Annotated in this window: 98 protein-coding genes (2 of these 98 only partly in view); 38 read left to right on the top strand and 60 right to left on the bottom strand. The window is 68.2% G+C overall.

All coding sequences use genetic code 11. From position 1 onward, the window contains the following. From AC3WQM_RS04585 to AC3WQM_RS04570, 4 genes are all read left to right on the top strand, one after another. On the top strand, positions 1-243 hold the 3' portion of the coding sequence (locus AC3WQM_RS04585; RefSeq protein WP_492677111.1) for a GIY-YIG nuclease family protein. The gene continues 120 nt to the left of window position 1, outside the view; 243 of the gene's 363 nt are visible here — the last part of the coding sequence; its start codon lies beyond the left edge, outside the window; its stop codon occupies positions 241-243. Continuing rightward, positions 240-680: a MarR family winged helix-turn-helix transcriptional regulator gene (locus AC3WQM_RS04580; RefSeq protein WP_492677110.1), complete on the top strand. Its 441-nt coding sequence runs from the start codon at positions 240-242 to the stop codon at positions 678-680. The genes AC3WQM_RS04585 and AC3WQM_RS04580 overlap by 4 nt, the downstream gene beginning before the upstream one ends. Positions 681-748: 68 nt before the next feature. Continuing rightward, positions 749-1,321 carry a DUF2239 family protein gene (locus tag AC3WQM_RS04575; protein ID WP_070060635.1) on the top strand — a complete coding sequence of 191 codons (573 nt, stop codon included), beginning with the start codon at positions 749-751 and terminating at the stop codon, positions 1,319-1,321. Further along, the gene (locus AC3WQM_RS04570) at positions 1,318-2,748 is read left to right on the top strand and encodes an MATE family efflux transporter (RefSeq protein ID WP_492677109.1); all 1,431 of its coding nucleotides are present in this window, start codon (positions 1,318-1,320) and stop codon (positions 2,746-2,748) included. The genes AC3WQM_RS04575 and AC3WQM_RS04570 overlap by 4 nt, the downstream gene beginning before the upstream one ends. A gap of 18 nt (positions 2,749-2,766) precedes the next feature. Here the strand turns inward: AC3WQM_RS04570 and AC3WQM_RS04565 are convergent, their stop codons facing one another. Continuing rightward, a complete protein-coding gene (locus AC3WQM_RS04565) occupies positions 2,767-3,243 on the bottom strand; it encodes a VOC family protein (RefSeq protein ID WP_492677108.1) in 477 nt (158 codons plus the stop codon). A gap of 285 nt (positions 3,244-3,528) precedes the next feature. Here AC3WQM_RS04565 and AC3WQM_RS04560 point away from each other — a divergent pair, with 285 nt between their 5' ends. Then, positions 3,529-4,746: a serine hydrolase domain-containing protein gene (locus AC3WQM_RS04560; RefSeq protein WP_492677191.1), complete on the top strand. Its 1,218-nt coding sequence runs from the start codon at positions 3,529-3,531 to the stop codon at positions 4,744-4,746. Between the two features lie 48 nt (positions 4,747-4,794). On the opposite strand, the gene AC3WQM_RS04555 is transcribed toward AC3WQM_RS04560, so the two are convergent. The 11 genes from AC3WQM_RS04555 to AC3WQM_RS04505 form a co-directional block, all read right to left on the bottom strand. Then, a complete protein-coding gene (locus AC3WQM_RS04555; protein WP_492677107.1) occupies positions 4,795-6,231 on the bottom strand; it encodes a PAN domain-containing protein in 1,437 nt (478 codons plus the stop codon). A gap of 173 nt (positions 6,232-6,404) precedes the next feature. After that, positions 6,405-7,889: a flavin-containing monooxygenase gene (locus AC3WQM_RS04550; protein ID WP_492677106.1), complete on the bottom strand. Its 1,485-nt coding sequence runs from the start codon at positions 7,887-7,889 to the stop codon at positions 6,405-6,407. A gap of 19 nt (positions 7,890-7,908) precedes the next feature. Continuing rightward, positions 7,909-9,519 (bottom strand): MFS transporter, encoded by a 1,611-nt coding sequence (locus AC3WQM_RS04545; RefSeq protein ID WP_492677105.1) that lies wholly within the window; start codon positions 9,517-9,519, stop codon positions 7,909-7,911. Positions 9,520-9,674: 155 nt separating this feature from the next. Then, positions 9,675-10,301: a PqiC family protein gene (locus AC3WQM_RS04540; protein ID WP_492677104.1), complete on the bottom strand. Its 627-nt coding sequence runs from the start codon at positions 10,299-10,301 to the stop codon at positions 9,675-9,677. Further along, complete coding sequence (locus AC3WQM_RS04535; protein WP_492677103.1) at positions 10,298-11,953, bottom strand: PqiB family protein; 1,656 nt, start codon at positions 11,951-11,953, stop codon at positions 10,298-10,300. Before AC3WQM_RS04535 ends, AC3WQM_RS04540 begins: the two co-directional genes overlap by 4 nt. After that, the gene (locus AC3WQM_RS04530) at positions 11,950-12,687 is read right to left on the bottom strand and encodes a paraquat-inducible protein A (RefSeq protein ID WP_492677190.1); all 738 of its coding nucleotides are present in this window, start codon (positions 12,685-12,687) and stop codon (positions 11,950-11,952) included. The genes AC3WQM_RS04535 and AC3WQM_RS04530 overlap by 4 nt, the downstream gene beginning before the upstream one ends. 2 nt (positions 12,688-12,689) lie before the next feature. After that, the gene (locus AC3WQM_RS04525) at positions 12,690-13,334 is read right to left on the bottom strand and encodes a paraquat-inducible protein A (RefSeq protein ID WP_492677102.1); all 645 of its coding nucleotides are present in this window, start codon (positions 13,332-13,334) and stop codon (positions 12,690-12,692) included. Positions 13,335-13,354: 20 nt separating this feature from the next. Then, positions 13,355-14,785 (bottom strand): MFS transporter, encoded by a 1,431-nt coding sequence (locus AC3WQM_RS04520; protein ID WP_492677101.1) that lies wholly within the window; start codon positions 14,783-14,785, stop codon positions 13,355-13,357. A 1-nt stretch (position 14,786) separates the two neighbouring features. Then, positions 14,787-16,004, bottom strand: coding sequence for a multidrug effflux MFS transporter (locus AC3WQM_RS04515; protein ID WP_492677100.1), 1,218 nt, complete (start codon positions 16,002-16,004; stop codon positions 14,787-14,789). Between the two features lie 98 nt (positions 16,005-16,102). After that, positions 16,103-16,714 carry a pyridoxamine 5'-phosphate oxidase family protein gene (locus AC3WQM_RS04510; RefSeq protein WP_492677099.1) on the bottom strand — a complete coding sequence of 204 codons (612 nt, stop codon included), beginning with the start codon at positions 16,712-16,714 and terminating at the stop codon, positions 16,103-16,105. Further along, entirely contained in the window at positions 16,711-17,886 is a 1,176-nt protein-coding gene (locus AC3WQM_RS04505) for an MFS transporter (RefSeq protein ID WP_492677098.1), read from the bottom strand. Before AC3WQM_RS04505 ends, AC3WQM_RS04510 begins: the two co-directional genes overlap by 4 nt. Positions 17,887-17,964: 78 nt before the next feature. Between AC3WQM_RS04505 and AC3WQM_RS04500 the strand changes: the two genes are divergently transcribed. Together AC3WQM_RS04500 and AC3WQM_RS04495 are read left to right on the top strand one after the other, a co-directional pair. Next, a complete protein-coding gene (locus AC3WQM_RS04500) occupies positions 17,965-18,846 on the top strand; it encodes a LysR substrate-binding domain-containing protein (protein WP_492677097.1) in 882 nt (293 codons plus the stop codon). Positions 18,847-18,926: 80 nt separating this feature from the next. Then, positions 18,927-20,147 (top strand): MFS transporter, encoded by a 1,221-nt coding sequence (locus AC3WQM_RS04495; RefSeq protein ID WP_492677096.1) that lies wholly within the window; start codon positions 18,927-18,929, stop codon positions 20,145-20,147. 10 nt (positions 20,148-20,157) lie between these two features. On the opposite strand, the gene AC3WQM_RS04490 is transcribed toward AC3WQM_RS04495, so the two are convergent. After that, a complete protein-coding gene (locus AC3WQM_RS04490) occupies positions 20,158-20,715 on the bottom strand; it encodes a methylated-DNA--[protein]-cysteine S-methyltransferase (protein WP_492677095.1) in 558 nt (185 codons plus the stop codon). Positions 20,716-20,967: 252 nt separating this feature from the next. On the opposite strand from AC3WQM_RS04490, the gene AC3WQM_RS04485 reads away from it, so the two are divergent. Genes AC3WQM_RS04485 through AC3WQM_RS04460 form a run of 6 tightly spaced genes read left to right on the top strand, consistent with a single transcriptional unit; the run spans position 20,968 to position 28,170 of the window. Further along, a complete protein-coding gene (locus AC3WQM_RS04485; protein ID WP_492677094.1) occupies positions 20,968-21,573 on the top strand; it encodes a GspH/FimT family pseudopilin in 606 nt (201 codons plus the stop codon). Beyond that, positions 21,570-22,175 carry a type IV pilus modification protein PilV gene (gene pilV, locus AC3WQM_RS04480; protein ID WP_492677093.1) on the top strand — a complete coding sequence of 202 codons (606 nt, stop codon included), beginning with the start codon at positions 21,570-21,572 and terminating at the stop codon, positions 22,173-22,175. Before AC3WQM_RS04485 ends, pilV begins: the two co-directional genes overlap by 4 nt. Beyond that, positions 22,172-23,179: a PilW family protein gene (locus tag AC3WQM_RS04475; protein WP_492677092.1), complete on the top strand. Its 1,008-nt coding sequence runs from the start codon at positions 22,172-22,174 to the stop codon at positions 23,177-23,179. Before pilV ends, AC3WQM_RS04475 begins: the two co-directional genes overlap by 4 nt. Next, positions 23,176-23,781: a PilX N-terminal domain-containing pilus assembly protein gene (locus AC3WQM_RS04470; RefSeq protein WP_492677091.1), complete on the top strand. Its 606-nt coding sequence runs from the start codon at positions 23,176-23,178 to the stop codon at positions 23,779-23,781. Before AC3WQM_RS04475 ends, AC3WQM_RS04470 begins: the two co-directional genes overlap by 4 nt. A 4-nt stretch (positions 23,782-23,785) precedes the next feature. Beyond that, positions 23,786-24,289, top strand: coding sequence for a type IV pilin protein (locus tag AC3WQM_RS04465; RefSeq protein ID WP_492677090.1), 504 nt, complete (start codon positions 23,786-23,788; stop codon positions 24,287-24,289). Positions 24,290-24,339: 50 nt separating this feature from the next. After that, a complete protein-coding gene (locus AC3WQM_RS04460; RefSeq protein WP_492677089.1) occupies positions 24,340-28,170 on the top strand; it encodes a pilus assembly protein in 3,831 nt (1,276 codons plus the stop codon). 27 nt (positions 28,171-28,197) lie between these two features. Here the strand turns inward: AC3WQM_RS04460 and AC3WQM_RS04455 are convergent, their stop codons facing one another. Both AC3WQM_RS04455 and AC3WQM_RS04450 read right to left on the bottom strand, forming a co-directional pair. After that, positions 28,198-31,254: an FAD-binding and (Fe-S)-binding domain-containing protein gene (locus AC3WQM_RS04455; RefSeq protein ID WP_492677088.1), complete on the bottom strand. Its 3,057-nt coding sequence runs from the start codon at positions 31,252-31,254 to the stop codon at positions 28,198-28,200. 9 nt (positions 31,255-31,263) lie between these two features. After that, positions 31,264-31,977, bottom strand: coding sequence for a GntR family transcriptional regulator (locus AC3WQM_RS04450; protein ID WP_095745311.1), 714 nt, complete (start codon positions 31,975-31,977; stop codon positions 31,264-31,266). Between the two features lie 121 nt (positions 31,978-32,098). On the opposite strand from AC3WQM_RS04450, the gene AC3WQM_RS04445 reads away from it, so the two are divergent. The 3 genes from AC3WQM_RS04445 to AC3WQM_RS04435 all read left to right on the top strand — a co-directional run bounded on the left by AC3WQM_RS04445 (position 32,099) and on the right by AC3WQM_RS04435 (position 35,529). Continuing rightward, on the top strand, positions 32,099-33,343 hold the full coding sequence (locus AC3WQM_RS04445; RefSeq protein WP_492677087.1) for a pyridoxal-phosphate-dependent aminotransferase family protein: 1,245 nt from the start codon (positions 32,099-32,101) through the stop codon (positions 33,341-33,343). Positions 33,344-33,473: 130 nt separating this feature from the next. Next, positions 33,474-34,451, top strand: a complete 978-nt coding sequence (locus AC3WQM_RS04440) for a Bug family tripartite tricarboxylate transporter substrate binding protein (RefSeq protein WP_070060655.1) — start codon at positions 33,474-33,476, stop codon at positions 34,449-34,451. A gap of 313 nt (positions 34,452-34,764) precedes the next feature. Next, complete coding sequence (locus tag AC3WQM_RS04435; RefSeq protein WP_492677086.1) at positions 34,765-35,529, top strand: fumarylacetoacetate hydrolase family protein; 765 nt, start codon at positions 34,765-34,767, stop codon at positions 35,527-35,529. Here the strand turns inward: AC3WQM_RS04435 and AC3WQM_RS04430 are convergent. After that, entirely contained in the window at positions 35,478-36,440 is a 963-nt protein-coding gene (locus AC3WQM_RS04430; RefSeq protein ID WP_095948546.1) for a LysR family transcriptional regulator, read from the bottom strand. The genes AC3WQM_RS04435 and AC3WQM_RS04430 overlap by 52 nt on opposite strands. A 90-nt stretch (positions 36,441-36,530) precedes the next feature. Here AC3WQM_RS04430 and AC3WQM_RS04425 point away from each other — a divergent pair, with 90 nt between their 5' ends. Then, positions 36,531-37,727, top strand: a complete 1,197-nt coding sequence (locus AC3WQM_RS04425; RefSeq protein WP_492677085.1) for an MFS transporter — start codon at positions 36,531-36,533, stop codon at positions 37,725-37,727. Here AC3WQM_RS04425 and AC3WQM_RS04420 read toward each other — a convergent pair. Then, positions 37,691-38,530, bottom strand: a complete 840-nt coding sequence (locus tag AC3WQM_RS04420; protein ID WP_492677084.1) for a dienelactone hydrolase family protein — start codon at positions 38,528-38,530, stop codon at positions 37,691-37,693. The two genes, AC3WQM_RS04425 and AC3WQM_RS04420, sit on opposite strands and share 37 nt — an antisense overlap. A 156-nt stretch (positions 38,531-38,686) precedes the next feature. Between AC3WQM_RS04420 and AC3WQM_RS04415 the strand changes: the two genes are divergently transcribed. Further along, a complete protein-coding gene (locus AC3WQM_RS04415; protein ID WP_492677083.1) occupies positions 38,687-39,667 on the top strand; it encodes a GlxA family transcriptional regulator in 981 nt (326 codons plus the stop codon). 27 nt (positions 39,668-39,694) lie between these two features. Further along, positions 39,695-40,222 (top strand): GNAT family N-acetyltransferase, encoded by a 528-nt coding sequence (locus AC3WQM_RS04410; RefSeq protein WP_492677082.1) that lies wholly within the window; start codon positions 39,695-39,697, stop codon positions 40,220-40,222. A gap of 12 nt (positions 40,223-40,234) precedes the next feature. Here the strand turns inward: AC3WQM_RS04410 and AC3WQM_RS04405 are convergent, their stop codons facing one another. Next, entirely contained in the window at positions 40,235-40,876 is a 642-nt protein-coding gene (locus tag AC3WQM_RS04405) for an ABC transporter ATP-binding protein (RefSeq protein ID WP_492677081.1), read from the bottom strand. Between the two features lie 83 nt (positions 40,877-40,959). On the opposite strand from AC3WQM_RS04405, the gene AC3WQM_RS04400 reads away from it, so the two are divergent. Continuing rightward, positions 40,960-45,453 (top strand): Mur ligase family protein, encoded by a 4,494-nt coding sequence (locus AC3WQM_RS04400; protein WP_492677080.1) that lies wholly within the window; start codon positions 40,960-40,962, stop codon positions 45,451-45,453. Positions 45,454-45,459: 6 nt separating this feature from the next. On the opposite strand, the gene AC3WQM_RS04395 is transcribed toward AC3WQM_RS04400, so the two are convergent. Further along, entirely contained in the window at positions 45,460-46,371 is a 912-nt protein-coding gene (locus AC3WQM_RS04395; protein ID WP_492677079.1) for a LysR substrate-binding domain-containing protein, read from the bottom strand. 131 nt (positions 46,372-46,502) lie between these two features. Between AC3WQM_RS04395 and AC3WQM_RS04390 the strand changes: the two genes are divergently transcribed. Next, a complete protein-coding gene (locus AC3WQM_RS04390) occupies positions 46,503-47,171 on the top strand; it encodes an FMN-dependent NADH-azoreductase (protein ID WP_492677078.1) in 669 nt (222 codons plus the stop codon). Positions 47,172-47,192: 21 nt separating this feature from the next. Here the strand turns inward: AC3WQM_RS04390 and AC3WQM_RS04385 are convergent, their stop codons facing one another. From AC3WQM_RS04385 to AC3WQM_RS04280, 22 genes are all read right to left on the bottom strand, one after another. Further along, positions 47,193-48,098, bottom strand: a complete 906-nt coding sequence (locus tag AC3WQM_RS04385) for an SDR family oxidoreductase (RefSeq protein ID WP_062471360.1) — start codon at positions 48,096-48,098, stop codon at positions 47,193-47,195. A 109-nt stretch (positions 48,099-48,207) separates the two neighbouring features. Then, on the bottom strand, positions 48,208-49,146 hold the full coding sequence (locus AC3WQM_RS04380; RefSeq protein WP_492677077.1) for a glutathione S-transferase family protein: 939 nt from the start codon (positions 49,144-49,146) through the stop codon (positions 48,208-48,210). Between the two features lie 32 nt (positions 49,147-49,178). Beyond that, positions 49,179-50,819: an isovaleryl-CoA dehydrogenase gene (locus tag AC3WQM_RS04375; protein WP_492677076.1), complete on the bottom strand. Its 1,641-nt coding sequence runs from the start codon at positions 50,817-50,819 to the stop codon at positions 49,179-49,181. A gap of 31 nt (positions 50,820-50,850) precedes the next feature. Then, positions 50,851-51,867 (bottom strand): NADP-dependent oxidoreductase, encoded by a 1,017-nt coding sequence (locus tag AC3WQM_RS04370; RefSeq protein ID WP_492677075.1) that lies wholly within the window; start codon positions 51,865-51,867, stop codon positions 50,851-50,853. A gap of 24 nt (positions 51,868-51,891) precedes the next feature. After that, positions 51,892-52,362, bottom strand: a complete 471-nt coding sequence (locus AC3WQM_RS04365) for a PaaI family thioesterase (protein WP_082817985.1) — start codon at positions 52,360-52,362, stop codon at positions 51,892-51,894. 1 nt (position 52,363) lies between these two features. Then, on the bottom strand, positions 52,364-53,161 hold the full coding sequence (locus tag AC3WQM_RS04360) for an SDR family oxidoreductase (protein ID WP_489056767.1): 798 nt from the start codon (positions 53,159-53,161) through the stop codon (positions 52,364-52,366). Between the two features lie 134 nt (positions 53,162-53,295). Beyond that, positions 53,296-53,598: a Dabb family protein gene (locus AC3WQM_RS04355; protein WP_492677074.1), complete on the bottom strand. Its 303-nt coding sequence runs from the start codon at positions 53,596-53,598 to the stop codon at positions 53,296-53,298. Between the two features lie 22 nt (positions 53,599-53,620). Next, positions 53,621-53,860 (bottom strand): hypothetical protein, encoded by a 240-nt coding sequence (locus tag AC3WQM_RS04350; protein WP_492677073.1) that lies wholly within the window; start codon positions 53,858-53,860, stop codon positions 53,621-53,623. Positions 53,861-53,862: 2 nt separating this feature from the next. Further along, positions 53,863-55,716 (bottom strand): acyl-CoA dehydrogenase, encoded by a 1,854-nt coding sequence (locus AC3WQM_RS04345; protein WP_492677072.1) that lies wholly within the window; start codon positions 55,714-55,716, stop codon positions 53,863-53,865. 18 nt (positions 55,717-55,734) lie between these two features. Then, positions 55,735-56,217, bottom strand: coding sequence for a PaaI family thioesterase (locus AC3WQM_RS04340; protein WP_492677071.1), 483 nt, complete (start codon positions 56,215-56,217; stop codon positions 55,735-55,737). Positions 56,218-56,219: 2 nt separating this feature from the next. Then, positions 56,220-57,395: an acetyl-CoA C-acyltransferase gene (locus AC3WQM_RS04335; RefSeq protein WP_070060672.1), complete on the bottom strand. Its 1,176-nt coding sequence runs from the start codon at positions 57,393-57,395 to the stop codon at positions 56,220-56,222. Positions 57,396-57,444: 49 nt separating this feature from the next. Next, entirely contained in the window at positions 57,445-58,920 is a 1,476-nt protein-coding gene (locus AC3WQM_RS04330; protein WP_492677070.1) for a M20 family peptidase, read from the bottom strand. 28 nt (positions 58,921-58,948) lie between these two features. Then, positions 58,949-61,051, bottom strand: coding sequence for a 3-hydroxyacyl-CoA dehydrogenase NAD-binding domain-containing protein (locus tag AC3WQM_RS04325; protein ID WP_492677069.1), 2,103 nt, complete (start codon positions 61,049-61,051; stop codon positions 58,949-58,951). 236 nt (positions 61,052-61,287) lie between these two features. After that, positions 61,288-61,983 carry an ABC transporter ATP-binding protein gene (locus AC3WQM_RS04320; RefSeq protein ID WP_492677068.1) on the bottom strand — a complete coding sequence of 232 codons (696 nt, stop codon included), beginning with the start codon at positions 61,981-61,983 and terminating at the stop codon, positions 61,288-61,290. Between the two features lies 1 nt (position 61,984). After that, on the bottom strand, positions 61,985-62,761 hold the full coding sequence (locus AC3WQM_RS04315; RefSeq protein ID WP_070060676.1) for an ABC transporter ATP-binding protein: 777 nt from the start codon (positions 62,759-62,761) through the stop codon (positions 61,985-61,987). Next, positions 62,762-64,087: a branched-chain amino acid ABC transporter permease gene (locus tag AC3WQM_RS04310; RefSeq protein WP_489056759.1), complete on the bottom strand. Its 1,326-nt coding sequence runs from the start codon at positions 64,085-64,087 to the stop codon at positions 62,762-62,764. It lies immediately after the preceding gene. Positions 64,088-64,091: 4 nt separating this feature from the next. Next, a complete protein-coding gene (locus tag AC3WQM_RS04305) occupies positions 64,092-65,045 on the bottom strand; it encodes a branched-chain amino acid ABC transporter permease (protein ID WP_489056758.1) in 954 nt (317 codons plus the stop codon). 83 nt (positions 65,046-65,128) lie between these two features. Next, entirely contained in the window at positions 65,129-66,370 is a 1,242-nt protein-coding gene (locus AC3WQM_RS04300) for a branched-chain amino acid ABC transporter substrate-binding protein (protein ID WP_492677067.1), read from the bottom strand. Between the two features lie 201 nt (positions 66,371-66,571). Next, a complete protein-coding gene (locus tag AC3WQM_RS04295) occupies positions 66,572-67,801 on the bottom strand; it encodes a branched-chain amino acid ABC transporter substrate-binding protein (protein WP_492677066.1) in 1,230 nt (409 codons plus the stop codon). A 141-nt stretch (positions 67,802-67,942) separates the two neighbouring features. Continuing rightward, entirely contained in the window at positions 67,943-69,586 is a 1,644-nt protein-coding gene (locus AC3WQM_RS04290) for a 3-(methylthio)propionyl-CoA ligase (protein WP_492677065.1), read from the bottom strand. A gap of 114 nt (positions 69,587-69,700) precedes the next feature. Next, complete coding sequence (locus tag AC3WQM_RS04285) at positions 69,701-71,587, bottom strand: CocE/NonD family hydrolase (protein WP_492677064.1); 1,887 nt, start codon at positions 71,585-71,587, stop codon at positions 69,701-69,703. A gap of 80 nt (positions 71,588-71,667) precedes the next feature. Next, the gene (locus tag AC3WQM_RS04280) at positions 71,668-73,449 is read right to left on the bottom strand and encodes a carboxylesterase/lipase family protein (protein ID WP_492677063.1); all 1,782 of its coding nucleotides are present in this window, start codon (positions 73,447-73,449) and stop codon (positions 71,668-71,670) included. A 200-nt stretch (positions 73,450-73,649) separates the two neighbouring features. Between AC3WQM_RS04280 and AC3WQM_RS04275 the strand changes: the two genes are divergently transcribed. The 6 genes from AC3WQM_RS04275 (at position 73,650) to AC3WQM_RS04250 (ending at position 78,432) form a co-directional block, all read left to right on the top strand. Continuing rightward, positions 73,650-74,741 carry an AraC family transcriptional regulator gene (locus tag AC3WQM_RS04275; protein WP_492677189.1) on the top strand — a complete coding sequence of 364 codons (1,092 nt, stop codon included), beginning with the start codon at positions 73,650-73,652 and terminating at the stop codon, positions 74,739-74,741. A 73-nt stretch (positions 74,742-74,814) separates the two neighbouring features. Continuing rightward, positions 74,815-76,296, top strand: a complete 1,482-nt coding sequence (locus AC3WQM_RS04270; RefSeq protein WP_492677062.1) for a protein adenylyltransferase SelO — start codon at positions 74,815-74,817, stop codon at positions 76,294-76,296. Then, positions 76,293-76,703, top strand: a complete 411-nt coding sequence (msrB, locus tag AC3WQM_RS04265; RefSeq protein ID WP_492677061.1) for a peptide-methionine (R)-S-oxide reductase MsrB — start codon at positions 76,293-76,295, stop codon at positions 76,701-76,703. Before AC3WQM_RS04270 ends, msrB begins: the two co-directional genes overlap by 4 nt. Further along, positions 76,700-77,239 carry a septation protein A gene (locus tag AC3WQM_RS04260; protein ID WP_062471286.1) on the top strand — a complete coding sequence of 180 codons (540 nt, stop codon included), beginning with the start codon at positions 76,700-76,702 and terminating at the stop codon, positions 77,237-77,239. Before msrB ends, AC3WQM_RS04260 begins: the two co-directional genes overlap by 4 nt. Continuing rightward, positions 77,236-77,517 (top strand): BolA family protein, encoded by a 282-nt coding sequence (locus AC3WQM_RS04255; RefSeq protein ID WP_099789140.1) that lies wholly within the window; start codon positions 77,236-77,238, stop codon positions 77,515-77,517. Before AC3WQM_RS04260 ends, AC3WQM_RS04255 begins: the two co-directional genes overlap by 4 nt. A 129-nt stretch (positions 77,518-77,646) precedes the next feature. Further along, entirely contained in the window at positions 77,647-78,432 is a 786-nt protein-coding gene (locus AC3WQM_RS04250; RefSeq protein WP_492677060.1) for a peptidylprolyl isomerase, read from the top strand. 51 nt (positions 78,433-78,483) lie between these two features. Here the strand turns inward: AC3WQM_RS04250 and AC3WQM_RS04245 are convergent, their stop codons facing one another. The 3 genes from AC3WQM_RS04245 to AC3WQM_RS04235 are packed head-to-tail and all read right to left on the bottom strand — an operon-like array spanning position 78,484 to position 81,569. Further along, positions 78,484-79,470: a Bug family tripartite tricarboxylate transporter substrate binding protein gene (locus AC3WQM_RS04245; protein ID WP_492677059.1), complete on the bottom strand. Its 987-nt coding sequence runs from the start codon at positions 79,468-79,470 to the stop codon at positions 78,484-78,486. A gap of 37 nt (positions 79,471-79,507) precedes the next feature. Continuing rightward, on the bottom strand, positions 79,508-80,866 hold the full coding sequence (locus AC3WQM_RS04240) for an amidase (RefSeq protein WP_492677058.1): 1,359 nt from the start codon (positions 80,864-80,866) through the stop codon (positions 79,508-79,510). 16 nt (positions 80,867-80,882) lie between these two features. After that, entirely contained in the window at positions 80,883-81,569 is a 687-nt protein-coding gene (locus AC3WQM_RS04235) for a DUF2848 domain-containing protein (RefSeq protein WP_492677057.1), read from the bottom strand. Positions 81,570-81,690: 121 nt separating this feature from the next. Here AC3WQM_RS04235 and AC3WQM_RS04230 point away from each other — a divergent pair, with 121 nt between their 5' ends. After that, positions 81,691-82,374, top strand: a complete 684-nt coding sequence (locus AC3WQM_RS04230; RefSeq protein WP_492677056.1) for a GntR family transcriptional regulator — start codon at positions 81,691-81,693, stop codon at positions 82,372-82,374. Between the two features lie 114 nt (positions 82,375-82,488). Here the strand turns inward: AC3WQM_RS04230 and purL are convergent, their stop codons facing one another. Beyond that, complete coding sequence (gene purL, locus AC3WQM_RS04225; protein WP_492677055.1) at positions 82,489-86,457, bottom strand: phosphoribosylformylglycinamidine synthase; 3,969 nt, start codon at positions 86,455-86,457, stop codon at positions 82,489-82,491. 156 nt (positions 86,458-86,613) lie between these two features. Here purL and map point away from each other — a divergent pair, with 156 nt between their 5' ends. Next, positions 86,614-87,438, top strand: a complete 825-nt coding sequence (gene map, locus AC3WQM_RS04220) for a type I methionyl aminopeptidase (RefSeq protein ID WP_489056748.1) — start codon at positions 86,614-86,616, stop codon at positions 87,436-87,438. A 22-nt stretch (positions 87,439-87,460) separates the two neighbouring features. Next, positions 87,461-90,070 carry a [protein-PII] uridylyltransferase gene (locus tag AC3WQM_RS04215; RefSeq protein ID WP_062471264.1) on the top strand — a complete coding sequence of 870 codons (2,610 nt, stop codon included), beginning with the start codon at positions 87,461-87,463 and terminating at the stop codon, positions 90,068-90,070. A gap of 24 nt (positions 90,071-90,094) precedes the next feature. On the opposite strand, the gene AC3WQM_RS04210 is transcribed toward AC3WQM_RS04215, so the two are convergent. Both AC3WQM_RS04210 and AC3WQM_RS04205 read right to left on the bottom strand, forming a co-directional pair. Beyond that, positions 90,095-90,439, bottom strand: coding sequence for a hypothetical protein (locus tag AC3WQM_RS04210; protein WP_492677054.1), 345 nt, complete (start codon positions 90,437-90,439; stop codon positions 90,095-90,097). Between the two features lie 91 nt (positions 90,440-90,530). After that, complete coding sequence (locus tag AC3WQM_RS04205; RefSeq protein WP_492677053.1) at positions 90,531-91,163, bottom strand: response regulator; 633 nt, start codon at positions 91,161-91,163, stop codon at positions 90,531-90,533. Between the two features lie 199 nt (positions 91,164-91,362). Between AC3WQM_RS04205 and AC3WQM_RS04200 the strand changes: the two genes are divergently transcribed. From AC3WQM_RS04200 to AC3WQM_RS04190, 3 genes are all read left to right on the top strand, one after another. Next, positions 91,363-91,605, top strand: coding sequence for a helix-turn-helix domain-containing protein (locus AC3WQM_RS04200; protein ID WP_489056744.1), 243 nt, complete (start codon positions 91,363-91,365; stop codon positions 91,603-91,605). Between the two features lie 124 nt (positions 91,606-91,729). Further along, a complete protein-coding gene (pgm, locus tag AC3WQM_RS04195; RefSeq protein ID WP_492677052.1) occupies positions 91,730-93,385 on the top strand; it encodes a phosphoglucomutase (alpha-D-glucose-1,6-bisphosphate-dependent) in 1,656 nt (551 codons plus the stop codon). A gap of 16 nt (positions 93,386-93,401) precedes the next feature. After that, positions 93,402-93,815: a PPC domain-containing DNA-binding protein gene (locus tag AC3WQM_RS04190; protein WP_492677051.1), complete on the top strand. Its 414-nt coding sequence runs from the start codon at positions 93,402-93,404 to the stop codon at positions 93,813-93,815. Here AC3WQM_RS04190 and AC3WQM_RS04185 read toward each other — a convergent pair. From AC3WQM_RS04185 to AC3WQM_RS04175, 3 genes are read right to left on the bottom strand one after another with little or no spacing between them, the layout of a single operon-like run. After that, complete coding sequence (locus AC3WQM_RS04185) at positions 93,770-94,828, bottom strand: amino acid ABC transporter permease (RefSeq protein ID WP_492677050.1); 1,059 nt, start codon at positions 94,826-94,828, stop codon at positions 93,770-93,772. The two genes, AC3WQM_RS04190 and AC3WQM_RS04185, sit on opposite strands and share 46 nt — an antisense overlap. Then, entirely contained in the window at positions 94,825-95,826 is a 1,002-nt protein-coding gene (locus AC3WQM_RS04180) for an amino acid ABC transporter permease (RefSeq protein WP_492677049.1), read from the bottom strand. Before AC3WQM_RS04180 ends, AC3WQM_RS04185 begins: the two co-directional genes overlap by 4 nt. Next, positions 95,823-96,881: an amino acid ABC transporter substrate-binding protein gene (locus AC3WQM_RS04175; protein ID WP_492677048.1), complete on the bottom strand. Its 1,059-nt coding sequence runs from the start codon at positions 96,879-96,881 to the stop codon at positions 95,823-95,825. The genes AC3WQM_RS04180 and AC3WQM_RS04175 overlap by 4 nt, the downstream gene beginning before the upstream one ends. A gap of 173 nt (positions 96,882-97,054) precedes the next feature. Here AC3WQM_RS04175 and AC3WQM_RS04170 point away from each other — a divergent pair, with 173 nt between their 5' ends. Further along, positions 97,055-97,444, top strand: coding sequence for a DoxX family protein (locus AC3WQM_RS04170; protein WP_489056738.1), 390 nt, complete (start codon positions 97,055-97,057; stop codon positions 97,442-97,444). A 24-nt stretch (positions 97,445-97,468) separates the two neighbouring features. On the opposite strand, the gene def is transcribed toward AC3WQM_RS04170, so the two are convergent. From def to smc, 5 genes are all read right to left on the bottom strand, one after another. Further along, positions 97,469-98,008 (bottom strand): peptide deformylase, encoded by a 540-nt coding sequence (def, locus tag AC3WQM_RS04165; RefSeq protein WP_492677047.1) that lies wholly within the window; start codon positions 98,006-98,008, stop codon positions 97,469-97,471. Positions 98,009-98,057: 49 nt separating this feature from the next. Continuing rightward, positions 98,058-98,504 carry a hypothetical protein gene (locus tag AC3WQM_RS04160; protein ID WP_489056737.1) on the bottom strand — a complete coding sequence of 149 codons (447 nt, stop codon included), beginning with the start codon at positions 98,502-98,504 and terminating at the stop codon, positions 98,058-98,060. A 119-nt stretch (positions 98,505-98,623) separates the two neighbouring features. Further along, entirely contained in the window at positions 98,624-100,720 is a 2,097-nt protein-coding gene (gene ligA / locus AC3WQM_RS04155) for an NAD-dependent DNA ligase LigA (protein WP_492677046.1), read from the bottom strand. A 26-nt stretch (positions 100,721-100,746) separates the two neighbouring features. Continuing rightward, the gene (locus AC3WQM_RS04150) at positions 100,747-101,853 is read right to left on the bottom strand and encodes a cell division protein ZipA C-terminal FtsZ-binding domain-containing protein (protein WP_489056735.1); all 1,107 of its coding nucleotides are present in this window, start codon (positions 101,851-101,853) and stop codon (positions 100,747-100,749) included. Between the two features lie 13 nt (positions 101,854-101,866). After that, the gene (gene smc, locus AC3WQM_RS04145) at positions 101,867-105,382 is read right to left on the bottom strand and encodes a chromosome segregation protein SMC (protein ID WP_492677045.1); all 3,516 of its coding nucleotides are present in this window, start codon (positions 105,380-105,382) and stop codon (positions 101,867-101,869) included. 113 nt (positions 105,383-105,495) lie between these two features. On the opposite strand from smc, the gene AC3WQM_RS04140 reads away from it, so the two are divergent. From AC3WQM_RS04140 to AC3WQM_RS04125, 4 genes are all read left to right on the top strand, one after another. Then, a complete protein-coding gene (locus tag AC3WQM_RS04140; protein WP_492677044.1) occupies positions 105,496-106,266 on the top strand; it encodes a hypothetical protein in 771 nt (256 codons plus the stop codon). 55 nt (positions 106,267-106,321) lie between these two features. Beyond that, on the top strand, positions 106,322-106,642 hold the full coding sequence (locus tag AC3WQM_RS04135; RefSeq protein ID WP_492677043.1) for a helix-turn-helix domain-containing protein: 321 nt from the start codon (positions 106,322-106,324) through the stop codon (positions 106,640-106,642). Further along, the gene (locus AC3WQM_RS04130) at positions 106,639-107,937 is read left to right on the top strand and encodes a type II toxin-antitoxin system HipA family toxin (protein WP_492677042.1); all 1,299 of its coding nucleotides are present in this window, start codon (positions 106,639-106,641) and stop codon (positions 107,935-107,937) included. Before AC3WQM_RS04135 ends, AC3WQM_RS04130 begins: the two co-directional genes overlap by 4 nt. 77 nt (positions 107,938-108,014) lie before the next feature. Beyond that, positions 108,015-108,707 (top strand): P-loop NTPase family protein, encoded by a 693-nt coding sequence (locus AC3WQM_RS04125; RefSeq protein WP_492677041.1) that lies wholly within the window; start codon positions 108,015-108,017, stop codon positions 108,705-108,707. 254 nt (positions 108,708-108,961) lie between these two features. On the opposite strand, the gene fabG is transcribed toward AC3WQM_RS04125, so the two are convergent. The 5 genes in view from fabG to AC3WQM_RS04100 are tightly spaced (each overlapping or abutting the next) and all read right to left on the bottom strand, a layout consistent with a single transcriptional unit that may run on beyond the window. Beyond that, positions 108,962-109,693, bottom strand: a complete 732-nt coding sequence (gene fabG / locus AC3WQM_RS04120; protein WP_492677040.1) for a 3-oxoacyl-ACP reductase FabG — start codon at positions 109,691-109,693, stop codon at positions 108,962-108,964. Next, positions 109,690-110,163 (bottom strand): hotdog family protein, encoded by a 474-nt coding sequence (locus tag AC3WQM_RS04115; RefSeq protein ID WP_492677039.1) that lies wholly within the window; start codon positions 110,161-110,163, stop codon positions 109,690-109,692. Before AC3WQM_RS04115 ends, fabG begins: the two co-directional genes overlap by 4 nt. After that, positions 110,160-110,930 (bottom strand): class I SAM-dependent methyltransferase, encoded by a 771-nt coding sequence (locus tag AC3WQM_RS04110; RefSeq protein ID WP_492677038.1) that lies wholly within the window; start codon positions 110,928-110,930, stop codon positions 110,160-110,162. The genes AC3WQM_RS04115 and AC3WQM_RS04110 overlap by 4 nt, the downstream gene beginning before the upstream one ends. Further along, the gene (locus AC3WQM_RS04105; protein ID WP_492677037.1) at positions 110,927-111,781 is read right to left on the bottom strand and encodes a polysaccharide deacetylase family protein; all 855 of its coding nucleotides are present in this window, start codon (positions 111,779-111,781) and stop codon (positions 110,927-110,929) included. Before AC3WQM_RS04105 ends, AC3WQM_RS04110 begins: the two co-directional genes overlap by 4 nt. Continuing rightward, on the bottom strand, positions 111,781-112,533 hold the 3' end of the coding sequence (locus AC3WQM_RS04100) for an MMPL family transporter (RefSeq protein WP_492677036.1). The gene runs 1,653 nt beyond the window's last position; the window shows 753 of its 2,406 coding nt (coding positions 1,654-2,406); its start codon lies beyond the right edge, outside the window; the stop codon is at positions 111,781-111,783. Before AC3WQM_RS04100 ends, AC3WQM_RS04105 begins: the two co-directional genes overlap by 1 nt.

The raw sequence follows: 112,533 nt of genomic DNA, 5'->3' as shown, positions 1-112,533 counted from the left end.
CTCGACGTCGAAGGCGCCATGAACCGCGCCCGCTTCGAGCTGAACCTGCGCTCGCACCGCAACAAGGCATTGCAGCGCGACTGGGTGGCGCAGGGCGCGACGCACTTCGGCTTCGAGCTGATCGACCGGGTGAAGGAGCGCGACGACCCCGCCTTCGACCGCGCGGCCGAATTGGAAAAGCTGCTGGAGCTCTGGCGCGAGGAACTCCAGTGCACCACGGACAAGGGCTACAACACACCATGAGCACCGACGCACTGGGCTTTTGCCTCGACCTCGGCCGCGCCCACGCCAGCCTGAGCCTCAAACTCAACGAAGACCTGGGCGCCTTCCACGGCCTGGACTACGACGACTTCACCCTGCTCCATCTGTTGCTGCGAGCCGGCAACGGCGCCATGCCGATGGCCGAGCTGGCGCACACGCTGGGGTTGCCAATGTCGGCGCTCATCCGCAAGATGGTGCTGCTCGAAAAGACCGGCCTGGCCGAGCGCACGACGGGACCCGATGGCGACGCCCGACGCCATGCGATTATTCGCAGCGGCGGAAAGAAGTTGATGCAAGCCGCCATCACCACCGTCGAGGCGATCTGCGCCGACGCCGTGAAATCGCTGGACCCGCAACGCCTGCCAGACCTGCATGCCGCGCTGCGGGCGCTGTGCGATCACGACACGCCGCACGCCTGAACCGTCCTGCGGGTAGATTACGAACCTCGTTTCGTTCCGCCCGGATCGACAACCCAAAAAGAATCCGCATGTCACCCGACGAACTACCGACCACATTCACTGCGTTTGCCGGCTTCCAGCGCGTCGCCGCCGGCACCAAGGCCCAGGTGCTCACGCAACTGCGCGAGCGCGGCGACGCCGCCACCTGCCTCGTGTTCGACGACCAGACCGGCGAGCAGCTCGATGTCGATCTGCGCGACCCGAAGGCCATCGAAACCTCCGCACTCGAAGCCGAAAAACACGAAGACGCGCCCCGCGGCGTCGGCCGTCCGCGCCTGGGCGTGGTGGCGCGCGAAGTCACGCTGCTGCCGCGCCACTGGGACTGGCTCGGCCGTCAGCCGGGCGGCGCCTCGGTGGCGCTGCGCAAGCTGGTGGACGACGCACGCCACGTGCACGCCGACCGCGACACGGTGCGCGCTGCGCGCGAAGCCACCTACCGCTTCATGACCGCCATCGCGGGCAACCTGCCCGGCTTCGAGGAAGCCACGCGCGCGCTGTTCGCGGGCGAGCATCAGCGCTTCAGCGACCTCGTGGAACCCTGGCCCACCGACCTGCGCGTGCACCTGCACAAGCTGTCGGCCGGTGGCTGGGGTGCTGCATGAGCGCGGCGCCCGACCACGCCACCGGCCCCGGCAGCAACCAGAGCGGACTCAAGGGCGTGCCCGTCGCGCCCGTGGGTGCGTCGCGTCCGCTGTGGAAGGTGTTCCTGTTCTTCCTGGCGCCGATGTTGCTCAGCAACATCCTGCAATCGCTCTCCGGCACCATCAACAACATCTACGTCGGGCAGATGCTCGGCGTGAGCGCGCTGGCGGCGGTGTCGAGCTTCTTCCCGGTGATGTTCTTCTTCATCGCCTTCATCATCGGCCTGGGCGCGGGCGCCTCGGTGCTCATCGGCCAGGCCTGGGGCGCGCGCGACGCGGCCAAGGCCAAGGCGGTGGCAGGCACCACGCTCACGGTGGGCCTGCTGCTGGGCCTGGCGATCGCGGTGTTCGGCGGTGTCTTCACCACGCCGATGCTGGCCATGCTGGGCACGCCGCCCGACGTGCTGGCCGACTCCACGCGCTATGCCCGCATCATGCTGATCGCGATGCCCGGCGTGTTCCTGTTCCTGCTGGCCACCGCCATGCTGCGCGGCGTGGGCGACACCATCACGCCGCTGCTGACGCTGCTGATTTCCACGGCCATCGGCCTGGTCGTCACGCCCGCGCTCATCCGCGGCTGGGGCGGGTTGCCGCAGCTCGGCGTGGCAGCCGGCGCGTGGGCCTCGGTGCTCTCGTTCGCGGTCGCGACCACGTGGCTGGGCTTCCGGCTGCGCCAGAAAAAGAGCCCACTCGCGCCCGACGCGGAGTTCGTGCGCTGCCTGCGCGTCCAGCCGCAGCTGCTGAAGGCCGTGCTGAAGATCGGCGTGCCCACGGGCGTGCAGATGATCGTCGTGGCGCTGGCCGAAGTGGTGCTGCTGTCGATGGTCAACAGCTACGGCTCCAACGCCACGGCCGCCTACGGCGCGGTGAACCAGGTGGTGGCCTACGTGCAGTTCCCGGCCATCTCGATCGCCATCACCACGTCGATCCTCGGCGCGCAGGCCATCGGCGCGGGCCGCGCCAACCGGCTCGGCGCGATCGTGCAGACCGCGCTGGGCATGAACCTCGTGCTGACGGGCGGGCTGGTGCTGCTGGGCTACCTGTTCTCGCGTCCGCTGATGGGTTTCTTCATCACCAGCGCACCGGTGATCGAGATTGCGCAGAACCTGCTGCACATCATGCTGTGGAGCATGGTGCTGTTCGGCATGGCGTCGGCGGTGTCGGGGATCATGCGCGCCAGCGGCTCGGTGCTGGTGCCGACGCTCATCACCATCGCCTGCATCCTGGGTGTCGAAGTGCCGGTGGCCTGGCTCATGAGCCGCCACTTCGGCATGGGCCTGGACGGGATCTGGGTCGCCTACCCGGTCACCTTCGGCGCGATGCTGCTGCTGCAGACCGCGTACTACCGGCTGGTGTGGCGCAAGAAACCGATCGGCCGGCTGGTCTGATCGGTGCCTCGGCGGGGGTCACTCCCCGTCGAAGGCCTTCTTCACCGTGGCGATGTCGAGCTTGATCATCGTCATCATGGACACCATCGCGCGGGCCGCCTTGGCGGGGTCCTTGTCCTGGAACATGCGGATCAGCGGCATGGGCGCAACCTGCCACGACACGCCGAAGCGGTCGGTGAGCCAGCCGCACTGCACCGGCTGGCCGCCGCCCTCGAGCAGCTTGTCCCAGTAGTAGTCGACCTCCTCCTGCGTCTCGCAACTCACGCTGAGCGAAATGGCCGGGGTGAACTTGTACTCGGGCCCGCCGTTGAGCACCATGAACGACTGCCCGTCGAGCTCGAAGGTCGCCGTGAGCAGCTTGCCCTTCTTGGCGGGATTCACATCGCCCCAGAGCAGCGTGTCGGTGAGGCGCGACTTCGGAAAGATGGCGGTGTAGAACTTGACCGCCTCCTCGCCGTTGCCGTCGAACCAGAGGCAGGGAATGATCTTCTGCATCGAATCTCCTTTGCTTGGATGATGAACCAGGGAGTTCAGTATCAAAGCCGAAGCGGCGCCCTGTCAACCTGCGCCGCGGCTGTCAGTGAGAAGTTCGCAGGTGGGGCCGCGGGCCACAATGGGCCGATCCTTCGCTTCGGAACTGCCATGTTCGCCCCTTCAAGAACCCGCTTCAGCGCCCAGGCTTTCCTCGCCGCCGGGCTCGCTGCCCTGGCGGTGTCGGCCGGTGCGGCCGACACCGCCTACCCCGACGCCGCCGCCAGCGACCCCGCCCGGCTCGGCTGGATGACCGGCTCGCCGCCGCCACCCGACCGCATGCTGCGTTTCGATGACGGCAGCTATTTCCAGTTTCCGGCGATGCGCTGGAGCGTGTCGAATTTCCGCCAGCTGATGCCGACCGTGAACGTGTCGCGCGGGCTCGGTGCGCCCACCGCCCTGCCCCAGGCCTTGCGCAAGGACATCGACACGCTGCGCTTCACGCCGCTCGATGCGAAGACGCCCATGACCTGGGACGCCTCGCTGGCCGCCACCTACACCGACGGCATCCTCGTGCTGCACCGCGGGCGCGTGGTCTACGAGCGCTACTTCGGCGTGCTGAGGGACGACGGCCAGCACGGCGCCATGTCCGTCACCAAGTCGGTGGTCGGCACGCTGGGCGCGATGCTGGTGGCCGAAGGCACGCTCGATGCCAACAAGCCGGTGGTCGACTACGTGCCCGAGCTGGCGACCTCGGCCTTCGGCAACGCCACCGTGCGCCAGGTGCTCGACATGACCACGGGCCTGAAGTTCAGCGAGGACTACGCCGACCCGAAGGCCGAGGTCTGGGCCCATGCGCAGGCCGGCAACCCGCTGCCCAAGCCCAGGGACTACACCGGCCCGCGCAGCTACTACGAGTTCCTGCAGACCGTGCAGCCCGAGGGGCGGCACGGCGAGGGCTTCGGCTACAAGACCGTCAACTCCGACGTGCTGGGCTGGGTGATCGCGCGCGCCACCGGCCGCACCGTGGCGCAGCTGCTGTCGGAGCGCATCTGGCGCCACCTGGGCGCCGAGCAGGACGCCTACTTCACCGTCGACTCCATCGGCACGCCCTTCGCGGGCGGCGGCCTGAACACCGGCCTGCGCGACCTCGCGCGCTTCGGCGAGATGCTGCGCAACGACGGCCGCGTGCGGGGCCACCAAGTCGTGCCCAAGGCCGCCGTCGACGACATCCGCCGCGGCGGCGACAAGGCCGCCTTCACCAAAGGCGGCTACCCCCTGCTGCAGGGCTGGAGCTACCGCGACATGTGGTGGGTCACGCACAACGACCACGGCGCCTACATGGCGCGCGGCGTGCATGGCCAGCGCATCTACATCGACCCGAAGGCGCAGATGGTGATCGTGCGCTACGCCTCGCACCCGGTGGCGGGCAACGCAGCGAACGACCCCGTCACGCTCCCGGCCTTCGAGGCGCTGGGGCGGCACCTGCTGGGCGCGCCGGCTCGCCGCACTGCAGCAAAAAGGTAGGCGTTTCGCTTGCCGGTGAAGGGGAGCGCGCGGGCTACCCTCTTCCTTTCAGTGGCCGCACGCCGGGTGCTTCTGCCCTTCGGTGGCGTTCGGCAGGCCCAGGAAGTCCAGGATGTGCGGCGTGGTCCCGTCCACCTGCGTCAGCACGGTGCCGCCCAGGTTGCCCACGCAGTAGCTGGGCTTGAGCGGGTTCTGGTGGTTGTTGTTCAGGATCAGCAGCGTGTCGCGTTCGGCCGCCGTTTGCCCGCCGTGGCTGCTGCCGGTGCCGCCGTGGTCCGAGGTGACGACGATCAGCCATTCCTCGTTCGCGTAGTTCGGGCGCGACGTGAGCGCCGTGAGCACCTGCTGGATCTGCTGGTCTTCGCCGGCGATCTTGCCCTGGTAGTAGGCATTGAGCGGGTCGTAGCTCGGCGCGTGGACGTCGACGTTGTGCAGGTAGTAGAAGATCGCCGTCGGCGGGTGCTTCCAGCTCAGCCAGCCTTTCACCGCATCGGTGGCCTGCTGCGAATTCTTGGCCGCGTTGGCGACCACGAAGTCGGCCAGCGCCGGGCGCAGGTTGTGGGTGATGTTGAACCAGTCGCCCACCACCGCCGTCGTGGCCGTCGGCCAGGCCGCCTTGATCTGGTCGAACACGTGCGTCTTCTTCAGCGGCAAGGTGGTGGTGTTCGAGGTCACGCCATGCTTGTCGGCCCAGAAGCCGGTGAACACCGACGACCAGCCCGGCCCGCTCACGGTCGCCTGCTTGGTGCCGCCCGCCAGCACGTTGCCGTGGAAGGCGCCGCCGGCAATCAGCGCCGACATCGCCGGCGTCTGCACGCAGCCCGCGCACTGGATGGCGTCGCCGCGCAGGCCGTCGATGCCGATCAGCAGGATGTGCTTGTTGCCGGGCACGGGGTTGGGAACGCCCTCGCCCGCGATCAGCGAGTAGTGGTCGTAGGGGTTGCCGACGTAGTCGGTCTTCAGGCCGCCGATGTCGCTGGCGCGCTTGTCGCTCAGGTCGCAGCGCTGCGCGGTCTTGTGATAGTCGAACGACTTGCACCACGACGAGCGGCTCGCGTCGGTGCAGGCGTTGGCGCAGTCGGCGGGCGTCACGGACTGCAGGGCTTCGGTGTTGTAGCCGCTGATGGCCGCATTGGGCGTGCGCGCGAAAGGCTTCAGCGGATCGGGCTTCAGGCTGTAGTGGTCATAGGGGTTGCCGGGGTAGTCGGTCTTCAGCCCGCCCACATCGGCGGCGCGCTTGTCGCTCAGGTCGCAGCTCTGGCCGGCCTTGTTGTAGTCGAACGAGACGCACCAGGCGCCGCGTGGCGCGCCCAGGCAGGCCGACGCGCACATCTCGGGTGTCGACTGCGTCAGGTTCTCGATGTTGTTGCCGGAGATGGCGGCGTTCGGCGTGGCCGCGAAAGCGTCCAGCGAGGCGGCGCTTGCATGTCCTGCCAGCGCTGCGAACAGCAGGCCCGCCAGGGATGCACGGATCGATGACTTCATGAGGTCTCCTCATCACAGGGTCGTGGGGTGATTCCCGGGTGCCGCCTCGCCGTTTTTTCAGTGCGAGTGCAACGCCGGGCGGAGTAAATCACCGCCGCCTGCCATCGATCCAATTCAAAAATCTTCGATGTTGTATTGAGCAGAGCTATACATCGACGTGTCACGCAGCGCGCTCAGGCCACGCGATTTGAGAACGCCATGACCCCGTCGTCCACGCGCCCGAGGCGCAGCAGGAGGATGTCGCGCAGGTAGTTCTGGTGCAGTTTCCACGGCGTGTGCGCGCCCTGCTTGGGAAACTTGTCGAGCGAGCGCTGCACGTAGCCCGAGCTGAAGTCGATCCACGGTTCGGGCGACAGGTCGGGGCCCGCGTTGTGCGGCGTGCATTGCCGCCAGCCGTGCGTGTGCATGTGGTTCAGCAGCCGGCAGACGTAGGCGCAGGTCAGGTCGCACTTGAGCGTCCACGAGGCGTTGGTGTAGCCGAAGGACGAGGCCAGGTTGGGCACGTCGCTGTACATCATGCCCTTGTAGTTGAAGGTCGCGGCGGGGTCGACGCGGCGGCCGTCCACGCTCAGCTCGATGCCGCCGAGCACCTGCAGCTCGAGGCCGGTGGCGGTGACGATGATGTCGGCCTCCAGCACGCGGCCCGACTTCAGCCGCAGGCCCTCGGGCGTGAAGGTGTCGATGTGGTCCGTGACCATCGACGCACGGCCCGCATTGAGCGCCGCGAACAGGTCGCCGTCGGGCACGAGGCACAGGCGCTGGTCCCACGGGTTGTAGCGCGGCGTGAAGTGCGTGGCGATGTCATAGCCAGGCCCGAGCGCATGGCGCACGCCGCCCAGCAGCATGCGCCTGACGCGCGCCGGCTTGCGCCGTGCGAGCCGGAAGAACAGCATGCCGAGCGTCACGTTCTTCCAGCGCGTGAGGCGGTACGCGGCCATCGCCGGCAGCAGGCGCCGCAGGCGGTTGGCAATGGGGTCTTCGGCCGGGCGCGCCACCACGTAAGTCGGCGAGCGCTGGAGCAGCGTGACGTGCGCGGCGCTCTGGGCCATGGCTGGCACCAGCGTCATCGCGGTGGCGCCGCTGCCGATCACGACCACGCGCCGGCCGCTGTGGTCCAGGTCGGCGGGCCAGTGCTGCGGATGGACGATGCGGCCCTGGAAGTCGGCCATGCCGGCGAAGTCGGGTGTGTAGCCCGCCTCGTAGCGGTAGTAGCCGCTGCACAGGAAGAGGAAGTTGCAGCGCCACTGCACGAGCCGTTGGTCGGCGCCCTGCGCCACGTCGACCGTCCAGCAGGCGTCGGCGCTCGACCAGGCGGCGCGCACCACGCGGTGCTGGTAGTGGATCTTGTCGTCGACGCCGTGCTGGCGCGCGGTGTCGCGCACGTACTGCAGGATCGACGGGCCATCGGCGATCGCCTTGGCCTGCGTCCACGGGCGGAACACGTAGCCCAGCGTGTACATGTCGGAGTCGGAGCGCACGCCCGGGTAGCGGAACAGGTCCCAGGTGCCGCCGCTGCGTTCGCGCCCTTCGAGGATCGCGTAGCTGCGGCCCGGGCACTGCGCCTGCAGGTGGCAGGCGGCGCCGATGCCGGAGAGGCCGGCGCCGACGATCAGGACATCGACGTGCGGCGGCGCGACGGCCGGTTGTGCTGCTTCCATCGGTTCTTTGTCTCCTGTCTCATGGCTTGTTGTTGTCTGGCTTGTCCACGGGCGTGCGCCGGATCATCAGCCAGGCACTCACCGCACTCAGCACGGCCAGGCCGGCGCTCAGCAGCATCACCCAGCGAAAGCCCGCGACGAAGGATTCGGCCACCGCGTGCTTCACGGCGGCGACGGTGGCCGCATCGGCACCCGGCGGCGCACCGGCCGCGGCCAATCGGTCGCGCTCGGCCGCAAGAAAAGCCCGCAGCTCGTCCGACGCGCCCATCGCCTGCAGTCGCTCGGCCAGCGCCGCGTCGAAGGCCCAGGCCATGATGGCGCCGAACACGGCAATCGCCAGCACCGCCGCCGCGCGCGACACCGCGTTGTTCACGCCCGAGGCCACGCCCGCGAGGTCGGGCCCCACGGCATTCATGACCGTGGTGGTGAGCGGCGCGACCGTCACCGTCATGCCGAAGCCCAGCACCACCACGGCGGGCAGGAAGCCGCTCCAGTAGCTCGCGCCCACGCCCGGCAGCGCGAACAGCGCAAAGCCCACGGCCGCGATGGCTGGCCCGATGACCAGCGGCACGCGCGGCCCGAAGCGGTCGACCAGCTGCCCGGCCCAGCCCGAGAGCGCGAACATCAGGAAGATGAACGGCAGCAGCGCCGCGCCCGCCACCGTGGCCGAGTAGCCCTGCACCTGGATCAAGTTGAGCGGAAAGAAATACAGTCCACCGCCCAGCGCCGCATACAGCAGCAAGGTCAGCAGGTTGGCGCCGCTGAAGTTGCCGATGCGCAGCAACGACAGCGGCAGCATCGGCGTGCGCGCCCGGCGTTCGGCGACGACGAAGCCGATGCTGCCCGCGACGCCGATCGCCAGCGCCGCGAGCACGGCCGGCGAACGCCAGCCCTGCGTCGGCGCCTCGATGAAGGCGTAGACGATGCCGCCCAGTCCGGCGGTCGCCAACAGCGCGCCCCACAGGTCGAGCCCGCCGCGCGCCGCGGCGCCTTTGCTCTCGGGCACGTGGCGGCGCACGATCCACAGCACCAGCAGCGCCATCGGCACGTTGATGAGGAAGGCCCAGATCCACGAGAAGTGATCGACCAGGAAGCCGCCCAGCACCGGCCCCACCGCCGCAGTGATGCCGCTGAAGCCCGACCAGGTGCCGATGGCCTTGCCGCGTTCCTTCTCGGGAAACGAGGCGCTGATGAGCGCCAGGCTGCCCGGCACCAGCAGCGCGCCGCCGATGCCTTGAATCGCGCGTGCGGCGATGAGCTGCTGCACGTCGGCCGCCAGTGCACAGCCCACCGACGACAGGGCGAACACGACGACGCCGATGGCAAAGATGCGCCGCCTTCCGTAGCGGTCACCGAGCGCGCCGCCCACCAGCAGCAGCGCCGCGAGCAGCAAGGCGTACGACTCGACCACCCATTGCGCCTGGAAGGCCGTGGCGTGCAGATCGGCCTGGATGGCAGGCAAGGCAACGTTGACCACCGTGCCGTCGATGAAGGCCATGCTCGAGCCGACGATGGCCGCGGCCAGCACCCAGGGCTTGGAGGCCTCGGGGCAGGCGCCCTCTTCCGTGGGTGGATTCGCCCCATGCAGGATCAGCGTGTCGTCGCAGGGCGCCTTGCCGATCTGTGCCATGGGGCCTCCGGTTCAGGGGTTGCCGGTATGACTCCTTCCCCCTTTGGGGGAAGGTTGGGATGGGGGCATCTTCCAACTGGAAGCAGCGCCTGCACAAGCGCCGCCGCGCCCCCGCCCCTGCCCTCCCCCAGAGGGGGAGGGAGAAAGGCAAGAAGTCAGATCGCGCACGCCGTCGCGCCCGGGTTCGCCTGCGCCGCGTTCACGCTGCGCGCCATGGCTGCAGCAGCCGCTGCTGTCACGCGCTGCGCGCCCTGCGCAAGCGCATCCATGCCGCTGCCCGTCGCCTCGCCCGCGTCGAGCCGACACACCACCGTGCGCGCCTCGTCGGAGCGGCGCAGCGTCCAGGTGAAGCCGGCGTCCACGCGCCCGCCGTCCACCATCTCGAACTGGCGCACCTGCACCGCCACGCGCCACACGGGCTGCGAGGCCTGGCGACCGCCCTGGGTCACGTCGAGCGCGCCGAGCCGGCCGGCGATGCCGCTGCCCAGCGCGTCGCGCAGCTCGTTCTCGAAGGACGAGGCCCAGCGGTGCTGCTCGAGCACGTCGACCTGTACGCCGCCGGTCGGGCGGCGCACCACCATCTGCGGGCGCGCCAGCCGCTCGGGCACGGCAATGGGCGCAAGCTCGATGTACAGCGGCGACGCCGCATTGGGAATGCGCGGCGCCGCGTCGGTGAGCGCGGGTGGGCTGGCCAGCGTGTAGTAGCTGTCGGGCTTGCTCGCGCAGCCTGCCAGCACCAGCAACGCGGCGGCGCCCGCGAGCGCGAAGGTCGTCGTCTTCATTTCTTGTCGTCCGGTTTGCCGCGCAGCAGCGATTCGGGATGGCGTTCGAGGTAGTCGGTCAGGATGCGCACGGAACCGGCGGCGCGCGTCAGCTCGCGCAAGGTCTGGCGCATGTCCTGCTGCAGCGGCGAGTCGTCGGCCAGCGTGCGTTCGGCCGAGTTGACGGTCTTGCGCACGTCCTTCATCGCGGCGGCCAGCTCGGGCGTCACGTCGCTGTTGATGCGGCTGACGGTCTGCTCGGTGCTGGTGAGCGTCTTGTTGAGCGTGGCCAGCGTGGTGCGCAGGTCGGTGGCGATCTGCTCGTAGGGCACCTTGTTGAGCTTGGTCGCGATCTCCTGCACCTGCGTCTGGATCTCGTCCAGGCCGTTGGCAATGGTCGGCAGCTCGATCGGGCTCTTCGACAGGTCGATCTTCGCGGGCGGCGCCTTCGGGAAGAAGTCGAGCGCCACGTAGACCTGGCCGGTCAGCAGGTTGCCGTTGCGCAGCTGGGCGCGCAGGCCCTTCTCGGCCAGGAAGCGCAGCCGTTCCTGCTGCGTCGCGCGCGACTCCGTAGGCTGCGCACCGCTTTCGCGACGGCGCAGGCGGTCGGGGTAGATCTGCACCAGCACCGGCATGCGGAACTCGCGCTCGGCGCGGTCGAACTCGACGCCGATGGATTTCACCTCGCCCAGCACCACGCCGCGGAAGTCGACCGGCGCGCCCGGCGTGAGGCCGCGCAGCGACTGGTTGAAGTACATCAGCAGCGTCTGCGAGGGGCCGTCGGGCTCCTTCATGGCGGAGCTTTCGTCCTGCGCCAGCGCGAAGGCCGTGTTCTCCTTGGCCAGCGGGCCCATGGCGTCGTCGGGCGCCTGGAAGGCGATGCCGCCGAGCAGGATGGTGGCCAGCGACTGGGTGCGCAGCGTGAAGCCGCTGGCGCTGAGTTGCGCGTCGATGCCGCTGGCCTGCCAGAAGCGTGTGTTCATGCCGACGAACTTGTCGTACGGCGCGTTCACGAACACCCGCAGCGTGACGCCGCGGCCGTCGCCGTCGAGCTCGTAGGCCGCGACCTGCCCGACCTTGATGCGCCGGAAGTACACGGGCGAACCGACGTCGAGCGAGCCCACGTCGCGCGCCCGCAGCAGGAACTGCTGGCCCGAGTCGCCGCGCGTGACGATGGGCGGCGATTCGAGGCCGGTGAATTCGCCCGAGGTTTCCTTCTCGACGCCCGCGTCGGCACCGATGTAGGCGCCCGACAGCAGCGTGCCCAGTCCCGAGATGCCCGAGGTGTCGAGCCGGGGCCGCACCACCCAGTAGCGCGAGTCGGCCGAGGTGAAGCCCTCGGCGTCCTTGTTCAGCTGCACCAGCACGCGCACGTGCGAGCGGTCGCGCGCCAGGCGCAGGCTCTGCACGAGGCCGATCTGCACGTCCTTGTATTTCACGGCGGTCTTGCCGGCTTCGAGGCCTTCGGCCGTCTTGAAGGTCAGCACGATCTCGGGGCCGCGTTCCATGAGGATCTTGGCCACCAGCGTCACGCCGACCAGCGCGGCGACGATGGGAATCAGCCAGATCAGCGAGGGCAGCCATTCGCGGCGGCGCGCCACTTTCGGCTTCGGCAGCGCGGGCGGGGCCGACGCTGCCGGACGGTCTTGCGGTTGCGTGTCTTCTTCACTCATGCGATTTTTTCTTCCCTGCTTTCAATCTGTCGTTCATCCGTGTCTGCTTCAGGCGCCGGGCCGTCCCACGTCAGGCGCGGGTCGAAGCTCAGCGAGGCCAGCATGGTCAGCACCACCACCGCGCCGAAGGCCGCAATGCCCACGCCCGCGGTGATGACCGCGAAGCCCTGGATCTGCACCAGCCCGGTCAGCAGCGACACCACGAACACATCGAGCATCGACCAGCGTCCGATGATCTCGATGATGTGATACAGCTTGGCCCGCTCGCGCCGGCGCCAGTTGCTGCGCCGCTGCGCCAGCACCACAAGCAAGAGCAATACCGCCAGCTTGAACAGCGGCACCAGGAAGCTCGCGATGAACACGATCGCCGCCAGCCCCCAGGCGCCCGACACCCAGAAGTAGATGACGCCGCTGAGGATGGTGTCGTACTGCGCGCCGAACAGCGTGCGCGTGATCATCACCGGCAGCAGGTTGGCCGGGATGTACATGATGCAGGCCGCGATCAGGAAGGCCCAGGTGCGGTTCAGGCTCTGCGGCTTGCGCGTGTGCAGGCGCGTGCCGCAACGGGCGCAGGCGTCGCCATCTTCGGCATCGCGCCAGACGGCCGTGCAGTGCGTGCAGACGTGCAGGCCGAGCCCGGCGGCCGTCGGCACAGGGTTCTCGTGGTCGTGCTCGTCGTCGGCCTGCGCCTCCCAGGGACGTGCCGAGGCCAGGCGGGCGGGCAGCCCGCGCATGTTCATGCGCGCACCTCCGGTGCATCGGCATCTTCCTCATCGGCCTGGCGGAAGGTCATCTCCCAGAACGCGCCGGGGTTGAACGACAGCACGGCCGTGAGCGTCACGGTGAGCGCCACGAAGGCCCACAGCGCGGGCCCCGGCACCACCGTCGCCATGCTCGACAGCTTGACGATCGCCACCAGCACGCCGAGCAGGAAGACCTCGATCATTCCCCAGGGCCGCAGCGTCTGCATCATGCGCACCAGCATCGCGAAGCCCCAGGGCCGGTGCGCGCGGGCCAGCGGCACCAGCAGGTAGGCCAGGATGCACAGCTGCAGCAGCGGAAACAGGATGGTCGTGGCCAGCACCAGCAGCGCCACCGGCGACATGCCCTCGGCGCTCAGCACCACCACCGCGCCGGCCAGCGTGGTCTGGCTGCGCAGGCCCTGCAATTCGATCTCGACGATGGGAAACAGGTTGGCGATGGCGAACATGATCAGGCTCGCGACCGTCAGCGGCAGGATGCGCCGCTGCTGCGCACCCGGGTGCCGGTCGAGCTCGGTGCCGCAGCGCGGGCACTCGGCCACGTCGCGCGGCGCCAGCGGCGTGCGGGCGTAGACCGCGTCGCAGCCCGGGCAGACCACGGTGTCAGGTACTTCCTTCATGAGGCCGTACCCTACCTTATTCAGGCGTGCGGACTTGTCGTCTTCAGCCGCAGACTGCTGAAAACCGCCGCCACCGCCGCGCAGCCCGCCGCCAGCACCAGCGCCACCACCGGGCCGTGTCCGCCGTGCGGGCTCCAGACGCTGAACACCGCCGCCAGCACCACGGCCCCGAGCGTCTGCCCCGTGAGCCGCGCCGTGCCGAGCATGCCGCTGGCCGCACCACTTCGGTGCGCGGGTGGCGAACTCACGATGGTGTGGTTGTTGGGCGACTGAAACAGGCCGAAGCCCAGGCCGCACAGCGCCATGCGCCAGGCGATGTCGGCATTGCCCGGGTGCGCCGGCAGCGCCGCCAGCAGCGCCAGGCCCGTGGCCAGCAGGCCCAGGCCGATGCCGCCCAGCAGCCCGTCGGGGTAGCGCCCAATGAGCCGCCCGGCGATGGGCGCCATCACCACGATGGCCAGCGGCCACGCCGTGATCAGCAGGCCGGCCTCGATGTGGCTGCGGCCGTACACGTCGAGCAGCAAAAATGGCAGCGCGATGTAGGCCAGCATCTGCGCGCAGAACGCCGCCACCGAGGTGCCCATCGACAGCGCGAACACCGGAATGCGCAGCAGGTCGATGGGGAAAAGCGGCACCGTCAACTTGCGTTGGCGCCGCAGGTAGACAAAGCCCACCGCCAGCCCGGCCCCCAGCGTGGCCCAGGCCGACCACGGCGTGCCCGTGGCCTGCACCCCGCCCTCGCGCACGCCCAGCTGGTCCACGCCAAGGAAGACCAGCGAGAACATCAGCACGTTGAGCGTCACGTCGACCAGCGAGAAGCGCGCGCCGGCGGCCGGCGCCGCGCGGTTGAACGGCAGCGCCCGCAGGCCGAGTGCGAAGGTGACGATGCCCAGCGGCACGTTGATGGCGAAGAGCCACGGCCACGACGCCACCGACAGGATCGCCGCCGCCACCGAAGGCCCGGCCACCGACGAGGTGGCGACCACCAGCGAATTGATGGCCATGCCCCGCCCCAGCTGCGCCGAGGGGAACGTGAGCCGCACCAGCGCCGCGTTGACGCTCATGATCCCTGCCGCGCCCAGCCCCTGCAGCGCGCGCGACGCGATCAGCGTGCCGAGCGAATTGGCGAAGGTCGCGGCCAGCGACGACACGGTGAACACCGCCATGCCCACGAGGTACACGCGCCGGTAGCCCACGAGGTCGCCCAGCGAGGCCAGCGGCAGCAGCATCACCAGCGTGGCGATCTGGTAGGCGTTGACCACCCAGATGGCCTGCGCCGGCGTGGCCTGCAGCTCGCGCGCGATGCCGGGCAGCGCCAGGTTGACGATCGTGCCGTCGAGCACCGAGACCGTGAGCCCGAGGATGATGACCAGCATCGCCCAGCCGCGCGCGGGCGCGGCCAGGCCGTCGAGCTGGGCCTGCGGGCCGTTGCCTGTCATGGCGACTGTCATGTCAGGCCTCCTGCGCCCTGCCCCCGGTCGGCTCGGAGCGCACGCCGCCGAGCGTGAGCCAGGTCAGCACCAGCGCGATGAGCGCGCCGGCGGCCATGCCCGCCACCATCGGCAGCGGCCGGCCGTTGGAGAACACGCCCACCACCGCCATCGCCAGCGCGCCGGTCAGCATCTGCAGCGTGCCCAGCAGCGCCGAGGCCGTGCCGGCGATGGCGCCGTGCATCTCGAGCGCCAGCACGCCGGTGGTCGGGATCACGAGGCCCATGAAGCCCGAGGCGATGAAGTACAGGACGATCAGCACCCACAGGTTGTCGCCGCCCATCGCGAAGTACACGAACATGGCGACCATCGCCACGCCGCAGCAGGCCACGCCGAACTTGACGAGATTGACCAGCCCGTAGCGCTCGCCCAGCGAGCCCGTGAACTGCGAGGCCGCGATGAAGGCCGCGGCATTCACGCCGAAGGCCACGCTGTACATCGCGGGCGACAGGCCGTAGTGGTCGATCATCACGAACGACGAATTGGCCAGGTAGGTGAAGAAGCCCGCCATCGCGAAGCTGCCGATGAACACCAGCCCGAGGTAATGCCAGTCGCGCAGCAGCAGCCAGTAGGCCGACAGCGCGCTGCCCAGGCTGCTTTCGACGCGCTCGGAGGCCGGGCGCGTTTCGTCGAGCAGCTTGACCATCATGGCCAGGCCCGCCACCGCGGCGATGGTGACGGCCCAGAACACGCCGCGCCAGCCGGTGAAGGCGATGACCAGGCTGCCCGCGAGCGGCGCCAGGATGGGCGACACGCTGAACACCAGCATCAGCAGCGACATCAGCCGCGCGGCGTCGGTGCCGGTGTGCAGATCGCGCACCACGGCGCGCGGAATCGCCATGCCGGCGGCGGCGCCCAGGCCCTGCACGAAGCGCAGCGCGATCAGGGTCTGGATGTCGGTCGCCAGCGCGCAGCCCACGCTGGCCAGCGCGAACAGCACCAGCCCGGCATACAGCGGCGGCTTGCGCCCGACCATGTCGGAGATCGGGCCGTAGAGCAGCTGGCCCGCGCCGAGCGACAGGAAGAAGGCGGTGAGGCTCATCTGCACCGCGCCGATGTCCGCATGCAGGCTCTGCCCGATGGCGGGCAAGGCCGGGAGGTACATGTCGATCGCGAAAGGCCCGATGGCGGAGAGCAGGCCCAGCAGCAGGGCCATCTTGAAGAACGGAGAAGAACGCATTGGGCCGATTGTGGCGAAGGCTCGCAATCGGTGCAGGCGTGGGGTCGGCGGCTTTCGCCGCTAGTGCATTCGTTCTACCGAGCGGTACGCCGCCCCCTTCAGTACAGCGTCGACCGCTGCCGCGCCGGCAGTTCGCGGTCGTAGGTGGCGCCGTCGAAGGCCGCGTCGGTCAGCGCCGAAAGGATGGCGCCCGGTGTCGGCACGGTGCGCGGCGCGTCTTCCAGCACGGGCGCCCAGAGCTTCGAGCGCTGGATGGCGCGGGCGCACTGGAAGAACACGGTCTCGACGCTGATCTCGATCACGCACTGCGGCGCACGCCCTTCCACCGCGAAGCGCGCCAGCAGCTCGGATGCCACGCGGATGCGTGCGCGCCCGTTCACGCGCAACGTTTCGCCCACGCCCGGAATCAGGAAGAGCAAGGCCACACGCGGGTCGGCCACGATGTTGCGCAGGCTGTCGATGCGGTTGTTGCCACGCCGCTCGGGCAGCAGCAAGGTCTTCTCGTCCTGCACCGCGACGAAGCCCGGGGCGTCGCCGCGCGGCGAGGCGTCGAGGCCGCCGGGGCCGATGGTCGCGAGCACCGCGAACGGCGACGCGGCGATCAGCGCCTGGTAGCTCGGGTGCAGGTACGGCACTTCCTTCTTGAGCGAAGCCTCGCCCGGCAGACCGAACAGGGCTTCGAGTTGGGCGACGGTGTCGATGGTGGTCATGGGGCGATGTTCTCCTGAATCGGGGTGGGTGGCGATGCGCGCCGGACACAGGCCAGCGCCGCCACCGCCAGCAACAGCGCGGCACTGCCGTAGATCCACGGCGGCGAGGCAATGGGCAGCAGCACGCCGGCCAGCAAGGGCCCGGCGCCCGCGCCGATGTCGCGCCAGACGGCGCGGGCGGCCAGCGCCTGCACCCGTTCGGGGCCGGGGGTGCGGCGCGCCACGATGGGTGGCAGGAGCGGCAGCTGCAGCGCGCGCAGCACCACGATCAGCGCCGCACAGCTCCACAGCCAGCCCAGGCCAAAGCCCACGAGCGCGAGCGACGTCACCAATGACAGGCTCACGAGCAGGCGCTCGGCGCCGAAGTGCTCCGCCATGCGCCCGCCCACCGGTCCGAGAAAGATTTCCGCGAGGTAGCGCAGCGCCATCAGCACGCCGGCCACGATCACCGCGCCGCCCGGCAGCAGGTCCTTGCCGAGGTACGACAGGCCCACGATGAACAGGCCATCGAGCGCCAGCCCTTCCATGAACGACCAGCCGTCCAGCGCGTTTGGCCGCTGGAAGCGCCGTGTAGGCGCTGCGCTGTGATGCGGCTTCGACGGCAGCCGCCGGGTGACGAACAGCGCGAGCAACGACACCACCGCCAGCACGCCGAAGATCGCGCGCGGCCCGACCGTGTACGCCAGCAGCGCACCGAGCGGCAGCGCGAGCACCGGCCCGGTCGCGATGAAGGCGCGCGACCGCCCGCTGCGCCGCGCGGCACCGAGCGGGTCGGCCGTGGCCAGGGCCTGCGTCGACAGGTTGAGCGCCGCGAAGCACAGGCCCCAGGTCAGCCGCAGCGGCAGCAGCGCCCAGAAACCCGAGAGCGTGGCGTAGCCCAGCCCGCAGCAGGCGGCGGCCACCACAGCCAGCGTGCAGCTCGCCCGGTCGCCGTGGCGCGCATAGAAACGCGCCACCCAGCCGTAGCCCGCGATCCGCACCAGCCGGTTGGCCGCCAGCAACAGGCCGACCTCGGCCAGCGAGACGCCGAACTGCGACGCGTACATCGGCAGCAGCAGGTACAGCACCACGTCGGCCGGCAGCGACAGGCCGAGCGCCATGGCGGCGTGGCGGGAATCCAGGTCGGTGGAACGGACGGGAGCGGCGGGAGAAAGCGGTGGTGCAGCGGACATCGAGCCCGTATCGTGCCCGCTCGCGCCACCCGGCGACAAACGACATTCCCGCGCGGCATGCGTGAGAAAATCGCACGCATGCCGCTTCGCGAACCGCCCCTCCATGCCGTGCGTGCCTTCGTGGCGGCGGCCCGCCACCTGAGCTTCACGCGTGCCGCGGTCGAACTGCACGTGACGCACAGCGCGGTGAGCCGGCAGATCAAGAGCCTCGAGGCCTGCCTGGGCGTGGCGCTGTTCGAGCGCCGCATCCGGCAGGTCACGCTGACGCCCGAGGGCCAGCAGTTCTTCGCGGAGACCGAACCCGCGCTCGCGCAGATCCACGCGGCGGCCCGCGCGCTGCAGCTGCAGGGCCCGGCGCGCGCGGTGCGCATCAACGTGCGGCCGTCGTTCGCGGTGCGCTGGCTCATTCCCCGGCTGCCGTCGTTCGTGGAACGCCATCCCGATATCGAGCCGCAGGTCGTCACCAGCACCGTCATGCCCGAGCAGGCGACGGACAGCTTCGACATCGCCGTGCGCCGCGGCCTCGAGGGCTGGCCGGCGTCGATCCAGGTGCGGCCTTTCCTCGAAGACGAAGTGCTGGTGGTCGGCGCGCCCGCGCTGTTCAAGGCGCAGCCGCTGCCCGACCTGCGCGCCCTCGCCTCGCACGTGCTGCTGTCGGCGCGCACGCGCAAGGACGACTGGGACGACTGGAAGAAGCAGGTCGGCGCACCGCGCGCGCGGCCCGCCGGGCGGCTGCAGTTCGATCACCTGCACTTCGTGCTGCAGGCTGCCGTCGACGGCCTGGGCATTGCGCTCGCGCCGACCTCGCTGGTGGCGCACGACCTGGCCTCGGGGCGACTGCAATCGCCGTTGCCTGAATTGCGGATGACGCTGGAGCGTTACTACTACGGCCTCGCGCCCGACGCGGCGCCCGAGGCGGTGTGCGTGGCCGAGTGGTTCGAACAGATGAACGCGGGCTGAGGCTTCCACGTCCGTAAACGGCCAGCGGCAGACGGGCGCGGCCCCGAGGATGCGGTCTTTCTCTTCGTATGCCACGCCCCATGCCCTCGCCTCTTCCCCGTTCTTTCTCCCACCTCGCCTGGGCCAATCTGGCGGCGCAGTCCGCCGAACAACTGAGCCTCGCGGCCGTGCCGCTGGTGGCCGTGCTCGCGCTCGGCGCCGGGCCGGGCGAGATCGGTTTTCTCGCGGCAGTGCAGACGCTGCCCTTCCTGCTGGTCTCGCTGCCGATGGGCCTGCTCGCGGACCGCATGTCGCGCCGTCGCCTGATGGTGTGGGCCGAGGGCCTGCGCGCGGTGTCGCTGCTGGCACTGCTCGGCATGGTGCTGTCGTCGACGCTGGGCATCGGCGGGCTGGCCGTGCTCGGGTTCCTCGGCGCGGTCGGCACGGTGGGCTTCAGCGTCGCGGCGCCCGCGCTGGTGCCAGCCCTTGTGCCACGCGACGCGCTGGCGCGCGCCAACGGGCGGCTGGAGCTGGCCCGCAGCGCCGCCTTCACGGCCGGGCCCGCGCTCGCGGGCGCGCTGGTCGCGTGGGCCGGCGCGTCGTCGGCCTTCGTGCTGGCGGCGGTGCTGTCGGTGGCGGCCGTGGGCCTCTTGCTGCGGTTGCACGAAGCACCCCGCCCTGCAGCCCCGTCGCGCCATCCGCTGCGCGACGTGCACGATGGCGCGCGCTTCGTCTGGCAGCACGCTTTCTTGCGGCCGATGCTGATGACCGGCGCGGTCTTCAACATCTCGTGGTTCGTGCTGCAGGCGGGCTATGTGCCTTATGCCGTGCGCGTGCTGGGCCTCGGCGCGCAGGCCGTGGGCTTCACGCTCGCGATGTACGGCGCGGGCATGGTGGTCGGTGCGCTGCTGACCTCGCGCGTGACGGCGCGACTGCCTTTCGGGCGCGCGATCCAGGTCGGGCCGGCGGTGGCGGTGGCCGCCGCCGCGACGATGGCAGCCACGCTCGTCGTGCCGACCGCCTCGCTGGCCGCGCTCTCGTTCTTCCTGTTCGGCGCGGGACCGATGGTCTGGGTCATCACCTCGACCACGTTGCGCCAGAGCGTGACGGCCTCGGCGATGCTGGGCCGCGTGTCGGCCGTGTTCCTCACGGTGAATGCGGGTGCGCGCCCCGTGGGCGCGGCGCTCGGCGGCCTGGTGGGCGCCTTGTGGGGCGAGCCGGCCTGCCTGCTGCTGGCGCTCGCGGGCTTCGCGTTGCAGGCCGCGATCATCTTCGGTTCGCGCATCGCAAGGCTGCAGCAGTTGCCGGTGCCGGCGGTCTGAACCTTCAAGCTCAGAACAGCGAGCGCGTCCCGCTGGGCGTGGCGCCTTCGATGTCGAGCATGCGCAGCTTGGTCAATGCGCCGCCGCCCGCAGAGAAGCCGCCGGGCTTGTTGCCCGCGGCCAGCACGCGGTGGCACGGCACGACCGGTGCGAAGGGGTTGTGGCCCATGGCCTGACCGACCGCGCGCGACAGGCCCTTGTCGCCGAGCTCTTCCGCCACCTCGCCGTAGGTGCGCGTCTGCCCCGGCGGAATGCGCCGCGCGATCGCATAGACGCGCTGGTGGAATTCGGAGACGCCGCGCATGTCGAGTTCGATGTCGCACAGGTCGTCGGTCGCGCCGTCGAGCAGCGCCTGCACACCCGCGATGGCGTGCTGTGCGCGCTGCGCTGGCGGGGCTTCCTCCAGGTCAGGAAAGCGCCGGCGCATGCGCGCACGCGTCGCGGCCTCGCCCCGCTCTTCGGGCAGCTGCACGCCGACCAGCCCCTGCGGCCCCCAGGCCAGCGCGCACACGCCGATGGCGGTCGGGAACAAGGCAAAGCCGAAATCGGAAGGGGATGCGGCAGTCATCGGAGCATTGTGATTCAAGGTTGAAGAACGACGCGCGGACATGGGGGCGAAGCCCACTTCCGCAGAAGAGAAAAAGTACCGGCCGAATACCCCGAAATACCAGACTTTCACTCGGCGCTTCGAGGCATTTCCGCTCATCCTTTCGAACGCACCGAACGTCGGCAAGCCGTTGTCGGACATGTGCATCGCCCCCTAGTCTCGCGCCCAGAAGTTGTCGGCTGAAATTCCAAAACAACAGGGAGAGACATGCACATGAGGCCACGCGATTCTTCGCGGCCCGCGCGGCTGCGCGACCAGCGCGGACTGACCGCCATCGAGCTGATGGTCACGCTGGCGATCCTCGCGATCCTGATCGGGCTGGCGGCTCCGTCGATGTCGCGCTTCGTCGTGCAATGGCGCCTTGCCAATGCCGTGAATGCCCTGACCGGTTCGCTGCGCATCGCGCGCACCGAGGCCATCGCGCGTGCAAGACCCGTCATCGTCTGCCAACTGGCGCCGGGCACCGACACCGCGTGCGAAAGCGGCGCGGGCGCCAAGGAGCTTGCCGGCGGATGGATCGTGTTCGTCAACCACGACCGCGACGCCGCCTCCGTCTACGCCGAGGCAAAGGGCGACGAGCTGCTGCTGCGCCAGGACGCGCTGCCGGGCATCGCGAACATCGCGCTCGCGAACGCGGGGCGCTTCGTCTTCCTGCCCAACGGACTGATGCGATCGGGCGCGAACGGCATCACCTTCGATGCGATGGGATTCGACAAGGCCAACCCACCCTCGTGGGCGCGCAGGTCGCTGTGCATCAGCAAGCTCGGCCGCATCCGGTACCTGACGGGTGCCGCCGATTGTTCGGACAACGAAGAATGAAGTGCCCCACCCAGCGCGGCGCCACCCTCATCGAGGTGCTGGTCGCCATCGTCATCCTGGCCATCGGCCTGTTCGGCATGGCGGGGCTGACCTCCGCGGCCCTCAAGTACAACCAGTTCTCGCGCATGCGCGCCACCGGCCTGAGCCTGGTGAACGACTACGCGGAGCGCGCCCGCGCCAACCTCGCCGGCTTTGCCGGCTACGCCCACACCAAGGCCTACAACGCCAGTGCGCGCGTGGCGGCCTCCAAAGATCCCACCTCGCCGCGCGCTGCCTGCCTCGTCGACACGTCCAACCCCGCCAGCCCGGTCAACACCTGCGGCGCGGCCATCGCCACGTATGACCAGTCGCAGTGGCTCACCAACGTTGCAAACCGACTGCCGGGCGGCGCGGCCTACGTCAGCACGGAGCTGCCCGACGTTGCATCGGGCGTGAACGGCCTGCCCGCCACGCGCGTGCTGAACATCTGGCTGATCTGGAGCGCCATCGAGGAAGGCGCCGGCTTCGGACGGAAGGAGCAATTGCAACAACCCTGCCCCGCCGGCGCCAACATTGCGACCGGCGCTTCGGTGAACTGCATGTACTTCCGGATCACGCTATGAGCACCGCCCCCATGGTTCCTGGCCGCATGCGTCATCCGGCCCGCGGCTTCACGCTGATCGAACTGATGGTCGCGTTGACGATCGGGCTGGTGATCCTGGCCGCGGCCCTGTCTGTCTTCGCGACCTCCAGCCGCAGCAGCCAGCTGTCGGAGCTCGAAACGCAATTGAACGAGGACGGCATCCTCGCGCTCAACCTGGTCCAGCAGCAGCTCAAGCAGGCCGGCTATTCGCAGCAGCGCATCCCGAGCAGCGGCGCCACGGTGATGGGCAACTACGCCGGCCCTGCCGTGCGCGGCTGCGACGGCGGATTCACCGACGCAGGCGTCGCCTTCGACAAGCTCTCGTGCACCAAGGGCGACGGCAGCGACGCCATCGCCATCCGCTACGAAGCCACCACCGACAACACCATGCCCCAGCTCACCGACCCGACGCTGGCGACGAACTGCCTGGGCAACGCCATCAACCCCTTGACGCCTTCGCAGGTGGCGCCGCCCCCCACGCCGGCCCCCGGCATGCCGCTGCCGGCTGCCTACGCGCTGGCCGACAACCGCTACCTGGTGACCGGCGCAGGCACGGCACCCATGTTGTCCTGCCGCGGCATGGAGAAGCGCAACACCGGCAACGCCATCGGGTTGCCGCAGCCGCTGCTCGCCAATGTCGAACACGTGCAGGTTCTCTACGGCGTGGCCAGCCGCCCCAGTGCGGAACTCGCGGCCACCTACGACCCGCTGCGCCACCAGATCGTCGATTACCTCGATGCCACCCATGTCGACGACCTGCCCGTCACCGGCACGCTGTCCGACAACACCGAAGACCGTTGGGGCCGTGTGCTGAGCGTGCGCGTGTGCCTGCTCATGCGCAGCGAACGGCCCGTGCGCGACGTGCCCGAAGGCGGCATGGCCTACAAGCAATGCGACAACACCGATGCGACCGGCACCGACGGCTACCTGCGCAGGACCTACACCACCACCGTCCTGCTGCGCAACCGGGTGATCGCGCCATGAACACGAAGCCATTCCCTCCTGTGCGCCACATCGCCGGCGCGAGCGAACGCGGCGTGGTCCTGATCGTCACGCTCGTCCTCGTCGTGATCCTGTCGCTGGCCGGCACCTTCGCGATCCGCAATGCCACGCAGAGCGAGCGCAGCGTGAACGGCATCCGATCGGCCGAAGTGGCCCGCGAGGCCGCCGAGACCGCGCTGCGCTTTTGCGAACAGGTGGCCATCTTCGACGGCGACGACAAGGACTACACCGACTACGCCTCCGTCGGCATGCGCGCCCGGATCATCACGCCCCCCATCGGCTCGGAGTTTGATGAAGCCGCGGCATGGCGCAAGAAGGCCAGCTGGGTCGGCAACAGCGCAATCGTCGTTCCGAAGGCATATGTCAACAAGAAGCCCACCGGCACCACGGTCGACGCCACGCCCCTGGAGATCGAACCGCGCTGCCTCATCCAGAAGATCGCCACCACCTCGACGCCCAAGCTGACCGGCTACCTGATCACCGCCCGGGGCTTTGCCAACAACGCCCGGTTCGAGAAGTCGACCGGCGTCGCCACCCAGGGCGCGGAAGCATGGCTGCAGTCCGTGCTGACACGCGACAAATGACTTCATGACCCCCATCGCCATGACACACCTGCCTTCCGGTTCCTCACGCTTGCAACGCGGCTTCACGCTGATCGAAGTGATGGTCGTCGTCGCGATCGTTGCCATCCTCGCAGCCATCGCGCTGCCGAACTACCAGGAGTACGTGCGCCGTTCCAAGCGCGTCGAAGCCCAGGGCGTCCTGATGGAGGCCGCGCAGTTCATGCAGCGCTACTACTCGGCCAACGACCGCTACACCGCCGCCGCTGGCGACAGCGCCCAGGAATCCGAGCAGAAGAAAGGCGCCAGGAGCCTGCTGCCCGAAGGACTGCAGCAGTCGCCGCGGTCCGGCGGTGCGAACTACACGATCGCCGTCTTCGCGCAAGACACCCCGCCCCGCTACACGCTCAAGGCCACCCGCACCGGCAGCATGAGCGGCGACCGCTGCGGCACGCTGACCTTGAGCAGCCTAGGCGTGAAAGACATGGATGACGAAACCACGGGGCTGTCGGCAGCGGACTGCTGGAAATGAATCTCACACGCCCCATGAAGTCCCCACTTTCAACTGCCGGGAAGAACCGCATGACCGCCACTCCCCCCCTTCTTGCACCCGAGGCCGCGCGCGCGCTGCGAACCTTCATCGGTTTGACTGCTGCATGGGGCGTCGCACTCCTGCCCATCGGCGACGTGCATGCCGCGACAACGCCGAGCCAGAGCCCGCTGTACAACGCCGTGCCGGGTGCCAAGCCCAACCTGATGGTGGTGCTGGACAACTCCGGGTCGATGGACTACGAGTATCCGGAAGGCTATTCGGTCGGGGACGACTGCAAGGATGGCAGCAGCAGTGATGGCGGTGGTGGCAGGAACGGTGGCAGGGGTGACAACAAGAACTGCGACAGCAGCAAGTTCGGCTGGTACGCCATGCGATCGAGTGACATCAATACGCAGTACTACAACCCCGCCACCACCTATTTGGCCAGAGTGGATTCAGCCGGCACGCCGAAAAGCAATCCGACCTATTTCGTGGGCAACCAGCTATCGGACAACAACAGGCCGGATCACGACGCGGGAGCAACCGCCGACTCCAGGAAGTTCTCCTACGTTCAATGCAAGAACAATGATTGTTCCGTTGCCTCGAACAGGTCTGTGACCACCATCAGCCCTCCGTCCACCATGGACGTTCCGCTGCCCGGCGGACACAAGCGAACCGACTGCGGGCCGAGCGCCACCAAGTGCACAACCGAACAAGAACGCCAGAACATCGCGAACTGGTATGAGTGGTACCGCTCCCGCACGCTGGCGGTCAGCACGGCCCTGGGCCTGGCGATGCAAAGCTACGACAACAAGTTCAGGGTGGGCTACGTCCAGTACAACAACAACGGAGACGATGCGCTGGGCATCGTGAGTGGCGTCAACTACTTCAGGGACGAAGCGGCTGCGAACGGAAAGAAGTGGAAAACCAACTTCTACGACTGGATCTACGGCATCAACCCCAAGGGAGGAACACCAAGCCACAACGCCCTGGTGCTCGCAGCCAACTACTACGCCGGCAGCGCAACGAAGTCCATCACCTCCTCCCCCCTGAGCAGCCCCTGGAAGAACGACCCCAACGACCCGAAGAGCGGCGAGCTGAGTTGCCGGCGCGCCTACAGCATCGTGCTGTCCGACGGCGCCTGGAACGCGAAGACTGCGCAAGGCATCGACACGCGCTACACCGCCAGCAGCGCAAGCATCAACTTCGACGGCAAGCCGTCTGCAAGTGCCACCGCATTCAGCTACGACCCGAAGGGTGCGCCCGGCTACGACAGCACGGATGCGATCAAGAAGCTGAACGCCAGAAACACGTACATCCCCTACGGCGACGGCGCCACCAGCAGCAACGGGTTTGCCGACCTCACGGCCCGCTACTTCTGGCATACGGATTTCTCCAAGACGCTCCCCAACGACGTTCCCCCCATGGGCGGCCAGCACAACCCCACGTTCTGGCAGAACATGACCACCTTCACCATCGGCTGGGGCCTGACGCCTTCGGGCGACGCAGGCTGGACCGGAGGACTGACCTGGGCGCAGATCGAGAGCTACAACAACGATTGGCTCGCCGGCAACACGGCCAAGAAACCCAACTGGCCCACCGGCGACCTGAACGACGGCAACAGGACGACCGACGCTCAGCGCGTGGACGATTTCATCCGCGCCGGCTTCACCGGCGGCGGCCGTGCCTACAGCGTGTACTCGGGCGACGACGTGCGCCGGGCGCTCGACAACGCACTTAGCAGCATGGTCGGCTCCGGCAACGACGCCGGCGTGGCCGTGTCGGGCAACAGCAACGAGTTCCAGACGCTGCAAGGCCAGTACAAGTACACGACCGAATACCAGACCGCTGACAACAGCGGCGACATCAAGGCCTTCGAACTGAATGCCGACGGCGACTACAACACGGTCGACAAAGCCGGCAAGCCGATCCCGGCCTGGTCCGCCAATGCCAGGATGCCGGCCGCCGACAAGCGAACGATCTTCGCGTTGTCGAACTACGATCCCACGACGCCCGCCACGGCCCTGCGCATGGCACTGACCTACGGCACGAGACTGGACAAGCTGCCGCCCGATTTCCTGGCCTTGCTCAATGCCGACAAGCAACAGGCCACCGACGAGAGCTTTGTCCGCTACCTGCTGGGCAGCGACCCGCAGAAGGACGCCGACGGCACGGTCTACCGGTTGCGCAAGCAGCCCATCGGCGCCTCGGTCAACTCGCCGCCGGTGTTCGTGGGCGGGCGTTTCGACATGGGCTACGGCCCCTTGAGCGCGGTGGACGGCAGGGGCACCCCCTATGCCGAGTACAAGGCGCTCAAGAGCACGGCCCCTCCCACCATCTTTGCCGCCACCAACAACGGCAAGGTCCATGTGCTGAACGCCGCCAGGAACAACACAGGGGGCATCGAGCTGGCCGCCTTCATGCCCAAGGGCGCCATGGCGTCGCAGATCGATCTGGCCAATCCGAATTTCCGCTTCCGCTACACGCTCGATGGCCCGCTGGTCGAGCAGGACGTGTACGACAAGAACGGCCTGACCCCGGCGGGTGGCAAGAACACGTGGCGCCAGGTGGTGCTGGGCACCGGTGGGCGCGCGGGCCCTTTCATGTACGGCCTGGAATCGCCCTTGAGTGACGCCGGCCGAACGCCGAGCCAGAACCACTTTCTCTGGGAGGTAAACAACAAGCACAAGGACTACGCCGACCTGGCCCACGTGACCAACAACCCCGCCGCGGGCCAGCTGGACGACGGCAGCTGGGTCATGCTGACGGGCAGCGGCCACTACCCCGAAACCGGCAGGCAGGTCGGTCTGTACGCGGTGGAGGCGCTGACTGGCAAGCTCAAGAAATTCATCGGGCTCCCGGCGGAATTTGGCAACGCCGCCACCGGCGGCAACCGCGGCCTGGGCGGCGTGGTCGCGGTGCGGGACACCACCCGCCGCATCATCGCCGCCTACGCCGGCGACGCGAACGGCAACCTGTGGCGTTTCGACCTGCGCAGCGCAAAGCTCGGGCCTTCCGCCAAGGGCCAGTTGCTGTTCACCACGCCGGGCGGCAAGACGCAGCCGATCTACGCCGCACCGGCGTGGCAGGTTCACCCCGGCGACGGAAGCACCTGCACGTACAGCGCCACCACGCAGTGCGGCGCCATCGTGGTCGTGGGCACAGGCATCCTGCTCGACGAGGAAGACCTCGCGACGCCCGCCAGGAAACAGGCCATCTACGGCATCTGGGACCCGACGCCCATCGGCGGCGACGCCAAGGCCGACGCCCGCAAGGTCGAACTCGCCGACCTCGTGGAGCAAACCATCGACAAGGCCTCGGCGAAGGCCGGCCTGCTCGCCGAGCGCGACAAGAACTTCTACCAGGTCAGCAGCAACGCCGTGGACTGGAAAACCAGGAAGGGATGGCTGCTGAACCTCGGCGTGATCCCCTACCCCGGGGCGATGGAAAACGGCGAGCGCGTGGTCGGCGACCTGAGCAACCTGGGCAGCAGCGTGATCGTCACGTCCTTCCTGCCCGAGGACAAGAACCTGGGCATCGAGTCCTGCACGGCCACCGGCAGCCTGCCGAACAACACCTACGTGCTGGACGCGCTGACGGGCAAGAACAAGTACTCGTTCGACGTCGATGGGAACGGCAGCTTCGACTTCTATTCGATCGTCTCGAACCCTGCCGGCGGCTTCACGCGCGGCAACGTGACCTCGCGCAACATGGTCGGCCAGCCCAACGAAGGCCGCCCCGACGGCAAGCCCGAAGTCAATTGCACCAATGAAACGGGCTTCCTGACCGGCGTGGGCGACACGCAGAAAATCGGCGACGGCTGCGGGGTGTCGCGCACCTGGCGCCGCAGCTGGCGCCAGGTGGTCTCGCCACCCTTCTGAGTTCCGAAAGAGAAAGCCGCAGCCCCCTCAGAGCATCATGTGCCGCGCCAGCAGCACCGCCACATGCACCGCCTCGCGCTGCGCCCCGTCGCCGATCTGGTGCCGGCAGCTCGTGCCGTCCGCCACCACGATCGCATCGGGCCGGGCGCGGATGGCGGGCAGCAGGCTCGCCTCGGCCATCTGCATCGACACCTCGAAGTGGCTGGCCTCGTAGCCGAAGCTGCCGGCCATGCCGCAGCATGAGCTTTCGATGAGCTCGGGCTCGGCGCCCGGAATCAGCTTCAGCACGTCCATGATCGGGCTCACCGCGCCGAAGGCCTTCTGGTGGCAGTGGCCGTGCAGCAGGATCGGCGCGGTGGCCGGCTTCAACGCGAGTTCGAAGCGGCCGGCCTTGCGTTCGCGGGCGATGAACTCCTCGAACAGCAATGCCTGCTTCGCGACGGCCTGCGCCTTGTCGCCGAAGCCCATCACCAGCGTCTCGTCGCGCAGCGTGAGCAGGCACGAGGGCTCGAGCCCGACGATGGGAACACCCGCCTGCGCCAGCGGCAGCAGCGCGTCGATCAGCGCCCCGGCGCGCACCTTGGCCTCGTCGACCATGCCGCTGGCCAGGAAGGTCCGGCCGCAGCAGTGGTGCCCGCCGCCCTTCTCCACCGTGTGCAGCGCATAGCCTGCGGCGTGCAGCACGCGTGCCGCTGCAAAGACGTTCTCGCTTTCGAAGGTGCCGTTGAAGGTGTCGACGAACAGCACGGCGACCTTCTCACCGCGCGCTGCAGCCGCCAACACCGAGGCCTGATCGGAAAACAGGCCGGCCGCCACCGCGTCCTTCGCACGCCAGAAGGTGTCGGTGCGCCATTCAGGCAATGAGCGCTTGGCCGAAAAGCCCAGCATCTTCTCGCCCAGCCATGCCGCGCCCGGCACGCGGTTGCGCAGGTTCAGCAGCCACGGCATGCGGCTGGCGCGGTGCGCGTAGTCGGGCATGTAGGCGACCAGCTTGTCTTTCAGCGTGTGGCCGTGGCGCTTCTTGTAGTGGTCGAGAAACTCTACCTTCATCTTCGCCATGTCCACGCCTGTCGGGCAGTCGCGCTTGCAGCCCTTGCAGCCGACGCACAGGTCCATGGTCTCGTGCATGGCCTCGCTGGTGAAGGCGTCGGCGCCGAGCTGGCCCGACAGTGCCAGGCGCAGCGTGTTGGCGCGCCCGCGCGTCAGGTGCTGCTCGTCGCGCGTCACGCGGTAGCTCGGGCACATGGTGCCGGCGTCGAACTTGCGGCAGTGGCCGTTGTTGTTGCACATCTCCACTGCCTTGGCGAGGCCGCCGGTGCTGTCGCCGCCCGTGCCCGGCGCGGTGGTCACCTCGGTCACGGGGTCGGCGTTGACGTTCCAGCCCGACCAGTCGAGCACGGGCTTCAATTCGATGCGGCGGTACGGCCTGGGAGCCGTGGGCGGCGCAAAGCGGAACAGCGCGCCGTCGTCCATGCGCGGCGGGTCGATGATCTTGCCGAGGTTGAACAGGCCGATCGGATCGAGCTGCTGCTTGATCGCGCGAAAGGCCTCGTTGATCGCCGGGCCGAACTGCCACTCGATCCATTCGCCGCGGCACAGGCCGTCGCCGTGCTCACCGCTGAAGGCGCCCTTGTACTTGCGCACCAGCGCGCTGGCTTCTTCAGCGATGGCGCGCATCTTGGCCGCGCCGTCGGCGCGCATGTCGAGAATGGGCCGCACGTGCAGCGTGCCGACCGAGGCGTGCGCGTACCAGGTGCCGCGGCTGCCGTATTTGGCGAACACCTCGGTCAGCGCGTCGGTGTATTCGGCCAGGTGTTCGAGCGGCACGGCGCAGTCCTCGATGAAGCTCACGGGTTTGCCGTCGCCCTTGAGGCTCATCATGATGTTGAGGCCGGCTTTGCGCACCTCCCACAGGTTCTTCTGCCGGCCGTCGTCGGGCATCTCGACCACGCTGCCGGGCAGGCCGAGGTCGCCCATCAGCTCGACCAGCCGCTTCAGCTGCGGCAGCAGCGCGGCCTTGTCGGCGCCCGAGAACTCGACCAGCAGGATGGCCGCCGGCTTGCCGATCAGCGCTGTTTCCACGGTCGGCTTGAACGCGGGATTGGCCAGACTCAGCTCGATCATGGTGCGATCGACCAGCTCCACCGCGGTCGGCCCGAGCTTCACGATGTGCTGCGCCGCGTCCATGGCCGCATGGAAGGTTGGGAAGTTCACGATGCCCAGCACCTTGGCGCGCGGCAGCGGCGCCAGCTTGAGCTTCAGGCTGCGCGTGTAGGCCAGCGTGCCCTCGGCGCCGATGAGCAGGTGCGCCAGGTTCACGCTGCCGTCGGCCGTGTACGGCTTCTCGCTCTGGTTGTCGAAGATGTCGAGGTTGTAGCCCGCCACGCGGCGCATCACCTTGGGCCAGTGCTGTGCCATGGCGTCGCGGTGCTCTTGCGCCAGCCCATGCACGAACTGCGCGATGCCCGCCGCGCGTGCGCCCAGCTGGCCCAGCGGCCCGAACTCGACCAGCTCGCCGCTCGACAGCCACGCGCTCGCGCCGAGCACGTTGTGCACCATGTTGCCGTAGGCGATGGAGCGCGAGCCGCAGGAGTTGTTGCCCGCCATGCCGCCCAGCGTGGCCTGCGCGCTGGTCGACACGTCGACCGGGTACCAGAGCCCATGCGGCTTGAGCTGCGCGTTCAGGTGGTCGAGCACCAGGCCCGGCTCGACCGTCGCAGTGCCCTCTTCCACGTTCACCTCGAGCACCTTGCGAAAGTGCTTGCTGTTGTCGATGACCAGCGCCGCGCCGGTGGTCTGGCCGCACTGGCTGGTGCCGCCGCCGCGCGCGAGCACCGGCACCTTCAGGTCGCGCGCGATGTCGATGGCGGTGGCGATGTCGCGCTCGTTCGTGGGCACGAAGGCACCGACCGGCGTGATCTGGTAGATCGACGCGTCGGTGGCGTAGCGCCCGCGCGAGCCGTCGTCGAACAGCACCTCGCCCTGCGTGTCGGTGCGCAGCCGGCGCGCCAGCAGTTCGCAGGTGTCGTTGGGCGGAAGAACGGTTCCGGCTGGCTGCATGTGGCTGGCGGGATCGATGCGCATGGTGGGGTGTCAGCTCGCTTTGTTGGTTGTGCTCTTGCTCTTGGCTTGCGGGTAGATCTGCCCGGCGCGCAGCAGCTCCAGCACGGTGTCGCGCTTGCGCAGCACGTGCGCCGTGAGCACCTTGCGCATGGCCTGCGCGTCGCGCGCGGCCAGCGCCTGCACCATCTGCTCGTGCTCCTCGACCGCGTGCTTCCACTTGGTCTCGTCCTGGTTGGTGCGAAAGCGCAGCGACTGCACGCGGGCGTTGATCGAGCGGTAGGTGTTCGACAGCACCGGGTTCGCCGCCGCGTCGTTGATGGCCGTGTGGATGCGCGCGTTCAGGCGGTAGTAGCCCGACAGGTCGCGCCGCGCGAAGCAGGCCATCATTTCGTAGTGCAGCGCGCGCACCTCGGCCAACTCTTCGTCGGTGATGCGCTTGGCCGCCAGCTCGCCCGACATGCCTTCGAGCATCGCCAGCACCTCGAAGGTGTTGAGCACGTCGGCCTCGGTGAGCTTCACCGCCACCGCGCCGCGGTTGGGCAGCAGGTCGACCAGCCCCTCGGCCGCCAGCAGCTTGATGGCCTCGCGCAGCGGCGTGCGCGACACGTTCAGCTGCAGGCACAGCTCGCGTTCATTGAGCTTGGCGCCGGGCGCGATGCGCCCCTCCACCAGCATGGTGCGCAGGCGCGCCACCACCTGGTCATGCAAGGCCAACCTGGAGATTTCGATGATTTCAGCGGTCATGTGGGGTTCCCTTGTCTGCATTTTGAATGCAAAAAATAGCCGATACAACCTTGGTTGATAGGTGTAAACCAGCATACATAAATGCATTTTGAATGCAAAACTGAGCACACAAGGAGAGCCCATGCTGCAACTCGACATCCACCCCACCGGCCGTCACTTCCTCCAGATTCCCGGCCCCAGCCCGGTCCCCGACCGCATCCTGCGGGCCATGAGCCTGCCCACCATTGACCACCGCGGGCCCGAGTTCGGCACGCTGGGCCTGAAGGTACTCGGCGGCATCAAGGAGATCTTCAAGACGAAGCACCCGGTCGCGATCTATCCCGCTTCCGGCACCGGCGCCTGGGAGGCCGCACTCGCCAACACGCTCAGCCCCGGCGACCACGTGCTCATGTACGAGACCGGCCACTTCGCGTCGCTCTGGCAGAAGATGGCCACGCGCCTGGGCCTGTCGACCGAGTTCCTGGCCTACACCGGCACCGACGCCCACCTGCCGAATGCGCCCAGCTGGCGCCGCGGCGTGCAGGCCGAGCTCATCGAGGCGCGCCTGCGCAAGGACACCGAGAAGAAGATCAAGGCCGTGTGCGTGGTGCACAACGAAACCTCCACCGGCGTCACCTCCGACATCGCCTCGGTGCGCAAGGCCATCGACGCGGCGGGCCACCCCGCCCTGCTCATGGTCGACAGCATCTCGGGCCTGGCCAGCGCCGACTACCGCCATGACGAATGGGGTGTCGACGTCTGCGTGAGCGGCTCGCAAAAGGGCCTGATGCTGCCGCCCGGCATCAGCTTCAACGCGCTGTCGCCGCGCGCCCTCGAAACGGCCAAGCACGCCAAGCTGCCCAAGGCCTTCTGGGCCTGGGACGAGATCGTCGAGATGAACAAGGACGGCTACTGGCCCTACACGCCCAACACCAACCTGCTCTACGCCCTCTCGGAATCGCTCGACATGATCCTCGGCGAAGGCCTGGACAACGTGTTCGCGCGCCACCAGCGCTGGGCCGCCGGCGTGCGCGCGGCGGTCAACACCTGGGGCCTGCCGATCCAGTGCGCCGACCCGTCCGTGTACTCACCCGTGCTCACCGGCGTCATCACGCCCGAGGGCGTCGATGCCGACGCCGTGCGCCGCCTCATCCACCAGCGCTTCGACCTCTCGCTGGGCACGGGCCTGGGCAAGCTCAAGGGCCGCATGTTCCGCATGGGCCACCTGGGCGACAGCAACGACCTCACGCTCGTGGCCATGGTCGCGGGTGTCGAGATGGGCATGAAGCTCAGCGGCATCAAGCTGGCGGGCAGCGGCGTGCAGGCGGCGATGGACTATTTCGCGAGCCACCAGGCCGCACCGGTTGCCCTGAAAAAAGCAGCCTGAACCCGGCGCACGCCAACCCACACGGGCCGCAGCGCATCGCTCGAACGATGCGGCGGCCCACCACCCTGCCGGGCCCGCGCAAGCGGCTCCCGGCACGCATCGGATTCCCCAACCGACGGAGACAAAGAAGATGCAAAGACGTTCCCTGATCCAGGCCGCCGCCGGCGCGGCCGCCACGCTGGGTGTGCCCCGGCTGTTCGCGCAGGAGTGGCCCACCGGCCCGGTGCGCATCGTGGTGGGCTTTCCACCCGGCGGCGGCACCGACGCACTCGCGCGCGTGGTCGCGCAGAAACTCACGACGATGTGGGGCCAGCAGGTCATCGTCGAGAACAAGGCCGGCGTCGCCGGCGTGCTCGCGGCCGACTACGTGGCGCAGCAGCCCAGCGACGGCAGCACCCTGCTCATGGCCCACATCAACAGCCACGCGCTCGCCCCCAGCCTGCAGCCCAAGCTGCGCTACAACGTCGAGCGCGACTTCGTGCCGATCGTGCTCGTGGGCGTCACGCCCAACCTGCTCATCGCCAACCCGGGCCAGAAGGCCCTCAGCGTGAAAGACATCGTCGCCGCCTGCAAGGCCGCGCCCGGCACCGTGAGCTTCGGCTCCGCCGGCGCGGGCTCGGCCCAGCACCTGGCGCTGGAGATGTTCAAGCTGCAGGGCGGCGTCGATGCGCTGCACGTGCCCTACAAGGGCAGCGGCCCGTTGCTGGCCGACCTGATGGGCGGGCAGATCCAGTACAGCTTCGAGACCATGACCGCCGCCACCCCGCACGTGAAGAACGGCCGCGTGCTCGCCGTGGCGCAGACGCGCACCAAGCGCGCCAAGGGCCATCCGAACGTGCCGACGATGCAGGAGCAAGGCTTTGCCGGCTTCGAGGCCACCACCTGGTACGGCCTGGCCGGCCCCGGCAAGCTGCCCCCGGCCATCGCGCAGAAAGTGAACCGCGACGTCAACACCGTGCTCGCAATGCCCGATGTGCAGGAACGGCTCGACACCTACGGCGCGGAAGACGGCGGTGGTTCGCAGGACAAGTTCAAGCAGTTCATCAGCACGGAGATCGCCAAGTGGGCGAAGGTCGTCAAGGACGGCAAGGTGCAGGTCGAGACCTGAGGGTTTTTTACGCTCTTGTTCAGGGCGACGCTCACGCCGACGGGGCACCTTGCTCCGCGAATGTCCCCCGGGGCTTCGCCCCTCCTCCTTGATTTCGCTGCGCAAGGCCCCCCATCAGCGTGATCGTTTTCAGAGCACCGGTTGATCGGCCGCAAACGCAGAGCGTGCCCTCGTGCGCAGGGCACTGGGTGCTCCCCGCAGCGAAATCAAGGAGGAGCCGAAGGCGGGGGACATTCGCGTAGGGGAGTACCCGGTGTCCTGTGCACGCGCCCCGAACGAACCGGACCCCAAGAGAAACTGAGAAGATCCAAAAATGACCCCCGACCAAAAAGCCCTCACCGAAGCCCTCATCGCCGCACGCCAAGCCAACCGCACGCTCGACGCAACCCCGTGGACCGACGCCCTGCCAGACGCCCCTCAAGCGTATGAAGTGCAAGACGCCGTAGCCGCAGCACTCGGCTGGTTCAACGGTGTTCCGAAGACCTGGAAGTCCGGCGGCGGCTCCCGCAGTGCCACGCTCACACACGCCCCGCTGCCCCCATCCGGCGTGCGCCAGAGTCCCGCCAACTTCAGCGACCTCACATTTCACGCCCCCGGCATCGAGGCAGAGATTGCATTGCGACTCGGCCAGGACGTCACCCCCGCCCAAGCCGCCGCGCTCGACCACGACAACTCGGCGGCCCTCATCGATGCCATGGCCGTCTCCGTCGAAATCGTCGATGCCCGCTGGCAAGACCTGGCCGCCACGCCCGCCCTGCTGCGCCTCGCCGATTCGCAAGTCCACGGCGCACTCGTGCTCGGCGACTGGCAACCCTACGCCGCCGTCGACTGGGCCTCGCAGCGCTGCGAAACGAAGATCGGCAACGCAGAAACGGTGGTGCGCGAAGGCACGCATCCGCTGGCCGATCCGGCCTGGCTGCTGCCCATCTGGCTGCGCCATCTCACGCGCCACGGCCAGACCGTGCCCGCCGGCACCGTCGTCACCACCGGCTCGTGGGTCGGCGTGCTGCCCTGCCGCCGCGGCGATCAGGTGACGGCAGAGTTCCCCGGCATCGGCGCCGTGCGCTTGAGCGTGTAACGCCCGCCGCCCACGCCCGAACACGCCACCAGGAAGTCGAGCACCGCCCGCACCCGCGCGGGCAGCGTGCCGGCCTTGCCGATGTACACCGCGTGGATCGGCTCGATCTCGCCCGGGTTGAACTCCTCGAGCAACGGCACCAGCCGGCCGGCATCGATGTCGTGCTGGATGTGATACAGCGACAACCGCGCCACACCCGCCCCCGCGATCGCCAGCTGCCGCAGCGTCTCACCGTCGCCCGCGCGCACCGGCCCCGCCACCGGCAGCATCACCATGCGCCCATCGACACGCAGCGGCCAGTCGGGCGTGTTGCGCCGGTAGCTCCAGCCCAGCCGGTTGTGCGCCTCCAGCTCCTGCGGCGTGCGCGGCGTGCCGTACTTCGCCAGGTAGTCCGGCGCGGCCACGATGGCCTGGCTGGTTTCGCCCAGGCGCCGCGCCACCAGGTCGGACGACGGCAACTGGCCCCAGCGGATCGCAATGTCGGCGCGCTCGTCCATCAGGTCGACGATGCGGTCGGTCAGCGCAATGTCGAGCGTGATCTGCGGATGCATCTCGAGCAGGCGCGGTACCAGCGGCACCAGCTTGTGGTGCCCGAAGGACACGCTGGCGTTGATGCTCACGCGCCCGCGCGGCGCCGCACCGGCCGCGGCGCAACGCTCGGCCTCGTCCATGTCGGCCAGCACGCGCGTGCTGCGCTCGTAGAAATGCAGCCCCTCGGGCGTGAGCTGCAGCTTGCGCGTGGAACGGTGCACCAGCTGGATGCCCAGGCGCAGCTCGAGCCGCGCCACCAGCTTGCTGACGGCCGAGGGCGTCATGTCCAGCAGCCGCGCCGCCGCCGAGAAACCGCCCGCCTCCACCACCTGCACGAAGGCCTCCATTTCGCCGGAGCGGTTGACGTCGATGCGCGGCATGGGCTTCCTTGTCTGTGACTTGAATTCACAAGTGCATGTACTCGCGGCATTCTAGTCATCGAGGCAGATCGTCCGCACAGTACAGGCATCATGCCCATCGCTCTTCTTGCCCTCACCGCCGGTGCCTTCGGAATAGGCACCACCGAATTCGTCATCATGGGCCTGCTCCTGCAGGTGTCGACGGACCTTCAGGTCTCCATCACGGCCGCCGGCCTGCTGATCTCGGGCTACGCGCTCGGGGTCGCGGTCGGCGCGCCCGTGCTCACCATCGCCACCCGCAAGCTGCCGCGCAAGACCGTGCTGCTCGCGCTGATGGCGATCTTCACGCTCGGCAACCTCGCCTGTGCGCTCGCGCCCAACTACGAAATGCTGATGGCCGCGCGCGTCATCACCTCGCTGGCGCACGGCACCTTCTTCGGCGTCGGCTCGGTGGTGGCCACCGGCCTCGTGGCGCCCGAGCGCCGCGCCTCGGCCATCGCGATCATGTTCACCGGCCTTACCGCCGCCACGCTGCTGGGCGTGCCGGCCGGCGCATGGCTGGGCCTTCAGCTGGGCTGGCGCTCGACCTTCTGGGCGGTGACGCTGATCGGCGTGCTGGCCTTCGTGGTGCTCGCGGCCTTCGTGCCCCGCATGAAGGGTGAGGCCAAGCCGGCACCGCTGCGCGAAGAGATCGCCGTGCTCGCCCGCCCGCAGGTGCTGCTGGGCCTGGCGATGACGGTGCTCGGCTTTGCCGGCGTGTTCGTGGTCTACACCTACATCCAGCCGCTGCTGACGCAGGTCACCGGCCTGTCGGAATCGGCCGTGTCGCCGATCCTGCTGGTGTTCGGCGGCGGCCTGGCCGTCGGCAACATCCTGGGCGGCAAGCTGGCCGACCGCGCACCGATGGCCGCCGTGCTTGGCACGCTGGTGGCGCTGGCCGTGGTGCTCGGTGCGATGCAGTTCACCATCGGCACGCCGTTCACCGCCGTGGTGTTCGTGGGCCTGCTCGGCGTGGCCTCGTTCGCCACCGTGGCGCCGATGCAGCTGCGCGTGCTCGAGAAGGCCTCGGGCGCGGGCCAGAACCTCGCCTCGAGCCTGAACATCGCGGCCTTCAACCTCGGCAACGCGCTGGGTGCCTGGGTCGGTGGTGTGACCATCGACCACGGCCCGGGGCTGCGTGCCCTGGGCTGGGTGGCCGCGCTGCTCACGCTCGTGGGCCTGGCGATCGCGCTGTGGAGCCGCGCGCTCGACCGCCGCGCACAGAAGACCGGTCAGCTGCCGGCCGACGGCGCCTCGGCACGGGCCTGATCCTGCACCCCCAGGCGGCGCGCGAAGAACGAAAGGATCTCGTCGCGCGCCGCAAGGGTCGGCTGCCCGGTCTCGTCGATCAGGTGCGCCGTCACCACGCTGTGCGGGCTTGCCACCACCTGCGAGAAGAACGACGGCAGGTCGCGTGTGTTGGCCGCGCTGTCGGGCAGCACGCGGGCCACGAAGCGGTCGCCCAATGCGTCCGCATACGCCGCAAAGCGTTGGGCCCGGCAGAAGCGGTCGCCCTCGAAGCGGTAGGCCATCACGGTCAGGTCCTCGCGCTCCAGGCGCTGGCGCACCTGGGCGATCTCTTCCGGCGAGATCTCGATGCCACCGGGGTTGTCCAGCGGCAGCGACGGCTGCGACAGCACGGGTGCCAGCACGGCAGGCTCCAGCATCATGGTGAGCGCGAAGTTGCCGGTGAAGCACATGCCGATGGCGCCCACGCCCGGCCCGCCGCTCTCCGCATGCGCCAGCCGCGCGAGCGCGCGCAGCCACTGCGTCACCGGGCTCGAGGCGTTGCCCGCGAAGGCGCGGAACTCGGCGCTCACGCAGGCGCGCTGGAACACGGCCTTGCCCTCTTCCGCATCCGGCACCGCGCCATCGCGGCCAAACATCGACGGCATGTAGACCGTGAAGCCGGCGTCGCGCACCCAGCGGGCGAAACGCGCCACGTGCGGGCTGATGCCGGGCATCTCGGTCATCACGATCACGGCCGGGCCGGTGCCGGCCACGTAGACCGTCTTGGTGGCACCGTCGAGCGCGATCTCGCGGCGGGTGAAGTCGTCGAGCGGGTCGGTCATGGCAAGGCCTCCCGGATGTACGGGTGAGCACAGTGAGGAACGAGGGCAAGGATGTGGGACACGAAAGCACTTTCGGTGTTGCGACGATGCCCATTGCACCCCAGCACGCACTAGACTGCCAGTGTCCATTCAGACGCCTATCAGGCGTTTTCTGCCATGCACGATTTCACCGTTCTCGTTCTTCCGGGCAGCTTCGCCACCAGCACCGCCGTCACGCTCGACGTGCTGGCGGCCGCCGCCACGCTCGCACCGCGCCACCAGATGCCCCGCCCCACCTGGCGCGTGGTGTCGCCCGATGGCGGCAGCGTGCCGCTGAGCAACGGCCTGCGGATCGACACCCTCGCCATGCCCCGCCGCGCGCGCGCCGACGGCTCGACATGGATCGTGCCCGGCCTCGGCGTCGACAAACCGGCCGACCTCGCACTGCGCCTGACCGACGACCACGCCCGCGCCGCCATCGATGCGGTGCGGCGCCATGCCGCACGCGGCGGCGCGGTCGCGGCCTCGTGCTCGGCCGTGTTCCTGCTGCAGGCGGCCGGCCTGCTGGCGCAGCGCCGCGTCACCACCTCGTGGTGGCTGGCGCCCGAGCTGCGTCGGCTCGAACCGGCCTGCCATGTCGATGCCGACCGCATGGTCTGCGCCGACGGGCCGGTGAGCACGGCGGGCGCGGCCTTTGCGCAGTCGGACCTCATGCTGCACCTGCTGCGCACGCGCTTCGGCCCCGCGCTGGCCGAGGCCGTGAGCAAGGTGCTGCTGATCGACGGCCGCCAGGCGCAGGCCCCGTTCGTCGTGCCGTCGATGCTGTCCAACGGCAACGAGCTGGTCGCGCGGCTCACGCGGCGCATCGAGGCCGCGCTGCCCACGCCGCCCAGCGTGGCCGCGCTGGCCGAAGAGTTCGCGATGTCGCAGCGCACGCTGGCCCGGCGCGTGCGCGCCGCCACCGGCCTGGGGGCGCTGGCGCTGGTGCAGAGCGTGCGGCTGAACCGCGCGCGCATGCTCATCGAAAGCAGCCGCATGACCATCGACCAAGTTGCGACGCAGGTCGGCTACGAAGACGCCACGGCGCTGCGTCGGCTCATGCGCAAGTCGGCGGGCGCACCGCCGAGCCGGTTCCGGTCGGCCTTGCAGACGGCGTGACGCTGTTGCCTGAGAATGCGCCGCACCATGAATCGTCCGCTTGTCACCCTCCGCCCCGCCACCGCAGCCGACGCGCACACGCTTGCCGCGCTCGCGATCCAGGTCTGGCTCGACACCTACGCCACCGACGGCGTGAGCGACCTGCTGGGGCGTTACGTGCTGTCGACCTTCACGCCGGCAGCGTTCGCTGCATGGGCTGAGGCGCCCGATGCCGCACTGCAAGTAGCGCAGGTCGATGGCCATCTCGTGGGCTACGCGCTGCTGCAATTCGGCGCCGTGCAGCCACTGGCGCCGGGCTGTGACACCGAGTTGCGCACGCTCTATGTGCAATCACCGTTCGCACGCAGCGGCGTCGGCTCGATGCTGCTGCGCGAAGCCCGCAGCGCCGCCCACGCGCGCACAGGCAGCAACGGCCTGTGGCTCACCGTGAACGTGAAGAACCTGCGCGCCTGCGCGTTCTACGAAAAGCACGGGCTGACCGTGACGGGGCTGACGCAGTTCGTGCTCGGCGACGAACGTCACGACAACCACGTGATGGCCACGCCGCCCCGTTGAGCGCGCAGCTGATCAGCCCAGCGGCAACTCGATGCAGGCGGCCAGTGGCACTTCCGTGACGCGCTCGCTGCTCGCCACGACCACGGCCCGCCCCGGCTGCGCAATGCGCCGTTCGATCGCCTGCCACAGGCCGTGGATCGAACGCGCATCGAGCGCGCCGACCGGGTCGTCCAGTAGCACCACGGGCCGCCCCGACGCGAGCGCGGCGGCCAGCCCGACCTTGCGGCGCGAACCGGTCGACAGCATGAACATCTGCTTTTCGAGGTGCGGCGTGAGCGAGAAGGCCTCGACCAGGCGCTGCCACTCGGCCTTGTCGAACCCCGCGTCGCCCTCGCCCAGCAAGGCCGTGCAGGCCTGCACGCTGAGCGCGTCGAAGGCTTCCGACGCCGGCTCGCAGAAGAAGACCTGGCGCCGGTAGGCCTCGGGCTGGGCGTCGAGCGTCACGCCGGCCGCGCGCAGTTGCCCGGCCGATGCGGGCTGCTGCCCCGCCAGCACGCGCAGCAAGGTCGACTTGCCGCTGCCGGTGTCGCCGTACATCAGCGTGACGCCCTCGCCGATGGCGGCGGACCAGCGGTCGGCCAGCGCCGGCTGGTCGGGGTACGCGAAGCGCAGGTTCTGGATCTCGAGGAGAGAGGGAGCTATGGAAAGCCTCATGCGGAATTTGTATCTGTAACGCTAGACTGAACGCCATTTGTAACCGCACCCGCCGCGAGCCGGGCAGGACAGGACACAACGCCGTGAGTCTCTCCGATCTTCTGGGCAGCGCCTGGCAGGGCCTGCACTCCGCATCGAACCCCGACGAAACGCACGCCGCCGAAGGCCTCGAGGACTGCCTCGTCTTCTTCGCCTGGAGCGATGGCACGACGCAGGCACGGGTGCTGTCCGGACGCGGCAAGGACCTCGAAGCCGCCTGGGCACAGGGCACGCGGGCGCTCGAGGCGCAGGCCACGGGCGTGCTACGCGACCTGCGCGTCGACTGGGTTCGCCGCCTGCGTCCGCTGCGCTGGGCCGCGTTCAAGGACGGCCTGGGCGTCCCCGCCGCTGAAGGCCTGGCCTTCGACGCGCGATGCGACGCCGCCCTGCTCGCTCCGCAGATCGAGAACCAGCGCCTGCGCCTTCTGGACGCCCCCACCGACGACGACACGACCGTCTGGGCCTTCCAGACCCGCGCGGTGCACGTGGACGCCAGCGGCGTGCACGTCCTCGCCGCCGATGGCCATCGCGAACTGCAGCCCATCGACGCGCCCTTGCTGCGCCGCCTGATCTCCGCCGGCGCCGACCATCTCGCCGCCCGCGTGCAAGCAGACGGCACGCTCGCACCAAGCACGCCCGATGCCGACGCCCCCCGCGCCGCCGACCACGCCCACGTCGTGCACGCGCTGCTGGAGGCCTGGGACCCGGCGCAGGCCGAGACCCGGCAGGCCGCGATCCACCGCGCGCTCGCGCGGCTGACGCGCACGCTGATCCGGCCGGCCGCGCTGCCCAACGGCACGCACGTTGCCTGCCTCGTGGAGCCCGGCAGCAGCGACACCTCGCTGGGCGCCAACGCCGCCTGCATCGGCGCGCTGGTGCGCTACACCGAGCTCAGCCGCGACCGGCGCTACCTGCCCCTGCTCGACCAGCTCGCGCGCGCCGTGCTGCACATGCAGGACCCGGTGTCCGGGCGCTTCGCCCACACGCTGCACCACCCGTCGATGGCCGAGAAGCCCGAAGCGCCCGGCGATGCGCGCGAGGACGACCAGGCCGTCGTGGCGCTGCTGCGTCTGTACGGCCTCACGGGCAACCGCCGCTGGTTCGGCGCCGTCGAAAAAGCCTTCGAGCACTTCGTCGCCGCCAGCTACGCCAACGCGCAAGACCACGCGCTGTGCCGCGCCGCCAGCGCGTTCGTGCGCTACCGGCCCGAGCCGCGCCACTTCCAGTTCGGCCTGCAGAACCTCCACGCCTCGCTCGACTTCGCGCTCATGCAGACCACCGCCGTGGCGGCCCTGCCGGCCCAGCTCGCGGCCGGCGCCGAACTGGTCGCGCGGCTCGACGCCAACCCCGCCCAGCAGCCGCTGCTCGACGGGCTCGATCGCGCCGCGCTGCACCGCGCGCTACTGCACAGCATGCAGCGCCTCGCGGACAGCCATACCGGGCCCGAGCGTGCGATGTTCTTCGCGCAGCCGGCGGCCGTCGAGGGCAGCTTCTTCGGCGACACCGCGCAGGCGCTCGCCGATGCCGTCGCCTGCCTGAAGCTGTTGCAGTCGACGGCCGGCGCGCCCTTGCACGACGCGGCGCTGGCCGAGGCTGTGCGCGCCGCCGCGCGGCAGCCGCTGGCCGACGCGGTGCTCGATGCCGTGCCGCGCGACGTCCGCTTCACCCACCCGCTCACGCTCGGCCCGCTGCGCCTGCTCGGCGCGCGCGTGCGCCCGCGTGAGATGACCGGCCCCGGCCCGCTCACCGTCGAGACCTGGTGGCAGGCCGACGCGCCCGTCGACACCGACTGGCGCCTGGACATCGGCACGCGCCCCGCCACCTGCGTCACCGCGCCGGCCTGGGGCCTGTCGAGCGGCCACGCGCCCTGTCAGGGCCGCCACCCCGTCAGCCGGTGGACGCCGGGCAAGGTCTACCGCGATGTCCACGTGCTGCGCCCGCCGCTGGCCACGCGGCTGTACGACGTCGACATGCAGATGGAAGCCGGCCTGATCGGCCCCGGCCAGCGCATCGAGCGCCTGCGCATGCCGCGCTTCTTCGACTTCGTCGTGCAGGAGGGCAAGGCATCGCCCGCGCCGATGTGGCGCTATCCGCCGGTGCCGCGCTACCGCGTCGCCGCGCCCGCGTCGCTGCCGCCCGACCAGCCGGGCGAGCCGCGGCAGACCTGGAACGCCGCGCAGATCGAAGCCGTGACGGGCGGCACATGGCACGTGGCCCCGCCGCCGGGCTGGTTCATTCGCTCGCTCACGCGCGGCGAAGGCCACACGCCGCTGGTGCCGTCACCCACGATGTTTGTCGCCTCCGACTACTGGACCCTGGCGACCCACGAACGCTTCGGCGACAACGAGAGCGAGCGCAACTGGGACTGGTCGGAGTCGGTCGCGCGCATGCAGCCCACGCTGGCCGGCGCGGTGCTGCGCAAACCCTTGCCGGGCCTGGCGCCCGACTTCCCGGTGCTGCTGGTCGACGACCCGATCCAGGCATTGGTCGAGCTGGGCATCGCCGCACGCGAACGGCTGAAGGGCAAGGTCATCGGCATCACGGGCAGTGCAGGCAAGACCTCGGTGTGCCACATGCTCGACCACGCCTTTGCGCCCACGCACACCCGCTTCGCGACCATCGACAACTACAACTCGCGCGTGGGCATGCTGTCGATGCTGGCCAACACGCCCGCGCAGACCGACCTGGTGATCCTGGAGGTGGCCGTCAGCGCGATCAACGCGGTCGACTACCAGAACATCAAGCGCGTGCGGCCCGACCTGGCCGTGCTCACGAACATCACGGCCTCGCACCTGGGCGAAGGCGAGACCGTGATGGACGTCGCGCGGCGCAAGGCCAACATCTTCGAGGGAATGCAGCCCGGCGCCTGGGCCGTGATCTGCACCGACACCGACCACTTCGACTACCTCGTGGAGCGTGCGCGGGCGCGCGAGCTGCGTGTGCTGACCTACGGCAGCGCCGCATCGGCCGACTTCCGGCTCGACGCCCACGACCCGCCCACCGGCCACGTCCGCGCCAGCCGCCCCCACAGCGACGGCCAGCGCTTCGAATACACGCTCGGCGCCAAGGGCCGCCACATGGCCGTCAACAGCCTCGTGTGCTTCGCCGTGGCGCATGCGCTGTCGCTCGACAGCGGGCGCGTGCCCGAGCAGCTGGCCTCGTTCGCCGCCGTGAAGGGGCGCGGCCAGGAGCTGTCGTTCACGCTCGACCACAGACGCTTTCGCGTCATCGACGAGTCGTACAACGCGAACCCGCTGTCGATGACGGCCGCGCTGGCCTCGCTGGCCGACCAGCCCGACGAACAGGGCCGCAAGCTGCTCGTGCTCGGCGACATGAAGGAGCTGGGCGACGACACGCAGCGCCACCACGATGCGCTCGTCGCGCCCATCGTCCAGTGCCATCCGGCGCGCGTGTTCCTGCTGGGTGAGTGCATGACGCGGCTGCGCGAGCGCCTCGCCGCCGCCTTGCCGCAGGGCGCCACCGTGCAGGCCTTCGACACGCTGGAGGCGCTGGAGCGCGCACTGCTCGAACAGGTCGCCACCGACGACACCGTGCTCTTCAAGAGCTCCAACGGCACGGGCCTGTGGCAGATCGTTCGCAACATGACCGAGCTGCAGGAAGAAGAAAAGGAAAAAGAGCAGCAACAACAGGCACGCCTCGCGCGCGAACGCGCGGCAGCAGCGGCTGCTGCCGCGGCAATGCCGAAACCGCCCGTGCTTCCCCCCATGCCCCAGCCGCCCGCCGTCGTGATCCGGCGCGCCGGTTCGCCGACGGAGAGCGCGCAGCCCACGCCGAGCTGGGTGCTGTACGACTTCACGCACGACCGGCTGCTGACCCATCAGCCTTCAGAACACAGCTTTGTGCCCGCCTCGCTGTCGAAGCTGGTCACCGCCGCGCTGGTCGAACAGAAGCTGCGCGACGACCGGCTCGACCGCCATGCCGAAGCCGTGCAGGTACCCGTCGACCCCGTGCCCGCGCGCGACGATCCGTCGGCCGCGCTGTATGCGGCCGGTGCGCCGCCGCTGCCCGTGCATCGCCTGCTCGAAGCGGCGCTGGTCGTGTCGTCCAACAAGGCGGCGCTCACGCTGGCGTCATGGCACAGCGGCGACTTCGACAGCTTCGTCGCGGCGATGAACCGCCAGGCGCAGGCCTGGGGCATGCACGACACGCACTTCGCCTGCCCCGCCGGCCTGGTGGGCACGGCGCGCACCACCGCGGTCGACATGCTCACGATGGCGCGCCACGTGCTGCGCGACTTTCCATCGGTGCTCGAGATGGCCGGCAAGGACCGACTCGACGGCGTGTCCGCCGAAGCCCCGAGCACCAACCTGCTGCTGGGCCGCGTGCCCGGCGTGGACGGCCTGAAGACCGGTTCGCTGCCGGGCCTGGGCTCACACCTGATCGCCACCGCGCAGCGCGACCAGCGCCGGCTGGTGTCGGTCGTGCTCGGTGCGCCGGATCGCCAGACCTGTGCGCGGTTGTCGGCGCTGCTGCTGCAGCGCGGGTTCGAGACGCCGGCGGCGCCGGGGATGCAGTAGGCCGGGTCAGCGCCCGGCGGCGGCTGCGTCCAGAGGCTGCAACCCCTTCACCCACTCGAACACCGCCGCCACCGCCGGCTCCGAGCGCCGCCCTTCCTGGCACACCAGATAGAACGGCAGCCCAGGCAACTCGGGCCCGAAGGGCTGCACGAGGTTGCCCGCGCGCAGCTCGTCTGCGATCAGCGCCAGGCTCATCAACGCCACGCCCTGCCCCTGCAGCGCGGCGGACACGGTGTGCGTCTCGTCCGAGAACACCGGGCCGGCCGACACGTCGAGGCCCGGCACCTGCGCCTGCTGTTGCCATTCGAGCCAGGTGCCCGGCGGGCTCTTGCTGCTGGGCGCCGCGAAATGCAGCAGCGTGTGTCGCGTCAGGTCGGCACGGCGGCGCAGCTTGAGTGCGGGGCTGCAAGCCGGCGCAAAGACGTTGTCGAACAGCTTCTCGGCCACCATGCCGGGCCACTGGCCACGGCCGTAGCGGATGGCGATGTCGGCCGTGACGCCGTCGAGCGCCACCGCGTCGTGCGACGCATGGATGCGCAGGTCGAGCTTGGGGTGCAGTGCACGCAGCGTGCTCACGCGCGGCAGCAGCCAGCGCGCCGCGACGGCCGGCGTGACCGACAGCGTGATGGCCTGTCGCGCCGGCGGTGCGCGCAACCGTGCGACCGCGTTCGCCATGGCGCCGAACGAATCGCTCAGCACCGCCTGCAGCTCGCGTCCTTGCGGCGTCAGCACCAGTTGCCGCGGCTGCCGGATGAAAAGTGCCACGCCCAACGCGTCTTCGAGTTGCCGCACCTGGTGGCTGATGGCCGTGGGCGTAACTGACAGCTCGTTCGCCGCGAGCTTGGCGCTGCAATGGCGCGCCGCGGCCTCGAAAGCGCGCAGCGAGGCCAGCGGAGGCAGTGAATGCAGGGCGGACATGGATGAATAGAATTTTCAGTAAGGCAAAGAAATGGTCGTTTGTCGCTCTGCTGATGCTTGGATAAATTCAAACCCAAGTCAAGCAGACAGCTGAGTTTCATTCACTCACTCCACCCACCGAGGACCACGCCATGACCACCTTGCTCCATCTCGACAGCAGCGCCCGCCCCGGCCGTTCGGGCACCACCGTGCACGGCTCGCACTCGCGCCGCCTGAGCCACCATTTCGTTTCGGCCTGGAAAGCCACCCGCCCGCAGGACGAGGTGATCTATCGCGACATCGGTGCCGCGTCACCGAGTGTGGTCACGGGCGAATGGATCGAGGCGGGCTACACGCCGCCGGACCTGCGCGCGCCGTGGATGCACGAGGTGCTCGCGGAAAGCGATACGCTGATCGCCGAGATCCGCCAGGCCGACGTGCTGGTGATCGGCGTGCCGATGTACAACTTCAGCATGCCCGCGCCGCTGAAGTCGTGGATCGACAACGTCGTGCGCATCGGCGCGACCTTCGACTACGACCGCAGCCGCGAGAACCCGTATGTGCCGCTGCTGGCGGAGCGCAACCGCCGCACCGTACTGCTCACGTCGTGCGGCAGCAGCGGCTACGGGCCGGGCGGCGTCCAGGCGCACCTGGACCTGCTGACGCCCGGCATCGCCAACCCGTTCGCGCTGCTCGGGTTGAACGAGATCCACAGCGTGGCGGTCGAGCATGCGGAAGACCATGGCGACCTGCTCGACCAATCGATTGCCGCCGCACTCGCGCGCGTCGACGCGCTGGTGGGTCAGCTGCAGGCCGCCTGACGGACCTGCGGATTGCCTTGATCAGGCGGAACGCAGTTGTTCGCGCAGCTTCTGCCCGATCTCGGGGCGCTCCAGGAACGGGTCGGCCGGGTTGGTGATCGACACGATGTTCTCCATGCGGCTCTTCACGTTGCCCAGCGCCTTGGGGTGGCTGAACACGTAGAACTGGTTGTCGCTGATGGCCTCGAACACCTTGTGCGCCACCTCGGCGGCCGTGATCTTGCCGCTGCTCACCGCCTTGTTGCTCATGGCCTGGCCTATGAGCTGGCTCTTGGTGAGCTCGGTGTCCTTCGGTGCGTTCGGGCGGTTGCGCTCACTGCTGGTGATGCCGGTGGGCACGAAGTACGGGCACAGCAGGCTGGCGCCGATCTGGTCGGTGACCAGGTTCAGGTCCTGGTACATGGTTTCGGTCAGGCTCACGACGGCGGCCTTGGCCGCGTTGTAGATGCCCATGTTGGGCGGCGTGAGCAGGCCGGCCATGCTGGCGGTGTTGGTGATGTGGCCGCGGTAGCTCGGATCCTTGGCGGCAGCCTCGAGCATCATGGGCGTGAACAGGCGCACGCCGTGGATCACGCCCCACAGGTCGACGCCCAGCACCCATTCCCAGTCGGCCACGGTGTTTTCCCACACCAGGCCGCCGGCGCCCACACCGGCGTTGTTGAACACGAAGTGCGGCGCGCCGAAGCGTTCCTTGACGGCGGCGGCCAGCGCTTCCATCTGGGCCGCGTCGGACACGTCGACCTTGCGCGCCAGCACCTGGACGCCCAGGGCCTCCATCTCGGCCTTGGCCTTGTCGAGTGCGTCCTGCTGCACGTCGACGAGCACGAGGTTCATGCCGCGGGCGGCGCCGATGCGCGCGCATTCGAGGCCGAAGCCCGAGCCTGCGCCGGTGAGTACGGCGGTCTTGCCCTTGAAGTCCTGGATCATTTGCCGGTGTCCTTGTCTCTGACGTTGAAGCGGAAGCCCCTATTGAAATACGGAACGCGCGCCGGCGCAGTCACGAAGGTGCCCCGACCCACGCCCGCGTCGGGCGTTTTCAGGCCTCTGCTTTCTTCAACACATACCCGATGCGCGGAAAGTGCACATGCACCGTGCCCGTGCGCTCGCTGCTGCGCTCCAGCGTGTAGTGCGTGCGCGTGGCGGCGACCAACGTGCCCGCCGTCTCCTCGAGGCCGAAGCTCTCGGCGCGGATGGTGACGGCGCTGCCCAGCGCAATGCCGTGGTCGTCCTGGAAGGTACTGTCGGTGAGCAGCGTGTGCGGCGTGGCGGCCTTGGCGACGGCAATGGCCTCGTCGCTGGAGAACTTCGACGAGGTGCCGTGGCCGATGGCCGCCATGCGGTCCATCCAGTCGAGCACCGCGGGGGTCAGGTCGAGGATGCCCTTCACCGCCTCGATGCGGCGCGTGTACCACAGCGGGTGGTAGGCCGAGAAGTCGGCGATGCACGGCACTTCACCCAGCAGGAAGGGCTTGTCGTCGAGCATGTCCGACAGGCGGCGCAGGTACGACTTGTAGGCGCCGGTGGCGTCGGCCGGGCGCAGGCGCGTCATGTTGCCGGCGCTCATCTTGCCGCGGTCTTCGCCGAAGGCCTTGATGGCTTCGGGCGGCGCCTTGGCGAACACCTCGGCGGCGCCCTTGGGCTGCAGGCTCCAGGCCATCGCGGCCCAGAACAACGAGGTGTCGGCCCACTGCGCGAGGATGCGCGACATGCCCTTCTCGGGCTCGGGGTAGAGCGTGGGCTCGGGCTGCAGGTGCTCCAGCACGTCGGCGATGAGCGCGCTGTCGCAGTACATGTCGGCGCCGATCTGCAGGAACGGCGTCTTGCGGTAGCCGCCGGTGAGCACTTCCACATCGGGCTTGGGCATGATCGGCGGAATGAAGACCGACTTCCACGGCAGCTTCTTCGCGCCGAGGATCGTGCGCACCTTTTCCGAGAACGGCGAGGTGGTGTAGTGGTGGAGGATGAGGTCGGCCATGGCGTCTTTCGTGGAGGTGTTCTTGTGGGTGGTCAGCGCGGCTGCGCGCGCTGGATGATCGAATCGAAATCGGTGCCCGCGCCCAGCGTGCCGAAGGCCTGGCCCCAGTCGCCGCCCAGGCGCGAGACGCAGAAGGCATCGGCCACGGCGGCGGGCGCGGTCTGCACCAGCAAGGCGGCCTGCACGGCCAGCGCCACGTCTTGGGCGAGGCGGCGTGCCTCGGTCTCGGAGGCCATGGCCTCGATGCGTGCGGGCAAGGCGTCGGCCAGGCGGTCGAGGGCGGCCTGCTGGCCGCGCGCGGGGGCCAGCTCGTGCGCCAGCGCCGCCACGGCGTCGCCCTTGCGCAGGCCGCGCAGCAGGTCGAGCGCCATGATGTTGCCGGCGCCCTCCCAGATGGAGTTGAGCGGCATCTCGCGGTAGATGCGCGCGAGGATGCCCTCGCCGCCCTCTTCCACGTAGCCGTTGCCGCCCAGGCATTCCATGGCCTCCTGCGCGAAGTGGCTGCCGCGCTTGCAGATCCAGAACTTGGCGACCGGCGTGAGCAGGCGCGCCATCAGGTTCTCGTGCGCGTCGGCCTGGCGGTCGAAGGCCCGCGCGAGGCGGATGGCCAGGGCAGTGGCGGCCTCGCTTTCGAGCGCGAGGTCGGCCAGCACGTTCTTCATGAGCGGCTGTTCGACCAGCGGCTTGCCGAAGGCCTGGCGTTGCGCCGTGTGGTTCAGCGCGATGCCCAGTGCCTGGCGCATGAGGCCGCTGGTGCCGAGCGAGCAGTCGAGCCGCGTCATCGTGCCCATCTCGAGGATCTGCGGAATGCCGCGGCCCTCCTCGCCCACGAGCCAGGCGCTGGCGCCGTGGAACTCGACCTCGGAGCTGGCGTTGGCCTTGTTGCCGAGCTTGTCCTTCAGGCGCTGGATGTGGATGGCGTTGCGCGTGCCATCGGGCAGCACGCGCGGCAGGAAGAAGCACGACAGCCCGGCCGGCGCCTGCGCGAGGATGAGGAAGGCGTCGCACATCGGCGCTGAGAAAAACCACTTGTGGCCGGTGATCGCGTAGCGCTCGCCCCAGGCGTCGCTGCCGTCGCGCACGGCCTGCGTGGTGTTGGCCCGCACGTCGGAGCCGCCCTGCTTCTCGGTCATGCCCATGCCCATGGTCACGCCGGGCTTGTCGTTCAACGGCTTGAGCGCGGGGTCGTACCAGAGGCTGGCGAGCTTCGGGCCCCACTCGGCATGCACGCCTGCGTTGCCGCGCAAGGCGGGCGTGACGGCGTAGGTCATCGAGATCGGGCACAGGATGGACGGCTCCAGCTCGGTGAAGAGCATGAAGCCCGCCGCGCGCAGCACGTGCGGCGAGGCGGACGTGCCGGTCCACGGCGTGCCGTGCAGGCCCACGCCCACGGCGGCAGTCATCAGCGCGTGGTAGCTCGGATGGAACTCCACCTCGTCGATGCGACGGCCGAAGCGGTCGTGCGTGTGGAGTTCGGGCGTGTGGATGTTGGCCAGCCGCGCATGCGTCTGCATGGCGGCCGAGCCGAGGGTGGCGCCCAGCTCGTGCAGCTGCGTGGTCTGCAGCTTGGGCGCGTTGAACTTCAGCGCATCGCGCAGGGGGCGGTGGGTGTCGAAGAGGTTGTAGTCGACCAGCGGCGTGGGCTGGTTGAAGACCTCGTGCGTCGTGTCCATGTCCGGCCTCCTTGCCGTGCGTTTCAAGCCATCAGATGAGCTTGACCAATTGCTTGCCGAAATTCTTGCCCTTGAGCAAACCCAGGAAGGCTTCAGGGGCGGATTCGATGCCCTGCGCAATCGACTCGCGCGGCTTGAGCTTGCCCGTGCCCACCAGCGTGCCGAGTTCGGTCAGCGCCTCGGGCCACACTTCCATGTGCTCGCTGACGATGAAGCCCTCGATCTTCAGGCGGTTGATGAGGATCAGCGCCGGGTTCGCCAGCGGCAGCGGCTGGCCGTCGTAGCCCGCGATCATTCCGCACAGCGCCACGCGCGCGAACGCGTTGGTGCGCAGCAGCACGGCGTCGAAGATGTAGCCGCCGACGTTCTCGAAGTAGCCGTCGATGCCGTTCGGGCAGGCTTCCTTGAGCGCGGCGCTCATGGTCTTCACGTCGGGGTGCTGGCGGTAGTCGATGCAGGCGTCGAAGCCGAGTTCGTCGGTCACGTACTTGCACTTGTCGGGGCCGCCCGCGATGCCGACCACGCGGCAGCCGCGCGCCTTGGCCAGCGCGCCGAAGGCACTGCCCACGGCGCCGCTGGCGGCCGTGATGACCACGGTTTCACCGGCCTTGGGCGCGATGATCTTCACGAGGCCGTACCAGGCCGTCACGCCGGGCATGCCCACGGCGCCGAGGTAGTGCGACAGCGGCACGTGCGTGGTGTCGACCTTCTTGAGCGCGCCGGGCTGCGAGGCATCGACCACGCTGTATTCCTGCCAGCCGCCGAAGCCGACGACCTTGTCGCCCACGGCGTACTTGGGGTGCTTGCTCTCGACCACTTCGCCGACCGTGCCGCCCTGGAACACCTGGCCCACGGGTTGCGGCTGCGCGTAGCTCTTCGAGTCGTTCATGCGCCCGCGCATGTACGGGTCGAGGCTCATGTAGTGGTGGCGCACCAGCACCTGGTTGTCGGCGAGTGCGGGCGTCTCGACAGTCACCAGCTTGAAGTTGCTGGCCGTGGCTTCGCCCTCGGGGCGGTTGTCGAGGTGGATCTGCTTGTTCGTGGGCATGGAAGTCTCCGGGGGAATGGGGTGTCAGTCGGTCGATGGCGGACGCATGGCGTTCGCGCTCGCGGGGCCGGTCGGCAGCCGGCGCTTCACGTACTTGAAGGTGCCGGTGGCATGGGCGCACACGCGCTCCTGCTCGTCGTAGATCTTGGCTTCGGTGAAAGCCAGCGTCGCGGTGCGGTGCAGCAGCGTGCCGCGCGCGTGCAGCGGGCCGACCGACGGCTGCATGAAGCTGGTCTTCATCTCGATGGTGACCACGCCGGTCTCGGGCGCCACGCTGCGCGCAGCGGCCGCCATGGCGATGTCGAGCAGCGTCATGCAGGCGCCGCCGTGCGTCACGTCGAAGGTGTTCAGGTGCTCGGGCTTGGCGGTGTAGATGATCTCGGACTGGCCGTCCTCGAACTTCGTGAGCTCGAAGCCGAGGTGGCGCGCGAACGGAATCTGGCTCGTGTACGAGCGGATGTTGATGTCGCTGGATTTTTCAGGCGAATCGGACATGTCAGGCCGCACCCAGCACCACGCTCACGCCGCCATCGACCGCCACCCACTGGCCGGTGATGTGCTTGCCGGCATCGCTCGCGTACAGCAGCGTCAGGCCCTTCAGGTCTTCGTCGTCGCCCAGGCGGCCCAGCGGTGCCGAGGCGGCCATGTGCTCTTCGCCTAGGGTCTTGATCAGGCCGGCCGCCATCTTCGTCATGAAGAAGCCCGGGCAGATCGCGTTCACGTTGATGTTGTACTTGCCCCATTCGGCGGCCAGCGTCTTCGTGAAGCCGATCACTGCGGTCTTCGAGGTGTTGTAGGCCAGCGTCTGCATGCCGGGCGGGTTGCCGTTCAGGCCGGCGATCGAGGCGATGTTGATGATGCGACCGCGCTTCTTCGGGATCATGTAGCCGTTGGCAACCTGCTGCGCGAGGATGAAGTAGCCGCGCACGTTGAGGTTCATCACCTTGTCCCAGGCCTCGACCGGGTGGCTCTCGGCGGGTGAACCCCAGCTGGCGCCGGCGTTGTTGATGAGGATGTCGATGCCGCCCATGCGCTGCAGCGTTTCGTCGGCCAGGCGGCGGGTGTCTTCTTCCTTGGAGCAGTCAGCGGCGATCCAGCGCGCGTCGATGCCGGCGGCCTGCAGCTCGGCGGCGGCCTGTTCCAGGTCGTCGGCCTTGCGCGAGCTCAGCATGATCTTCGCGCCGGCTTCGCCCAGCGCATGGGCCATCTGCAGGCCCAGGCCGCGCGAGCCGCCGGTGATGAGGGCGGTCTGGCCCGTGAGGTCGAAGAGTTGTTGGGTGGTGCGGACGGTCATGGCGAGAGGTCTCCTGTGGGCGCTGGTTTTTCAGGTCAGGGAATGCCGCGGAACCGGCTTTGCCGGGCCGCAGGCGTTGCCCCCTGCAAGGGGGGTGGCGAAGCGACACGAAGTGCGCGTAGCCTGGGGGTGAGTCATGTCACATAGTCCATGCACTGGCGGGCTTCTCGGACTGCGCCGATGAAGGGCTTGAGGGCCACGTGCTGGGGATGGTCCGCATAGGCCGCCAGCGCGGCGGCATCGGTGAATTCCGAGTTCAGGATCAGGTCGTAGGTGGCCTCGAGCCCGGGCTGGGCGATGACCACCTCGAAACGGTGCGTGCCGGGCGAGAGCGTCGCGCAGGCATCGAGCAGCGCCTTGGCCTTGAGCAGGTTGGTCGCCTTGTCGGCGCCCTCGGCGTGTTCCTTGAACTTCCACATCACGATGTGCTTGAGCATGGTCGGGTCCTTGCCTTGTGTCTTACTTGAGCCGCGAACGCACGTAGATGAGCACGACGCCCACCGCGGCGACCACGGCGCCGGGCACGGCCATCGACCAGCCGAGCGCAGGCTCGGTGCGGCCCGTGGCGATGCCCAGGATCACGAGGAACAGGCCGCCGTAGATCAGGATCCAGATCCACTTCTCGAGCCGCGCATGCGGCTTGGGTGATTTCGGCGGTTGGGCGGCGGGCGGGGGTGAGTTCGGGGCGGCGTTGGCCATTGTCAGAAAGCGTCCTCGGGCAAAGCGGTACAGGTCGGGTCACGGCTCTCCACCACGTTGAGCCAGGCACCGATTTTCGGCAGCTCGTAGTGGAAGAAGTAGTCCGTGGCGCCGATCTTGCCAGCTGTTACCGCCCTCTCCTTCTGCGCGTCGATTTCCAGCGCCCGCAGCGCCACGTCGAGCCAGAGCCAGGCCAGCACGGTGTGGCCGAAGGCCTGCATGTAGGGCACGGCGTTGGCCAGCGCGTCGGCCGGGTCGCCGGTGGACCAGGCCGCCTCCGTGGCGCTGCCGATGCGCTGCAGCGCGGCGCCCAGCGCCTTGGCATGCGGCGCCAGTGCCGGCACCTTGGCGGCGCGGCCGATGGTCTCGGTGATGCGCCCAGCCAGCAGCTGCAGGCCGCGGCCCTTTTCCATCAGCACCTTGCGGCCCAGCAGGTCGGCCGCCTGGATGCCGTGCGTGCCCTCGTGGATCATGTTCAGGCGGTTGTCGCGCCAGTACTGCTCCACCGGAAAGTCGCGCGTATAGCCGTAGCCGCCGTGCACCTGGATCGCCAGCGAATTGGCTTCCAGGCACCACTCGCTGGGCCAGCTCTTGGCGATGGGCGTGAGCACCTCCAGCAGCAGGCGGGCGTCGTCGGCCTGCGCGGCGTCGCCGGTCTTCTGCGTGTCGACCAGGCGGGCGCAGTACAGCTCCAGCGCCAATGCGCCCTCGCAGTACGCCTTCTGGGCGAGCAGCATGCGGCGCACGTCGGCGTGCTCGATGATGCGCACCTGCGGCGCGGCCGAGTCTTTGGCCACGGCGGCGCCGGCGGCTTCGGGTTTCTTCACCAGCCGGCCCTGCGGGCGGCTCTTGGCGTACTCGAGCGAGGCGTAGTAACCGGCCATGCCGAGCATGGTGGCGGCGGTGCCGACGCCGATGCGGGCCTCGTTCATCATGTGGAACATGCAGTGCAAGCCCTTGCCGGGCGCGCCGACCAGGTAGCCCACCGCGCCGGCCTTGCCGCCGACCGGGTACTTACCCTCTCCGAAGTTCAGCAGCGTGTTGGTGGTGCCGCGCCAGCCGAGCTTGTGGTTCAGGCCCGCCAGCGCCACGTCGTTGCGCTCGCCGGTGAGTTCGCCCTGCGTGTCCACCATGCGCTTGGGCACGATGAACAGCGAAATGCCGCGCGTGCCCGGAATCAGCTTGCCGTTCTCGTCGGGGATCTTGGCCAGCACGATGTGCACGATGTTCTCGGTCAGCTCGTGGTCGCCGGCCGAGATCCACATCTTGTTGCCCGTGAGCCGGTAGCGCGGGCCCAGCGGGTCGTCTTGATAGTCGGCGCCATCGGGCACGGCGCGCGTGGCCACGTCGCTCAGCGAAGAGCCCGCCTGGGGCTCCGACAGGCACATCGTGCCCGCCCAGCGGCCCGAAAATTCGTTCTTGGCAAACACCTCTTTCTGCATCTCGGTGCCGTGCACCATGAGCAGGTTGGCGTTGCCGCTGGTGAGCATGTTCGAGCCGATGCTCACCGAGGCCATCGCGAAGAAGCTGTTGGCCGCGGCCTGCACCGTGTAGGGCAGCTGCATGCCGCCGATCTCGTAGTCTTGCGCGGCGCTCATCATCCCGGACTCGACGAAGGCCTTGTGCGCATCGTGCGTGGCCTGCGGCAGGATGACCTTCTCGCCATCGAAATGCGGTTCCTGCGTGTCGACGGTGCGGTTGAACGGCGCGTACTTTTCGCGCGCGATGCGCTCGCAGGTGTCGAGCACGGCGTCGAAGGTTTCGCGCGAGTGGTCGGCAAAACGCTCGCTCTGGTTGAGCTTTTCGGCGTCGAGCCAGTCGTAGAGCAGAAAGTCGAGGGTGGGACGCAGGCTCATGGTGATGTCTTCTTCAGGCTACGACTTCGCGGGTGACGAAGTCTTCTTCTTCGGGGAATCGGGCAGCGTGGCGATGGTGCCCTGTGCCAGTGCGCAGAGCTTCTCGGTGCCGTCGTCGGCCACCACCACCACCTCGCAGGTGCACACGGCCTGCGAGCTGCCGGTATGCACGGCCCGGGCACGCGCAATCAGCCGCTGGCCGATGGCGGGCCGCACGTAGTTGATCTTGAATTCGGAGGTCACGACCGGCACGCGCAAGGCGCTGCCGCCAGCGAAGGTCAGCGCGTTGTCGGCCATGTAGCTCACGATGCCGCCATGGGCGAAACCGTGCTGCTGCTTCAGCTGCGCGGTGAGCGGCAGCTGAAGCTCGGCATGGCCCGGCGCGAGTGCGTGCAGCTCGGCGCCGATCAGCACGCTGAAGGGCTGCGCGGCCAGCACGCTGCGCCCGTAGGCCAGAACGGCTTCGGGCGAGACCTCCTGGTCAATGCCCAAGCCGGACATGGTTACAGGACCTCGAACACGCCCGCAGCGCCCATGCCGCCGCCGATGCACATCGTGACCACGACCTTCTTGGCGCCGCGGCGCTTGCCTTCGATGAGCGCGTGGCCCGTGAGGCGCTGGCCGCTCACGCCGTAGGGATGGCCCACGGCGATGGCGCCGCCGTTGACGTTCAGGCGGTCGCCCGGAATGCCCAGCTTGTCGCGGCAGTAGATGACCTGCACGGCGAAGGCTTCGTTCAGCTCCCACAGGTCGATGTCGTTGACCGTGAGGCCCAGGCGCTTGAGCACCTTGGGGATGGCGAAGACCGGGCCGATGCCCATTTCGTCGGGCTCGCAGCCGGCCACGGCGAAGCCGAGGAAGCGGCCCAGGGGCTTCAGGCCCTTCTGTTGTGCGTACTTCTCGTCGACCACCACGCAGGCGCCGCCGCCGTCGGAGAACTGGCTGGCGTTGCCGGCCGAGATCAGGCCGCCGGGCATGGCCGAGCGGATGCCGCTGATGCCTTCCTTGGTGGTGCCGGGACGGATGCCTTCGTCGTTCTCGATCGTGACTTCCTTGGTGCGCAGGCCCATCACGGGGTCGGCCACGCCGGCCAGCACAGTGATGGGGGCGATCTCGGCCTTGAAGAGGCCGGCCTCGAGCGCGGCGGTGGCGCGCTGCTGGCTCTGTGCGCCGTACTCGTCCATGGCATCGCGGCCGATGTTGTAGCGCTTGGCGACCTGCTCGGCGGTCTGCAGCATGTTCCAGTAGATCTCGGGCTTGTGCTTCACGAGCCACGGGTCGGCCAGCATGTGCGTGTTGGCTTCGTTCTGCACGCACGAGATGCTCTCGACGCCGCCGGCCACGTACACGTCGCCCTCGCCCGCGATGATGCGCTGGGCGGCGGTGGCGATGGTCTGCAGGCCCGACGAGCAGAAGCGGTTGATGGTCATGCCCGAGGTGGTGACCGGCAGGCCGGCGCGCAGGGCGATCTGGCGCGCGATGTTGGAGCCGGTGGCGCCTTCAGGCGTGGCGCAACCCATGATGACGTCGTCGACCGAGGCCGGGTCGATGCCGGCGCGCTGCACCGCGTGCTGCACGGCATGGCCGCCCAGCGTGGCGCCGTGGGTCATGTTGAAGGCACCCTTCCAGCTCTTCGCGAGCGGCGTGCGGGCGGTGGAAACGATGACGGCGCTGGTCATGGTGAGGTCCTTTGAGGATGGAAGGGAAAAGAGGGAGAAGACGGGGTCGTCATTGCGCCGGAGCAGCGTTCGTGTTGCTCAGGAGCTGGTGATAGAAGCCGATCATCTCGCCGTAGTTCGAGATGGCCAGGCGTTCGTTGTTGCCATGGAAGCGCGCCAGGTCCTCGCTCTTCACTCGGAACGGTGAGAAGCGGAAGACAGCGTCGCTCACGAGGCTGAAGTGGCGCGAATCGGTGGCGGCGGTCATGAGGCCGGGTGCCACCACGGCATCGGGGAAGCTCTGGCGCACCGCCTGCTGGATCGCGCGGTAGCCGGTGCTGTCGGTGGGCGACACGGGCGACGGCTCCGAGTTGCCGGGGTACTGCTTGATCTTGATGTCGTCGTTGGCCAGCGTCTTGCGCAGGTGCGCCTCGACGCTCGCGATGCTGTCGCCCGGCAGGATGCGGAAGTTGACGGCCGCCTCGGCGCGGCCGGGCAGCACGTTGTCCTTGTTGCCGGCGCGCACGATGGTCAGCGCCGTGGTCGTGCGCAGCATGGCGTTGCTGCTCGGGCTCTTCTCGAGCTGGCCGCGCACCAGCGACTCGGTGAGCCACAGGTTGGACAGCATCACGCGGTTGACGCCGCTCATTTCAGGCGCGAGCGCGCCGAACATCTGGCCGGCCACGCCCTGGATGCCGCCGGGCATCGGGTTGGCTTCGAGCCGCGCGAGCGCCGCGCTCATGCTGCCGATGGCGCTGTGTTGCGGCGGCATCGACGAATGGCCAGGGGCGGTGTCGAGCGACAGGAAGAAGGTGCCGTAGCCCTTCTCGGCCAGGCCGATGAGCGCTGCGGGCTTGCTCAGGCCGGGCAGCACGCCGTCGAGCACCAGCAGGCCTTCGTCGAGCACCCAATCGAGGCGCACGTTGCGCGACTTGAGCAGTTCGGCGATGGGCAGCGCGCCGCGCAGGCCGCTCACTTCTTCGTCGTCGCCCATCACCAGGTAGACGGTCTGCTTCGGCTTGAAGCCGGCGCCGATGAGCAGCTCGATGGCTTCCATCTGCGCGAAAAGATTGCTCTTGTTGTCGAGCGTGCCGCGGCCCCAGACGAAACCGTCCTTGATCTCGCCGGCGAAGGGGTCGACCGTCCAGGCTTTTTCAGTGCCGGGGGCGATGGGCACCATGTCCTGGTGCGCCATCAGCGCGATGGGTTTGGCGGACGGGTCGGTGCCGGCCCATGTGTAGAGCAGCGCCTTGTTGCCCACGACTTCCTTCTTCAGGGTGGCGTGGACCTTGGGGTACTGCTGTTCGAGGTAAGCGTGGAGCTTGTCGAACTCGGCCGCGTTGGCCGCCGAGTCGTCCATGCTCGACACCGTGCGGAACGTGATCGCCGTGGACAGCCGCTTGGCGGCTGCCTGCAGGTCGATGTCCAGCTTGGGTGCGGGCGCCACCGCGAGTTGCTGCGATGGCGTGGTCCAGGTCTTGACCGCCACGGCCGCCACCAGTGCCAGGAGCACCAGCAGCAGCCCGAGGAAGATGCGTTTCAACATGGGCGGTCTTGATCCTGGGTCAGTCGTCTCAGCTGAAGGACTTGCCTTCGGCCACCAGTTTCTGGATCAGCGGTGCGGGCTGCCAGAACTCGGCGTCGTCGCGCGGGTTCTGCGCAAAGCGCTTCATCGTCTCGGCCACGTTGTACAGGCCGACCTGCGAGGCGTAGTGCATCGGGCCACCGCGGTAGATCGGGAAGCCGTAGCCGGTCAGGTACACCATGTCGATGTCGCCGGACTTGGAGGCAATGCCGTCTTCCAGGATGTGTGCGCCTTCGTTGACGAGGGCGAACACCAGGCGCTGCACGATTTCCGTGTCGGAGATCTTGCGCGGCGTGATGCCCAGTTCCTTGCGGTGGTCCTCGATCATCTTGTTGACGAGTTCCGACGGAATGGCGTCGCGCTTGCCGGCCTGGTAGTCGTACCACCCTGCCCCGGTCTTCTGGCCGAAGCGGCCCAGTTCGCACAGCTTGTCGGCCGTGCGGCTGTACTTCATGTCGGCGCGCTCGACGGCGCGGCGCTTGCGGATCGCCCAGCCGATGTCATTACCGGCCAGGTCACCCATGCGGAACGGGCCCATGGCGAAGCCGAACTTCTCGATGGCCTTGTCGACCTGCTGCGGCGTGGCGCCTTCGTCCAGCAGGAAGCCGGCCTGGCGGCTGTACTGCTCGATCATGCGGTTGCCGATGAAGCCGTCGCACACGCCCGACACGACCGAGGTCTTCTTGATCTTCTTGCCGATGGCCATCACGGTGGCCAGCACGTCCTTGGAGGTGGCCTTGCCGCGCACCACTTCGAGCAGCTTCATCACGTTGGCCGGGCTGAAGAAGTGCATGCCGACCACGTCCTGCGGACGGTCGGTGAACGAGGCGATCTTGTCGACGTCGAGCGTCGAGGTGTTCGAGGCCAGGATCGCGCCCTTCTTGGCGACGCGGTCGAGTTCCTTGAAGACCTTTTCCTTGACGCCGATTTCTTCGAACACGGCTTCGATGATGAGGTCGGCGTCCTTCAGGTCGTCGTAGCTCAGCGTGGTGCTCAGAAGCGCCATGCGCTGCTCGTACTTGTCCTGCTTGAGCTTGCCCTTCTTGACCTGGGCTTCGTAGTTCTTCTTGATGGTGGCAATGCCGCGGTCGAGCGCCTCTTGCTTCATCTCGAGGATCTTGACGGGGATGCCCGCGTTCAGGAAGTTCATCGAGATGCCGCCGCCCATGGTGCCGGCGCCGATCACGCCCACGGCCTTGATGTCGCGCTTGGGCGTGTCTTCGGGCACGTCGGGAATCTTGCTCGCGGCGCGCTCGGCCATGAACAGGTGGCGCAGGGCCAGCGATTCGGGCGTGAACATCAGCGCGGTGAAGAGACGCCGCTCTTCGGCCATGCCGTCGTCGAACTTCATCTTGGTCGCGGCCTGCACGGCGTCGACGCACTTCAGCGGCGCGGGGTAATTCTTCGACATGCCGCCGACCATGTTCTTGGCGAACTGGAAGTAGGCATCGCCTTGCGGGTGCTTGCACGGCAGGTTGCGCACCAGCGGCAGCTCGCCGCCCTTGGCAGCGACCGACTTGGCGAACTCGACGGCTTCGTCGAACACCGATTCGGCCGAGGCGGCCAGCTTGTCGAACAGCTTCTGGCCCGGCAGGCTGGCGAGCAGTTCGCTCTTCACCGGCTCGCCGCTGACGATCATGTTCAGGGCGGTTTCCACGCCGATCACGCGCGGCAGGCGCTGCGTGCCACCGGCGCCCGGCAGCAGGCCGAGCTTGACTTCAGGCAGTGCCACGCTCGTGCCCGGTGCGGCCACGCGGTAGTGGCAGCCGAGCGCAAGTTCCAGGCCGCCGCCCATGCACACGGAGTGGATGGCTGCGACGACGGGCTTGGGAGAGGCTTCGAGCGAGAGGATCACGCTCAGCAGGTTGGGCTCCTGCAGTGCCTTGGGCGTGCCGAATTCCTTGATGTCCGCACCGCCCGAGAACGCCTTGCCGGCGCCGGTGATGACGATGGCCTTGACGGCGCTGTCGGCGTTGGCCTTGGACAGGCCGTCGGTGATGCCGATGCGTGTCGAGAAGCCGAGACCGTTGACCGGCGGGTTGGTCAGGGTGATCACGGCGACATCGCCGAGCACTTTGTATTCAGCCGTCATGCTGCGTTCCTTGGTGTGTGAAGAAAAAGAAGAAAAAGCACGAGTGTTCTTTTTCGAAGATTCTAGGCGTTTTGCGTGGCCGAACAATGGCACGCAGTCGCTGTCGGGACAAGGGCCTCAAGAGAGAGCCGGACTTTCCAGGAACACCGCGGAACCGGCTTTGCCGGGCCGCAGGTGTTGCCCCCTGCAAGGGGGTTGGCGTAGCGACACGAAGTGCGCGAAGCCTGGGGGTTTGCTTAAACCTCCAGCCACTCCCTGCGGGTGGTGCCGTCTGCGCGCAGGCTGTCGGGCGTCCCGTCGAACACGATGCTGCCGTGGCCCATGACGAGCGCGCGGTCCGAAATCTGCATCGCGATGGTGAGCTTCTGCTCGATGAGAAGCACCGAGATGCCCTTGTCCTTCAGCGTGCGCAGGTACTGCCCCACCAGCTCGACGATCTTGGGCGCGAGGCCCTCGGTGGGCTCGTCGATGATGATCAGGTCGGGGTCGCCCATGAGCGTGCGGCACAGCGTGAGCATCTGCTGCTCGCCACCCGAGAGCACGCCGGCCTCGGTGTGCTGGCGCTCCTTCAGCCGCGGGAACATGCCGTACATGTCGTCGAACGACCAGCGGCTGCCCTTGCCCGAGCCCTTCTGCCCCAAGAGCAGGTTCTGGTGCACCGTGAGCTTGGGGAAGATGTCGCGGTTCTCGGGCACGTAGCCGATGCCCATGTGCGCGATCTCGTAGGCCTTGCGACGCAGGATGTCGCTGCCCTTCCACTGCAGCGTGCCCTCGGCATGCACCAGGCCCATGATGGCCTTGGCGGTGGTCGAACGGCCCGAGCCGTTGCGCCCCAGCAGGGCCACGATTTCGCCCGGGCGGACGTCGAAGGAAACGCCATGCAGCACATGGCTCTTGCCGTAGTAGGCGTGGATGTCGTGAAGCTTCAGCATGTCAGTGTCCCGCCCCCTGTGCATCGGCGACCGAGGAGCCGAGGTAAGCCTCCTGCACACGCGCATTGGCGCGCACGGCAGCCGGCGTGTCGAAGGCGATGACTTCGCCGTAGACCACCACCGCGATCTTGTCGGCCAGCCCGAAGACCACGCCCATGTCGTGCTCCACCGTCAACAGCGTCTTGCCGACGGTGACGTGCTTGATGAGCGAGATGAAGTGCGAGGTCTCGGTCTTGCTCATGCCGGCCGTGGGCTCGTCCAGCAGGATCACGCCAGCGCCGCCGGCAATCGTCACGCCGATCTCGAGCGCGCGCTGTTCGGCATAGGTGAGGTTCACCGCATGCACGTCGCGCTTGCGCTCCAGGCCGATCTGCTTGATGAGCTCTTCGGTGCGCGCGTTGGCGTCGTCCAGGTTCGAGAGAAAGCGCAGGAAGGTGTACTTGTAGCCCAGGCTCCACAGCACGCCGCAGCGCAGGTTCTCGAAGACGCTGAGCTTCGGGAAGATGTTGGTGATCTGGAAGCTGCGCGACAGCCCCAGGCGGTTGATTTCAAAGGGCTTCTTGCCGTCGATGCGCTGGCCGTTGAGCAGCACCTCGCCGCTGGTGGGCGTGAGCCGCCCGCTGATCAGGTTGAACAGCGTCGACTTGCCCGCGCCGTTCGGCCCGATCACGGCGATGCGTTCGCCGGCCTTCACCGCCAGGTCCACGCCGCGGATGATTTCGGTCTTGCCGAAATTCTTGCGCAGCGCCTTCAGTTCCAATGCGTATTGCGCGCTCATTTACGCCGCCTCCCGACGTTTGATTTCTGCTTCGATCTCTTCCTGCGCCTGGCCCCAGACCCGCACGAAGCGGCGCCGGGCCACCTCGAGCACACCCAGGCCGATGGCCAGGATCGCGATGGCGCCGAGCCAGCTGCTCATGCCCGCCGTGTTCAGCGTGGTGCCGAAGAACTTCAGGTCCGGGCCCATCGCGGCGTTGAGCTGGATGTGATAGATCATCTCGATCAATGCAGCCGCACCGATGACGACCGGCACCAGCGCCACGGCGAGCGCGGCGTACAGGCCCCAGAAGCGGTTGAACTTGCCGAACTTGGCCACGCGCAGGTTCATCATGATCAGGCTGGCGATGCCGCCGGGGGCGAACATCACCATGAACACGAACACCAGGCCGAAGTACAGCTGCCAGGCCTTCGACAGTTCGGACAGCAGGATCGAGGCGAACACCAGCAGCACCGCGCCGATGATCGGGCCGAAGAAGAACACCGCGCCGCCCAGGAAGGTGAACAGCAGATAGCCGCCCGAGCGGATGGCGTTCAGGCTGTCGGCCGCGTTCACGATCTCGAAGTTGATCGAGGCCAGGCCGCCGCCGATGCCGGCGAAGAAGCCCGCGATGATGAACGCGAAGTAGCGCACGCGCTGCGTGTTGTAGCCGATGAACTCCACGCGCTCCGGGTTGTCGCGCACCGCGTTCAGCATGCGGCCCAGCGGCGTGCCCGTGAAGGCATACATCAGGGCTGTGCACACGAAGCAGTACGCGGCGATCAGGTAGTACACCTGGATCTGCGAGCCGAAGTTGAAGCCGAAGAAGGTCGGGCCGTACACGCGGTCGGTGGTGATGCCGCCCTCGCCGCCGAAGAAGCTCGGGAACATCAGCGCCATCGAAGCCACGAGCTCGCCGATGCCCATGGTGATCATGGCAAAGGTGGTGCCCGATTTCTTGGTGGTCACGAAGCCCAGCAGGATGGCGAAGAACATCCCCGCCAGACCGCCGACGAGCGGAATGAGCACCAGCGGAATCGTCGGGCCGCCCTTGGTCGCCAGGTTCATCGCATGGATGGCGATGAACGAGCCCAGGCCGGTGTAGACGGCATGGCCGAAGCTCAGCATGCCGCCCTGCCCCAGCAGGATGTTGTAGCTCAGGCAGATGATGATCAGGTAGCCCATCTGCGAGAGCATCGTCAGCGCCAGGCTGCTCTTGAACAGCAGCGGCGAGATGATCAGCACCAGCGCGAACAGCGCCCAGATCAGGTAGCGCCCGATGTTCCAGGGCTTGAAGCGGTAGTACCGCGTCGGGGTCGTCGGGGAAGTGGTGGTTGCGGTGGTCATGGTGTCAGTCCTCCCGGGTGCCCAGAAGACCCTTCGGGCGGAAGATGAGGATCAGCACGAGGAACAGGTACGGCAGGATCGGCGCGACCTGCGAGATCGTGAGCTTGAGCAGCTCGTAGCCGAAGGTCTGGTCGGTCACGGCCACGCCCAGGGCCTGCAGCGCGGTGGCCAGCGACTGGTCCAGCGCGACCGCGAAGGTCTGGATGATGCCGATCAGCAGCGACGCCAGGAAGGCGCCCGCCAGCGAGCCCATGCCACCGACCACCACCACCACGAAGATGATGGTGCCGACCGAACCGGCCATGGCCGGCTCCGTGACATAGGTATTGCCGCCGATCACGCCCGCCAGGCCTGCGAGCGCGGCGCCGCCGCCGAACACCAGCATGAACACGCGCGGCACGTTGTGGCCCAGCGCCTCGACCATGTCGGGGTGCTTGAGCGCCGCCTGGATCACCAGGCCGATGCGGGTGCGCGTGAGCAGCAGCCACACGGACACCAGCATCAGCAGCGCCACCAGCATGATGAAGGAGCGCGACTTGGGGAACTGCGTGCCGTAGAGCGTGAAGAGCGGGCCCTGCAGTGCCTCGGGCAGGCCGTAGGGCACCGTGGAACGGCCCCAGACCAGCTGGACCAGCTCGAGGATGAGGTACGAGAGGCCGAAGGTCACCAGCAGCTCGGGCACGTGGCCGAACTTGTGGACCCGGCGCAGGCTGTAGCGTTCGAAGGCCGCGCCCAGTGCGCCCACCAGCAGCGGCGACAGGATGAGGGCCGGCCAGAAGCCGACGAGGCCCGACAGGGTGTAGGCGAAATAGGCGCCCAGCATGTAGAAGCTGGCGTGTGCGAAGTTGAGCACACCCATCATGCTGAAGATCAGCGTAAGGCCAGAGCTCAGCATGAACAACAGCAGGCCGTAGCTGACGCCGTTGAGCAGTGAGATGACGAAGAATTCGACGTTCATCGGTCTTCCGTGTCGGTTGAAAAAGAAAGAGGCCCGAGTGTTGAAGTCGGGCCTCGACCGGTCAGTGAGTGATCAGCAGGCGATCAGGAGGCGCCGCCGGGTCGCTTCATCTGGCACGAGGTGGGCGTGCTCGAAACGTAGGGCTCGTAGTACTTGACCGGTGCCAGCGTGTAGCCGGTGTTTTCCGGGCTGTACGGACTCTTCGCGTCGGCCTTCTGCCAGCGCGTGATCCACAGGCCCTGCTGCAGCTGGTGGTCGGACTTGCGCATCTCGACGTCGCCGTTGAAGCTCTTGAACTTCATGCCTTCCATGGCGGCCGCCACCTTGACGGGGTCGGTCGACTTGGTGCGCACGAAGGCTTCGGCGAGCATCGCGTACACGGTGTAGGGCGACGTCGTGTACAGGTCTTCGTTGAAGCGCTTCTTGAACTCGTTCATCATCGGCGCGATCGGGCCCGGCGCGTTGTAGTGGCTGTAGCCCACCATGTAGACCTTGCCGTCCGAGGCCGCGCCCATGGCGGTCGGCGTGCCGTTGGTCACCGCGTAGTAGGTGTAGAACTTGACGTTCAGGCCTGCGTCGTTGGCCGACTTGATGAGCAACGCCAGGTCGGAACCCCAGTTGCCGGTGATGACGGTGTCGGCGCCCGACGCCTTGATCTTGGCGATGTAGGGCGCGAAGTCGCGCACCTGGGCCAGCGGGTGCAGGTCGTCGCCGACGATCTGCACGTCGGGACGCTTGGTCTTGAGGTTGTCCTTGGCGTACTTGGCGACCTGCTGGCCGTGCGAGTAGTTCTGGTTGATCAGGTAGACCTTCTTGATGTCGGGCTGGTCCTTCATGAAGGTGGTCAGCGCTTCCATCTTCATGGAGGTGTCGGCATCGAGGCGGAAGTGCCAGTAGCTGCACTTGCTGTTGGTCAGGTCGGGATCGACGGCCGCGTAGTTGAAGTACACGACTTCCTTGCCCGGGTTGCGGGCGTTGTGCTTCTCGAGCGCGTCCATGATGGCCAGCGCCGGGCCGGAGCCGTTGCCCTGCACCACGTAGCGCGCGCCCTGGTCCATGGCCGAGCGCAGCGCGGCGGTGGTTTCCTGCGGGCTGAGCTTGTTGTCGATGCCGATGACCTCGAACTTCACGCCGGCCACGTTCTTCTTGTTGAATTCTTCGGCCAGGAACTGGAAGGTCTTGAGCTGGTTGGTACCGACGGCCGCCATCAGGCCCGACAGCGGGTCCAGCCACGCGATCTTGACGGTCTCACCCTTCTGGGCAAATGCACCGGCGGCAGTTGCCGCGAGCACGGCGGCGGTAGCGATCTTCAGAGCGAACTTCAATCTATATCTCCTGGTCAAACCGATATCAAAAACGCTGCACAAGCGTACAAGTCTTTGCCACCCCACCCCTCAGGGAATGCCCGTAAGGAAGGGGCTGCAAAGGCACGTATCTATCGCGCAGGCGACAGTGCATTTCCTTCTTTTGCTACCCGGCGGTAGGTATCTTCTACCGATGGGTAGGAAATGCGTTCACAAAGACGCCTAGGGGCGCTTCATCTGGCAGGTCGTGGGCGTGCTCGCCACATACGACTCGTAATACTTCACGGGGACGTTGGTGTAGCCGGTGTTCTCGGCGTCATAGGGGTACTTGGCGCTGGCCTTCTCCCAGCGCGAGATGTACAGGCCCTGCTGCAGTTGGTGGTCGGCCTTGCGCATCTCGACCTCGCCGTTGAAGCTCTTGATCTTCATGCCTTCGAGCGCCGCGGCCACCTTGACGGGGTCGGTCGACTTGGTCTGCACGAAGGCAGCATCAAGCAAGGCGAAGGTGTGATAGATCGAGGACTGCGTCAGGTCGTCGTTCATCTTCTTCTTGTAGCCGGCCAGCAGCCGCTGGATTTCGCCGCCCATGTTGTAGTGGGCATAGGCCACGGTGTAGACCTTGCCTGCCGAGGTGGCGCCCATGGCCGTGGGCGTGCCGGCGCCCGGTGCGTAGTACGTGAGGAACTTGACGTCCAGCCCCGAGTCGTTCGCCGCCTTGATGAGCAGCGAGAGGTCGGAACCCCAGTTGCCGGTGATGACGGTGTCGGCGCCCGAGGCCTTGATCTTGGCGATGTACGGCGAGAAATCACGCACCTGCGCGAGCGGGTGCAGGTCGTCGCCCACGATCTGGATGTCAGGGCGCTTGACCTTCAGGTCTTCCTTGGCGAACTTGGACACCTGCTGGCCGTGGGAGTAGTTCTGGCCCAGGATGTAGACCTTCTTGATGTCGGCCTGGTCCTTCATCCAGGTGGTCAGCGCTTCCATCTTCATGGAGGTGTCGGCATCGAGGCGGAAGTGCCAGTAGCTGCACTTGCTGTTGGTGAGGTCGGGGTCGACCGCCGCGTAGTTCAGGTAGAGCAGTTCCTTGCCGGGATTGCGCGCGTTGTTCTTCTCGACGGCGTCGATGATCGCGAGCGCCGGGCCCGAGCCGTTGCCTTGGGTGATGTAGCGCGCGCCCTGGTCCTGCGCCGAACGCAGCGCCGCGGTGGTCTCCTGCGGGCTCAGCTTGTTGTCGATCGCGATGATCTCGAACTTCACGCCCGAGGCATTCTTCTTGTTGAACTCGTCAGCCAGGTACTGGGTGGTCTTGAGCTGGTTGGTGCCCACGGCCGCCATGAGACCCGACAGCGGGTCGAGCCAGGCGATCTTGACGGTCTCGCCCTTCTGGGCGAAGGACGCTGAAACGCTCACCAGCATGGCACAGGCTGCCACTGACTTGATACCGAAGTGCATGAAGAGTCTCCTGAGTGAAAGAGGCGGGACGCCAGCGTACAAGCGCCCTTTTCTTCGCCGCACAGGGAATGCCCGGAAGGAAAGCCGCCGGGGCGGCCTTCCTATCGCGTGCGCGACAGTGCGGGTGGGCTTTGCCGTGCTTCAGAGGCCCGGCAGCTTGTAGTCCTTGAGCAGTTCGCGAAGCTTGGTCTTGAGGATCTTGCCGGTGGCGCCGATCGGAATGGCCTCGACGAACACCACGTCGTCGGGGATCTGCCATTTGGCGGTCTTGCCCTCGTAGAACTTCAGCAGCTCCTCGCGGGTGACTTCGGCGCCGGGCTTCTTCACGACGGCGATGATCGGGCGCTCGTCCCACTTGGGGTGGAACACGCCGATGCAGGCCGCCATGGCGATGGCCGGGTGCGCGACGGCGATGTTCTCGATGTCGATGGAGCTGATCCATTCGCCGCCGGACTTGATCACGTCCTTGCTGCGGTCGGTGATCTGCAGGTAGCCCTCGGCGTCGATGGTGGCTACGTCGCCGGTGGGGAACCAGCCGCGGCCTGCGGCGTCGGCCACCAGCGGGTTGCCGCCCTCGCCCTTGTAGTACTCCTTGACGACCCAGGGGCCCTTGACCAACAGGTCGCCGTAGGCCTTGCCGTCCCAGGGCAGCTCGTCGCCGTTGCCGTCGACGATCTTCATGTCGACGCCGAAGATGGCGCGGCCCTGCTTCATGCGGATCTGCAGCTGCGCGTCGGCGGGCAGCGACAGGTGCTTGTTCTTCAGCGTGCACAGCGTGCCCAGCGGGCTCATCTCGGTCATGCCCCAGGCATGCAGCACCTCGACGTTGTAGTTCTCCTGGAACGCCGTGATCATGGCCGGCGGGCAGGCCGAGCCGCCGATGACGGTGCGGTTCAGCTTGCTGAACTTCAGGCCGTTGGTCTGCATGTGGCCCAGCATCATCTGCCACACGGTGGGCACGCCCGCCGCGAAGGTCACGCCTTCGGCTTCGATCAGTTCGTACACCGACTTGCCGTCGAGCGACGGGCCCGGGAACACGAGCTTGCAGCCCACCAGCGCGGCCGAGTACGGAATGCCCCAGGCGTTGACGTGGAACATCGGCACCACCGGCAGCACCGAGTCTTGCGCCGAGATGCGCATGACGTCGGGCAGCGCGGCAGCGTAGGCGTGCAGCATGGTCGAGCGGTGGCTGTACAGCGCGGCCTTCGGGTTGCCCGTGGTGCCGCTCGTGTAGCACATGCTCGAGGCCGAGTTCTCGTCGAAGGTGGGCCAGTCGTAGCTGGTGGACTGCGTGCCCATCCAGGCCTCGTAGCTCACGAGGTTGGGCACGCCGCTGTCGGCCGGCAGCTTGTCGGCGTCACACAGTGCAACCCATTTCCGGATCGTGGGACAACGCGCATGCACCGCCTGCACCAGCGGCAGGAAGCTCAGGTCGAAGCACAGGATCTGGTCTTCGGCATGGTTGGCGATCCACGCGATCTGGTCGGGGTGCAGGCGCGGGTTGATGGTGTGCAGCACGCGGCCGCTGCCGCTCACGCCGTAGTACAGCTCCAGGTGGCGGTAGCCGTTCCAGGCCAGGGTGGCGATGCGGTCGCTGAACAGCAATTGCTCGCCGTCCAGCGCGTTGGCCACCTGCCTGGCGCGCGATGCGATGTCGCTCCAGGTGCAGCGGTGGATATCACCCTCGACACGGCGCGAGACGATCTCGCCGTCGCCGTTGTGGCGCTCGACGAACTCGATCAGCGACGAGATCAAAAGCGGTTGGTCTTGCATCAAACCCAGCATCTACGGACTCCTATGTGAAATGACTTCAAAAAGCGTTGCGAACGAGAGATTCACGCAAGCTTCGGCCACTTGCACAATGACACAAACCCGCACTGCATGATTGAACGAAGCGGCTCAAGTGGGCGCCTTCGGACCGGTGCCCGCGGGCACCGTCACCACGTTGGCGCGGCACGGCTGGCGCAGCGTCTTGCCGCACTCGGGCCGGTCGGCCGCATGCGGGTAGGCGACATAGCCCAGCACGATGCTCGACACATTCGCGCCCTGGTGCCACAGCGTGTTGGTCGACGGCCTCGTGTCGTTGCCGAACAGCCAGAAGCCGGTCTGCGACGGCGAGTCCACCGTCACGCGGATGCTGGAGCCGGCGCGAAAGACATGGGCGAACTTCTGGATCTCGATGCGCACCAGGTTGGGCTGGCCGGACTGCAGCGGCGCTTCCTTGGGCTGGGTGAAGTCGCCGAAGGGGCGCAGCTCGGTGGAGCGGCTGACGTCGAGCGCCCGCTTGGAGGCGCGCAGCCAGCCGCGCTGCACGAACATCTCCTTGCCGTCGGGGCGCACTTCCGACACCGTGACCTGCAGGTCGGTGCTGTCGGCGGTGGCGCTCAGGTACAGGTCGGCCGAGCCTTCCCCGTAGAAGCTCAGGTCGTCGGGCAAGGCGGCGGTGGTGAAGGTGAGCTGGCCGTCCTTCTCGGCATCGGCCACGGCCTGCCAGCCTTCGGCGGCCGGGTTGTTCACCACAGGGCTCTTGGCCGGATACCGGTAGTCGGACGAGGCCGCGCCGGCGGTCGGCTTGGCATCGGCGAGCCCGCCGCCCGGCTGCAGCCACAGGCGCATCGGCTTGACCTTGACCGGCAGGCGGTCGAACTCGGCCACGGCCGTCTGCTTCAGCTTGGCGGCGCCGTTGATCGCCTTCTGGTCGGTCTGCTGCATTTCCTGCAGCAGGCGCACGTGCGGCTCCTTCTCGAAACCGTTGTCCTCGCCCTTCACGAAATGGGCGAGAAAGCGCTTCAGCGTACCGTCGATGTAGTCGGAGGTGACGTTGGTGTGGTGGTCGCCGTTGGAGCTGACGAGCCACATCTTTTCGGGCGCCATGGTGTCTTCGTAGTAGCCCGAGCGCGGACCGATCTGCTCGTCCTGCCACGACTGGGTGCCCAGCGCGGGAATGTCGATCTTGCCGGTCTCGTAGAACGCGCTGCGCTTCACGTAGAGGCCGTCGGCATACGGGTTCTCGAGCCACTTGGTCAGGTCGAGATCGGGGCGCTTGAGCTTCTCGATGTTGTCGGCCACGGTCTTGGCGCACTCCGTGTCGCCGTCGAGCTTGGCGGCCAGCGCGGCCGCGCGGTTCCAGGTGGCCGGGAAGCCGCCCCACCACTGCGCGGGAAAGCCGACGTTCTTGATGCCGCCCGGGTAGCCCACGTCGCGGTACGGGTCGGTCACGTTCTTGCTGGGCGTGATCGCCAGCAGGCCCTTGGGCCGGTGCGCCGCCACCCACAGCTGGTTGTAGCCCGAGTACGAGTAGCCGATCATGCCGATCTTGCCGTTCGACCATGGCTGCTTGCCGGCCCATTCGAGGGCGAAGGCACCGGCCGCGCCGGTGCTGGCGTCGAAGACCTGGTTGTCGCCCGTCGAGCAGCCGGTGCCCGGCAGATTGAGGCCCATCACCGCATAGCCCTCGGCCAGCCAGCGCTGGCCGATGTTCGGGGCCGAGCCCGAGCTGTAGCCGTCGTACTCGACCAGCAGCGGATAGGTGGCGTTGCCTCCGCTGGGCAGCAGCAGCGAGTAGCGCATCCTGTTGCCGTCGGGCAGCGTGATGTAGCCCCACTTGCGGACCGGGCCCGTCTCGGGCGTGACCGGCGGCTGCGCGGGTGGCGTTTCGGCGGCGGGCGGAAAGAAGCTGAATCCGCTGCTGCCCGACGAGCCGCCGCCGCAGGCCGCAAGGCCCGCCACGGTGGCAAGCAGCGACGCGGCAAGGTGCCATCGGCGGGGGTGCGTGGAAATTCTCAAGGTGTTGTCTCCGTTATCGTTTTTGGTTGATGTCATGCGTTGCCCGGGCGCGTCTCGGGGCGGGACGGCGATCCCTTTGATCAGGGTGCCGCGGTGATCTTCGTGGCGGTGGGCGTGGCGTCCAGCAGCAACTGCGAGGGCCACGTTCCCCAGGTGGCACCGAGTTCAGGCGTGTTCGGATCGCCGTTGCGCATGAAGGCACCGACGCTGGCCATGACGGCCTTCGACAGCGCCACGCGCCCCTTCTCGTTGGCCTTGCCGCCCATCACGTTGCTGAGCAGCGAACCCTCGAAGTTGCCGAACACGAACGGCAGGTCGAAGGCGTGTGCGGCGCCGTACACGTCGTTCCACGGCGCGGCCTCCTGCGACCAGTCGAGGCGGTAGTGCCAGATGTTCGACTGGCGCGTCTTCATGGTGTTGAGCAGGTTGTCGCGATTGGCGCCGAACAGGCCCTGCGTGACGATGTCGGTCGCAGCGTTGTAGCCCGTGCGGGGAGTACCTACCGGAAGGTAGGATGCGTCGATGATTTCGTTCACCGTGAGCGTGGGGGCGGCGTCCGGGTTGAAGTTGAACATCATCGAGAAGCGCGCGTCGTCCTTGACGATCCAGCCCGCCTTCAGGCCCGGGATGCCCAGCGATCCCAGCAGCGACGCAAAGAGCTTGCCTTCGTCCCGCGTGTTGCCCGCGAGCATGGGCACCTTGACGTACTTGTCGGCCGCGATGGCGCCGATCGGGTCCGCCGGCAACACCGTGCCATCGGGAATGGGCGCCACGCTGCCCAGCCCGGCTGCAGTGACCTGGGTCAGCAGCGTCCCGCCCGCCTGCGCACGCATGTACTCGGCGATCTGCGCCGGCGTGCGCTTGCCGATATACACCTTGGCCGCCGCTGCATCGGCCACGGTGCCGTCGGCAACGAGCAGCTTCTCGAGGATGCCCTCGCCCTGCGCCAGCGAGGCCTCAACCGGCTGCAGCGAAGGCAGCGTGCCCGGCGGCAGGTTGGTCTTGAGCGAAATGCCGCCGCTCATCTCGAAGGCCTTGTGGAACAACCCCTTGGCCATCGGCGAGGTCATCACCGCCAGCAGGTTGGTCGCTCCGGCCGATTCGCCCGACAGCGTGACGTTGCCCGGGTCGCCGCCGAAGTTGGCGACATTGCCCTGGATGAAGCGCAGCGCCGCCATGTTGTCCAGCAGCGCGAAGTTGCCCGAGTCGTCGCCCGCCGTGCCGCCCGGCCGCAGCTGCGGCATGTTCAGGAAGCCCAGGATGCCCAGCCGGTAGCTGGCGGTGATGACCACCGCATTGGTGGCCTTGGCCAGTGCCGCGCCGTCGTACAGCGGATCGGCCGTGTAACCCGAAATGTTGCTGCCACCATGGATGAACAGCAGCACCGGCAGGTTCTTCTCGGTGGTGGCCGGGCGCCAAATGTTGACGAACAGGCAGTCTTCGCTGCCGACCGGCTTGCCCAGGTTGGTGCCGATAGTGGCGTCGTAGGTGTTGCTGGTGCCGGGGCTGAAGATCCGGCCGATCTGCAGGCAGGCGTTGCCGAAGGCCTTGGCCGAGCGGATGCCGGTCCAGGCTTCGGGCTCGACCGGTGCGCGCCAGCGCAGCGCGCCGACCGGCGGCTGGGCGAACGGAACGCCCTTCCAGGACCAGGTGCCATTCCTGGCGCTGTCGTCCACGCCCTCGACCTTGCCGGCCGTGGTCTGGCGCACCATCGGGCCGTCCGCGGCGGGCGCCGGAGCGGGCGCTGGAGCCGGTGCCGGCGGCAGCACGGGAAAGGCTGTCGCCCCCGACGAACCACCGCCGCAGGCCGCGAGCGCCGCCGCAGCGGCCAACGTGGCCACCGTTGCAATGGCGCGCGCCATCGCCGTTTGTCCTGCCGCACCCTGGTTTTGTGCTGTTGTCGTTGTCTTCATGTTTTGTCTCCACACCGGGTTAATCGGAATGCCTGGCTCGGCGCGCGGCACCCATACTCCGGGCCGCCGTGCACTGGAAAAATTCTAGGAACCGGCCCCGTTTTCACTGCTATCGCAAGCGAGCCAATCGAATGACTTCAGAAGCCTCCCTGCCGCGCCATTCGCGCCGGCCGTCGCGCCGCCCCGGCTGTCCGCAGCCTGAGCTGCGCACCAGCTCGGCCGCCTGGCTGGAGGGGGTGCTGTCGATGTTCGAGGCCGAGGGGCTGAACGTGCCCACGCTGCTGCGCGACGCCGGCTTCGACCCCGACTCGCTGCACCGCCAGAACGCGCGCATCCCGGTCGACGAGATCTCGGTGCTGTGGCAGGTGGCCGTGGCGCATGCCGGGCGGCCCACGCTGGGCCTGGACCGCGACCTGGCCGCCACGCACAGCAAGCTGGGCACGGTGGGCCACGCCATGGCCTGCAGCCCCACCCTGGGCGCGGCGCTGACGCGGCTCACGCGCTACATGGCCGTGATCTCCGACGCCACCGCCTTCTCGCTGCAGTCCGACGCGCGCGGCTGCTGGATGGTCATGGAGCACACCGGCGGCAGCCTGCCGATTCCGCGCCAGCGCGTCGAGTACGCCCTGCTGACTGTGCTCATGCAGTGCCAATGGCTCACGCGGCGCGAGCTGCAGCCGCTGGCCATGGAATTCGTCTACCCGCCGCCGGCCCACGACCGGCTGCACCGCGAGGCCTTCGGCTGCGAGATCCGCTTCAACGCGCCCGCCAACCGCGTGCTGCTGTCGTCGGCCGACATGACGATGCCGCTGCCCACTCACCACCCGGCGCTGGGCGAGATGCAGGAGCACCTGCTCGAAGACCAGCTCAACCTGCTGGGCCAGACCACCACCGCCAGCCTGGTGTGCGCCGAGATCGCGCGCCGGCTGCAGCACGGCGAGCCGCGCCGCCAGGACGTGGCCTCGGGCCTCGGGCTGGCCGACCGCACGCTGCAGCGCCGCCTGCAGGAGGAGTCGGTGTCGTTCCAGGCGCTGCTCGACCGCACCCGCCGCGAACTCGCCAAGCAGTACCTGGCCGAACAGCGCCACACGCTCGCGGACGTGGCCGACCGGCTGGGCTTCGTGGACGTCAGCAACTTCTTCCGCGCCTGCAAGCGCTGGTTCGGCCTGCCGCCGGCCCAGTACCGCGCGAGCCTCGCGCTCGACGGCGCCGGGGCGCTGCGCGGCGCGCTGCTGAACTGATCGAAGGCCTCCGCCCCACGTCCCCGATGGCCTCTGTGGCCTGGGGTTTCGCGGCCTGCCGGACAATCCGGGCATGAGCTTGTTAGCCGAAGACACCCCGGTCGCCGACCTGGGCCTGCGCTGGAAGCCCGGCTTCTCGACGCTGGGCCCCGCTTTTTTCACCGAACTGCGCCCCACGCCGCTGCCCGACCCGTACTGGGTCGGCCACAGCGACGCCGTGGCGCGCGAGCTGGGCCTGCCGCCCGGCTGGCGCGAGTCGGACACCACGCTGGCCGCGCTCACCGGCAGCCTGCCGGTCGCCGGCACGCGGCCTTTCGCCACGGTCTACAGCGGCCACCAGTTCGGCGTCTGGGCCGGGCAACTGGGCGACGGGCGCGCGATCCTGCTCGGCGAGACCGAGGGCGGGCTCGAGGTGCAGCTCAAGGGCGCGGGGCGCACGCCCTACTCGCGCGGCGGCGACGGCCGCGCCGTGCTGCGCTCGAGCATCCGCGAGTTCCTGTGCAGCGAAGCCATGCACGGCCTGGGCATTCCGACCACGCGCGCGCTGTGCGTGACGGGCTCCGACGCCCGCGTGCGCCGCGAAGAGCTGGAAAGCGCCGCCGTCGTGACCCGCGTGGCGCCCAGCTTCATCCGCTTCGGCCACTTCGAGCACTTCGCCGCCAACCAGCGCGAAGACGAGCTGCGCGCACTGGCCGACTACGTCATCGACCGCTACTACCCCGAGTGCCGCACCACCGCGCGCTTCAACGGCAACGCCTACGCAGCCTTCCTCGAGGCCGTGAGCGAGCGCACCGCCGCCCTGCTCGCCCAGTGGCAGGCCGTGGGCTTTTGCCACGGGGTGATGAACACCGACAACATGAGCATCCTCGGGCTCACCATCGACTACGGGCCGTTTCAGTTCCTCGACGGCTTCGACCCGCGCCACATCTGCAACCACAGCGACACCCAGGGCCGCTACGCCTTCAACCAGCAGCCCAACGTCGCCTACTGGAACCTGTTCTGCCTGGCGCAGGCGCTGCTGCCGCTGATCGGCGACCAGGAAGTCGCCGTGGCCGCGCTGGAGTCGTACAAGACCGTGTTCCCCAACGCCTTCGAAGACCGCATGCGCGCCAAGCTGGGCCTCACAGCGCCCGCCGAGGGCGACCGCGCGCTGATCGAGGGCGTGCTCAAGCTGATGGCGGCCGAGAAGGTCGACCACACCATCTTCTGGCGCCGCCTGTCGAACCACATGGCGGACGGCAACGTGGAGCCGGTGCGCGACCTGTTCCTCGACCGGGCCGGCTTCGATGCCTGGTTGCTCTCTTTTTCGGAGCGCCATGCACAATCGCAGCGTGCCGAAGCGGCAAAATTGATGCTGCAGTCGAACCCCAAGTTCGTGCTGCGGAACCACCTGGGCCAGCAGGCCATCGAAGCCAGTCAGCAAAAGGACCACGCGGGTGTGGCAACCTTGCTGACGCTGCTCCAAACCCCATGTGAAGAACACCCCGGTGCCGACGACTACGCCGGCTTCCCGCCCGACTGGGCCTCCACGATCGAAATCAGCTGCTCATCATGACCACGCCCGTACAGAAAACCGACGCCGAATGGAAAGCCCTGCTCGCTAAAAGGGGAGCCGAACCCGCCGCCTTCGAGGTGACGCGCCACGCCGCCACCGAACGCCCCTTCACCGGCAAGTACGAAGCCCACTGGGACGACGGCACCTACCACTGCATCTGCTGCGGCGCCAAGCTGTTCGAAGCCGCCACCAAGTTCGACGCCGGCTGCGGCTGGCCCAGCTTCTCCGAAGAAGCGGTGCCCGGCGCCATCCGCAACATCGTCGACCGTTCGCACGGCATGGTGCGCACCGAGAACGTGTGCGCCAATTGCGGCGCCCACCTGGGCCACGTGTTCCCCGACGGCCCCACCGAAACCGGCCTGCGCTACTGCATGAACTCGGCGTCGCTCGACTTCCAAAAGAAATGAAACTGCTCCTCGACTTCTTTCCGATCCTGCTGTTCTTCGGCGCCTACAAGTTCGCCGACATCTACACCGCCACCGGCGTGCTGATGGCCGCCACCGTGGTGCAGATGGCCGTCATCTACGCCATGGAACGCAAGCTGCAGGCGATGCAGAAGGCCACGCTGGTGCTGATCCTGCTGTTCGGCACGCTCACGCTGGTGCTGCACGACGACCGCTTCATCAAGTGGAAGCCGACCGTGCTGTACGGCGCCATGGCCGTCGCGCTGGCGGTGGCGCTGTGGGCGCTGAAGAAGAACTTCCTGAAGATGCTGCTGGGCGCGCAGCTCGAGCTGCCCGAACGCATCTGGGGCCGGCTCAATGTGGCGTGGATCGGTTACTGCCTCTTCATGGCGCTCATCAACGGCTACGTGGCGGCGTACTTCACGACCGAGGCCTGGGTCAACTTCAAGCTCTGGGGCTACGTGTTCCCGATCGTCTTCCTGGTGGCGCAGGGCCTGTACATCGCGCCGCACCTCAAGGAAGACAAGCCGACCGCATGACCGACGCCACCACCTTTCCCCTGCCCACCGTGGCCGCGCTCGAGGCGGCGCTGCGCGCATCGCTGGCGCCCACGCAGCTCGAAGTGATCGACGAAAGCGCCTCCCACGCGGGCCATGCGGGTGCCAATGCCGAGGGCTACGGCACCCATTTCCGGGTGCGCATCGCGTCCCCACTGTTCGACGGGAAGCCCCGCGTGGCGCGGCATCGCCTTGTGTATGATGCCCTCCAAGTTTTTATCGCACAGGGTCTGCACGCCATCGCCATCGAGGTGCTCTGAGTCGTCCAATCGGTTGCTTGCCGCGTTTGCCGCGGCCGCCCACCCTCTCCTTCCTTCCTCCTGATTCCTGCTTTCTTTCCCGCGCCTTTTCCTACACGCGCATTTCCTCTCCAGCCTGATATTCATTTCATGAAAAAACACATCTTGCAGGCCGTTGCGGCCGCAGCGCTGATCGGTGCACTCCCCCTGACGGCTCTGGCGCAGAACGCAGCCATCGTGAACGGCAAGCCGGTGCCCAAGGCCCGCATGGACGTTCTGGCCCAGCAGCTGGCTGCCGCCGGCCGCCCGGTGACGCCTGAAATGCAAAGCCAGCTGCGCGAGGAAATCGTGGCGCGCGAAGTGTTCATGCAAGAAGCGCAGAAGCAAGGCCTCGACGCCACCGAGGACTACAAGAACCAGCTCGAGCTCGCCCGCCAGGCCATCATGATCCGCGCGCTGTTCGAGAACTACCGCAAGACCAACGCGGTGTCCGACGCCGACGTGAAGGCCGAGTACGACAAGTTCGTGGCAGCCAACGGCGGCAAGGAATTCAAGGCCCGCCACATCCTGGTCGAGACCGAAGACCAGGCCAAGAAGATCATGGCCGACCTGAAGAAGGGCGCCAAGTTCGAAGACATCGCCAAGAAGCAGAGCAAGGACCCGGGTTCGGGCGCCAACGGTGGCGACCTCGACTGGGCCAACCCCGCCAGCTTCGTGCCCGAGTTCTCGGAAGCGATGATCAAGCTCAAGAAGGGCGAGACCACCCCTGCCCCGGTCAAGACCCAGTTCGGCTACCACATCATCCGCGTCGACGACATCCGCCAGGCCCAACTGCCGAAGCTGGAAGAAGTGAAGCCGCAGATCACGCAGCAGCTGCAACAGCAGCGCCTGCAGAAGTACCAGGAAGACCTGCGTGCAAAGGCCAAGGTCGAGTAAGCCTCAGGCCATCTCCCCTAGCAAAAAAGCCCCGCAGTCGCGGGGCTTTTTTCATTGCGGCGTGATGTTGAAGTCTTTGACGAACCGGGCGTAGTCGTTCGACTCCTTGCGCACAAAGCTTGTGAAGTCTGGCGCCGAGCCGCCGATGACCTCCAGGCTGAGGTCGGTGAACTGCTTCTGCGTGTCGGCGTTCTTGAGGAGCACCTGCACCTGCTCGTTGAGCTTGGCGATGATCGGTGCCGGCGTTCCGGCCGGCGCCACCAGCCCGACCCAGCCCATGAACCGGTAGCCCGGCACGCCGGACTCGGCCACGGTCGGTACGTCGGGCAAAGTCGAAACGCGCTTGTCGCCCGTGACCGCCAGCGCCTTCAGTTTGCCGCTCTTGGCGTAGGGCACGGCGGTCGGCGAGGTTTCGAACATCATGTCGATCTGGCCGCCGACCAGGTCGGACAGCGCGGGCGCCCCGCCCTTGTACGCCACGTTGAGCAAGTCGGTGCCGGTCATCTGCATGAAGCGGCGCGCGGCCACGTCCTGCGGGCCACCCACGCCCGAGGTGCCGACGCTGAGCTTGCCGGGGTTGGCCTTGGCATAGGCCACCAGCTCGCCGACGTTCTTGAACGTCCACTTGGGATTCATGATGAGCACGTTGGGCTGGTCGGCCACGCGGATCACGGGTGCCAGGTCCTTGATCGGGTCGTAGGGCAGCTTGGCGAACATGTGCCCGTTGGAAGCCAGGCCGGTGTGCACCATCAGCAAGGTGTAGCCGTCCTTGGGCGCCTTGGCGACGTAGTCCATGCCGATGTTGCCGCTGGCGCCGGGACGGTTGTCCACCAGCACGGGCTGGCCCAGGGCCGTCGAGAGCTTCTGGCCGACCAGGCGCGCCGTCATGTCGATGCTGCCGCCCGGCGGGAACGGCACGACCATGCGGATCGGCTTGGACGGATAGGCGTCCTGCGCGTGGGCGGCGGGCACGATGCACGCCAAGCCGGCGGCAAAGCACGCGAACGAGGCGAGCGGGAAACGGAAGCGCTGGGTCATGAGGTTCTCCGGAGTTTCTTGAGGGTTGGCAGACGGGTCAATCGGCGGTGGCGCGCAGGGTGCGTTCGATGTCGGCGGCCCACGCGAGCAGCGCGGCGTCACGCATCGGCAGGCCAGCAAGGCTCAGGCCCACGGGCGCTTCGCCGGCCGTGTGGCAGGGCAAGGAGATGGCGCAGCCGTCCATGAAGTTGAGGATGGAGGGGTTGCGCAGCATCGCGGCGTTGACGGCGACGTACTGCGCGTCGTCGGCTTCGAGGGCGTCGATGCGCGGCGCCACCAGCGGCACGGTCGGCATGAGCCAGCCATCGAACTCGCCCAGGCGCGCGGCCACGCGAAGTTGCCAGTCGGCCCGCTGCGCCTGCAGCGCGAGGTAGGCGCGCGCCGTGAAGTCCTTGCCGCGCAGGATGCGACTGAGCACGCGCGGGTCATAGCCGCTGCCGCTGCGTTCGATCAACTCGGCATGCCACGCCCATGACTCAGCGGCGCTGAAGCCGCCAGCGGCGTTGATGGCCGCGAGCTCGTCGAACTCAGGCACCGCCAGCTCGACCAGCTGTGCGCCGGCGGCCGAGAGGCGCCGCAGCGCGCGTTGGAAGGTTGCGGCGACGTGCGCGTCCATGCCTTCCTGCACCAAGGTGGTCGGCACCGCGAAGCGCGCCTGCCGCAAGCGCAGCGTCCTGAGCGCCTCGGACACGCCGGAGAGCACCGCATCCATCGCCGCGCAACCGGCCACGTCGAGGGCCATCACACCGACCGCATCGAGGCTGTGCGACAGCGGCACGAGCCCGGTGCCGGGCATGCGGCGCGCCGTCGGCTTGAAACCGGTGATGCCGCACAGCGCCGCCGGAATGCGCGCCGAGCCGCCGGTGTCGCTGCCGACGCTGGCGACGCACATGCCGTCGGCCACCGCCACGGCCGCGCCCGAAGACGAGCCGCCGGGAATGCGCCGCTCGCCGCGCTGCCACGGATTGGCCGGCGTCCCGTAGTGCGGGTTGAGGCCGAGGCCGGAGTACGCGAACTCGGTCATGTTGGTCTTGCCGACCAGCACCGCGCCCGCCGACAGCAGGCGTTGCACGGCCTCGGCGTCGTGCGCGGCGGGCGGCGCGTCGCGCAGCACGACGGAACCGGCGGTCGTCGTTTCGCCGGCCACGTCGAACAGGTCCTTGACCGAGACCGGCAGGCCTTCGAGCGGCGAGCGCACGACGCCGGCGTCGCGCAGGCTGTCGGAGGCGCGCGCCAGGTGCCGGGCGCGCTCTGTCAACACGCGCGTGAAGGTGCGCGCGCCTTCGCCGGCAGGGTCGGCGATGCGTTGCAGCGCCGATGCGGTCAGCGCGGCGGAAGTGGTGCGACCTGCGGCCAGGTCGGCGCGGGCGGCTTCGAGGGAGATCGCGACGGACATGTGCGGTCCTCGTGCGTCAGGCGACGATCGGCAGCGAGACCGCGCGGTACTCGTGCGTGATGCGGCGGCCCGTGTGTTCGTCCACCAGCTCCATGCGAAAGCGCGCGGCCGAGCGGATGCCGCCAATGGCGCCGACCGTGCCGCAGGTCATCGCGAAGCCGTCTGCCGGTTCGCCGTCGGCCGCGGCGCAGCGCGCCAGCAGATCGGCCGGCGAGCGCAGCGCGGCCAGCGTGCCCTCCTGGTAGAGGCGCCATTCACCACCCTCCTCGATCCACGAACGCAGCACCAGCGTGTCCCAGCGCTCCTGCACGTCGGCCAGCCGCCAGGCGCTGCGCGCCACGGGCTTGACGCAGATCTGCTTGGACAGCGCCACGCTGTGCGCTTCCAGCGCGCGGTCGGTGTGGTCCGAGCCGATCGAGACGAAGAACTCGCCCCCGTGCAGGAACAGCAGCGGCTCGACCTCGCCCGAGGTGTCGGCCCCCACCACCTGCACGACATCGGCCTGGCTCAGCTGCTGGGTGGCCACCCGGTAGAACAGCGGCACGGCGCTGGGCGCGGGCACGCCGAGTTCGGCGAGTTCCTCGATGTGGTGCTCGATGGCGGCGGTGTCGCGTCCGGTCCAGCCGGCGATCACGAGGTGCCTGGCCTCGAAGCTCAGCGTGTGCGGGGCATTCCCCTCGGGAAGTTCGAAAGACAGGTTCATAGCGGTGCTTCGTTGAAGTTTCAGTGAAATTTCACAACGATATTACAGTGAGTCCACAAAAACTTCAAAGGGATTTCCCGCAGGTACCATCGGGGAACTCCACCATGACCCTCCCGCCCCGATGAACGCAGCCACGCCCGCCCGCAAAGCCCCCGTCCGGCGGCCCGAAGCAGCCATCTCCCTCAACGAGACGGCCTACCTGCGCCTGAAGGAAGCCCTGGTGACCCTGGCCTACAAGCCCGGGGAATACCTCAACACCGCCCAGGTGATGGAGCGGCTGGGCGTGGGCCGCACGCCGGTGAACCAGGCGCTGCACCGCCTGTCGGCCGAGGGCCTGGTCCGCATCATTCCGCGCAAGGGCGCGATGGCTTCGCCGCTGTCGATCAACGACGCGCTGGAACTCATCGAGGTCCGGCTGGTGAACGAGGTGCTCTGCATGCGCCTGGCCGCGGCGGCCATCACCGAGGCCGAGCTGACCGAGCTGCAGGCCATCGCCGAGCAGTTCGAAGCCGCGGCGCAACGGCGCGATGCGATGTCGGTGATGAACCTCGACCGCCTCTTCCACGAAAAGATCGCGGCGGCGGCGCGCAACGCCATGCTGCAGGACATCCTGAGCGTGCTGCACGCGCGCTCGCAGCGCTTCTGGGCAATCTCACTGGCCGCCGAGGGACACCTGGCGGAAGTGATCGAGGAGCACCGCACCATCGTCGCCACGCTGCAGCGGCACGACGCCGACGCGGCAGCCGAAGCGGCGAAGACGCACGTGTTGTCGTTCAAGGCATCGATGTTGAACAGCCAGCGTTGATCGACGGCGCCCCAGGCGCACCAACCCCCATGAAAAATGCCCTCCAGACCCGAGCCTGGAGGGCATTTTTCGTTGGCCGTCGTCAGGCCGCCTGCACGGCCCGACGTCGCCCGATCAACCCACCCACTTGCGCGCGTTGCGCCAGATCTGCATCCACGGGCTCAGATCGCTCTTGTCGCCCGAAGTCCAGCTCATCTGGATGTTGCGGAACACGCGCTCCGGGTGCGGCATCACGGCGGTGAAACGGCCGTCTGGCGTGGTGACCGAAGTCAGGCCGCCCGTGCTGCCGTTCGGGTTGAACGGGTACTGCTCGGTGGGCTGGCCGTGGTTGTCCACGAAGCGCATCGCGCCGATGGCCTTGGCGGCGTCGCCGCGGTGCTTGAAGTTGGCATAGCCCTCGCCGTGCGCCACCGCGATCGGCAGGCGGCTGCCGGCCATGCCCGCGAAGAAGATGCTGGGCGACTCGAGCACTTCGACCATCGACAGACGCGCCTCGAAACGCTCGCTCTGGTTGGTGGTGAAGCGCGGCCAGGCCTCGGCGCCCGGGATGATGTCGGCCAGCTCGGCGAACATCTGGCAGCCGTTGCACACGCCCAGGCCGAAGGTGTCGGCGCGGCCGAAGAAGGTCTTGAACTGCTCGGCCAGCTTCGGGTTGCAGGTGATGCTGCGCGCCCAGCCGATGCCGGCGCCCAGCGTGTCGCCATAGCTGAAGCCGCCGCAGGCGACCACGCCCTTGAACGCGGCCAGGTCCGCCCTGCCCGTCTGCAGGTCGGTCATGTGGACGTCGAAGGCCTCGAAGCCGGCTTCGGTGAAGGCATAGGCCATCTCGACGTGCGAGTTGACGCCCTGCTCGCGCAGGATCGCGACCTTGGGGCGCGACTGCAGGATGGCCGGTGCCACCGGGGCGTTCGGCAGGAACACATGCATGCCCGGGTCGTTCGGCACGCCGGCCGCGGCGTGCTCGGCGTCGGCGCAGGCCGGGTTGTCGCGCTCACGGGCGATCTTCCAGCTGACCGAATCCCACACCTGGTGCAGGTCGTGCAGCGAGGCGCTGAACACCGACTTGGCATCCCGCCAGACTTCGAGCTTGCCCTTGCCGGCGTCCATGGCCGAGCTGGCGGGACGCGTCTTGCCGACGAAGTGGCTGTGCGTGCTCAGGCCGTGGGCGCGCAGCACCTGCATCACGTCGTTTCGCTCGGCGGTGCGCACCTGCAGCACCATCCCCAGCTCTTCGTTGAACAACGCCTTGAGCGTGAGCTCTTCGCGGCGCGCACTCACCTGCTGCGCCCAGTTCTTGGCGTCGCCGGTTTCCATGCGGCTGTCGGAAATGCCGTCGCCTTCGGTGACGAGCATGTCGACATTCAGCGCCACGCCGACGTGGCCGGCAAAGGCCATTTCGCAGGCGGTGGCGAACAGGCCGCCGTCGCTGCGGTCGTGCATCGCGAGAATCTTGCCGTCGGCGCGCAGCGCGTTCACGGCGTTGACCAGCGCGACCAGCTGCGCCGGGTCGTCGAGGTCGGGCACGGTGTCGCCGCTCTGGCCGAGCGTCTGCGACAGGATGCTGCCCGCCATGCGGTGCTGGCCACGGCCGAGGTCGATGAGCACGAGCGTGGTGTCGTCTTCCGTCGCGTCGAGCTGCGGCGTGAGCGTGCCGCGCACGTCGGCCAGCGAGGCGAAGGCGGTGACGATCAGGCTCACGGGCGAGGTGACCTTCTTGGCTTCGCCGTTGTCCTTCCACTGCGTGCGCATCGACAGCGAATCCTTGCCGACCGGAATCGACACGCCCAGGGCCGGGCACAGTTCCAGGCCCACGGCCTTCACGGTCTCGTACAGCGCAGCGTCTTCGCCGGGCTCGCCGCAGGCGGCCATCCAGTTGGCCGACAGCTTGACGCGCGAGAGTTCGATCGGCGCGGCCAGCAGGTTGGTGATGGCCTCGGCCACGGCCATGCGGCCCGAGGCCGGCGCGTCCAGCGCGGCCAGCGGCGTGCGCTCGCCCATGCTCATGGCTTCGCCGGCGAAGCCCTTGTAGTCGGCCAGCGTCACGGCGCAGTCGGCCACGGGCACCTGCCACGGGCCGACCATCTGGTCGCGATGCGTCAGGCCGCCCACGCTGCGGTCGCCGATGGTGATGAGGAAGCGCTTCGAAGCCACGGTCGGGTGCGCGAGCACGTCGATGGCGGCCTTCTGCAGGTCGACGCCCGTGAGGTCGAGCGGCTTGAAGCTGCGGGCGACGGTCTTCACGTCGCGGTGCATCTTGGGCGGCTTGCCCAGCAGCACGTCCATGGGCATGTCGACCGGCTGCACCGCCACGCCTTCGTCGGCCACCAGCAGCTGGCGCGCTTCGGTCGCCACGCCGACCACCGAGAACGGGCAGCGCTCGCGCTCGCAGAAAGCCTTGAACTGGTCGAGCGATTCGGGCGCGATGGCCAGCACGTAGCGCTCCTGGCTTTCGTTGCACCAGATTTCCTTGGGCGCCATGCCCGACTCTTCGAGCGGCACGGCGCGCAGGTCGAAGCGCGCGCCGCGGCCGGCATCGTTGGTGAGCTCGGGGAAGGCATTGCTCAGGCCGCCGGCGCCCACGTCGTGGATCGCGAGGATGGGGTTGGCCGCGCCCTGCTGCCAGCAGTGGTTGATGACCTCTTGCGCGCGGCGTTCGATTTCGGGGTTGCCGCGCTGCACCGAGTCGAAGTCGAGTTCGGCCGCGTTGGCGCCGGTCGCCATCGAGCTGGCGGCGCTGCCGCCCATGCCGATGCGCATGCCGGGGCCGCCGAGCTGGATCAGCAGCGAGCCGGCCGGGAACAGGATCTTCTTGGTTTGCGTGGCGTCGATGCTGCCCAGGCCACCCGCGATCATGATGGGCTTGTGGTAGCCGCGCTGCACGGTGTCGAGGTCGCTCGCCACCGCCTGCTCGTACTCACGGAAGTAACCCAGCAGGTTGGGACGGCCGAATTCGTTGTTGAACGCGGCGCCGCCCAGCGGCCCCTCGGTCATGATCTGCAGCGGGCTGGCGATGTGCTCGGGCTTGCCGTAGTGGCCCTCTTCCGGCCAGAGCTTCGAGACCGTGAAGCCGGTCAGGCCGGCCTTGGGCTTGGAGCCGCGACCGGTGGCGCCTTCGTCGCGGATCTCGCCGCCCGCGCCGGTCGAGGCGCCCGGGAACGGGGAAATGGCGGTCGGGTGGTTGTGCGTCTCGACTTTCATCAGCACATGGCTCAGGGCGCTATCTTTTTGATAGCTCTGAGAGCCTTCGACGGGAATGAAGCGCTCGATGGTCGCGCCTTCCATCACCGAGGCGTTGTCCGCATAGGCGATCACCGTGTGCTGCGGGTTCTGCTTCTCGGTGTGGCGGATCATCGAGAACAGGCTCTGCGGCTGGGCCACCCCGTCGATGGTGAAGTTGGCGTTGAAGATCTTGTGGCGGCAGTGCTCGCTGTTGGCCTGCGCGAACATCATCAGCTCGACGTCGCTGGGGTTGCGGCCCAGGCGGGTGAAGGCTTCGACGAGGTAGTCGATTTCGTCTTCCGCCAGCGCCAGGCCAAAGCCGGTGTTGGCCGCCACCAGGGCGTCGCGCCCGCCCGTTTGCACGTCGACCTGCGCCATCGGCTGGGCCGGCAGTTCGCTGAACAGGCTGGCCGCCTGCTCGACCGCGGCGAGCGCCGATTCGGTCATGCGGTCGTGCAGCGGGCCGGCCACGGCGGCCAGGGCGTCGCCCTCGAGCACGGGGGCCTTGCCGATCAGCGGCGACTTGAGTTTCAGGTGGTACTGGGTGACGCGCTCCACGCGGCGCAGCGCCAGGCCGCAGTTGTGGGCGATGTCGGTGGCCTTGGAGGCCCAGGGCGACACGGTGCCCAGACGGGGCGTGACGACCACCGAGGCGCTCGCCTTGGCCGCCGGGGCCTCGAAGGGCTCGCCGTAGGTCAGGAGCGCGGCAAAGCGCTCGCGGTCGGCGTCGCCCAGCGACGCATCGGTGACCACCAGGTGGACGAAACGGGCCGAAATGCCCTCGATGCGCGGCTCGATGGCCTGCAGCTTCGGCAGCAATTGCCGTGCACGGAAGTCGCTGAGTGCGCTGCCGCCCTCGAACATGGTTACGACAGGAAGGGCTTGGGGTGCGGGCTGCGTCACGGTCGATGGGGCCTCGGGGGGCGCGTTGGAAATCAAGGAATCGAGGCGGATGGCCGCTGACTGGGGTCATCCGCGTTAACCCGGAATTTTAGCTTGCCGAATGGGATAATTCGGGGCATGAGCATTACCTACAAAGACGCCGCAGGCATCGAAGCCATGCGGGTCGCCTGCCGCCTCGGTTCCGAGGTGCTGGACTACCTCACGCCCTTCATCAAGCCCGGCATCACGACCAACGACGTGGACCGGCTGGCCGCCGAGTACATGGTCAAGCAGGGCACCACCTCGGCCACGGTGGGCTACATGGGCGCCAGCAGCGTGCCGTTCCCGAAGTCGCTGTGCACCTCGGTGAACCACGTGGTGTGCCACGGCATCCCCAATGACAAGCCCCTGAAGAAGGGCGACATCATGAATGTCGACGTCACCGTCATCAAGGACGGCTGGTTCGGCGACAACAGCCGCATGTTCGTGATCGGCGACGCGTCCATTGCCGCCAAGCGCCTGTGCAGCATCACCTTCGAAGCCATGTGGCACGGCATCCTGCAGGTGCGCCCCGGCGCCCACCTGGGCGACGTGGGCCATGCGATCCAGAAATTCGCCGAGGGCCAGGGCTTCTCGATCGTGCGCGAGTTCTGCGGCCACGGCGTGGGCCAGCGCTTCCACGAAGAGCCCCAGGTGCTGCATTACGGCCGCCCGGGCACGATGGAAGAGCTCAAGCCCGGCATGATCTTCACCATCGAGCCGATGATCAACGCCGGCAAGCGCGACGTGAAGGAAGACTTCAAGGGCGGCCAGTACGACGGCTGGACCATCGTCACGCGCGACCATTCGCTGTCGGCCCAGTGGGAGCACACGGTGCTGGTCACCGAGACCGGCTACGAGGTGCTGACGCTCTCCGAAGGCAGCCCGCCGCTGCCGGCCTTCGTCACCTCCACCAAAACCTGACGCGCCGAAGCGCGCCCCCGCCGTGATCGAAGCAGCCAAGATCGACGTGGCGACGCTGCGCGAAGCCTATCGCGCGAAAAAGCTCGCCCTTTTCGACACCCTGCGCTTCGCACGCGCGCCCACCCGCAGCGTGCACACGGTGCTGCGCCAGCTCTCGGCGCTGGCCGACCAGACGCTCACTGCGCTGTGGAACGAAGCCGGCTTCGGCGACGCCTTCGCGCTGGCCGCGGTGGGCGGCTACGGGCGCGGCGAGCTGTTTCCGTACTCCGACGTCGACGTGCTGCTGCTGCTGCCGCCCGAAGGCCAGGACAGCGGCGTCGAGCCCGCCCGCATCGAGGCCTTCATCGGCCAGTGCTGGGACGCCGGCCTCGAGATCGGCTCCAGCGTGCGCACGCTCGAGGAGTGCCTGGACGAGGCCGCCAAGGACATCACGGTCCAGACCTCGCTGCTCGAATCGCGCCTGATCACGGGCGACAAGAAGCTCTTTGCGGCCTTCCGCCGCCGCTTCACCCAGGCCATCGACCCGCAGGCCTTCTTCGTGGCCAAGTCGCAGGAAATGCGGCACCGCCACCAGAAGTTCGACAACACGCCCTACGCGCTCGAACCCAACTGCAAGGAATCGCCTGGTGGCCTGCGCGACCTGCAGACCATCCTGTGGATGAGCAAGGCCGCCGGCTTCGGCAGCCGCTGGGACGACCTGGCCAAGAACGGCCTGGCCACGCCCTTCGAGGCGCAGCAGATCAAGCGCAACGAAGCCCTGCTCTCGCTGATCCGCGCCCGCCTGCACGTGATCGCCAACCGGCGCGAAGACCGGCTGGTGTTCGACCTGCAGACCGCCGTGGCCGCGAGCTTCGGCTACGAGAGCGAATCGCAGCGCAAGTCGAGCGAGGCGCTGATGCGCCGCTACTACTGGGCGGCCAAGGCGGTGTCGCAGCTCAACCAGATCCTGCTGCTCAACATTTCCGAGCGGCTGCAGCCCATCGACGAGCAGCCCACGACGATCAACGAGCGCTTCTACGAGCGCGCCGGCCTGATCGAGATCGCCAGCGACGACCTGTACGAGCGCGAGCCGCACGCGGTGCTCGAGACCTTCCTGCTGTACCAGAAGACCATCGGCGTGAAGGGCCTGTCGGCGCGCACGCTGCGTGCGCTGTACAACGCGCGCCATGTCATGGACAGCAAGTTCCGCAACGACCCGGTCAACCACGTGACCTTCATGCGGATCCTGCAGCAGCCCTACGGCATCACGCATGCCTTCCGGCTCATGAACCAGACCTCGGTGCTGGGACGCTACCTGCGCGTGTTCCGCAGCATCGTGGGGCAGATGCAGCACGACCTGTTCCATGTGTACACGGTCGACCAGCACATCCTGATGGTGCTGCGCAACGTGCGCCGCTTCTTCATCGCCGAGCATGCGCACGAGTACCCGGGCTGCTCGCAGCTCGCGGCCGGCTGGGACAAGCCCTGGATTCTTTACGTCGCCGCCCTCTTCCACGACATCGCCAAGGGCCGCGGCGGCGATCACTCCACGCTCGGCGCGCGCGACGTGCAGCGCTTCTGCAAGCAGCACGGCATCGCGCGCGAAGACGCCAAGCTCATCGAATTTCTCGTGGCCGAGCACCTGGTAATGAGCCAGGTCGCGCAGAAGCAGGACCTGGGCGACCCCGAGGTCATCGGCGCCTTTGCCAAGCGCGTGGGCAACGAGCGCTACCTCACGGCGCTGTACCTGCTGACGGTGGCCGACATCCGCGGCACCTCGCCGCGCGTGTGGAATGCCTGGAAGGGCAAGCTACTCGAAGACCTGTACCGCTTCACGCTGCGCGCCCTGGGCGGACGCATGCCCGACCCTGACGCCGAGGTCGAGGCCCGCAAGCGCGAGGCGCTGGTGCAGCTCGCCCTGCACGCCCAGCGCTTCGAGGCGCACAAGGCGCTGTGGGACACGCTCGACGTCGGCTACTTCATGCGCCACGACGCCACCGAGATCGCCTGGCACGCCAAGCAGCTGTCGCGCTTCGTGCCGCCGAAGAACGTGCCCATCGACCCGAAGGCGTTGCCCATCGTGCGCGCGCACCTGTCTCCGGTGGGCGAAGGCCTGCAGGTGGTGGTCTACACACCCGACCAGTCCGACCTCTTCGCGCGCATCTGCGGCTACTTCGACCAAGCGTCATTTAGCATCCTGGACGCCAAGGTCCACACCACGAGCAACGGCTACGCGCTCGACACCTTCCAGGTGGTGACGACCTTCCAGCCCGACCACTACCGCGACCTGATCAGCATGGTCGAAACGGGCCTCGCGCAAACGCTCACCGAAGCCGGCGCCCTGCCCGCGCCGAGCATGGGACGCGTGTCACGCCGGGTGCGCAGCTTTCCGATCAAGCCGCGCATCAGCCTCGTGCCCGACGACAAGGCGCAGCGCTGGCTGCTCAGCATCTCAGCCAGCGACCGCGCGGGCCTGTTGTATTCGGTGGCGCGCGTGCTCGCGCGGCATCACCTGAACCTTCAACTGGCGAAGGTGACGACCCTGGGCGAACGGGTGGAAGACACCTTCCTGATCAGCGGGCCGGAACTGCAGGGCCAGAAGACGCAGCTGGCCATCGAGACCGACCTGATGGAGGCGCTGGCCTCGCAGTGAGGCCGCTGAATCGGCGTGTGCGGCTCAGCCGCAGTACGCGCCGAGGATGCGACCCGTGGGATCGACCTGCGCGTTGAGGCGCGTCGCGTCCTGCGCCGGATCGGCCGGCGCCGTGGCCGGCACGGTACGTGCGGTTTTCGCGCCGGCGCGCTGACGCATCTCTTCGAGCAACGGGCGCGTCGCCTGCAAGCCGAGCGCAAAGCGCACCTCGGGGGCCTGGCAACTCTCGGGCGGCGGCGCGAAGCTCGGCGGCGCCGGCACGTCGGAGGTGAGCGGCCGGTCCTTGGGCGGGGCCTCGCAGCCCGCGAGCACTGCAGCCAGGGCCGCAGCCATCAGAAGAACCCCGTGCCGGCCAATCGTCATGCGCATCTTGTCTTGCTCCTTGAAACCAGCCTGAAGCTTAGCCGCCCGCGGTGGCCCGCTCAACCGACCTGAAGCTTAGCCGCCCGCGGTGGCCCGCTCATGACCCCTTGCGCTGCAGCGGCGACAACAGCCCCAGGCGGATGCCCGTGATCACGGCCTCGGTGCGATTGTGCACACCCAGCGCCTGGAACAAGGTGCCGATGTACTCCTTCACCGTGTGCTCCGACAGGCCGAGCTCGCGCGCGATCGACTTGGTCGGCAGCCCGCGCGCCAGGCCGTGCAAGGTGTCGGCCTGCCGCGGACTGAGCGTCGGCCTGGCGACGCTCTTGGGCCCCAGGTGCAGGATCTCTTGAGGAAGGTAGACCTCCCCCGCCAGCACGGTCTCGAAGGCCCGTTTCAGGAAATCGGCCGGCATGCTCTTGGGCACGAAGCTCATGGCGCCGGCTTCCAGGCAGCCACGGATGATGTCGACATCGGTCGAGGCCGACACCACCACGGCCGCGATGTCGGGCGCCGCCGCCTTCAGGCGCACCAGCGCGTCCAGGCCGTACTCGCCCTTGAGTTCGAGGTCCAGCAGACAGATCGCCAGGTCGGGGTGGCGCAGCGCCAGGGCGCAGGCCTCATCGACCGTGGCGGCTTCGAAGATTTCGGCATTGCGTTCCATGCTCTCCAGCAGCATGCGCAGACCCGCGCGGAACAACGCGTGGTCGTCCAGCATCATCACTTTCATGGCACACCCCCTTCGACCTTTCTTGGTCGATATGCACCCTCATTCTGACGCTGGCGCCGACGGGTGCACCCACCGCGCGTCGGAACTAGATCACCCTCCATGCAAAAAACTACCAGCCCCTGCGAAGGAGGGGTTGGGTCCCTTGCACGTTTCGAGGAGATTCAGAGCCGACCGCTGTTGTCGCCAAAGGGGGCCGACCATGAATGCCAGCTTTCAAGACCGCCTGATCTCGCTCGTTGCCGGATCGCAGCCTCAATGGAAATCCGAGCTCGCCCGACAGTGCGGCGTCAGCGCCCCCACCGTGATCCGCTGGCTCACCGACCGTCACAGCGGCGCCGGTACCCTGCACCTGCATGCGATCGCCGCGTACTTCGAGGTGCCGGCCCGGTGGCTGGCCACAGGCGACGGCCCGGAGCGGGTCCGCACGCGCCGCTCACATTGAAAGCGTTGTAAGCGAAGCGCTGCGAACGGGCGCGCAGACGGCAAGCCGGCCCGGGCCATGGCGTATGCTGAACGGGCGCGCACGGCACCGCCGGCGCGCTCCCATTTCATCACCCGCTTTCGACATGAGCACCTCTTCCCATCCCCTCGCGGGCCAGCCGGCCCCGTCTGACCTGCTGGTGGACGTGCCGCGCCTCGTCTCGGCCTACTACACCGGTCGCCCCGACCCGGCCGTGCCGAGCCAGCGCGTGGCCTTCGGCACCTCGGGCCATCGCGGCTCCTCGTTCGACGACGCGTTCAACGAGTGGCATGTGCTGGCGATCAGTCAGGCCATCTGCGATTACCGCAAGCAAAAGGGCATCGACGGCCCGCTGTTCCTGGGCATCGACACGCACGCGCTGTCGACGCCCGCCTTCGCCAGCGCGGTCGAGGTGCTGGCGGCCAACGGCGTCGAGCTGATGCTCTCGAAGGACGACGAGTACACGCCCACGCCGGCCGTGTCGCACGCCATCCTGGTCTACAACCGCGGACGCACCAGCGGACTGGCCGACGGCATCGTGATCACGCCCTCGCACAACCCGCCCGAAAGCGGCGGCTTCAAGTACAACCCGCCGAACGGCGGCCCCGCGGGCACCGACATCACCTCCGCCGTCGAAGCCGCCGCCAACCAGATGCTGGCGAACAAGCTCGAAGGCGTGAAGCGCATGCCGCTGGCGCAGGCGCTGAAAGCGTCGACCACGCACCGCCACGACTACCTGAATACCTACGTCGAAGACCTGGCCCAGGTGCTCGACATGGACGCGATCCGCGGCGGCACCATCGACCTGGGCGTCGATCCGCTGGGCGGTGCCGGCGTGCACTACTGGCCCGCCATTGCCGCGCGCTACAAGCTCCAGCGCCTGAACGTGCTGAGCCAGGCCGTCGATCCGACCTTCCGCTTCATGTCGCTCGACTGGGACGGCCGCATCCGCATGGACCCGTCGTCGCCCGACGCGATGCACGGGCTGGTCGCGCTGAAAGACCGCTTCGGCATCGCCTTCGCCTGCGACACCGACCACGACCGCCACGGCGTGGTCACGCGCAGCGCGGGCCTGATGCAGCCGAACAACTACCTCGCGGTGATGGTCGACTACCTCTTCACGCACCGCCCGCACTGGCCCGCGCAGGCTGCCGTTGGCAAGACGGTGGTCAGCAGCCGCATGATCGACCGCGTGGCAACGCAGCTGGGTCGTCCGCTGTACGAGGTGCCCGTGGGCTTCAAGTGGTTCGTCGACGGGCTGGTCGACGGCTCGCTGGGCTTCGGCGGCGAGGAAAGCGCGGGCGCCACCTTCTTGCGCCACGACGGCAGCGCATGGACCACCGACAAGGACGGCATCGTGCCCGCCCTGCTCTCGGCCGAGATCGCCGCGCGCACGGGTCGCGACCCCGGCGAGCGCTTCACCGAGCTGACGCAGGCGCTGGGGCGCCCGGTGTCCGACCGCGTGGACGCGCCCGCCACGCCCGAGCAGAAGAAGCGCCTGTCGGCCCTCTCGCCGCAGCAGATCACCTCGACCACGCTGGCGGGCGAGAAGATCGAGAACGTGCTGAGCCACGCACCGGGCAACGGCGCGGCCATCGGCGGCGTGAAGGTCGTCACCGAGAACGGCTGGTTCGCCGCGCGGCCTTCGGGCACGGAGAACATCTACAAGATCTACGGTGAGAGCTTCCTCGGCGACGAGCACCTCGCACGCATCCTCGGCGAGGCGCAGCAGGTGGTCGACAAGGCGCTGTCGGCGAGCTGACGCGAGGCGCACGCGCATGGACACGCTCGTGCTGCGGCTGCAACCGGGCGACGACCTGCGCGCGGCGCTCGACGCCGTGCTGAAGCAAGCCGGCATCGGCGACGCGGCGTTCGTGGTCTCGGGCATCGGCAGCCTGAGCAGCGCGAGCATCCGTTTCGCAGGCGCAGAGACGGCGACGCGGATCGAAGGCGACCTTGAAATCCTCACGCTCGCCGGCACGCTGTCGCCCGATGGCTCGCACCTGCATCTCAGCGTGTCGGATGCCACTGGCCGGGTGTCGGGCGGTCATGCCGCGCCGGGCTGCGTGGTGCGCACCACGGCCGAGATCCTCGTCGCGGTGCTGCCCGAGTGGCGCTTCTCGCGCGAACCCGACGCGCAGACCGGCTACGCCGAGCTCGTTCCCAGACGCCGCTCCAGCCAGACGCTGTAGCGCGACAGCCCGAAGCACAGCAGCCAGTAGACGGCTGCCACGAAGAGATAGCCCTCGAGATAGAACGGCCGCCAGACCGGGTCGCCGCCCAGTGCCAGTCCAAGCGCGCCGGTCAACTCGAACAGGCCGACCACGGTGACCAGCGAGGTGTCCTTCAGCGTGCCAACCACGCTGTTGGTCAGCGCGGGCACCACGAGGCGCAGCGCCTGCGGCAGCACGATGTCGCGCTGCACCGGCCAACGGCCGAAGCCCAGCGCCATCGCCACCTCGGTCTGCCCGCGCGGCACGGCCTGCAGGCCGCCGCGGATGATCTCCGCAAGATATGCCGCAACGAACAGCGTGAGCCCCATCAGCACGCGCACCAGCACGTCGGGCTGCCAGCCCGCGGGCCACAGCAGCGGCAGCAGGAACGAGGCCATGAACAACACCGAGATCAGCGGCACGCCGCGCACCAGCTCGATGTAGCTCGCGCTCAGCGTGCGCACCACGGGCCATTCGGAGCGCCGCCCCATCGCGAGCAGCAGCGCCAGCGGAAAGGCCAGCGCCAGCCCGACCACCGCGAGCCCGATGGTGAGCGGCAGGCCGCCCCAGCGGCTGGTCGGCACCGTGCTCAGCCCTGCCACGCCGCCGTGCATCAGCCCGACGAACAGCAGCAACGCCACGCCCCACAAGGGCGCCAGCCACCAGCGCCAACTGCGCGGCCAGGCGCTGAGCACGGTCACCGCGGACAGCACCACCACCGCGATGGCCGGACGCCATTGCTCTTCGTACGGAAAGCGACCGAACAGCATGGGCCGCCACTTCTCGGCCACCACGCCCCAGCAGGCACCGTGCTGCACCGCGCGGCAGGCCTCGGCGTCGGGGCGGAACACGGCGTGCACCACGCCCCATTCGAACGCGTGGAAGCCGGCCCAGGCCAGCAGGCCCAGCAGCAGCACCGTGGCCAGCGCGCGCAGCGGCGAACCCCACAGCTCGCTGCGCCATGCGATGGGGCCTTGCGCGACATTTCTCATCGCCAGCCTCGCAGCGCGACGCGCGCGTTGTAGCGGTTCATGCCGAAAGAGATCACGAGCGACAGCAGCAGGTACACCGCCATGATGATCGCGATGCACTCGAAGGCCCGTCCATTGGAGCCGATGGTGGTGTTGGCCACCGACACCAGTTCCGGGTAACCCACGGCCACTGCGAGCGACGAATTCTTGGTAAGGCTCAACAGCTGGTTGGTGAGCGACGGCACGATCACGCGCAGTGCCTGCGGCAGGATCACGATGCGCAGCTGCTGCACCGACGACAGCCCCAGCGCCTGCCCCGCCAACACCTGCCCCTGCGAAACCGAGAGGATGCCGGCGCGCACGATCTCGGCGACGAAGGCCGCCGAGTACAGCGACAGCCCGGCGACGATGGTCACGTACTCCGGGCTCAGCGCGGCGCCGCCGCTCACGCCGAAGTCACCGCGCTCGGGCCATTCGAAATGCGTAGGCCACCCACCGCCCTCGCCCGCCACGGGCCAGGGCACGCTGAGCCCGCCCTTACTGAGCCACACGCCCGGCAGCAGGTGCACGGGCTCGGTCGGATCGGGCAGCAGGTGGGCCATCGCGAAGGCCAGCATCAGCAGCTGCACCAGCAGCGGCACGTTGCGCAGCAGCTCCACATACGCCGTGCAGATGCCGCGCAGCAGCACGTGCGGCGCGAGCCGGCCGATGCCGATCAGCGTGCCGAGCACCACCGCGAAGATGGCCGCCGGCACGGCCGCGCGCACGGTGTTGATCAGGCCCGCGAGGAACGCGCGCCATGACGGCTGGCTGGCATCGAAGTCGAGCCAGCCTTCGCTGATCGAAAAGCCCGCGGGCTCGGTGAGGAAGTCGAAACCCGAACGCACGCCGCGTGCGCGCAGCACGTCGAGCGCATGGTTCACCACCCAGGCGGCGCCGGCCACGACGGCCAGCACCAAAAGGGCCTGCACGAGCCAGGCCAGCCAGGCGCCGCGGCGCGAGGCGCCTTCCTGCCTCATCGCACTGGTGGTGCGTAGATCAGGCCGCCCTTGCTCCAGAGGTTGTTGGAGCCGCGCGGCAGCTTGAGCACCGACTTCGGTCCGACGTTGCGCTCGAACATTTCACCGTAGTTGCCCACGGCCTTGATGGCGCGGTACGACCAGTCCTTGTCCAGGCCCAAGAGCTTGCCGAGGTCTTCACCGGCACCGAGCAGGCGCTGCTGCGCCGGGTCCTTGCTGCCGGCCTTGAGCTGATCGGCATTGGCTTGGGTGACACCGAACTCTTCCGCCTCGATGAGCGCGTTGGGCACCCACTTGGCGATGGCGAACCACTCGTCGTCGCCGCGGCGAACCAGGGGTGCGAGCGGTTCCTTGGAGATCAGTTCGGGCAGGATGAGGTAGTCGTCGGGGTTGGTCGCTTCCTTGTTGCGCAGGCCGGCCAGTGCCGAGGCGTCGGTGGTGAAAGCCTGGCAGCGGCCCGAGAAGAAGGCCTTGAACGACGCTTCGAAGCTCTCGAACACGACGGTCTTCACCGGGATGTTCTGCGCGCGGAAGTAGTCCGACACGTTCTTCTCATTGGTGGTGCCCGACTGCGTGCAGATGGTGGCGTTCTTGAGCTGCTTGGCGCTCGTCACCTTGAGCTTCTTGGGCACCAGGAAGCCCTGGCCGTCGTAGTAGGTGATGGTGGTGAAGTTGAAGCCCAGCGACGCGTCGCGCGTGAGCGTCCAGGTGGTGTTGCGCGCGAGGATGTCGATCTCGCCGGCCTGCAGGGCCGAGAAGCGCTGCTGCGAGTTGAGCGGCACGAAGTCGACCTTCTTGGGATCGCCCAGCACGGCCGCGGCGATGGCGCGGCAGGTGTCGACGTCCAGGCCCGACCAGTTGCCCTGCGTGTCGGGGGCCGAGAAACCGGCCACGCCGTTGGTCACGCCGCACTTGACGGTGCCGCGCTGCTTGACCGCATCGAGCGTTTTGCCGGCAAAGGCCGGGGCCGCAGTGGCCAGCGCGAGAACGGAAGCGGCGGCGAGCAATGCCGGGCGCAGTCGGGTGGTTGGGGTGGTCGTTGTCTTCTTCGTCATGGGTGTGTACTCCTCAACAGTAGGCAAAAGGCAGTGTACGGGGCGATGCAGGTCGACGACAAAGAACCCTGCGTTGGATACATATGTCGAACTGCCTCTTGGCGACAGGCCGGTTTGCCTCGCAGTTTCACTACCATACGGCCCTTTCATCACTCCCGAACAGGAATCACACCATGGTCAAGTCCGACGACACCGGCAAGCTCATCCTGCGCGTTGCGCTGGGCATCCTCATCCTGCTGCATGGCATTGCCAAGGTCGGCAAGGGCGTCGATGGCATCGGCGGCATGCTCGCGTCGCACGGCGTGCCCGCGGTGCTGGCCTACCTGGTCTACGTGGGCGAGATCCTGGCACCGGTGCTGCTGATCGTCGGCCTGTTCACGCGGCCCGCCGCACTGGTCGTGGCCATCAACATGGTGGTGGCGATCTGGCTGGCCCACCGCAAGGACCTGGGCGCGCTGAACGGGCAAGGCGGCTGGGCGCTGGAACTGCAGGGCATGTTCCTGTTCGCGGCGATCTCGCTCGCGTTCACGGGTGGCGGGCGCTTCGGGCTCAACAACAAGTAAGCCTGCCAACGGACGGACGACCCGTCAGTCGTCGTCGGCCGCATCGAGGCCTGGAAACAGGACCCCGGTGTAGCCGAAGCGCGAGAAATCGCGCACCCGCATCGGGTACAGCTTGCCGAACAGGTGATCGACCTCGTGTTGCACCACGCGCGCATGAAAGCCGTCGGCGGTGCGGTCGATCGGGTCGCCATACAGGTCGAAGCCCGTGTAGCGGATGTGGGCGAAGCGCGGCACCACGCCGCGCAGGCCCGGCACTGACAGGCAGCCTTCCCAGCCCTCTTCCTCTTCATCGCCCAGCGGGGTGATGACAGGGTTGAGCAGCACGGTGCGCGGCACCGGCGGCGCGTCGGGGTAGCGTGGATTGACGGTGTCGGTGCCGAAGATAACCAGTTGCAGGTCGACGCCGATCTGCGGCGCCGCAAGGCCGGCGCCATTGACCGCCTGCATGGTCTCGAACATGTCGCGCACCAGCAGGTGCAGTTCGTCGGTGTCGAAAGCGGCGACCGGCTGCGCGGTGCGCAGCAGCCGGGGGTCGCCCATCTTGAGAATTTCGCGGAAGGCCATGGCGGGATTATCGCGACAGCCTCACACGAACGTCATGCCTGGGCCGCGATCACGGAGGCGTGGTGCCTTGCGAGTCGGGCGAAGTCCACAGCCGCGCCCGGCCGGTCGGCATCTGCTGCGGCCGCGAAGGCGTGATACCGGGCACACCACCCGCACCGGGCCGCACAGGCGGCACCACAGCAACCGGCGGACGGCCACCACCCCAGGGCGGACGCGCCGTCGGGTACGAAGGCGTGGGCCGCACGCCAGGGTACGGATAGCCGGGCCGATAGCCGTCGTAATAGGGACGGCGGTCGTAGTACGGGCGACGGTTGTCGTAGTAGCCGCCACCCTGGATGTAGACCGGCGCAGGCACCACCACGGGACCCGGATCGGCGTAGTACGGGTCGGAATAGCCGCCGGAGTAGTACGGATCGCCAGGAACGGCCACGCAGCCGGTCAGCAGCGCGATGCCGCCGAGTGCGAGGCTGGTAGCGAGAACACGAATTTTTTGCATGAGGGACTCCTTGTCGGCCTTCTGTAGTCGTTCAACGCCCGCTTGTAGACCCTGTTGACTGCGCGGATGTGAAGTCGCGTAACGGCCGGTAAGGGCCCCAGCCACCGATGCCGACCGCTTCAGGCCTCAGGTGCCGGTGGAACCCCGTTCGCGAGGATCTCCAGCATACGCGCCTCGTCGATCACAGTGACGCCGATGTCGCGCGCCTTGTCGAGCTTGCTGCCAGCCTCTTCCCCGGCCACGAGGTAGTGGGTCTTCTTGCTGACGGAGCCGGCCACCTTGGCACCGGCTGCCTCCAATTTATCCTTCGCTTCGTCGCGGCCCAGCGTAGGAAGGGTGCCGGTGATCACGAAGGTCAGCCCCGCCAAAGGCTTGGGCGCCCGGGCTTCGGGCTCAAACTCTTCCCAGGTCAGGCCGCAGGCACGCAGCTGTTCAACCACCTCGCGGTTGTGCGGCTGGTCGAAGAAGGTGCGCAGGCTTTGCGCCACCACCGGGCCGACGTCGTTCACTTCGAGCAGTTGCTCTTCGGTCGCATCCATGATCGCGTCGAGCTTGCCGAAATGCTTGGCCAGGTCCTTGGCCGTGCTCTCGCCCACGTGGCGAATGCCGAGGCCGAACAGGAAGCGCGGCAGCGTGGTCTTCTTCGAGGCTTCGAGCGCATCGACGAGGTTCTTGGCCGACTTCTCGGCCATGCGGTCCAGGCCTGCCAGCGTGACGAAGCCCAGCTTGTAGAGATCGGGCAAGGTGCGGATCAGGTTGGCATCGACCAGCTGCTCGACCAGCTTGTCGCCCAGCCCGTCGACATCGACCGCGCGACGTGCCGCGAAATGCAGGATGGCCTCCTTGCGCTGCGCCGCGCAGAACAGGCCGCCGGTGCAGCGGTAGTCGACCTCGCCCTCCTCCCGCACCGCCTCGGAATCGCACACGGGGCACTTGTGCGGCATGGTGAAGATGGCGCCGCGCTGGTCGTCGGGCTTGGCCAGGCTGTCGGGCGCCACGCCCACCACTTCGGGAATCACGTCGCCGGCACGCCGCACGATCACCGTGTCGCCCACGCGCACGTCCTTGCGGCGCGCTTCGTCCTCGTTGTGCAGCGTGGCGTTGGTCACGGTCACACCGCCCACGAACACCGGCGCCAGCTTGGCCACCGGCGTGAGCTTGCCGGTGCGGCCCACCTGGATCTCGATGCCGACCACCTCGGTCAGTTGCTCCTGCGCCGGGTACTTGTGGGCCACGGCCCAGCGCGGTTCGCGCGAGACAAAACCCAGTTGCCGCTGCAGCTCCAGGCTGTCGACCTTGTAGACCACGCCATCGATGTCGTACGGCAGCGCATCGCGCTGGCGGCCGATGGTTTCGTGAAACGCTATCAGTTCAATAGCACCTGTCGCCCGCGCTGTCTGCGTGGCGACCGGGAAGCCCCAGGCGTGAAACTGCTGCAGCCAGTCGAACTGGGTGGCAATCTCGGGCCCGCCTTCGCTCGCGGGCGAGACCTCGCCCAGGCCGTAGGCAAAGAAGCTCAGCGGACGCGCCGCCGCGATCGCCGGGTCGTGCTGGCGCACCGCGCCGGCCGCCGCGTTGCGCGGATTGACGAACACCTTCTCGTTCTTCTGCCCGGCGGCGATCTTCTCGCGCTGGCGCTCGTTGAGGGCGTCGAAATCGGCGCGCTTCATGTAGACCTCGCCGCGCACCTCGACCACAGGCGGCGCCGCGCCCTTGAGCTTCAGCGGAATCTCGCGCACGGTGCGGATGTTCTGCGTGACGTCCTCGCCCACCTCGCCGTCGCCACGCGTGGCGGCCTGCACCAGCACGCCGTGCTCGTAGCGCAGGCTCATGGCCAGGCCGTCGAACTTGAGTTCGCAGACGTAGGCGATCTGCGGCGCATCTTCGGCCAGGCCCAGTTCGCGGCGCACGCGCGCATCGAAGGCGCTGGCGCCGGTCGGGGTGATGTCGGTCTCGGTGCGGATCGACAGCATCGGCACGCGATGGCGCACCTTGGCCAGCCCGTCGAGCACCGCACCACCCACGCGCTGCGTCGGCGAATCGGGCGTGCGCAGTTCGGGGAACTCGGTCTCCAGCACCTGCAGGCGCTGGAACATCTTGTCGTACTCCGCGTCGGGCAACTCGGGTGCGTCGAGCACGTAGTAGAGATGGGCGTGGCGATGCAGCTGCTCGCTCAGTGCGGCGGCTTCGCGTGCCGCTTCGTCGCGCGTTGTCATGGGGTGTCCCTCGGGAAAAAGACGGATCAGCTGAAGAGGCGTCGCGCCAGCGGCGAGCCCGCGGCGAGGTCGCGTCCGTCGAGCGTGTCGTACAGCTGCTCGAGGTCGGTGCCGATCACGTCCATGGTTTCGTCGCGCAGCAACTGGCCGTCGCTGTCGGTCACCACGCCGTCCATCTCGCGGGCGAGCGTGGCAGCGGCTTCACGCATGCGTCGGAACGGCTCTTCGCCGCGATCGACCTGTGGCACATCGAGGCTCAGGCTGAGCTCGCGAATGGCCGATTGCGCCGGATCGTCGGCCAGCGCGGCCTGGGTGTCGAACGAGAGCCCGAGGATCGGCGGCAGGCCGGCCTCGCTGGTCGGCAGCACCATGCGGCCCGGAATGATCCCGGCCACGAAGCCCAGTCGCGCGGCGTTCTGCTGCACGTAACCCGGGCTCCAGGCCGCGTGCAGCGCGCGCAGCACGAAGCCCAGTTGCGCGTCGTGCGCGCTCGCGAACTGGTCGAGCTCACGGGCGCGTGCCACTTCGTCGAGCATCTCGGGAAACTCGGGCGCGCCGTTCACGGCGTCGGCAAAGGCCTGCGCCTTGACCACGAACTCGGAGTACTCGATCTCGTTGAGCGCGCCGGTGCGGTTGGCCAGCTGCACGCCGACCTGGAAGGCGCGGTAGCGCTGCCCGGGTGCCGGCGGCTCCCACTGGCTGGTGAGGTCGTTCAGGCCTTCGATGGCCACGGGCTTGCTGCCCGCGCGGCGCGTGGACGGCATGGCCGCCAGGGCGGCATCGCCCGAGGCCAGGCCTTCGAGCGAAATGGGCGCGATGACGTCGATCAGCGGATCGAGCCCGCCACGGCGCTCGCCGGTGGGCACGGGCACGCCGCTGGGCGCCGGCAGGTCGGGGTCGAACAGCGGCTCGTGGCGGTCGCTGCCGGCCACCTGGCTCGGATCGGCATGGAGCATCGGCTCCACGCCGCCGTCGCTGCCGCCGGCCAGCGCGCGTTCGGCTTCAGCCAAGGCGACATCGACCGCGTCGGGCTGGCGCGGCGCGTTGCGGCGCGACATCAAGGTGTTGTAGGCCACGACGGCCGCGAGAACGAGGCCGCCGAGGATCGCCAGGGCGAGGGTGAGATTGCTCATGCGCGCGCCTGCCTTATGCCGCTTCGACCATCGAGGCCGCCGACTCCATGTCGACCGCAACGATGCGCGACACGCCCTGCTCCTGCATGGTCACGCCGATCAGTTGTTCGGCCATTTCCATGGCGATCTTGTTGTGACTGATGAAGAGGAACTGGGTTTCGCGGCTCATGGCGGTCACAAGTTTGGCATAGCGTTCGGTGTTGGCGTCGTCCAGCGGCGCGTCCACTTCGTCCAGCAGACAGAAAGGCGCCGGGTTCAACTGGAAGATGGCGAACACGAGCGCAATGGCCGTGAGCGCCTTCTCGCCGCCCGAGAGCAGGTGGATGGTCTGGTTCTTCTTGCCGGGCGGCTGCGCGAGCACCTGCACGCCGGCATCGAGGATTTCGTCGCCGGTCATCACGAGGCGTGCATTGCCGCCGCCGAACAGCTCGGGGAACATGCGGCTGAAGTGCTCGTTGACGATCTTGAAGGTGCCGCCGAGCAGGTCGCGCGTTTCGGCGTCGATCTTACGGATGGCGTCTTCGAGCGTGCCGATGGCTTCGTTCAGGTCGGCCGACTGGGCGTCCAGGAAAATCTTGCGCTCGCTCGCAATGGCGAGTTCGTCGAGCGCGGCGAGGTTGACGGCGCCCAGCGCGACCACTTCGCGGTTCAGGCGGTCGATTTCGCTTTGCAGGCCGGTCAGGCGCACCTTCTCGGTCTCGATCGATTGCGCGACCGCTTCGAGGTCGGCGCCGGCGTCGTCCAGCAGTTGCTGGTACTGCTCGACACCCAGGCGCGCGGCCTGCTCCTTGAGCTGGAACTCGGTGATGCGCTGACGCAGCGGATCGAGTTCTCGCTCCAGCTGCAAACGGCGTTCGTCGCTGGCGCGCAGCTTGAGCGTGAGGTCGTCGTACTGGCTGCGGGCCGCGCCCAAGGCGGTCTCGCGCTCCAGCTTGAGCGACAGCGCGTCCTGCAGGCCGGCTTGCGCGGCGGCGTCCGACAGGCGGCTCAGCTCGGCGCGGGCGCGCTCGTCTTCGTCGGTCAGCGCGACGGTCTGCTGCGAGGCGGTTTCGATGCTGCGGTTCAGTTCGCCGCGGCGCGCTTCGAGCGTGCGCTGCGAGAAGGTCGCTTCCTGCGCCTGCCGTTCGAGGCTGCGGTGCTGCTCGCGGCTGGCGTTCAGCGTGCGACCGGCTTCGATGACGCGCTCGTCGAGCTGCGCATGACGTTCCTGGCTGTCGGCCAGTTGCATGTCGAGCTCTTCGAAGCGGCCTTCGGCGGCGATGCGTTTTTCTTGCAACTCTTCGAGCTGGGCATCGACTTCGCCGAGGTCGGCGGCCAGCTGCTGGCTGCGCGCGCGGGTCTGCTCGGCGAGCTGCGTCATGCGCAGCGTTTCGACCTGCAGCTCATGGGCGCGCGACTGCGTTTCAGCGGCTTCGCGGCGGGCCGTGACCAGGCGTTGTGCGGCATCGCCGTAAGCAGCTTCGGCACGGACCAACGCGGTGCGCGCCTCTTCGTTGATGAGGGTCTGGGCCTTCAGCTGGCGCTCGAGGTTTTCCATTTCCTGCTGGCGGGCCAGGAGGCCGGCCTGCTCGGAATCAGGCGCGTAGAAGTTCACGCTGTGCGACGACACGGCATGGCCGCTGCGCACGTAGATCACCTCGCCGGGCTGCAGCGTGGCGCGCTGGGCCAGCGCCTCTTCGAATGTCTCGGCCGTGAAGCAGCCGTGCAGCCAGTCGTTCAGCAGCGCTTGCTGGCCGGCGTCGTTCAGACGCAGCAGGCTCGACAGCTTGGGCAGCGCGCCCGCACCTTGAGGCACGCCGGCGACGGGCGGGCTGTAGAAAGCGAGCTTGGCGGGCGGGGCGTCGTTGCCGAAGGCACGCACCATGTCGAGCCGGCTGACTTCAAGCGCACCCAGGCGCTCGCGCAGCGCGGATTCGAGCGCGCTCTCCCAGCCCTGTTCGATGTGGATGCGGCTCCACAGGCCCTGCAGGCCGTCGAGGCCGTGCTTGGCGAGCCAGGGGGCGAGCTTGCCGTCGGTCTTGACCTTCTCCTGCAGCGCGCGCAGCGCTTCGAGGCGGGCCGAGAACTCGGCGTGGCGGGCGCCCTCGGTGTTGACGGCCTGCTGCTTGGCGCGACGGTCTTCGTCGAGCTGCGGCACGGCTTCCTGCAGTTCCTGCAGGCGGGCGTCGGATTCGCTGGCGGCTTCTTGCGCCGCAGCCAGCTGCTCCTGCATTTCGGTCAGCCGGTCTTCGTCGGGCGCGGCCAGTGCGTTCTGGTCGGCACGCAGACGTTCGCTGCGCAGCGTGAGCTGGCGGCTCTGGTCTTCGATGTTGCGCTGGTCGGCGGCCAGCACCTGGATCTGCTGCTGCACCTGCGACACCGTGGCACGCTGGGTGTTGGCTTCGTTCTGCGCACGCTGCACGGCCTCTTCGAGGTCAGGCATGCGCGCATCGTGTTCTTCGAGCTGTGCGGCCAGCAGGATGGCCTGCTCTTCGGCATCGACGCCGGCACCGGCCAGCGTCTCGATTTCGGCTTCGGCTTCTTCGCGGCGACGGCCCCACTGGCCCATCTGTTCACGCAGTTGCACGAGGCGCTGCTCGACGCGCTGGCGGCCTTCGACCACGAAGCGGATCTCGCCTTCGAGCCGGCCGACTTCGGCGCTGGCTTCGTAGAGCTTGCCTTGTGCCTGGTTCACCAGGTCGCCGGCGCCGTAGTGGGCCTGGCGCACGGTTTCGAGTTCGGACTCGATGCGGCGCAGGTCGGCGGTGCGCGATTCGAGGTCGTTGATGGCCTTTTCGGAATCGGCCTTGATCTTGGCCTGGTCGGCATCGCTTTCGCCGCGCTTCAGGAACCACAGCTGGTGCTGCTTCTTCGTGGCGTCGCCCTGCAGCGCGTTGTAGCGTGCCGCCACCTCGGCCTGCTTCTCGAGCTTCTCGAGGTTGGCGTTGAGTTCGCGCAGGATGTCTTCGACGCGCGTGAGGTTCTCGCGCGTGTCGCCCAGGCGGTTCTCGGTTTCGCGGCGGCGCTCCTTGTACTTGGAGACGCCCGCGGCTTCTTCGAGGAAGAGGCGCAGCTCTTCGGGCTTGGACTCGATGATCCGGCTGATCGTGCCCTGGCCGATGATGGCGTAGGCGCGCGGCCCGAGGCCCGTGCCCAGGAACACGTCCTGCACGTCGCGGCGGCGCACCGGCTGGTTGTTGATGTAGTAGCTGCTGGTGCCGTCGCGCGTGAGCACGCGGCGCACGGCGATTTCGGTGAACTGGTTCCACTGGCCGCCGGCGCGATGGTCGGCGTTGTCGAACACCAGTTCGACGCTTGAACGGCTGGCCTGCTTGCGGGTGGTCGTGCCGTTGAAGATCACGTCCTGCATCGACTCGCCGCGCAGTTCCGACGCACGCGACTCGCCGAGCACCCAGCGCACGGCATCCATGATGTTCGACTTGCCGCAGCCGTTCGGCCCCACCACCCCGACCAGTTGGCCCGGCAGCAGGAAGTTGGTGGGTTCGGCGAACGACTTGAAGCCCGAGAGCTTGATGGAGTTAAGACGCACGACTTGTCGCCCTGCCTTGGCATAGCGCCAAGGTATTGATTTGTAAGGAAAATTGCACGGGCCCGCAGCTTGAAGCGAGCCGCCGCCCCAGCCGTGGATGATAACGTCAGGGCATGAGCGATTCCCCGGCTTCTCCCCTCGCGGCGCGACGCACCTGCCTGCTGGCGGGCACCGCGGCCGCCCTGCTCGCGCCGCTGGCGCTGACGGGCTGTTCATCCCTCCGATCCACCGAGCGCGCCGAACCCTACGGCAACCAGGAGTGGCTGCAATCCGCCACCAACCGCATCGCCAACCTGTCGCTGCGCGACAACCTGCAATCGGTGCGCCGCGTGCAGACCACGCTGTACCGCCGCAACCCGCGCGAATGGCGCAAATCGGCCGCCTCCATGGAAGAAGCCACGCATCGCACCTGGGACGCAGTCCTGCAGGGCACGCCCCTGCCCGAGCTGCGCGGCGCCACCGGCATCGACGCCATCCGCCTGGCCTTCGAAACCGGCCCGCAGGCCTACCAGGGCGACCGCGTGGCGGCGCTGGTCGTCGGGTGGGTCACGATGCTCAAGCAGGCCAACGGCAACACCTGGGATCAGACCATGATCGACGGGGTCGATGCCGAGAACAGCTACCGCACGGCGCGCAACTTCGAGATTTCGCTCTGGCTCATTTCTTCCAAGACCGGCCCCGACGGCCAGCCGCTGCTGCTGGCCACCGAGATCAGCGATCGCGGGCGCAACCTCGTGGCCGACCGCGAGCTGTCGAAGGTGGTGGCACGGCTCGACCTGCTGGCCGCGCAGGCCGACGAGAAATACCGCCGGGCGGCCCTCGATTTCGGGCAGAACTGGGTGATGGGCGTGGTCATGCCGCTCTTCACGTTGATACCCAAGTAGGTTCTTTGTATCGGAAATATGTTTCCCAAATAGGCATTTGCGGTAATATCTTTCCGTGAACAAGCAGGAACTCATCACCGCCCTCACGGCGCGTCGCGGGGCCACCGGCCTCACGAACGCCGAGATCGCCTTGCGTTCGGGGCTCACCGAGCGCTCGGTGCGCAATGCGCTGAGCCTGAAGGGCAATCCGCAGCTGTCGTCGCTGCTCGCGCTGGTCGATGCGCTGGGGCTCGAACTTCAGCTTGCGCCCAAGGGCTTCGGTGAAGGTACGGCCGTCGATCCCGGCTACCGCCCGGTCGCCACGCGCGTCGGTCGTGCGCTGGCCGAAGCGCCTGCCGCGCCGCCCTACGTGCGGGGCCGCCGCTCGCCGCCATGAACGTCAAGATCCTCGAGATTTCGCTCGGCACGCACCGCCTCGGCAAGCTGTTCCAGTACGCCGACCTGTGCCGCTTCGTGGCGGAGCCCGAGTTGATTGCCAACCCGCTGCCCGGCGTGCTTTCGCTGTCGATGGTCGCGAGCGACCCGGCCGCCCAGGCCGCGTTGTGGAGCGACGTGAAGAACCCGTTGTTCAACGCCCAGGGCGGCCAGTTGCCGGGCTTCTTCCAGAACCTGCTGCCCGAAGGCGTGCTGCGCAGCCACATCGCGCAGCTGCGCGGTTGCCGCGACAACGACCATTTCGAATTGCTGGCGGCCTGCGGCGGCGACCTGCCCGGCGCCGTGGCCGCGCGCCCGGTGTCGGTGGACCGCGGCACGCTGCAGCGGCTCATCACGCAGGACCAGGACGCGCTCGAGATGTCGGTGGTCGAGTTGCCGATGCCGCAGGGCATCTCGGTCTCGGGCGTGCAGCCCAAGCTGGGCCTGCGCCGCCAGGGCGGACGCTACGTGGCGCGCGTGCGGGCCGGCGCCAGCACGCGCGTGATCGCCAAGCTGCCGGTGGCCGGCCGGCCGCACATGCCGCAACTCGAGATGCTCTCGCTGCAGATGGCCGGGGCGGCGGGCGTCGAGGTGTGCCACGCCGAACTCGCGCCGCTGTCGGCCATCGCGGCGCAGCACAGCTATGCGCTGCCGGACGAGCCCGAGTTCCTGGCCGTCACGCGCTTCGACCGGGACAGTGCGCGCCGCATCCATTTCGAAGATTTCGCCCAGGTGCTCGCGGTCGATCCGATGCACAAGTACAGCGGCAGCTACCTCGACATGGCGCTCGCGATGCGCGCCTTTTCATCGCTGGGCGAAGACGCCGTGCTCGAACTGGTGCGGCGGCTCGTGGTCAACGATCTGCTGGGCAACCCCGATGCCCACCTGAAGAACTTCGGTGTGCTGTATCCCGACGGCATTGCGCCGCGATTGGCGCCGGCCTACGACATCGTGGCCTACGCGGCGCTGCAAGGCGTCGAGGGCCATGCGCTGCCGCTGCTGCCGACCCCAGTGAGCGCCACCGCAGCCCGTCGCACCGCGATGTTCACGCCGGCCAATGTGCGCGCGTTCTGTTTCTCGGCCGGCTTGCACGAGCCGCGCATGCGACGCGTGGTCGCAGACACGACCCGCCTCGCGCGCGACCAGTGGCCCGCGATGATCGACGGCTCGGCGCTGCCGGCTCCGTGGAAAAAGCGGCTGCAGCAGCGCCTGCAGGCACATCCCTTGCTGCAGGGCATGAGCAAGCGGGGTCGCTAGCCACAGTGACGTGACAGGCGACCCCTAGAATGAATCCGCCCTCCTCCCCCTCAACCCATTCGAGGCAGCAACCACTCATGAGCTCCATCAACTTCATCGGCGGCGAAAAAGGCGGTGTCGGCAAATCGGTCACGGCACGTGTGCTGGCCCAGTACTTCATCGATCGCAGCCGACCTTTCACCGGCTTCGACACCGACCGTTCGCACAGCTCCTTCACCCGCTTCTACGAGGGCTTTGCCTCGCCCGTGGTGGTCGACAGTTTCGAAGGCCTGGACACGGTGGTGAACGGCTTCGAGACCAACCCGAAGCAGAGCGTGATCGTCGACCTCGCGGCGCAGACGCTGGCGCCGCTGTCGCGCTGGATCAAGGAATCGGACCTGTTCGACGTGTTCGAGGAGGTCGACGTCACGGTCAACTTCTGGCACGTGCTGGACGACGGCAAGGACTCCACCGACCTGCTCGGTACGCTGATCGACACCTTCGGCAACCGGCCCAACTACATCGTGGTGCAGAACTACGGGCGCGGCAGCGACTTCGGGATGCTGCTGGCGTCGCAGTCGCTGTCGAAGGCCAATGCGAATGGCGCACGCGTGATTGCCTTGCCGCGTTTGCATGAGGCCAGCATGCGCAAGATCGATGCGCAGAACACGAGTTTCTGGAAGGCTGTGAACGACCGCGAAGGGCCGCATGCGCTTGGGTTGCTGGAGCGGCAGCGCGTGAAGTCTTGGCTGGCTACGGCTTACGCTGCGTTCGATACGCTGCCTCTTTAGCCTTTTTGGGGGAGCCCGACAGGCGGCACGGCGCGGTCGGCCCCACTGCGCCGGCCGCTTCGCGGCTTCCCTGCGGTGCTCGCGTTTCGCGGGGTCTCGCAGAACTCGCTTCGCTCAAACAGCTGCGAGCCCTGATCCGCGAAACGCTGCGCTCCTCGGCGGCACAGAGGGGCCGCCCACACCGCACCGCCTGTCGGGCTCAGGGGTAAAGCGGGTGGCCTGCCCTTCGCGAGGAAGAACGAACCAGCAGGGCCTTAGATCATTCCGCCGTTGATCGAGATGACCTGACCCGTGATGTACGCGGCTTCATCGCTTGCCAGGAACGCTGCCAGCGCCGCCACTTCCTGCGGCGTTCCGGCGCGCTTCACGGGCACCATCTGGTTGATGAGCGCGGGATCGAACACCGCATCGGCCATCGGCGAGGCGATGATCCCCGGCGCGATCGCGTTCACGGTCACGCCGCGCGAGGCCACTTCGAGCGACAGCGCCTTGGTCGCGCTGTTCAGCGCGCCCTTGGCCGCGGCGTAGTTCACCTGTCCCCTGTTCCCCGCGATGGCGGCGACGGACGAGATGTTCAACACACGCCCCCAACGGGTGCGCATCATCGGCAGCAGCAGCGGCTGGGTGACGCGGAAGAAGCCGTTCAGCGACACGTCGATCACTTTGTGCCATTGCTCGGCACGCATGCCGGGCAGCACGGCGTCGTCGTGCACGCCTGCGTTGTTGACGAGGATCTGCACCGCGCCGCCTTCGAGGATGCGTGCGCAGCCGGCCGCGCAGGCTTCGTCGCTGCGCAGGTCGAACACATGGCATTCCGCCTTGCCCCCGGCCGCGGTGATCGACGCGGCCAGCTGCTCGATGGCCTCGGGCCGCGAATTCGCATGCAGCAGCACGGTGGCGCCGTCGCGTGCAAAACGCTCCGCCATGGCCGCGCCGAGCGCGCCGCTGGCGCCGGTGATCAGTGTGCGTTTTCCTTCGAAACTCATGACGGTGTGCTTCCCATGTCCGCCAACGGCGTGTTCAAGACCACCACGGCCCGGCCTTCGGCCAGCAGGCGGCCGTCGTCGGCCGCCACCGTGAATTCATACAAGACCTGCCGGTCGTCGCCGGACAGGCGCTTCGCGCGCACCTGCAACGCCCCGGCGATGTCGTCCAGCCGCGCCGCCGCCAGCTTCACGTTGCGCGCACTGGCCAGGAAGCCGGCAGAGGGCATGCTGCCCTCGGCGGCCAGCAGGCCGCCGTGCAGCGCCATGGCCTGCGCCGCGTATTCGATGGCGTTCGGCGCGAGCAGGCCGCTCTCGGTGCGCAACGGGTTGTCCGCCTGGCTGTGTGTCGTGGTGCTGCAATGGATCGATTCGGCGTCCCAGCCTTCGAGGCGCTCCAGCAGGCACATGCTGCCGCTGTGGGGAATGCGTGCGGCGATGCCCGCGCGGTCGAGCGTCTGCGGTGCCGTCAAGCGGCAGCCTCCAGGTCGGCCACCAGCAGCACGTTGGCGAACGGCGTGCCTTCGCTCATCGGCATGCTCTGCACGCGGAAACCCAGGCGCTGCAGCACGGCGATCCACTCGGCCAGCGGGCGGCCCCAGGTCGGCGAGACCTTGTGGCCGCGGATGCGCGTCACGGTGCGATCGACCCACTGGCTGATCGCGAAACCGCGCGTGCTCGACGCATCGCCCACGCGCAGCAACAGGCGCGCCTTTGGGTTGCCGCCACGGCGCAGCGCGTCGCGCACGCGGGTCAGCACGCCCTCCTGGGCTGCGAGGTCCACGTAGTGCAGCACGTCGAGGATCACGACCAGGTCGCAGTCGGGCAAGGCGGCCGAGCACATGTCGGCGCACACCAGGCGCGGCGTGGGCCTCAGGTGGCCGACCGACGCCTCGGCGCGCGCCACGTCCTTCGGCATCAGCTCGATGCCCGTGTAGTCCGCGGCGGCCGGCGTGGCGGCCCATGAGGCGGGCCAGCGTCCCTGCTGCTGCATCGTGCTCATCGACGCCAGCAGGCTCACGAAAAGGCCCTGGCCGCAGCCGATGTCGACCACGCGCCGGTGCTGCGCGTCGATCAGCCCGCGTTCGAGCAGGCCGCGGAACACCGGGTCGCGTCCGAGCTTGCCGCGCGCGAACTGCCAGGCGAAGGTGCCGCCCTTCTTGTAGGGCACGGTCGCGGCTTCGTGCAGCTCGCGCCAGGCTTGGTCGGTGGTCATCGTCGATGGCATCACGGCGCTCATGCGGTCTTCAATCCTTCAGGCAGGGTCACGGCGCGCAATCCGTCGGTGCGCAGACGTTGGAGCAACAAGGGCAGGACTTCCAGCAAGACGGGTTGCCCTGCGGCGGTGCGCGCGGCGTTGCCGTCGTGCAGCAGGAGGATGTCGCGTGCCTGCAGGTGGCGGGCGAGGCGCGCCATCACCTTGGCGGCGTCGCCTTCGCGGGTGTCGAAACCGCGCCGCGTCCAACTCACGAGCGAGAGGCCGAGGCGGTGGAGCACGGGTTCGAGGAAAGGATTGCGTAGGCCGGCGGGCGCGCGGAAACAGGTCGGGCGCTGGCCGGTCACGTCGGTCAGGATGTCCTGCGCGCGCGCGATCTCCGCTGCGAAGCCGCGCGGGCCGAGGAAGGAGAAGTTGTGACGGTGCTGCGCCGTGTGGTTCTGGATGCTGTGGCCGCGCGCGACGATCTCGCGCGCCAGCGCCGGATGCGCCAGCACGCGCTCGGCGATGCAGAAGAAGGTGGCGCGCTGGCCGTGGGCGTCCAGCAGGTCGAGCACGCGGGGCGTGACCTCGGGCTCGGGCCCGTCGTCGATGGTGATCGCCACCTCGCGACGCGCACCGGCCGCCTCGGGCAGGCGCGTGACGTTCGGGCCGAGCAGGTTGCTGCGCGGCGTGAGCCCGGCGCCGGTGATCAGCGCATGGTTCAGCACCACCGCGCCGAGGGCCCAGGGCCATGCGCCCGGCACCAGCACGCCCGCGCCCAGGGCCGCCACATGCACGGCCGCGCTGGCGCGCATGGCGGGCGGCCAAGGCCAGGATTCGGTAGCGGCGACAGGGGCGAAAGGCGACGACATGGTGGGTCCAGATTTTCCCATCAGCGCGGTCGCTGTGGGCTCGGGCCCTTCCCGGGCGCCATGTTGCGCGCGAACGCGGCCGACAGCAGCAGCGCCAGCAAGGCGCCCGGCGCGACCACGCGGCCGATGGACGACAGCGCCGGAATGTCCGAGATCGCGATCAGCCCGAACGACACCACCGTCGTGAGGTTGGCCAGCATCAACGAGGCCAGCGTGTCTTCGTCGGCGCGCCCGGTCGTGCGCAGCTGGTCGAAGAAGAGCGCGTAGTTCGATCCCACGGCGACGATCAGCAGCAGCCCCACGAGGTGCAGGATGCCGAGTGCCGCCTGCGCCAGCGCCATGCCGCCCAGCGTGAGCACCACCGCGAACAGCAGCGGCTGGCACACGGCCAGCAGCCGGCGCCACGAGCGCAGGTACACGCCCAGCAGCACCACCACCGCCAGCGCCCCCAACAGCACCTGCACGAAGGCCTCGTGCAGGTAGCGTTGGTAGAGGCCGCCGAGCTCGCGGCCGACGTCCACCACCTGCACCTCGGGCAGGCCGGCCAGCGCGGCCTCGAGCCGCCCCTGGTCGAAGCCCGGGCCAGGGTGCAGCACGACCAGCGTGGACCAGCCACCACCCGGACGCTCGTACATCAGCGTGTTGACCACCGAGCCCAGCGGGCCGCCCATGAGGTCGGCGCGTTGCACGGGCGCCTGCTTGCGCGCGGCCTCCACGTCGGTCACGAAAGCGCCGAGACGGGAGGCCGGCAACGGCAAGCCCTTCGTCGCTTC

The sequence above is a fragment of the Variovorax sp. FW301-JW7 genome, assembly GCF_058788795.1.
Note: the sequence above shows the minus strand (reverse complement) of the source record. Positions and strands in the feature narration are given on the sequence as shown.

Bases quoted from the DNA above. Each gene is read 5' to 3' on its own strand.
- AC3WQM_RS04580 (WP_492677110.1), top strand. From the start codon at position 240: ATGAGCACCGACGCACTGGGCTTTTGCCTCGACCTCGGCCGCGCCCAC.
- AC3WQM_RS04575 (WP_070060635.1), top strand. From the start codon at position 749: ATGTCACCCGACGAACTACCGACCACATTCACTGCGTTTGCCGGCTTC.
- AC3WQM_RS04570 (WP_492677109.1), top strand. From the start codon at position 1,318: ATGAGCGCGGCGCCCGACCACGCCACCGGCCCCGGCAGCAACCAGAGC.
- AC3WQM_RS04565 (WP_492677108.1), bottom strand. From the start codon at position 3,243: ATGCAGAAGATCATTCCCTGCCTCTGGTTCGACGGCAACGGCGAGGAG.
- AC3WQM_RS04560 (WP_492677191.1), top strand. From the start codon at position 3,529: ATGACCGGCTCGCCGCCGCCACCCGACCGCATGCTGCGTTTCGATGAC.
- AC3WQM_RS04555 (WP_492677107.1), bottom strand. From the start codon at position 6,231: ATGAAGTCATCGATCCGTGCATCCCTGGCGGGCCTGCTGTTCGCAGCG.
- AC3WQM_RS04550 (WP_492677106.1), bottom strand. From the start codon at position 7,889: ATGGAAGCAGCACAACCGGCCGTCGCGCCGCCGCACGTCGATGTCCTG.
- AC3WQM_RS04545 (WP_492677105.1), bottom strand. From the start codon at position 9,519: ATGGCACAGATCGGCAAGGCGCCCTGCGACGACACGCTGATCCTGCAT.
- AC3WQM_RS04540 (WP_492677104.1), bottom strand. From the start codon at position 10,301: ATGAAGACGACGACCTTCGCGCTCGCGGGCGCCGCCGCGTTGCTGGTG.
- AC3WQM_RS04535 (WP_492677103.1), bottom strand. From the start codon at position 11,953: ATGAGTGAAGAAGACACGCAACCGCAAGACCGTCCGGCAGCGTCGGCC.
- AC3WQM_RS04530 (WP_492677190.1), bottom strand. From the start codon at position 12,687: ATGCGCGGGCTGCCCGCCCGCCTGGCCTCGGCACGTCCCTGGGAGGCG.
- AC3WQM_RS04525 (WP_492677102.1), bottom strand. From the start codon at position 13,334: ATGAAGGAAGTACCTGACACCGTGGTCTGCCCGGGCTGCGACGCGGTC.
- AC3WQM_RS04520 (WP_492677101.1), bottom strand. From the start codon at position 14,785: ATGACAGTCGCCATGACAGGCAACGGCCCGCAGGCCCAGCTCGACGGC.
- AC3WQM_RS04515 (WP_492677100.1), bottom strand. From the start codon at position 16,004: ATGCGTTCTTCTCCGTTCTTCAAGATGGCCCTGCTGCTGGGCCTGCTC.
- AC3WQM_RS04510 (WP_492677099.1), bottom strand. From the start codon at position 16,714: ATGACCACCATCGACACCGTCGCCCAACTCGAAGCCCTGTTCGGTCTG.
- AC3WQM_RS04505 (WP_492677098.1), bottom strand. From the start codon at position 17,886: ATGTCCGCTGCACCACCGCTTTCTCCCGCCGCTCCCGTCCGTTCCACC.
- AC3WQM_RS04500 (WP_492677097.1), top strand. From the start codon at position 17,965: ATGCCGCTTCGCGAACCGCCCCTCCATGCCGTGCGTGCCTTCGTGGCG.
- AC3WQM_RS04495 (WP_492677096.1), top strand. From the start codon at position 18,927: ATGCCCTCGCCTCTTCCCCGTTCTTTCTCCCACCTCGCCTGGGCCAAT.
- AC3WQM_RS04490 (WP_492677095.1), bottom strand. From the start codon at position 20,715: ATGACTGCCGCATCCCCTTCCGATTTCGGCTTTGCCTTGTTCCCGACC.
- AC3WQM_RS04485 (WP_492677094.1), top strand. From the start codon at position 20,968: ATGAGGCCACGCGATTCTTCGCGGCCCGCGCGGCTGCGCGACCAGCGC.
- pilV (WP_492677093.1), top strand. From the start codon at position 21,570: ATGAAGTGCCCCACCCAGCGCGGCGCCACCCTCATCGAGGTGCTGGTC.
- AC3WQM_RS04475 (WP_492677092.1), top strand. From the start codon at position 22,172: ATGAGCACCGCCCCCATGGTTCCTGGCCGCATGCGTCATCCGGCCCGC.
- AC3WQM_RS04470 (WP_492677091.1), top strand. From the start codon at position 23,176: ATGAACACGAAGCCATTCCCTCCTGTGCGCCACATCGCCGGCGCGAGC.
- AC3WQM_RS04465 (WP_492677090.1), top strand. From the start codon at position 23,786: ATGACCCCCATCGCCATGACACACCTGCCTTCCGGTTCCTCACGCTTG.
- AC3WQM_RS04460 (WP_492677089.1), top strand. From the start codon at position 24,340: ATGACCGCCACTCCCCCCCTTCTTGCACCCGAGGCCGCGCGCGCGCTG.
- AC3WQM_RS04455 (WP_492677088.1), bottom strand. From the start codon at position 31,254: ATGCGCATCGATCCCGCCAGCCACATGCAGCCAGCCGGAACCGTTCTT.
- AC3WQM_RS04450 (WP_095745311.1), bottom strand. From the start codon at position 31,977: ATGACCGCTGAAATCATCGAAATCTCCAGGTTGGCCTTGCATGACCAG.
- AC3WQM_RS04445 (WP_492677087.1), top strand. From the start codon at position 32,099: ATGCTGCAACTCGACATCCACCCCACCGGCCGTCACTTCCTCCAGATT.
- AC3WQM_RS04440 (WP_070060655.1), top strand. From the start codon at position 33,474: ATGCAAAGACGTTCCCTGATCCAGGCCGCCGCCGGCGCGGCCGCCACG.
- AC3WQM_RS04435 (WP_492677086.1), top strand. From the start codon at position 34,765: ATGACCCCCGACCAAAAAGCCCTCACCGAAGCCCTCATCGCCGCACGC.
- AC3WQM_RS04430 (WP_095948546.1), bottom strand. From the start codon at position 36,440: ATGCCGCGCATCGACGTCAACCGCTCCGGCGAAATGGAGGCCTTCGTG.
- AC3WQM_RS04425 (WP_492677085.1), top strand. From the start codon at position 36,531: ATGCCCATCGCTCTTCTTGCCCTCACCGCCGGTGCCTTCGGAATAGGC.
- AC3WQM_RS04420 (WP_492677084.1), bottom strand. From the start codon at position 38,530: ATGACCGACCCGCTCGACGACTTCACCCGCCGCGAGATCGCGCTCGAC.
- AC3WQM_RS04415 (WP_492677083.1), top strand. From the start codon at position 38,687: ATGCACGATTTCACCGTTCTCGTTCTTCCGGGCAGCTTCGCCACCAGC.
- AC3WQM_RS04410 (WP_492677082.1), top strand. From the start codon at position 39,695: ATGAATCGTCCGCTTGTCACCCTCCGCCCCGCCACCGCAGCCGACGCG.
- AC3WQM_RS04405 (WP_492677081.1), bottom strand. From the start codon at position 40,876: ATGAGGCTTTCCATAGCTCCCTCTCTCCTCGAGATCCAGAACCTGCGC.
- AC3WQM_RS04395 (WP_492677079.1), bottom strand. From the start codon at position 46,371: ATGTCCGCCCTGCATTCACTGCCTCCGCTGGCCTCGCTGCGCGCTTTC.
- AC3WQM_RS04390 (WP_492677078.1), top strand. From the start codon at position 46,503: ATGACCACCTTGCTCCATCTCGACAGCAGCGCCCGCCCCGGCCGTTCG.
- AC3WQM_RS04385 (WP_062471360.1), bottom strand. From the start codon at position 48,098: ATGATCCAGGACTTCAAGGGCAAGACCGCCGTACTCACCGGCGCAGGC.
- AC3WQM_RS04380 (WP_492677077.1), bottom strand. From the start codon at position 49,146: ATGGCCGACCTCATCCTCCACCACTACACCACCTCGCCGTTCTCGGAA.
- AC3WQM_RS04375 (WP_492677076.1), bottom strand. From the start codon at position 50,819: ATGGACACGACGCACGAGGTCTTCAACCAGCCCACGCCGCTGGTCGAC.
- AC3WQM_RS04370 (WP_492677075.1), bottom strand. From the start codon at position 51,867: ATGCCCACGAACAAGCAGATCCACCTCGACAACCGCCCCGAGGGCGAA.
- AC3WQM_RS04365 (WP_082817985.1), bottom strand. From the start codon at position 52,362: ATGTCCGATTCGCCTGAAAAATCCAGCGACATCAACATCCGCTCGTAC.
- AC3WQM_RS04360 (WP_489056767.1), bottom strand. From the start codon at position 53,161: ATGACCGTCCGCACCACCCAACAACTCTTCGACCTCACGGGCCAGACC.
- AC3WQM_RS04355 (WP_492677074.1), bottom strand. From the start codon at position 53,598: ATGCTCAAGCACATCGTGATGTGGAAGTTCAAGGAACACGCCGAGGGC.
- AC3WQM_RS04350 (WP_492677073.1), bottom strand. From the start codon at position 53,860: ATGGCCAACGCCGCCCCGAACTCACCCCCGCCCGCCGCCCAACCGCCG.
- AC3WQM_RS04345 (WP_492677072.1), bottom strand. From the start codon at position 55,716: ATGAGCCTGCGTCCCACCCTCGACTTTCTGCTCTACGACTGGCTCGAC.
- AC3WQM_RS04340 (WP_492677071.1), bottom strand. From the start codon at position 56,217: ATGTCCGGCTTGGGCATTGACCAGGAGGTCTCGCCCGAAGCCGTTCTG.
- AC3WQM_RS04335 (WP_070060672.1), bottom strand. From the start codon at position 57,395: ATGACCAGCGCCGTCATCGTTTCCACCGCCCGCACGCCGCTCGCGAAG.
- AC3WQM_RS04330 (WP_492677070.1), bottom strand. From the start codon at position 58,920: ATGTTGAAACGCATCTTCCTCGGGCTGCTGCTGGTGCTCCTGGCACTG.
- AC3WQM_RS04325 (WP_492677069.1), bottom strand. From the start codon at position 61,051: ATGACGGCTGAATACAAAGTGCTCGGCGATGTCGCCGTGATCACCCTG.
- AC3WQM_RS04320 (WP_492677068.1), bottom strand. From the start codon at position 61,983: ATGCTGAAGCTTCACGACATCCACGCCTACTACGGCAAGAGCCATGTG.
- AC3WQM_RS04315 (WP_070060676.1), bottom strand. From the start codon at position 62,761: ATGAGCGCGCAATACGCATTGGAACTGAAGGCGCTGCGCAAGAATTTC.
- AC3WQM_RS04310 (WP_489056759.1), bottom strand. From the start codon at position 64,087: ATGACCACCGCAACCACCACTTCCCCGACGACCCCGACGCGGTACTAC.
- AC3WQM_RS04305 (WP_489056758.1), bottom strand. From the start codon at position 65,045: ATGAACGTCGAATTCTTCGTCATCTCACTGCTCAACGGCGTCAGCTAC.
- AC3WQM_RS04295 (WP_492677066.1), bottom strand. From the start codon at position 67,801: ATGCACTTCGGTATCAAGTCAGTGGCAGCCTGTGCCATGCTGGTGAGC.
- AC3WQM_RS04290 (WP_492677065.1), bottom strand. From the start codon at position 69,586: ATGCTGGGTTTGATGCAAGACCAACCGCTTTTGATCTCGTCGCTGATC.
- AC3WQM_RS04280 (WP_492677063.1), bottom strand. From the start codon at position 73,449: ATGGCGCGCGCCATTGCAACGGTGGCCACGTTGGCCGCTGCGGCGGCG.
- AC3WQM_RS04270 (WP_492677062.1), top strand. From the start codon at position 74,815: ATGAGCTTGTTAGCCGAAGACACCCCGGTCGCCGACCTGGGCCTGCGC.
- msrB (WP_492677061.1), top strand. From the start codon at position 76,293: ATGACCACGCCCGTACAGAAAACCGACGCCGAATGGAAAGCCCTGCTC.
- AC3WQM_RS04260 (WP_062471286.1), top strand. From the start codon at position 76,700: ATGAAACTGCTCCTCGACTTCTTTCCGATCCTGCTGTTCTTCGGCGCC.
- AC3WQM_RS04255 (WP_099789140.1), top strand. From the start codon at position 77,236: ATGACCGACGCCACCACCTTTCCCCTGCCCACCGTGGCCGCGCTCGAG.
- AC3WQM_RS04250 (WP_492677060.1), top strand. From the start codon at position 77,647: ATGAAAAAACACATCTTGCAGGCCGTTGCGGCCGCAGCGCTGATCGGT.
- AC3WQM_RS04245 (WP_492677059.1), bottom strand. From the start codon at position 79,470: ATGACCCAGCGCTTCCGTTTCCCGCTCGCCTCGTTCGCGTGCTTTGCC.
- AC3WQM_RS04240 (WP_492677058.1), bottom strand. From the start codon at position 80,866: ATGTCCGTCGCGATCTCCCTCGAAGCCGCCCGCGCCGACCTGGCCGCA.
- AC3WQM_RS04235 (WP_492677057.1), bottom strand. From the start codon at position 81,569: ATGAACCTGTCTTTCGAACTTCCCGAGGGGAATGCCCCGCACACGCTG.
- AC3WQM_RS04230 (WP_492677056.1), top strand. From the start codon at position 81,691: ATGAACGCAGCCACGCCCGCCCGCAAAGCCCCCGTCCGGCGGCCCGAA.
- purL (WP_492677055.1), bottom strand. From the start codon at position 86,457: ATGTTCGAGGGCGGCAGCGCACTCAGCGACTTCCGTGCACGGCAATTG.
- map (WP_489056748.1), top strand. From the start codon at position 86,614: ATGAGCATTACCTACAAAGACGCCGCAGGCATCGAAGCCATGCGGGTC.
- AC3WQM_RS04210 (WP_492677054.1), bottom strand. From the start codon at position 90,439: ATGCGCATGACGATTGGCCGGCACGGGGTTCTTCTGATGGCTGCGGCC.
- AC3WQM_RS04205 (WP_492677053.1), bottom strand. From the start codon at position 91,163: ATGAAAGTGATGATGCTGGACGACCACGCGTTGTTCCGCGCGGGTCTG.
- AC3WQM_RS04200 (WP_489056744.1), top strand. From the start codon at position 91,363: ATGAATGCCAGCTTTCAAGACCGCCTGATCTCGCTCGTTGCCGGATCG.
- pgm (WP_492677052.1), top strand. From the start codon at position 91,730: ATGAGCACCTCTTCCCATCCCCTCGCGGGCCAGCCGGCCCCGTCTGAC.
- AC3WQM_RS04190 (WP_492677051.1), top strand. From the start codon at position 93,402: ATGGACACGCTCGTGCTGCGGCTGCAACCGGGCGACGACCTGCGCGCG.
- AC3WQM_RS04185 (WP_492677050.1), bottom strand. From the start codon at position 94,828: ATGAGAAATGTCGCGCAAGGCCCCATCGCATGGCGCAGCGAGCTGTGG.
- AC3WQM_RS04180 (WP_492677049.1), bottom strand. From the start codon at position 95,826: ATGAGGCAGGAAGGCGCCTCGCGCCGCGGCGCCTGGCTGGCCTGGCTC.
- AC3WQM_RS04175 (WP_492677048.1), bottom strand. From the start codon at position 96,881: ATGACGAAGAAGACAACGACCACCCCAACCACCCGACTGCGCCCGGCA.
- AC3WQM_RS04170 (WP_489056738.1), top strand. From the start codon at position 97,055: ATGGTCAAGTCCGACGACACCGGCAAGCTCATCCTGCGCGTTGCGCTG.
- def (WP_492677047.1), bottom strand. From the start codon at position 98,008: ATGGCCTTCCGCGAAATTCTCAAGATGGGCGACCCCCGGCTGCTGCGC.
- AC3WQM_RS04160 (WP_489056737.1), bottom strand. From the start codon at position 98,504: ATGCAAAAAATTCGTGTTCTCGCTACCAGCCTCGCACTCGGCGGCATC.
- ligA (WP_492677046.1), bottom strand. From the start codon at position 100,720: ATGACAACGCGCGACGAAGCGGCACGCGAAGCCGCCGCACTGAGCGAG.
- AC3WQM_RS04150 (WP_489056735.1), bottom strand. From the start codon at position 101,853: ATGAGCAATCTCACCCTCGCCCTGGCGATCCTCGGCGGCCTCGTTCTC.
- AC3WQM_RS04140 (WP_492677044.1), top strand. From the start codon at position 105,496: ATGAGCGATTCCCCGGCTTCTCCCCTCGCGGCGCGACGCACCTGCCTG.
- AC3WQM_RS04130 (WP_492677042.1), top strand. From the start codon at position 106,639: ATGAACGTCAAGATCCTCGAGATTTCGCTCGGCACGCACCGCCTCGGC.
- AC3WQM_RS04125 (WP_492677041.1), top strand. From the start codon at position 108,015: ATGAGCTCCATCAACTTCATCGGCGGCGAAAAAGGCGGTGTCGGCAAA.
- fabG (WP_492677040.1), bottom strand. From the start codon at position 109,693: ATGAGTTTCGAAGGAAAACGCACACTGATCACCGGCGCCAGCGGCGCG.
- AC3WQM_RS04110 (WP_492677038.1), bottom strand. From the start codon at position 110,930: ATGAGCGCCGTGATGCCATCGACGATGACCACCGACCAAGCCTGGCGC.
- AC3WQM_RS04105 (WP_492677037.1), bottom strand. From the start codon at position 111,781: ATGGGAAAATCTGGACCCACCATGTCGTCGCCTTTCGCCCCTGTCGCC.